A 115,343-nucleotide genomic window follows, 5' to 3' on the forward strand; every position below is an offset into this window, starting at 1 on the left:
CACGCCAATATACGAGATCAGTCCAAGGAACGTCAGGTCCACATCCGGGAAACCTGCCCAAGCCAGCGCACCTGGTTTCAGCAGATAGTTCAGCAGCAGATTATTCGCCGGCACGGTGATGGCCTGCACCACCATGACCGAGATGCCCAGACCCAGCGCAGTTGAAATCTTCTTCGAAACAGCGATGAAGGTACACATCCCCAGAAAGAAGCTGAGCGCAAGGTTTTCGACAAAGATGGCCTTTACGGCCAGTGAAATCAGACCTTCCATCAGTGGGCCTCTACCTGCTGGATTTTGTATTCACGCTCTTCCACCTGGTTCGGCTTCCATGTGCGGAAGGCCCAGATGATCAGACCGATGATGAAGAAAGCCGACGGCGGCAGCAGCAGCATGCCGTTGGGCACATACCAGCCGCCGTTGTTGACGGTCTCCAGAATGGTGACACCGAACAGTGACCCGGCGCCAAACAGCTCACGAATGAAGCCGACCAGCAGCAGGATCAGACCATAGCCCATGCCGTTGCCCATACCGTCGATAAAGGACGCGACCGGGGGGTTCTTCATGGCAAACGCTTCGGCCCGGCCCATCACGATACAGTTGGTGATGATCAAGCCGACAAAGACCGACAGTGTTTTTGAAATCTCAAACGCATAAGCCTTGAGGATCTGGTCCACCAGGATCACCAGTGAGGCAATGATAACCATCTGTACGATGATCCGGATCGAACCCGGGATTTGGTTTCGCAGGCACGAGATAAAGAAGGACGAGAACGAGGTCACGAAGATCACCGCCAGCGCCATCACCATCGACACCTGCAGTGACGAGGTCACCGCCAGCGCCGAACAGATGCCCAGCACCTGCAGCGTGATCGGGTTGTTGTCGACAAGCGGGTCGACCAGCATCTCTTTCTTGGTCTGAGACATCAGAGCTCTCCTGCTTGCAGTTTGGCCAGGAACGGGGCGTAGCCCGCGTCGCCCATCCAGAATTTCACCAGGTTATCGACACCAACCGACGTCAGCGTGGCACCAGCCAGCGCATCGACATAGAAATCGGGGCCTGCCGCAGGCTGCGACTTGGCAACGGTGATTTGCAGATCGCCTGCATCATCGCGCAGCTTTTTGCCATTCCACAGCGCCTTCCAGCGAGGATTGTCCACCTCGGCGCCAAGGCCCGGTGTCTCACCGTGCTGATAGAACTGCAGGCCGTAGATATCGTTGCCGTTGTTTTCCAGCGCGATGAAACCATAGAGCGTGGACCAGAGGCCATAGCCGTGAAGCGGCAGGATTACCTTGTCGAGCGCCCCGGCATCATCACGCAGCAGATAGATTACGCGGTACTTGGACTTGCGCCCGATCCCAGCCGGGTCATCGTCCAAAGCGACGCTCAGTTCTGGATCGCTGGCAGCAGCGATATCATCGAAGGTGGTCGCGTCGAACTGATCGTCAACGAATTCACCTGTAGACAATTCCAGTACATGCGGCTCAAAGGCAGCGAATGCCTCGGTCACATCAATGCCTGGTTCGTAGATGCCGGCAACTTGCAGAACGTTGACTTGCTTATCCTTCAAACGGTTGATTTCCTGCACCGGGCGCAGGCTGACCGCAGCAGCAGACACGACCATCGAGGCTACAAGGCAGACGGCAACGGCAACAAAGATAGTCTTGCCAACCGAATCTGGCGAAGCAGCCAGAAACTTGGCAATCGCTCCCTTGGGTTCATTGGATTGCGTATCAGACATGGCGACGCGCCCTCCGTTTGATGTTTGCCTGGACGACGAAATAGTCGATCAGCGGCGCAAAAACGTTTCCGAACAAGATTGCCAGCATCATACCTTCTGGGAAAGCTGGGTTAATGACGCGGATCATCACAACCATGATACCAATCAGCGCGCCATAGATGTAGCGGCCCATATTGGTGTGACTGGCCGAAACGGGCTCGGTTACCATGAACGCCAGACCAAAGGCGTAGCCCCCAAGAACGATATGCCAGTACCAAGGCATCGCGAACATCGGATTTGTGTCCGATCCGATAAGATTCAGCAGAAGCGTGAAGCCTATGGTGCCCGCAAGACAGCCCACTATCAGGCGATAATTGGCAATCTTGGTCATCAGCAGGAAGGCCAGGCCAATCATGCAAGCCAGCGTCGATGTTTCTCCAAAGCTACCCTGAATTTGCCCGAAGAAGGCATTGGCCCAGGTGATCCCGTCGGCCGCCAGTGCTTGAACGCCTTCAGCAGCGGAGATACCCAAAGCAGTCGCACCGGAAAATCCATCCACCGGGGTCCAGACTGAATCCCCCGACATTTGCGCGGGATAGGCGAAATATAGGAAAGCGCGTCCGACCAGCGCTGGGTTGAGGAAGTTCTTGCCCGTGCCGCCAAATACTTCCTTACCGATCACGACACCGAAAATGATGCCTAACGCGACCTGCCACAATGGCGCTGTCGCAGGCATAATCAGTGTGTAAAGCATCGAGGTTACTAGAAAACCCTCGTTGACCTCATGGCCGCGCACAGTGGCGAAGATGACCTCAAAAATACCGCCCGCAACCAGTGTGGTAATGTAGATCGGAAGGAAATACATCAATCCATGCATCACATTGGCGAAAATGCTGTCAGGGTTCAGCGAGATGCCGAACACCTGCAGGATCGCAATCCGCCAGCCTGTTGCCGAATCCGTTCCCAACGTAGCAATGGCCGAGTTTGCCTGATAGCCAGTGTTATACATCCCCCAGAGGATTGCGGGGATCGTAGCAATCACGACATAGGTCATGATCCGCTTCATATCCACGTAAGAGCGCGCATGCGGCGCGACGGTCGTGACGGTTTTCGGAGTGTAGATAAAACTTTCCACCATCTCGTAGATGGGGAAATATTTTTCGTACTTGCCGCCCTTGGTAAAGTTCGGCTCGATCCGATCGAAGAAGCTGCGCAAACCCATGTGGATCAGCCCTCCTTTTCAATCTTGGTGAGGCAGTCGCGCAGCGCCAGCCCATATTCATATTTCGCAGGGCAGGCAAAGCCCACAAGGCCCAGGTCTTCTTCGTCCAGTTCCAGTGCACCCAGCGCCTGCGCGGTGTCGGTGTCCATCACCAATAGCGCCCGCAGCAATTGCGTCGGCAGATAATCCTGGGGCATAAGCTCTTCGAATACACCCGTCGGCACCATCGCGCGGCGACCACCATTCAGGTTAGACGTGAATGAATAGAGCTTCTTGGCAAAAGCCGATCCCAAAACAGGCTGTACCGCATATTTCGAAGGCATAGGAAGAATCCAGCCCAGTGTGTGCTGATCATGATCTTCGCGAATAATGCTGATCTGGCGCGCAAAACGGCCCAGATAGGCGGTCGGACCATCGGCATGCTGCCCCGACAAGATCGACCCCGAGATGATCCGCGCGATCCCGTCGACGTTCACTTCATCCCGGGTCAGGTCATCCGTCGACGCGCCCATCACGGTGCGGATCAGGCGCGGTTGGCGCGCGCCCGGTCCAGACAGAGCAATCACGATGTTTGTATCCAGATGACCGGTCTGCATCAGACGACCGATCGCGATCACGTCCTGGTAGCCAATGGTCCAAACCTGCTTGTCCCCTCCCAGCGGCTCAAGGAAGTGAATATGAGTTCCAGCAAGGCCCGAGGGGTGTGGGCCGGAAAACGCAGCCGCTTCTATACCTGGCAGATCGGAACCGGGGATGGATGCCCCCTCTTGCTGGCACAGATAAGTCTTGCCGTCGGTCAGGTTTGAGACAGCTGCGAGACCAGCCGCAAATGCCTCGCCCGCATCCGCAATAACCAATGCCGCATCACCTGCCAGTGGATCGCTGTCCATGGCTGTCACGAAGATTGCTGTAGGCTTGGAGCCTGGTTCGGGCATCTTTGAATAAGGACGTGTCCGGAAAGAAGTCCACAGCCCGGCCGCGCAGAGCTTAGCCGTAACACCTTCGGCAGTCTCGGCATCGCCGGTGCCCGAGAAATCTATGCCGGCGTCATTGGCATCCGAGACCTCTATCACCACGCTTTGCAATACGCGTCGCGCCCCGCGATTAACTGCCACGACCTTGCCGGTCAGCGGCGCGACCATCATCGCGTCGGGCGCATCCTTGTGGCAGAACAACGGCGTTCCTCGCTGGACCGCGTCGCCCTCTTGCACCAGCATCTTGGGCTTTAATCCGATATAATCACTGCCCAGAACGGCAACCGACGAGAATTCAGGCCCCGGCTGGATTTTCTGTTCGGGCGCGCCTTCAACCGGCAAATCCAACCCTTTTTTTAGTTTGAAAGTTTGCATGTTGCTACGTTCTTCCAAGCCTTTGTCCTGCGCCTGCTGCGCGCCATCTTACAATGATGCCAGGAAATAACACGAAATTTCCCGTCTGTCCGGTCGCGAAAGCGCCATTATCCGACCAGAATCCGCAGGCGTATTTCCGATCACGGGTCCTTTACGCGGGGATGAGTGCAAACGCAAACCTGTTACCGCCCAAAATCGAAAAGGAATGTCACATTCTTTTGAGCTTACGGTCGTTCAGAACAATTTGCCCATTTAATTTGCGTGTCGCACAGGCTGATCAACCGGTGTAAGCAACCACAATGGACAACAATGATAAATTCGAGATTTTTCTGATTGCCACTCCAGGGCTCGAAACGCCTTTGTGTGCCGAGGCCATCGAGCGCGGATTCTCAGGCGCCAGGATCGTTCCAGGTGGTGTCGTGTGCCGTGGCGATTGGCCGGAAGTCTGGCGCGCTAATCTGGAATTGCGTGGTGCCAACAAAGTTCTGGTACGACTGGGCAGTTTCCCCGCCGTGCATTTGGCGCAATTGGACAAGCGCGCCCGAAAATTTCCGTGGGCGAGTTATCTCAGTCCAGACATTCCCGTGAAGGTCGAAGCAACCTGCCGCAAATCTCGTATCTATCATGCAGGAGCGGCGCGACAGCGCATCGAACAAGCCATATCCGAGGGGCTCGGCACCTCAGTCTCACCCGATGGCAAAGTCCGTGTGCTGCTAAGAATCGAAAAAGACATATGCACGATCTCCGTCGACACATCCGGCGAGCCCTTGCACAAGCGCGGTCATAAGCCTGCAGTCGCCAAGGCCCCGATGCGGGAAACAATGGCTTCGATGTTCCTGCGTGAGTGTGGGTTTGACGGGTCTGAACCGGTTCTGGACCCGATGTGTGGCTCTGGAACATTCGTTATCGAAGCGGCTGAAATTGCACTTGGTCTGCCCCCAGGCCGCTCACGTCAGTTCGCATTCGAAGATTTGGCAAGCTTCGATCCAGATGTCTGGCAAAAAATGCGCACTCGTACCGGTCGACCCGAAACAGAGCTGAGATTCTTTGGCTCAGATCGCAATACAGGCGCAGTCGAGGCTTCACGCTCTAACGCCCGACAGGCACAAGTGGATCATGCCACCCGATTTCAGCACTGTTCGGTCAGTGATATCAAGCCGCCAGAAGGCCCAGCTGGGCTGGTCATCGTCAATCCGCCCTACGGGGCACGCATCGGTGATGAAAAGCGCCTGCGGTCGCTCTATGGCAGTTTAGGCAAGGTATTATCCAGTCGTTTCCAGCGATGGCGTGTGGGCATCATCACCACCACACCCGGACTTGCCCGCGCAACGCGATTGCCAATGCTTCCCCCCGGCCCAATCGTTGATCACGGCGGAACAAAAATCCGACTGTATCGAACCGATCCGTTGCAGTGACTCAGCGAATTCGCGGATCAGGCGAAGGGTTAAAACCACCCCTCGAATCCAGCGACGACATATGTGTGTACGCCCAAAATCCCTCTTGCACATCGATATGACGAGGTATAGGTCACACGCCACGGTCGGAGTGTAGCTCAGCCTGGTAGAGCACTGTCTTCGGGAGGCAGGGGTCGGAGGTTCGAATCCTCTCACTCCGACCAATAAAACAAGGCGCCCAAGGGCCAAGGCCTTGTGGTAAAATGTTGATGGGAGGTCAAAGTGGCCTCCCATTTCTGCTTCAAGGTTGAATTCGAATTTCAAACGGCATCCAGCTCGCCCAAATCAATGTTCTTACCGCTCTTTAGCTGGTCGTAGATCAGGTTCTTTAGCAGTTCCATTGCTTGCTTGTCAGATTTCAAGAACAGCGTCTCTAGACCGTTGTTAGAAGGGTAATGTGCGGCTCTTTGCTTAATCCCCCTCTAAGCGATTTTCGGATAAGCAGCCGTTCAGGCAAAGCGCAGCGGAGCCAACGAGAGAGCCCAAAATTGACTGATGCTGGGTTTGATCGCAATGAAACCGCAACGTTATCGCAGCGCTATCTGCCGCTGAAGTGCAATGGTTGGCATTCAAAGCCCTTATTTTGTTTACGTTCACCCCGGGAACTCGCCTTCGGGAGGCAGGGGTCGGAGGTTCGAATCCTCTCACTCCGACCAAAAACAAAGCTCCTAATGGGCCTCTTTGTTTTTCTGCGATATCCAGCTTAGCAAAAGTCGCTAGTCATCCCAGTTCAGTTCAAACTCTTCGCGAAAGGCAAACCGTTTTAGGTGATCGGAAATCACTGTCTTCCAACTGTCCAGGTCATCGCGTGGCTGCGCCGAGGCGCGAACTTCCAGTGCTACTGGCGTCGCCTTTAGTTCGACGGCATTGCCACTGTCAAAAAAAACGGTTCCAGTATTTGCATCGAACTCGACCTGTCCCTTATGTGACCAATGTTTGCACAATTGCTGTAAGTACTTGCTAGCATTTTCTGTTGTCGCCGATCCGATAGCGTTTTGTCGCGGCAAAAGCGCGAGGCCGTTTTGCGCTTTTGCGCGCATGCTTTTTGCGAAAAGGGTGACGTCAATTTCAGTGGCCAGAAAGGTCACGCCGATCTCAAGACACCTACGCTGCGTTGCTGGGTCCAGTGTTAGGATACCCGCGGCTTTACCTACCGCGACGATGCGGGTCAGCGCGTCTTCAATGGCCTCCACAACATCTGGATGCCCGGCGTTGCCGATATGACCCATGTCGGCGGCCAGATCTGCAGGTCCGATAAAAACTCCGTCTACTCCATCAACCGTCAGAATGTCGTCCAGAGCGGCCATGCCCGCGTTGTTCTCTACCTGTACCAGCAGACAAATCTGCTCATCCGCCGTATCGAGGTAGTCCGGGATTTTGGCAAATTGCGAAGCCCGCGCAAGGGATGATCCCACACCTCGGACGCCGCGTGGGGGGTATTGCACCGCTCGCACCAGTTCGCGCGCCTGATCAGCGCTTTCGACCATCGGCACCAGAATACTCTGAACACCCGCGTCGAGATATTGCTTGATCATCCATGTCTCACCAATCGGTAGGCGTGCGACTGGCGCGCTGCCCGAACTTTCGATCACTCGCACCTGTTCAAGGGTCGAGCGCAGGTCGTTTGGTGCGTGTTCGCCATCGACCAACAACCAATCGAACCCTGCGGTCGCGGAAATTTCTGCTGCATATGCGTCGGCCATTCCGATCCAGCACCCGACCTGAGGCTTTCCAGCCTTTAATGCGGCCTTAAAGGTGTTCTTTGGTGCGGGCATGTCGCTGCTCCTTTAGGCAAAATTGATGTCGACGGATCCGAACGATCCGAAATCGGCGTGGATTTCCGCACCCGATGGGCATTCGATCGGGCGAATGAAGCTGCCGGACAGGATTACGTGGCCGGGTTCAATGCTCTGGCCGTATTGCGCCATGCGACGGGCAAGCCAGACCACACTTTCGACCGGATCATTCAATACGCCCGCACCCAGGCCGGTTTCCTCGATTTCGCCGTTGCGGAAGGTTAGGGCCCCTACCCATCGCAGGTCAAATGCATCCGCTGGGTGGCGTTCCGCCCCTAGTACAATGCCGGCATTTGCGGCGTTGTCGCTGATTGTGTCGAATACAGTGCGGGACTTTCCAGTCCCAGGGTCTGCCCGCTTAATACGAGTGTCGAGGATTTCGATGGACGGAGTAACATAGTCGGTCGCCCGCAAAACCTGATCGCGGCTCACATCGGCGTCACCAATAGCTTCCTTCATGACAAAGGCGATCTCGGCTTCGATACGTGGTTGGATGAAACGACCTGCGGGAACGGTCCCGCCATTTTCAAACGCCATGTTGTCAAACAGGATACCACTATCAGGTATGTCGATATTCAAAGCATATTGCATCGCTTTCGAGGTCAGCCCGATCTTCCAGCCGATGACCTTGCGCCCTTCCGCCAGCTTGGCCCGATAGATGGCATTCTGCACTTCATAAGCGTCATCCATCGCCATTTCGGGATACCGCAATGTCAGTAGACCGATCTGCTGTCGCGTCCTTTCCGCGTTCAGCAGATCGGCGGCAGCGCGCGCATGGTCTTCGGGGGTCATATCTGCTCATCCTCGATGGTGTTGCGCAGGGTGCCAATCCCATCGACGGATACCTCAACCACATCGCCGGGAGCCAAGTATTTTGGCGGATCAAATCGTGCACCTGCGCCGGTTGGGGTGCCGGTAACGATGATATCGCCCGGTTGAAGCGTCATAAAGGTTGATATGTATTCAATCTCGCGCCGGATCGGAAACATCATTCGGTTCAACGTATCGTCCTGACGCAACTCACCATTCACGTGGGTCTGAATGTGGGCGCCATCCAGTTGCGCGGCATCAGTGAACGGGACCAGCCAAGGGCCGATGGCACCCGAATTGTCCCAGTTCTTACCTTGCGTGACGTTGAACTTGGCGTGCCGAACCCAATCGCGGATTGTCCCTTCGTTGCACAGGGTCAAGGCTGCAATATGGCCATAAGCATCGTCCTGCGAAATCCGGCGGCCTGCTTTGCCGATCACGATGGCCACTTCACCCTCGTAATCCAGCGTGTGATTTTCGGGCGGGCGGATCAGAGGGCGATTATGGCCGGTAAATCCACTGGCGAAGCGTGGAAACAGCGACATGTATTTCGGCTGGGCACTGCCATCTTTGTATTCCGCGTTGCGATCTGGAAAGTTCACGCCAACGCACAGAATACGGCGGACATCCGGCATCACCATCTCAAAGGTGAAATCCGTGTGGGTTACGGGCGTTCCTTCGGCAGCCTTGGTCAATTGGCCAAACGCCCCGGCGGCGACAACCTCGTAGAGGCTTTTGAACTCGGCAAATTCGCTGTTTAGTGCGACCGCGCCTTCATCAGTGATCGCACCAAAAAATGTTTCACCGTTGGCAGTGTAGGTTGCAATGCGCATCAGGCCTCCTCGGCGTTATGGAACCCGCCCATACTGAGAGTTTTAGATCAAGCATACTTTGCTTACGGTGCGATGATGGGAGACGCAGACAGGTCTGGCTCGTTTACATCCACACCGACAAAGGATGTGCCGTGTTCAAACCAACTGCGCGGCGCCGGAGCGCCCCAGAGCGTCTGACGCTGCGGGTCCTTCAGGTCCCATTTGATCGGCTCCAGATCGGGGTCAACGGTCTGATAATCCGAGCAATAAATCTCAATCCGGTGTCCGTCGGGATCGAGGATATACAGGAAGAAAGCATTCGAAATACCATGTCGCCCCGGGCCGCGTTCGATGTTGTCCACATAGCCGGTGGTGGCCATTAGATCGAGCAAATCGATGATGTTCAGCGGTGTTGGCACCCAGAAGGCCACGTGGTGCATCCGTGGGCCTTTGCCATTGGTGAAGGCCATATCATGCACCCCACCCTTGCGGTGCATCCACGCGGCCCACAGTTTCTTGCTGTCTTCGTCTTCCGTATACTCGGTCACGCGGAACCCGAAATCACTATAAAACGCGACACTGTCATCGACATTGGTCGAGAAGCAGTTGAAGTGATCGATCCGCAGCGGTTTCACACCACGATAGAGTGCGTATTTCTGATGGATCGGCTCCAGGCGATCCATCTTGTGATAGAACTCCAGCGGTATGCCCATATTGTCCGAGGTTAACAGAGTCCGGCCCTGATAGGGGCGATCAACCCATGAGGTCGGTCGGCCTTTGGATATAAAATACGCCTCGGCCCGATCCAAATCATCCTCGTCGAATGTTTTGAAGCCCATGACCTCGACAGTCGCCGGCTGATCGGATTTCTGCAGGATCACACAATGATGTCCACGTTCCTCCATAGCGCGCAGGTAGACATGTGTGTCGCTTTCGTCCGAGACCTGCAAACCCAGAATCTCCGAGTAGAATTTGCGCGAAGCAACAAGATCGCTGACGTTCAGGCAAACATGGCTCAGCCGGATCGTGTTGAAGTCGGGGTACAGGTTGGGGGCTGGAACGGGCATTGAAACCTCCTGTTAAACGGGGAAGATGACGTTGGTCTGACCAGTGCCGGAGCTTGGGAAATACTCGGTCACAACCTCGCATTTTTTGTCATAGGCGTCCCAACCCAACGCTCCGTAGAGCATCGACGTGTCATGCATCGAGCCTTCGCCGCAGCAGAAATTGGCATAGTCGCCCAGCATTTTCAGGAACGTGGCGTGGTCGCCGTTCTTCCACATCTCAAGCACATGCAAGTCCATCTGACGGTTGAATTCCGAGCTGATGGTGAAAGTGCCGTTATTGGCGGCATAATCCTTGTTCGCCCAGATCTTGTGCGACAACGAGCCTGACGCGACCAACAGCACCTTTTCATTGCTGGCCTCAACCGCTTCACGGATGGCCTCGCCGACAATTCGGCTATCATCATGGCTATGCACCGTGGCCCAGGCCGCGACCGAGACAACCTTCATATCATGCTCGCGGCTCATGAACCGCAGCGGCACCAGTGTGCCGTATTCCAGTCCGAGGCTGTCCAGGTGATGCGCCAAAGTATAGGCGCCCTTTTCTGAAGCTATCTTAGCAATGGCGTCGCCCATTTCAGGATTGCCCGTATAGGAATACGGCAGGTCCTGAATGAATTGCGGGAACTCGTTCGACGTGAACAGGCCTTCGAACTTCTCATTGGCGTTGATGTGGAACCCGGCATTGATCACCCAATGGGTGTCACAGATGATCACCGTGGTCGCCCCCAGTGCTTTGGCGCGGCGCGCGATCTCGCGGTGGCCATCAATGGCAGGCTGGCGTTTACCTTTCACCGGGCCTTCCTGCTCGGACATGAGCAATGTCGGCACATGGGTCATTTTGGCGGCAAGAACGATTTCTCCCATGGTCTGCTCCTGGAGTTAAGGTTTTTCGCGCGATTGTCGTCTGAGGGGCCGCTATAGCTTACCCAATTGCATGATCTTGTGCTGGCCTGTGGCAAAGCCGACATGCTTTTGTTCCATGTAGAACTCAAAGCTCCAGTCGCCGCCGTCGCGCCCGATGCCGGATGCTTTGACCCCGCCAAACGGTGTGGGCAGATGGCGCACGTTTTCCGAGTTCACCCAGATCATTCCGGCCTCAAGCTTGTCCGTGAAACGTAACGCGCGGGTCAGATCGTTGGTCCAGACATAGCCGGTCAGACCATATTGCGTGTCATTTGCGATCTGCAGCGCCTCCTCCTCAGTCGAGAACGGGATCACGGTCAGGACAGGGCCAAAGATTTCCTCGCGTGCGATGCGCATTTGATTGTTAGCGTTAGTAAACAGGGTGGGCCGTACGAAGTACCCCTCTTCGCCCACCTTGACGCCACCGGCCGCGACGGTCGCGCCGTCTTCCTTGGCGATGTCGAAGTATGAAGTGACCTTGTTGTAATGCTCTTCCGTTACAAGAGGGCCAATCTCGGTTGCAGGGTCCAACGGGTGGCCGACTTTGATATTGTTCACGCGCTCGATCAGCTTGGCTTCGAACTCTTCCTTGATTGTATCGTGTACCAGCAGCCGCGAAGAAGACGTGCAGCGTTCGCCGTTGATCGAATAGATCATGAAGATCACCGCATCCAGCGCGCGATCCATGTCGGCGTCGTCAAAGACGATGACCGGGTTCTTACCGCCCAACTCCAGATGCATCCGTTTCAGCGTATCTGCGCCTTGCTTGGTAATGATGCTGCCAGTACGGCTTTCACCGACAAAGGCAATGGCTTTGATCAATGGATGTTCGGTCAGCCGCTTACCGGCGTCTGGACCAAAACCGTTGACAGTGTTCAGCACACCCTTGGGCAGACCGGCTTCTTCCGCGATTTCGACCAATAGCCGCGCAGACAGCGGTGAGTCTTCAGCCGGTTTGTGGACGACCGTACAGCCAGCGGCCAGTGCCGGAGCGATCTTCCATGTCGACAGCATGAACGGGGTGTTCCACGGCGTGATGACACCAACGGGCCCGATTGGGACGCGGGTGGTTATGTTCATCAGTGTCGGTGATTTCAGGTGTTGACCATCCCGCGCCTGAACCACCTGATCGGCGAAATAGCGGAAATTCTCAGCCCCTCGCAGGGCGGCTTTGGACATGAAGCGCAGGGTCTGGCCGGTATCCCAGCATTCGCACAGCGCGATCTCTTCGGCTCTTGCCTCAATGCCATCTGCAACTTTAAGCAATATCCGGCGGCGCTCCGTAGCGGGCATGTCGCGCCAGTCTGCAAAGGCATTATGCGCGGCCTGTGCCGCCGTATCGATATCTTCCGCCGTGCCATGGGCAACGTCGCAGATCACCGATTTATCCACCGGAGAGATCGACTGAAACACCCCTGCTGACCCATCTTGATCTTCTCCTGCGATCCGGTTCTTTATCCCAGTCCTCTTGAAACGGGCAAGGAAACCATCAAGCCGTTCAATATTCTTGCGCAGGTCACTCATGGTCAGGCCTCCAGATGGTCGCGGATCGTGCCGGTTTTGGGGGAGAGGTCGGGATCGATGTCGCGCATCTCAAGCGACAGCGCGATGGAATGCTGGCTCATGGCGGGCTCCAGATAGGTTCGGGCCGCCTCGAAGATGCGCTGCGTTGCGTCCTTCTTGTCGGCCTGCGAACGACCGGCCCGCAGCCGGATCGAGATATCGATGAACCCATGCTTTGGATTTCCGTCTGCGATGGCATAGTGATCAACACGGATCGCTCGGACGCGAATGCCTGCTAGCGGAAAGGTGTCAATCTCAGCGGCCGTTGCACGGATGCAATCGCACAGACCGCCCATGTCGATCCTGTCTTCCAGATTCCAGGAATATTCGACGTGAAAATGCGGCATGATTCCTCCGTTATTAATTAACATGTTTAGCATTATGAGATTATGTCGTCAAGAAGTTGCGTTGTTAATCTTTGCATTTCCTGGGGCAGCACACTAGAAGGCGGCATGAACACTCAAAGCCATACCAAGAGCACCTCAAGGTCGCTTCCCATTGCATTATTGCGCGCCCGCGAAACGATCATGGCCCCCATCAGGGACATGCTGCAGGATATACAGATATCCGAGCAAAAGTGGCGCGTCCTGCGCGTATTGGATGAGCTTGGCGAGGTCGAGCAAAGCGCTATCGCCAAAGAAGCTTGTCTGTTGCTGCCCAGCCTGACGCGAATATTGCGCAGCATGGAAGCCGATGGGCAGGTCACACGTCGTCAGGACAGCCAGGATAAAAGGCGGACGATGGTGATGATTACAGATGCGGGTCGGCAGATTTTGAAAGACAACCTTCAAGCGTCATTGGCCATTTCAAATAGTATTGAGGCGCAGATGGGGCGAGAGAAGCTTGATGAGCTACTGGACCTACTTGAAGAGCTGCAAGCTGTTAAGGTTTGACCCCGCCAGTTGGCAAGCGGGGTCTGCGCGACGACTACAAACTCGACAATCCTGTATCCAGCGCTGACAGGATCTTGGCAACATCGTCGGATGTGACAATCAGAGGTGGGGAAATGATGATGTTGTTGCCAGATACGCGCACCATCACACCATCCTCATAAGCTGCCTTTTGCACCTGTATTGGCAGTTGTTTGGCAATCGGTGCTTTGGTTGCGCGGTCCGAGACCAGTTCCAGCGCGCACATAAGGCCCTCGCCCCCTCGGACGTCACCGATCACCTCGTGCTTTTCAGCCAGTTTCTTCAAGCCCTCGAACAGCTCATCCCCGCGTGCTGCAGCGTTTTCCCAAATCCGCAGACGATTGATTTCCGAAAGAGCTGCCAGTGCCGCCGCCGCGCCGACGGGGTGACCAGAATAGGTGTATCCCTGATCAACGGATGCCAAGCCGGTTGTGTCATTTTCAAATACCTCGGCAACTGCCCCCGAGATCATCGCGGCGCCAAACGGGAAATAGCCATTGGTGATCGCCTTGGCCGTCGTCATAATGTCAGGCTGGACGCCCCAATGTCTCGCTCCGCTTTCACTACCGGTTCGACCAAACGCCGTGATGATTTCGTCTGAAATCAGCAGAATACCGTTCTTCGAACAAACCTCACGCACCATGGGCATAAAGCTTTTGTGCGGCGGAATTACGCCGCCTGCGCCCAAAATCGGCTCCATGATGAAGGCGGCAACCGTGTTGGACCCCTGGAACGCAATCTCGGCTTCAAGCGCTTTGACGCAAAGCTGAGCCAGGCGTTCAGGGTCGGTTTCGTCAAACGGGTTGCGATAGGTCCAAGGCGCAGGCACATGAAAACAGCCTGGCATCATGGGTTCATACACGGCGCGGAACTTCTGATTGCCATTAACCGAAGCGGCAGCGAAATGGGTGCCGTGGTATCCCTGTTTGAGACTGATGAACTTGGTGCGACCGGCCTCACCCCGAACTTTGTGATACTGGCGCGCCAGCTTAAGTGCGATTTCCACCGAATCCGATCCGCCCGAGGTGAAAAAGGCGCGTGTCAGCCCATCAGGAGCAAAGAACTGTGCCAACTCGTAAGACAGCTCGATCGCCTTGTCGTTGCTCGTACCCCGGAAGGTCGAATAATACGGCAGCGCATTTAGTTGATCAGTGATCGCCTGTTTCACCGGATCGCAGGAATAGCCCAGATTGACGTTCCAAAGGCCACCCACGGCGTCGATGGCCTTGTGCCCGTCCACATCGATGATGCTAACTCCTTCCCCGCCGGTCAGAATGGTCGGAGGGTTGTTCCGGCTGTCAGCCGGGTGCGCCATCGGATGCCAGAAATGGCGGGCGTTGTTCTCCTTAAGAAAGTTGGAGTCTTTCATGTTGCGGTTCTCCGGGGTTGTCCACTTTCGCTCATGGGTGGAACTCGGTTGGAAAGGCCTCGGGCATCTGGCCGCCGAAATTTGCGGTCAGATCGCGCGAGAGGGATTGAAGGGATTTCAGAATCACGGGCAGGCGTTCACGGGTAGCTCTGATTTCTGGGACCGCGATCGAAATGGTCCCAAGGGCGACTTGGTCGATGCCAAAGATTGGGGTCGCAAATCCGAAAACGCCCTCTTCATAGCTGCCATTGCTGTTGGCCCAGCCAGCCCGCTGGATCAGAGCAACTTTTTCCTTGATCAGATCCGGGTCTGTCAGGGTGGATTCGGTGAAACGTACCTGCGCTTCCTGATCCAGACGATCCAGCAGGAAAGGTGGGCCAAAGCTGAGCATACATAGACCCGCCGCAGTCGCGTTGACCGGGATGATCTCGCTTGGATCAAGGCTGACGCGAACGCTGTGCTTGGTCGTCTCAACCACGATGGCGGTTTGCAGGCTGCCCTGTTCCAGCAGCGTTAGGTGCAGGCTTTCGCCAACCTCTTGCATGGCCAAGTGCATTTTCTGGCGCGCGCCTTCAAGACCGGGTTTGGCAATCTCGCGCAGTGCCGCAAGCCGCAGCGCAGCCGGTCCGATGGTATAGGTCTTTGACTGCGGGTTTTGTTCGATCAACCCGAATTCTTCAAGCGCTCGTAGGTGACGCAGGGCTGTCGCCTTGTTCAATCCTGACAGGCGCGCGGCCTGACTCAGGCCGATTTCGGCCATCGTGCTTGAGAATAAGTCCAGCATTTTTAGGGCATTAAGTGCGGCACCCATGTGTTTTGCCTCCTTCCGCTGAGGTTATCCTTGACAGAATGAACTTAACAAAGCAAGATTATTATTGTTAACACGGTTCAAATAATGAACCAATCACTGGGAGGTGTAAATGAAAAAGTTTATTGCTGCAGCCGTGATGGCCGCCTCTGCAACGGCCGCTTTGGCAGAATACCCCGAAAAGCCGGTATCCTTTGTGGTTCCTTGGCCTCCGGGTGATCTTGAAGACGTCCTGACTAGAATGATCGCAGATGAATTTCAGGCGATGTACGGGGTACCGGCAGCTGTTGTGAACAAGCCCGGCGGCGGTGGTGGTCCTTTCCCCGGCGCAGTCGAAGTCGCCACAGCACCGGCGGATGGCTATACGATCGGGTCGTTTGTGATTGGTGTTCCGGTCATCGGGCCCGAGATTGGTATTCCTGAATTGAACCCGAACCCGTTTGAACCGATCGGCATCTTCCTGACCTACCCGTTCGTAATCGCGTCGAGCAAAGACGCCCCGTTCCAAAGCTGGGATGAGTTGGTGGAACACGGCAAGTCAAACGACGTGGCACTCGGCCACTTTGGCTCGGTTCTGCCACCCACGCAGGTTACTTTTGCCGCCGCTGTCAGCAGCGGTTTCGACTTTGCCAGCGAAGCCGCGTTCGATGCGCTGGACTGCAACACCTTGGCGTCCGGTGACGTTGATGTCATCAACACCACGCTCCAGCTTATTCTGCCCTGTCTGGATGAAGTGAACGTGCTGGCCAGCATCGGCGGCGACCGGATCGCTCTGGTACCGGATACGCCGACAGTGGTTGAGCTTAACCCAGACCTGCCATTGGCACTGTGGAACGGATTGTTTGTTCACAAAGACACGCCGCCCGAGGCTCGCGAAAAAATCACCGCCGCAGCCCAAAAAGCACTGCAATCGGACAAGGCTAAAAAGCTTGCCGAAGAAACCGGTGCGCTGATCTATTGGCAGGATCCCGATGCTTCGAATGCCCAGATCGAGCAAGATAAAGCGTCATTCGCCAAAATAGAAGAGATTCTAGGCGAGTAACACCCCGGATCGAGGCGCGGGCAGTGATTTCCGCGCCTTCTTCATAGGGCTGGGAGGATGAAATGATCGCAAGAACGCTTCAGGACATGTTCAAACGGTATCGCCGTCCGGGTGATATTGTCTTTGCCGTATTGTTCCTGGCTTTCTCGGTGTTTCTGCTGTCTCAGCTTGGGGAGCAGACGCAGGTCGTCAAGCGGACCAAATGGTTTGCTCAACCCGGTCTGTGGCCCACCGTTGCCGTGTGGTGCATGGTCTTGTTCAGCTTTTTACATTGGCTCAGCTCTGCCTTATCCGATCGGATCGATGGTCGTTGGGCCGAGGTCGGGTTTTGGGTCCGGTCTCTGGAATATGTGGCTTATTTCCTGATTTATGTCCTACTGGTGCCACAGCTTGGCTATCTGCCGTCCACCATGTTGTTCGCGGTGTTTCTGACCCTGCGTTCAGGGTTTCGAGGCTCGGGCGCGATCGGCATCGCAGCCCTGTTCGGCTTCGTCGTCACCATCGTGTTCCGAGCGTTTCTGCAAGTCAAAATCCCGGCAGGGGCTGTCTATGAATACCTTCCCGGCTCGATCCGCGCCTTTGCGCTGACGTATTTGTAGGGAGGCACGTATGGATACCCTTCTGTCCGGTGTTTCAATCCTGCTGCAATGGCAGGTCATCGTGGCCTTGTTCATCGGCTCGATCGGTGGTGTCATCATCGGCGCGCTGCCCGGTGTGGGCGCTGCCGTTGCCATCGCCATCCTGTTGCCCGCAACCTTTGCCTTTGAGCCCATCGTCGGTCTGACCTTGTTGTTGGGGATTTACGGATCATCCATGTATGGCGGCGCGATCCCGGCCATCCTGATCAACACGCCGGGAACAGCGGTCAATGCGCTGACTACCTATGATGGCTATCCCATGACCAAGCGCGGCCAAGGCCACAGGGCGTTATCGCTGGCCTATTCAGCCTCATTCTTCGGAGGTGTCTTTGCGATCATCTGCCTTATGGTGCTCTCGCCCGTGTTGGCCATGATCGCCCCGCATTTTGGCAGCCGAGAGATTTTTCTGGCCGCGTTGCTAGGTATTGTTCTGGTCGTTTTAGCCCATCGAGGACAGATCTTTGCAGCAGGTATGCTTGCTGCCTTTGGCGTCTTTTTGAACACGGTCGGACTGGAGCCCGTCAAATATACGCGCCGCTACACTTTCGATCAAAGCTGGCTGGCGTCAGGCGTTGACCTGATCGTGGTTGTGCTGGGTCTGTTTGCGCTCAGCCAGGCATTTCTTTTGCTGTTGGAAAAGAACCATGCACCAGAAGACACTCACGTCAGCGGTAATATCTTTGCCGGATTGAAGGAACTGTTGGGCCTGAAACGGATCGCTACCGTTTCTTCAAGCATCGGGGTATTTATGGGCATGGTGCCGGGAACAGGTGAGTTCACTTCGCAGTTTCTGTCCTACACCTATGCTCAGAAAAGCTCGAAAAATCCCGACAAATTCGGCGATGGCTCGCCCGAAGGGTTGGTGGCATCCGAAGCCGCGAACAACGCCGTGCCGGGGGCAGCGATGATCCCCCTACTCGCCCTCGGTATACCCGGCGAAGCGCTTACGGCGATGATGCTGTCGGTCTTCTATGTTCACAACGTGATCCCCGGCCCGCAACTGTTTGAGAACCAGATGGATTTCGTCATGGCCCTATATATGGCGCTGATCCTGCTGAATGTGATCGTTCTGGTCTTTCTGCTGTTTTCGACAAACCTGTTGTTAAAGATCATTCAGATTCCCACACGCTTCCTGGGTGTGATGATCCTGATCTTAGCCTTTGTCGGGGTTTATAGTTTACGCAACTCGATCACCGACTGCGCGATCGCTGCTGGGTTTGGTGTCTTTGGCCTAATCCTCAAACGGCTTGATCTGCCGATCGTCCCGATCATCCTGGGCATGGTATTGGGCGGAATCATGGAAACCAAGCTTCGCAGCGCAATGGCACGGGTCAAGACGCCACTGGACTTCATCGACCGGCCCATCGCAGCCATCCTGTTCTGCCTGATCGTGCTGATCCTGATCCTGCATTTCCGCACACTGTACTACGAGTTCAAAAACAAGCTGCGCCCCGAACCCCATGTCCCAGCCGTGGATTCCGACCACCCGAACCAACAAGGATAGCTTTCATGGATCAGTCTTCCATCGATGCCTTGCGCGTGCAGGAGATTGCCCCACGCGGACACTTTATCAATGGCGATTTCCGTGCCGGTGAAACTGGCGCCCTGCATGAGGTGCTGTCGCCCATCGACGGCCAGCCTCTCGCTCAAATCGCCGAGGGCAACCCGGCGGATATTAATGCAGCGGTACATGCCGCGCGGGCAGCGTTTGAGGATGGCCGGTGGTCGCGCATGGCTCCAGCAGGACGCAAGAAGGTTCTGCTGAAACTGGCGGATCTGATCGAATCCCGCGCGCTTGAGATCGCGGTGCTGGGCGTACGCGACAACGGAACCGAGATCAATATGGCCTATAAGGCCGAGGCGCTCTCGGCTGCGGCCACTTTCCGCTACTATGCCGAAGCCATCGACAAGATTTACGGGCAGATTGCCCCGACGAGCAACGATGTTCTTGGCCTCGTACATCATGCGCCTGTCGGAGTTGTCGGGGCGATTGTGCCTTGGAATTTCCCGTTGATGATCGGCAGTTGGAAAATCGCCCCTGCCCTTGCGGCGGGCAACTCCATCGTCTTGAAGCCTGCAGAAAGCGCATCGCTCAGCCTGCTTAAAATCGCTGAGCTGGCTGCCGAAGCCGGAGTTCCGGATGGCGTCTTCAACGTGGTGACCGGGCGCGGGTCGGTCGTGGGGGAAACTTTGGCCTTGTCGATGGATGTGGACATCATGGTCTTCACGGGATCCGGCGCGACAGGTCGGCGACTGCTGGAATACTCGGCGCGGTCCAATCTGAAACGCTGCTATCTGGAATTGGGTGGCAAGTCTCCGAATATTGTTTTCGCTGACGCGCCCGATTTGGCGGAAGCTGCCAAAGTTTCGGCCGCGGGGATCTTCCGCAATTCCGGTCAGGTCTGTATCGCGGGCTCGCGCCTGCTGGTGCAGCAGGACATCTACGAAGATTTTGTGGCCGAGATCACGCGCCACGCCGCAGCCTTTCGTGTTGGTGATCCGTTGGACCTGAACAGCCAGATCGGTGCAGTGCACAGCCTGCCCGAGTTAGAGGCCAATTTGGAATTCGTTACCAAGGCCGAAGCTGAAGGTGCCGAACGTCGTACGGGCGGAAACCGCATTCTGACCGAAACCGGGGGCTACTATATGTCCCCCACAGTTATGGCAGGTGTCAAAGAAACGGATCATCTGTTTCAGAACGAAGTCTTCGGCCCAGTCTTGGCCGTGACCCCGTTCAATGACGAAGCCGAGGCGATCCGGCTTGCCAATGCCACAGTCTATGGGCTCGCTGGCGCAGTCTGGACCTCGAACCTCAGTCGCGCGCATCGCATGGTGGCCGAAGTGCGGACCGGGGTCATGCATGTGAACACCTATGGCGGCTCGGACCTGACCGTTCCGCTTGGGGGCGTGGGTCAATCCGGGAACGGGCATGACAAATCTTTGCACGCGCTTGAGAAGTACTTTGAGTTGAAAACCGCCTGGATAAAGCTCTGACTGCGGGGCGTCTGAACGACATGTCTTCACCGCTTTGTCTGGGGCCCATAGGTCGCATGAATAGGAGGAACCAATGAACACAAAGACAATCCTGCTGATTGGGACCTACGACACGAAAGAACCCGAGATGCGGTTCATCGAACAGGCGATCAAGGCGCAGGGCGCGGATGTGTTGACGATGGATGTCTCGGTATTGGGCGACCCTTTGGAGCCAACCGACATCTCCAAGCACGACGTCGCCCAAGCGGCTGGAATGACCATCGAAGATGTCATCGCACAAGGGGACGAGAACAAAGCCTTTCGCGTGATGTCAGACGGTGCCTCAAAGGCCGTTACCCAAGCCTATGCGGATGGGCGATTTGACGGGATGCTGGCGACCGGGGGCACTATGGGCACCGATCTGGCCCTGGACTGTGCACAGGCCTTGCCCATGGGGGTGCCTAAATACATCGTGTCGACCGTCAGTTTTTCTCCGCTGATCCCGCCGCACCGACTGGCTCCGGACATTCAGATGATCCTGTGGGCCGGGGGGCTCTATGGTATGAATTCGATCTGCCAGTCTTCGCTTGCGCAAGCGGCCGGCGCTGTTGTTGGTGCCACAAAGGCTGCCACAATACCGGATCGCAGCAAACCGCTGATTGGGATGACCAGTCTTGGATCCTCGTGTTTGCGCTACATGAAAACGCTCAAACCAGCGCTGGAAGAGCGCGGGTTCGAGGTTGCCGTTTTTCATTCCACCGGAATGGGCGGCATGGCTTTCGAAAAACTGGCGGGTGAAGGGGCGTTTGCCTGCGTCATGGACTTCTGCATGCAGGAATTCGGGAACCTGATGGCGGGTTCCGTGGTCTCCAGCGGTGAGGATCGCGTGACAAATGCCGGGCGTGTGGGCACACCACAGCTGGTTGCGCCAGGCGCGCTGGACCTTTTGGACTTTGCCGGATGGCAGGACATCCCTGACCAGTATGCCGACCGTCCATTTCATGAACACAACCGCCTGATAAAAAGCTCGGTCTTCAATGGCGATGAACGCCGTGCCTGGGTGCGGGAGCTTGCCAACCGATTGGAGGCCGCAACTGGCCCGGTTCACTTTTTTCTGCCCGTTCACGGGGTCGAAGCCTGGGACAAGGAGGGTGAAGAGGCGTATGATCCCGAAGCCCTGGCCGAGATGATGGATGAGGCCCGTAAAGTCATGCCCGGGCGCGTTCCTATGACCGAAATAGACGCACATATCAACGATGCCGCGTTTTGCGATCATGTATTGGCCCAGTTCGATGAATGGGTCGCAGAAGGCCTGGTCGCAACATAAATTCGGGATTTACGCCCGTCTTTATGATATACACGCAGGTCAAACACAGCCTCGGTGGCGGTGAGTTCGGGCGCATTCTTCCACGTGCGGCCGACTTGCAGTTGGATGCATAACCATCACCGCTTGGATACTTGTTAAAGACTATTTTTCGGCGGAACCGTGTCACCGGTTCAAGGTGGCCAAAGACCTGCGCAGTAAGTGAAGAATTGAACTCAACAAATGCCCAGGATTAGCGACCCGTTCCGCCGGTGACGTTGCCAATATTGAGCGGCAACCAAACCGTTGGACCCGCATTTAGACGATCGGTCCAACCCATGAAAGGAGCGAGGAAATGCTAACCACGATTGCGATTTGGTATCTGAACCCAGAAACCCGGTCCGAAGGTATTGCTGCACTCCGGCGGCTTGCTAGGGACGTCAAGAAAAACGAACCTGATACCTGGGGTTACCTTGTGCACTCAGGTGGCGCGGACTCGGTCCCGCCATGCGATGACGATAAGACTGTGTTCGTGGAAATCTACAAAAACGAAAAGGCATTCAAAAAACACCTGAGCAAAGGATCGGATTTTTCGAAGTTCCTGAAAAAAAGTGGTCACCTTTTTCTTTCTGCCCCAGGGAGCAAGAGCCCATTCTTTCAGGTCATGAACGTGGATCGCATTCAGGGATTCGTGCGCCCCGAAGCTGGGTCGAGCAACGGCTAAAGGTAGGTCGGGCGATCCCGGCCGCCCCAAGGAAACCCTGTAATTTTGTTGATCCACGGGGCTTTGCGCCGGGTAAAGTTGCAGCCTGGTTCATCCATCAGGAATTGTTGGGCGACGCATTGTTGATATTATGTTATAAGAAGCCGTGATTTCGTTCTATCGTTTCTAATTTTGACCTGATCTATCTAAACTTACGAAGGCGACCATTTTGGTAAGTCCTGACGTTAATTGCCCAAATTGTGGTTCGGCCAATCCTGCCGGATCGAAATATTGCCAAAGCTGTGGAAACGCCCTGTCCCTTACGTGTACAGCGTGCGGAGCCCCAGCTTTGCAAAAGGCAAAGTTCTGCACGGCCTGCGGTGCGTCTGTGGTCGGATCAGCGCCGGTTAAAAAGTCAGAGCAAGATAATTCACCGCCACTAACGCCCGCACCTGAAAATGTTGCGGAACGGCGGCAACTGACCGTCATGTTCTGCGATCTGGTTGGTTCTACCGCGTTGTCCGAAAAATTTGATCCCGAAGACTATCGTGAGCTTATCACCCAATATCGCGATCTGGTCGGTAGCACGGTTGCGAAATTTGGCGGTGAGATTGCAAATTATGCGGGTGATGGTGTGGTGGCTGTCTTTGGTTACCCCGTCGCCCAAGAGGCCAGCCACTATTCGGCCGCGCTCTGTGCGCTTGAAATTACCCAGATGGCGGAGGGTATCGAGGTCGGATTCTCCAGCCAGCCGGTTGCGACCAACGTTCGTATCGGAATGCACACTGGACCCGTTGTTGTTGGCACCGCCAACAGCTCGTCACTGGACGAAAAGATGTGGCTGTTCGGAGACACACCAAACGTGGCGGCCCGTATTCAGTCTGTTGCCGAGGTCGGGCAGGTTGTGATCTCCGAGGTGACGCGACGCCTGATCGGAGAACGGCTTGACTTTGTTTCACTCGGCGCGCCGCAATTGGCAGGCGTCAGCTCTCCGCTAGAGCTGTTTCAGGTCCGGCAGAAGGTGCTGGGGTTCGAGTCGGCGCGCAAAGACTTTTCACACGACAATACACCAACCATCGGTCGGACCGCGGAAATCGCCTTGGTCCGATCCCGGTGGGAGGGTGCGCTGGAAGGTGAAGGGCAAGTGCTGTTGCTGACCGGTGACGCAGGTGTCGGGAAATCCAAGATTGCCTTTGGGCTGAGCGATGATCTGGCCGAAGAAGATGCGTCCCGGTTTATTCTGTTCGGCTCGCCGCTTCATCAAAGCAGTGCCTTTTACCCGGTTAAAAACGCGCTCACGGCGTTGACCGGAATGTCCCCGGATGAGACCCCAGAACAGAGCCGGGCAAAGGTCATCGGGTTTTTGTCCGAACTCGGTCTTGATGATCCTGACTGTGTGACGCCCATTCTGCGCTTAGTGGCGCTGGAAGACACTTCGATCCCGGCTGAACCAATGGCGCCTGAACGTGAAAAGGGTGCCCTGATTGAGGCATTGCTGCGGCTTTGCGCAGGCTTAGAGCAATCTTCACCGCTGATGTTGTTGCTGGACGACGTGCATTGGTTCGATGCTTCCACGCTTGAGTTTGTCGACGGTTGGGTCGAACAACTGTCAAGCCGCCGCTGCCTGGTCCTGATGACGGCCCGCAGTGAATTCCAGTCACCCTGGCGAAACCAGTCACATGTCACCACCTTGGAGCTGAACCGTCTGGTCCGGCGCGATATCTTCAAACTGGTTGAAAGCATTTCGGGAATCCGCCCCTCAGATGAGGTTCTGAGCCAGTTGGCTGACCGAACCGATGGCGTGCCGCTGTTTGTCGAAGAACTGACCAAGATGGCGATGGAATCCGGATTGCTGGCAAGCCGGGGGCAAAGCAAGGCCGAATTGTCCATGGCAATTCCGGAATCCCTGCAGGATTCCTTGATGGCCCGGCTGGACCGGTTATCCGCCAGCCGCGAGATCGTGCAGGTCGCCGCTGCGATCGGGCGCAATTTCGAAAGAAACCTGCTCGGCCACGTACTGAAATGGAGTGATCAGGAAATCACCTCAGCGCTGGAGCAGTTACTTGAAACCGAGTTGATTGTTCCCGCAGGTCTAAGAGGTGTGGAAGACACATACCGATTCCGGCACGCCTTGGTGCAGGACGCGGCCTATCAATCCATGCTGCGTTCGACAGCGTCCAGATGGCATGGTCAAATCGCGGCGGTTCTTGAAGAGAACTACAAGGAAATTGTCAAACACGAGCCAGAGATTCTGGGCCATCACTATTGGCGGGCCGGTGACTATTTGGCGGCTGAGCTCAACCTGATGCGGGCCGCTCGACAGGCATTGGATCATTCCGCGAATGTTGAGGCCATCACCCATCTACAGCACGCCTTGGATTGCCTGCAGGAACTGCCCGCGTCGCAAGACCGCGACAGGCGCGAGATTGATCTGCAAATCACTATCGCGGTTCCATTGGCCTTTGTACGCGGATACGCACATAGTTCGGTCCTCTCCGCTTATGCCCGGGCGCAAACCTTGTGCCGTGAATACGGCGAAACAGAGCGGTTGTTCAAAGTTGTCTACGGCCAGTTCCGATCGACAATGCTGGGGGGCGAATATGCGGTCTCGAAACAGAATGCGGATCGCCTGGTGTCGCTTTGTCAGGATCTGAAAAGCCCTCTTGCCATTGTATCCGCCGAGAGATCACTTGGCTCGCTGCAGACATATCTTGGCCAGCCGCAGGACGCCCTAACGCATCTGCAAGCAGGGATTGATGTCAATCTGTCGCTTGAGCACCGGTTCATGGGACTGGATTTTGACGTCGTTGATCTATCCGTCGCGCTTCAGGGATATCGTGCGCTGTCTTGCTGGTTGTCAGGCGACACGAAAAGCGCTTTGGACGCGATCGAAAAGGCCGTGCTTCACGCGCAAGAAACAGCGCATCCCTTCAGTCAATCCTTTGCAAATGCATTTCTGGGTTGGATCTCGCAGTTCCGCGGTGATGAGGACCTTGTACTGGAAAGCTCGGCCAATCTGATTGCGCTGTCAGAGGAGTACTCGTTTCAGTTCTGGCGTGGATGGGCGCGGATCATGAACGGATGGGCACGCCGGAACGAGTTGGGTGACGGCGCGCTGAAGGAAATCGAACTTGGTCTTCAGGAATGGCGGGATACCGGCTGCCGGCTGGGGTTGAGTTTCTTTCTGTATCTTTATGCAGACGCGGCCATCCTGCACGGACATCTCGAACTCGCAGAAGAGCTTTTGGACGAAGCCGAGCAGATCACGTTGGGTGGGGGGGAACAATTCTGGATTGTCGGTTTGACCCGGCTAAGAGGACGTCTGGCGCTTACCCAAGGTCATGAAGAAGCGTGTATCGATCATTTCGAGCAGGCTGTCAGTTTGGCGCTGGACCGCGGGCATTTTGGTCCGCTGCTGCGTACGATCAAAGAGCTGGCAAAGCTTGATCCAACCCCCGATTGCCTGAACCGGATCAAAAAAGCGGTTGAAGAAGTCGCCGGGTTCGATGGTCCGGATTTGGCCGAGACACGCTCTATTCTGAGAAAACTTGGAACTGCAAAAACGGAGAGCTCATCACAGGACATTTGAAACATACGAGATAGTCAAAGCCAGTCGGGAGGACATAGCCATTATGACTAAGAAGAAATCAAAAGGTGACCGCTGCCATCAGACGAATGTCACCGGTGTCATGCCAAAACTGCCCAAGCAGTTTGATACGTTTCCCTTCTATTATGCCTCTCTGCAATGCCAATGGATGTATTGGTATACCTCGGTCGAAGCCGCCAAACCCTTCGTCAAGGGTACAGGATTGTGCGTGGCGGAGTTCCCCGATGAAAATGGAAAGAACAAAGCTGTCATTCTATTGAATTTTCAACGCTACACCGCCCACTATGACAATTCCTTGGGCTTTGTGAACGAGGTTGAATTTAACCTTCTGGCTTACCCTTCGAACCGGGTGCCCGGCGTTCCGAAGATGTCCCTGACCGAGTATCTGCACGGCCGCGATCAGACCAAGACCATCGGGCATCTGCGAATACACGTAGCCGCAGACAATGCGGTTGCTGTCAAGGCTGGGCGTCAGGCCTTTGGCGAGCCCAAGTTTCTGGGGCAGTTCAATTACAAAGTGCCGTCGCTGAACGCCAAGATGAAAGGCCATCCGCCAATCTCTCCGAAATCCTGGTGGATTCAATTGGTCAACCCCGACGACCCGCAAACCATCGTCTACGATTTGACCGCCGATTTGGGAAAGCTTAGTGGCAATCAGTGGACGACAACAAATTGCACTCCGATCCCAGAATTCGCGACCGGTCTTGGCCGCACTGTTTGGACCCGCTGGACAATCTCGGGCCTCTTCGAAACTGCAATGCTGGACAACAAGGACGGCAAGCGCATCGCCAAGACATTCAAACTGAAACTCGGCAACAACGATTTCCCGATGACACGGGACATGCATCGGTTGTTCACCGACTTCACCCCTGTCGCCGTACAGGTTTTTGAAAGCCCCCCCGCCTGCTTCGAGCCTCGCGGGTTCTACGTGGATGCCATTGATGGAGACCGCCATGTCACAGCATGACAACAGTCCCGCCCATCAAGCCTTCGTGACGGTCAGCGCGGCATTGACGGGTTACAATAGTGCCGAGTTGCAAGGGACCGGGTGCACCGGGGAATACTGGCATCAATTCCGACAGGTTCTGCCAGAAGAGATTTTGAGCCGGTTTCTGTCTCACGCTCAATCCCTCGGGCAAGGGGACGATGATCAGATTATCCGCCAAACTTATCTGTCGGACAGGTGCCTTGGCCCGATTGCGCGTTCGCTGATTCAGCTTTGGTACACGGGTCAGTGGGTCCCGCTTTCGCAAGAATGGCGCGAAAGCTACGGCGCTTCTCGCTTTGATGTGGTCAAGATCATCTCGACACGCTCGTACAAGGAAGGGTTGGTCTGGGACGCCATCGGTGCCCATCCCATGGGGGCAAAGCAGCAGGGTTTTGGTGCTTGGGCGCTTGAACCTCCTCGGAAACGGGAGGCGGGCCAATGAACGCGATTACAGACGACGACAGAACCTATGATGTGGTCATTGTCGGCGCTGGATTTTCTGGTGCCATTCTGGCGAAAGAGCTTGTGTCAGCAGGGCATACAGTTCTGATCCTCGAGGCCGGTGCAGATCACGGTAAAACGTGGGAGACCTACCGATCCTATCTGGATCAGTACTACCTCTCGTTGGCGAAAACACCGAACTCACCCTACCCGGATCTGCCGACTTTGCCGTCACCTTCGGTGCTGGACATTACGGCGGTTCGCGGCACCGAACCGGACACGAACGGGTACTTTGTTCAACGTGGCCCGTTGCCCTTCGGCAGCAACTATCTGCGTGCCTATGGCGGAACCTCCTTGCATTGGCTGGGCACCAGCCTTCGGATGATGCCCGCAGATTTCGAAATGCAGAGCAGGTTCGGCCAAGGGGTCGATTGGCCATTTGGCTACAAGGATATTCGATCCGACTATGAAAGAGCCGAGTGGGAAATCGGCGTCTCTGCGGACGCCGAGGAACAGACACCCAGAGCATTGGGAATAAAGACCTCGGGCAAGCATGATAACCGGGGGTACTTTGCTAAAGGATATGACTTCCCCATGCACTCGATACCCTCGTCTTATATCGACGGGTTCTTTGCCCGGGCAGACGGCATGCCCATTGAAATTGGCGAAGACCCTAAAGATACAGTTAGACTGAAAGTCTCACGCACTCCACAAGGCCGCAACTCAACCCCGCGCAAGCCAAAAAATGCCAATGGCATACCTGTGGGCCGTAAGATGAGGCCCCAATTCCGACCGCGCGGGTCAACCGGCCCGTTTGCTTATATGGGCCAGCGCTGCGAGGGCAACTCAAGCTGTATCCCGATCTGCCCAATCCAGGCAAAATACAATGCAATGAAAACGCTGGATGATGCCAGGCATCTCCGCAAACATCACATGCAGACAATCACGCAAGCCGTGGCGTCCAAGGTCGAACTTGCCGAAAGCGGTCGCGTTTCGGGTATCGTTTACAAGAAGTACCCTTTCCCCGGCGTCGCGCAATACGAACTGCGCCGTGCCAAGGGCAAACAATACGTCCTTGCTGGTGGAGCGGTGGAAAACGTAACTCTTGCGCTGGCTTCCGAGATTTGTCGGACCAGCGGCGAACTGGGCCGCAACCTGATGGATCATCCCTACATGATGACTTGGGGTTCCGCGCCCGAGCCGGTTGGTCCGTTTCGTGGGCCGGGATCGACGTCAAGCTACGCCAATTTCCGGGACGGGACCTTTCGTGATAGAACTGCCGCACATAGGCTCGAGATCGGAAACTGGGGCTGGAACTTTGCCACCGGGGCCCCAAACACGGATGTGGCGCGCTTTGTTGAACAGGAGAACCTCTTTGGCAAAGCGCTTCGTGACAAATTATATCACGATGTTCAAAGACAGGTTCGCATCGGCACGATGGTCGAACAACTGCCCCGCTCGACCAACCGAGTCACGATTGATCCCGCCTATCGCACACCGATGGGTGAATATCGCCCTGTGATCAGCTATGATCTGGATGACTATTCGCGGGCCGGTTTGGCAACTGCCTATGACACTTGCACCCAGATTTTTCAGCGCCTGGGTATTCGAAACCACACGGCCTACAACCCATCTGACGCCGGATATTTCACCTATGACGGCCGGGGATACACGTTCTTTGGCGCAGGTCATCTTGTCGGAACCCATCGGATCGGAACGCACCCGCGCAATTCGGTGACTAATGACGTAATGCGAACCTGGGATCACGACAATTTGTGGATGGTAGGCGCCGGATCGATGCCAACAATCGCAACATCGAACCCGACACTCACGATGTCGGCAATGGCTTACCGAGCCTCCAGAGCAATATCGGATGCTGTTCGGAAAGGGGGTGCAAAATGACCTCGAAAGACAAACTGGAGAAAGAGCGCGCGACACTGTGTAAACTGTTTCAGGACGCGCTTATTCTTGAACTCACTACTATTCCTCCCTATGCGACTGCGTGTTATTCGATCCTCGAACAAGGCCAGTATGACCGGTCTGAGCCTACAATCGTAAACGCCGAACCCATCGAAGTGATCCGGCAGGTTATGGTCGAAGAAATGCTCCACATGGTTCTTGCGGCGAATGTCATGAATTCAATTGGCGGAACTCCGGAGCTGAACAATCCTAAGCTGCTGCCCAAATACCCCCAGCCACTGCTAAACGGCCGCGGTCCAACTGTTTATCTGCGCAGGTTTACACCAGACCAAATCAAGAGCTTTCGTGCGGTTGAAACGGCATCAAAAGATGAAAGGGCTGCGAAGAGCGGTGATTATCATACGATCGGAGGTTTTTACATCTACATCCGGGAAAGGTTGCGCAAAGCGTGTGATACTTATGGGGATGCCGCGATTTTTACCGGTAATGAGGCACGACAAATCACCGACGCCGACTATTTCGGTGCTGGAGGTGAGGTGATCGAGGTGATTGGCACCCCGTCGCAGCGCCGTAAGGCCGCGCTGAAGGCGATAAAGAAAATCATGGATGAAGGGGAAGGCGCAGACCTTGGTCACAGAGCTGGTGACAAAGACATGATCCCTGGCCCTGACCACCGCGAGGATGTTGCGCACTATTTCAAGTTCAACGAAATCCTGCACAGCCGGTATTATAAACCAGATGACAGCATAGACGGCCCGCCCACCGGTGGCGACCTCATCGTCGATTGGAGCGCGGTATCCCCGATGCGGGATGATCCGTCCGAAAAGGACTTCAAGAACGCGCCAGAGATCGCAGAAATATCTGCCGAATTTAACGCGGCCTGGTCCGGCCTGCTTGATGGTCTGCACATTGCGTTCAACACGGACAAGACTGCGCTAAGGTCATTGGTCCCAGCAATGTATGACATCAAGTCTCTGGCGCAGAAATTGATGCGTATTCCTTTGCCGGATGGATCAGGGGAAACTGCCGGACCAACCTGGACGTATCTTGCAAAGAGAAAGAGTTGATCGCTCGTTTCGTTGCAAGTCGATGAATACACGCCGCAGCTATTTGGTCAAATTCGGAAAGCAATAATTTGCTGTATTAGCAGCGGCATAGCGCAGTCCTGAATCGGCCAAAATGATCTGAGATAGCACTCGAATAGCGCTATTTATCCTGTGTTGTTTCTTGACTCACCCAGGATGCGTAAGGATTTGAATCCACTACAGTGACTTTGGGCAATCGATATGAACCCAACGCGCGCGCATCACATGCCAGTTGGTGGTGAAACTGCGAAACTAACGCATCGCCGTCATCTCCCGTCAGCAATCGCTTTCAGAGACGCAAATGTGGGCACGCGAACGCAGACGCGAAGACCTAGGGTGTTTTCTGGACCGTGAATAGCTCAATCTCCGAGGGACTGGACTTGCAAAGGTCCAGAAAACCTACCCTATTAACCGCAATCAGCCGCCGCTCAGTCGTAAGCTGCCGTCACGATCATTTCGACCTTCAATACATCACGGGCGAGCTTGGATTCTCCGCAGGCGCGGGCAGGCGCGTGGCCTTCGGGCACCCAAGCGTCCCAAACGGCATTCATCTCGGCAAAGTCTGCCATATCCGCCAACCAGATTTCGCATTTTAGGATGCGGGTCTTGTCGCTGCCTGCCTTTTGCAAAAGATCCTCAACCTTGGCCAGAATGTCCTGCGTCTGATCTGCCACGGTCGGCGCGTCCGAAGTCTGACCGCACAGGTAGGCAACGCCGTTGTGTTTGACGATCCGGCTCATGCGCTGACCGGTTTCGATGCGGGTGATTGTCATAACTTGTACTTTCTCATTGTTGAATTTAGCAGTGATTTGAGCTGCCCACGGCACAAGCGTTGAAATGCCAATGGGAGCCATAGATCAGAAGCCGGCATTCCGAGGCCGAGTTTCCTTCAAGTCAGATTGTCCGCCAGTTCATTTTGATATCCAAAAAGGGCCGGCAGCCCGCCGGTGTGGAGCAGAATGACCTTCTGACCCGGTTTAATCTTCTGGCTTTCAACCAGATGCATCAAACCGGCGAATGTCTTGGCGGAATAAACCGGGTCGAGGAAAACCCCTTCGGTCCGTGCCATTTTTTCCAGTGCGGCACGCGTTCTTGCGTTCACTTTGCCGTAACCTGGCGGCAATGCATCGTCATAGACATCGATCCGCGCCTGCAATAGAGCGGCATCAACATCCAGCAAGTTTGCAAGTTTCTGTAGAACGATCATCATGCGGGCGTGTTGCTTCTCGCGATCTCTGCGCACGCATATTCCAAATACCGGGGCTGTACTGCCTTCCAGTGCTAGACCGGTTAGCAAACCGCCATGCGTAGCACCACTGCCTGACGGCACAACCACCGCATCGAAATTGGGCATCTGGGCGCACAATTCCTGTCCGCCAACGACATAGCCCAACGCCCCCAGAGGTGGATGATTCAAGCCCAGATGAATGACATATGGCGTGCGGCCTTGGGCCTTCAATTCGTCAGCACGCGCGTGCAATGCCGCGTCGGCCCCAGCTTCGTCTTCGCCCTCGGGATAGCTGATATGCTCGGCACCCAGAATCTGTGCCAAAAATACGTTCCCGGACCTGTAATACTCTTCGTCCATATCTGGGACACGCTCTTCTAACTGAAGCACGGATTGCATGCCCAGCTTAGCGGCCGCCGCGGCTGCAGATCGGACAAAATTGGACTGAACAGCACCGGTGATTAGAATGGTATCGGCACCTTGTTGCTGAGCATCGCCGAGGTAGAATTCGAGCTGCCGTGTTTTATTGCCGCCAAACACAAGCTCCGTCAGATCATCGCGCTTGAGCCAGAGATCGATCCCCAATTCCGCCGACAACCTGTCTAACCGTTCCAGAGGTGTCGGGCCCGACATAAGCCGGGCGCGAGGAAATCTCTCCAGATTGTCGTTTCGTTGCATCGTGTACCTCCCGGGATTATGCAATCATGTAGGCGCGCTGAAACAGGACACAGCAAGCGATGAAAGAAACCACGCGGATCGCGGCTATGACGACCGACTGCGGCAAGTAAGGGCCTCCTGCCCGTCCAAGCAGGCTGCCTACCAGCGTGATTATGACAAAGCCGAGCAGTTGCGGCCCGTATGTGATCGCCTGCGTTTCGGACAGGCTGTGCAACAGGAATGCAATGCCATAAGCCACCAGCGCGATGGGCTGCACCAGCTTGGCCACCTCTTTGGCTGAACGGCCCTTTGCGATCAAACCAAACACCATAAGCGGGCCCGGTGTTGCCGCCCAGACGGTTGCAAGCCCGGACAGTCCTGTAATGGCTGAAAACCCAAAACGCCCGATTGTGCCGCGCAAGGGAAGCAGGGTGGTGATCAAGCCGATCAACAACAAGCAGGCCGTCAAGGCCAGAACAAACGTCTCGTTCAACAACGGATAAACAGTAAGACCGGCAGCTACACCGACACAACATGCGATGATCGCATTAAGAATGAGTGGCTTGTTGTTCTTTAGTACATGACGGTCCGTCGCGACTATCGACACAAGGGTATTCAGCAACAGCAATATGGGAACTGCCGTCGAGGTGCCGAGCAGGATCATCATCGGGGGACCCGCGATGATACTGAAACCGATGCCCACGCCAACCTGCAGCATTGCCCCGAGGCAAATGGCGGCCATCAAAATAGACAGATCAATGGTCACATAGCACTCCTGCAGCTTTGGCATTGTTGCAAGACCTCAGATATCCTGAGGTTACGGCCATGGTCCATGTCATTCCTTCATTCGAATTGATTGGCACGCACTAACGCTGCCAGGGCATCAATCCAGAGTATAGCTCGCGGGCCGCTACGGAATGTGCCATTTGCGCAAGTGTCGTCAGATCATACACGGGAAGGCGCAGTTCTTCCTGAAGGCGCGATGCGTAGGGCGGCAGGTCTGTACACTCCAAAACCAGCGAGCGGATATCAGGGGCCTCAAGCATCAGGCTACGGGCTGCGTTCAGGACCTCGGCCTCGATCAGGTCTGTGTCCATACGGGTGCGGGTATTCCGCAAGATCACTTCTGCAAATTCACTAGTGTCCTCCAGTCCCTTCACCGCCACCGGAACACCGGCGGCACCGACGCCTTCAAAATGCCGGGCGGTCAAAGCAGACGCGTCTGCAGTCAAAACACCCACCGGAGCGTTCGCGCCGGTCATGTGATAAGCCAGCGGCACTTGGATCAGGCTGGAGGCAAAGACGGGAACAGAAACCGCTGCCGCGAGTTCCTTTTGAAACAGCGCAAGAAAGCCACAGCTGCCGGTAATGGCGCGCACGCCTTCGGCCTCAAGCCGTCTGGCACCTTCGATGAAGGGTTCAAGCAATTCCGGCGTAGGGTTGTTCAGAAGTTTCGGGACAGTCACCCCGTCGATCATTTCATACAGAACCGGAAATGGCAGGCTGGACGGGTTCTTGATATGGCCCGGTGGCTTTGGGAAATAGCTTTCAAGGCAAAGCACACCGATTGAGGCCCCGCAGATATTCTGGCCGCCTTGATAAATTGGCATTGTCATCAGGTCCTTCTTTGATTTGAAAGTTCAAAACCGGGTTGGTGTATACGGTGCTAGATCGATATTCGGGATGCGATCCGAGACGATATCCGCCACTAGCTCGCCGGTTTTCGGGGCCATCATCAGCCCGTAATGAGAATGCCCGAACGCTGCACAGAGTCCCTCTTGGTCTTTTACTTGCCCGATTGCGGGCAAGCTGTCCGGGAATGACGGGCGCCGACCCATCCAAAACCGCGCCTCACCTGTATCAAGCTCGGGCATCATGGCCTTGGCCTGTTGGGACAGGATTTGCTTCTTCCGTGGGTCAGCGGGTGCATCGGCGCTGCCGAATTCAGCCGTACCGGCGACCCTAAGCCCCCCAAGCATCGAACTTGCGACCACCTTTGCATCCACATCCATGACCGAGTTGTTCAGTTCGACCGCAGGGGTTGGGAATTCGACATGATAGCCCCTTTCGGCCACGAGAGGCATAGGCAATCCCAATGGTTTCAACAGGTCGGCAGACCATACGCCTGCCGCAAGAACAACATGGCTGGCGGTTAGCGTATCCTGCGCAGTTGCAATCTGCCAACCACCCTCTTCTGCGGGGGTAAGCTTGGTGACTTCGGTTTGCACAATTTCAGCACCTTGCACTCGCGCCTTTTCGGCCAAAACCGCTCCCACACGTCCCGGAGCGGTTACACGCGCTTGCCCTTTGATCACGATCGCACCTTTGAACGCTTCGGACATAGCGGGCTCCAATCGGCGCAGTTCGTCTCCGTCGACGCGTTCCAGATCGCCGCCTTTTTCTCGGCGGATAAGATATCCAAGCCCGTCCAGATCAGCCTGTTCTGGTCGGCGAAAGGCGTGGATGTAATAGCTATCGGTGATCAGGTTCTCGTGCCCGGTACCATGTAAATGACGCCGGTACAGATCGACGGAGGGGCGACAAAGAACCTCCATTGCGTCCGAGACTTCGCGAACAGTTTTTTCTCCTGAGTTTCCGAGAAATCGCAACCCCCAAGGAATCATTTTGGGCCAGAAGCTGGGCCTGACTGACAGCGCGCTCTTTGGGTCAAGCAGCATTTTGGGCAGCATTTTCCAGATACCGGGCATTGCTTGCGGAATGATCGACCAAGGCGAAACCACACCAGCATTCCCGAACGAGGTTTCCTGACCCGGCTCACCTCGATCGATCAGCCGAACCTGAATGCCCCGTTCCTGCAGCGACAAAGCGCAACAGATGCCGACGATTCCTGCGCCGATGATGGTCACTTGTTCTGTCATCAGTTCAGGCCGGAGATTGACTGCGGTTGCGCGCGATCAATTGGGTGACGATGACAGGCGAGGCAACGGCCAGCGCGATCAGGTCTGCCGTCAGGCTGGGCGCGACAAAGATAATCCCCGCAAGGGCCATCAGAATCCGCGCCGCAACATTCATCGGTTTCAGCCAGTAGCCCACAACCGCAGCCGACAGGGCGATGACCCCGGCGATACAGCTGGCGGCGGTGTAAGTGAACTCCCAGAAATTGAAGCCGGTTGAGGATACGAACAGCAGAACTGGCGCATATACGAAAGCCATCGGCGCAATCACCTTGCCCAATCCAAGAGTGAATGCCGACAGGCCAGTGCGGAACGGATTCGAGTTGGCAATTGCAGCAGCCGCGTAGGCCGACGTACAGACCGGGGGTGTGATTTCTGACACCACGCCGTAATAGAGCACGAACAGGTGGCTGGCGATGGGAGGAACGCCGAGCTGCGCCAAAGCAGGCTGTGCGACCGATACCAGCATGATGTACAACGCTGTGGTCGGGATACCTGCGCCCATCAGGATACAGACGATGGCTATGAAGACCAGTGAGATGAACAGCTGCAGGTCTTCCATGGCAAACAGCTGGAAGCTGCCGAACGAGATCATGTTGTAAATATCTGAAGCCAGATTGCCCGCGCCCTGTGTCACCATGAAGCCAATGCGAAAGCCGATGCCAGTGGTGTTGATCACTCCGACCACGATGCCAACCGCAGCCGCTGCGGCACCAACGGCCAGCGAGTACTTCACGCCCAGTTCGACCGCCTGCAGCATCTCGGGCACTTCAATCCGTTTCTGTGGATTCAGCGTGGCAATAACCGACAGGCCACAAAGGATTGCGGTCATCGTCAGGTCGAACCCGCCATCCGAAAATTTCCAAAGCACAAAAGCCAGGAAAGCCGCGGCATAGACCAGCGTTGGCGGCTGTTTGATCCGCGACATGCCCGCGATGACCGCCAGAGAAATACCGCAAAAAGCGGACATGAATGGCGTGTAGCCCGTAAACAGCACCACCAGCAGGCCGATCAGTGGCACGATATTGGCCCAGCCTTCCGCCCAGACGGCTTTGAGTTGCGGCAGTTGCTCTTTCGCCAGACCCTTCAGGTTCAGCTTGCGTGCCATCAAGTGCACCACAGCGAAGACGCCGACATAGTGCAGAATTGCCGGGAAGATCGCTGCGATCACAATGGTGGTGTACGGAACCTCAAGGAACTCGGCCATGATGAAGGCCGCAGCGCCCATGATCGGCGGAGTAATCTGGCCGCCGGCCGAAGACGCAGCCTCAACCCCGCCCGCAAAATGGCCCGGGTATCCGAGGCGCTTCATATTGGGGATAGTCAATGCTCCGGTCGATACGGTGTTGGCCACCGATGAGCCCGAGATCGTGCCAAAGAAAGCTGAGGACACGACTGATACCTTTGCTGGACCGCCAGTATAACGGCCCGCAAGTATAGTCGCGTTGTCGATGAACAGCTGCCCCAGACCGGTGCGTTGCGCGATGACGCCGAACAAAACAAAGTGAAAGACGATAGTCGAAACCACCCAGAGCGTGACGCCGTAGATACCTTCCTGCGGAAAATACATCGACGATACGAAGGTTTTGAAATTCACGCCGGGATGCTGCAGCAGTCCGGGGAAGTACGGCCCAAGCAGGGCGTATGAGATGAAAACACAGATGATAAGGGGCAGCACCCAGCCCAGCGTGCGCCGCGCAATGTCCAGCACCAAAAGGATGATGACGACGCCCAGAAATACATCATAGTTGTTGGGGTTGCCCATCCGGAACGTCTGTTCCTCGATCCCAAGGAACGGAATGCCGCGCCAGGCTATGCCAACATAGAGCGCGGCAATGATGCCAAGCGCCATGAAAACCAGATCATAGAGCGGGATGTTACCGATGCGGAACCGGCTGACCTTAAGGGCATAAAGGCTTTTGGCCCCGACAATCGGGATTGTGGCGTAGACCAGAATGAACAGCAGGGCGAGGTAGATGCCCATGTGCCAGTGGTCTGCGGGCAGGCCGAATCCGGCTGTGAAGAATTCGTAGAACGCTAAAATCAGGGCCACAACACGGAGAACTTTTCCAGCGGTGGGCGTCACCTTTCGGACGGCGGCACCTTCATCGAACTGTTCCTCGATGGCCGCTAGTTCCTCAGCCGTCAATTCGTGGTCATCAAGTTTCTGGGTCTCGGACATGATGGCCTCCCGATTTCGCATAGTTCCAGTGTGCGGTGCCCCACATAGGGGCACCGACGATACGGTTCAGTTTGTTGCGTTTACTGAAGAAGTCCGGCTTCTTTGTAGAACTTCTCGGCACCCGGATGCAGTGGAACACCCAGCGCCTCTACACCATCCAGCGCGGTATCGGGCGTGATCTGCTTACCCTTGGCATGGCCGTTGTCCAGTAGCTTGCGGGTGTTGTCGTTCCACAGGGCTTTGGTCAGCTGATAGACCAGATCTTCCGACAGATCCGAGGACACAACCAGCATAGCACTGACCGCAGGGGTCTTGGTTTCCGCATCTATGCCTTCATAGACACCACCCGGAATAGCCGAAGGGATATAGGCCGGAATGATCTCGTTGATCTTGGCCAGATCTTCATCGCTGAACGAATGCAGGTTCATGCCTTTGGTCGACGACAGTTGTACCATCGCGGCAACTGGCCAGCCCGCAGCGTAGAAATAGGCGTCTAACTGACCGTCAGCCAAACGCTCGGCGCTTTGACTGTTGTTCAGTTCGGCTTCATCCATATTGTCGCGATTCACGCCCCAGGCGTCGAGCATCTGCAAAACTGCAACCTGCGTACCCGATCCGGCCTGTGCGATACCGACGCGTTTGCCTTCCAGATCGCCCAGGTCGTTGATCGTCTGACCAGCGGGCAGTACGAGATGCAGATCCTCGGGGAACAGATTTGCAACGATGCGGAGGTTGGGATGAGGTTTACCCTCGAACTTGCCTTCACCCAGATACATCGATCGGGTCACATCAGCCGCGGCCAGACCGGCCTCAAGCTCACCATTCTGCACGGCGGCGTTGTTGAATACAGACGCTGTTGTGGATTGCGCAATCGCGATCAGCCCCGGAACGCCACATTGGCCGCCTTCTTCACATGGACGCGATCCCGGAGGGGCGGAAATTCCGTTGGCGATGGTGCCGCCGATGGGGAAGTAGGTTCCGCCTGCGCCACCGGTCCCGATGCGGAAGAATGTTGGATCCTGCGCCAGCGCAGGGGCGGCAAGCGCGCCTGCCAAGGCCAGTCCAGTCAAACATTTCACGAATTTCATAATCATCTCCGTTGTTGGATCGCTGGATTCGGTTTTCCCGAATTCGATCTCCTCAGCGTAGAGACGATTCGCATAAATGCAAATTTTTTATACTTCACAAAACTAAGGTTTTATTTATACATTAACCATGAACCTTATGCAGCTCACAGTGTTTCGCGAAGTGATGGAGACCGGCTCTATCTCGCAAACTGCCAAGAAACTGAATCGCACTCAGCCGGCGATTAGCCTTGCGTTGAAAAACTTGGAAAAAACGCTGGGACTGACCCTGTTTGAACGCAAGGGAAGACGCCTGGTTCCGGTTCCTGAAGCGCACTACCTTCTGGCCGAAACCACAGGCATTCTGGACCGTCTCGCCACCATCTCCAGCACAATGGAAGGGTTGATCAAAGGGCATGCAGGCAGCCTGAACATCGCAACGATGCCTGGCCCGTCCGCCTTTTTGTTCCCGCGTTTCATCAGCCAGTCGGTCGGAGAAAACCCCGATATTCGCATCACTCTTTCCACCCGCAGTTCACCTCAGATTATGGAGCTTGCAGGGACCCAGAACATCGACTTCGGATTTGCTGATTTCGAACATTCAGCGGGCAAAGAACCGCAGTACTCTGCCGAACTAATCAAAGCAGATTGCTTCTGTGCCATTGACCGCACCCACCCACTTGCTTCGCGTAAGAGCCTGACACTGTCTGATCTGAACGATACGCCCATGGGCGGCTTGCATGCGTCACACCCATTCCAGCGCAAAATCCGGCAGGAATTCGAGGAGGTCGGTGCTGAGTACAATCCGACAGTGACCTGCCAGTATTTTCAGCCGCTCATCCCCTTCGTCAGCTCCGGGCAATGTTGCAGCATCGTTGATCCGCTGACCGTCGTGACCGAGCAAGAATTGAACCTGTCCGACGGAAAGGTCGCTTTTTTGCCATTCAAGAAACCGCTCAGATATGAATACGCGATCCTTGAACCCAACCACCGGCCGCCGTCTCAACTGGCTTTAAAGATCAAAGCTGGATGGAAAGCCGAGGTCTTAAAAATGTTGGAAGACGTGAAGGCGAATCCTCACACAGAATGGATTTTCCAGGCCGGGCGTGAGTAATACTGATCGGCCCCAATGAGTTGATCTCTTGATCGCTCGAAGCGATTTACAGCGTCAAGTTGATTTGAGAAGATCGACGGCTGGTCGGAATTCACTGATTTAGCGTAACGCAGTTTTCGGTCGGCACCGATGACGCACCAACCATCGAGTATTCATACGAATTGTTTCAAAGGAGCGTTTCAACCGTTTCAGATGGCTCAACAATTACCCCTTTTGGACACAATTTTGTCCCAAAATAAAATGTAATTGCACTCAATAGTTATCAATGTGGCATGATCATGATGCTTGTCGTCCAAATACCGGCGCTTAACGAGGAGGAAACCCTTGCCGAAGCGATCGCGGCAATTCCCCGATCGATTCCTGGCGTTAGTAAAGTTGAAGTACTGGTCATCGACGACGGCTCCACCGATCGGACCGTTGAAGTCGCCTGGAATGCCAAAGCTGATCACGTTCTGGAAATGAGCAGCCATGTCGGCCTCGCCCGTGCGTTCAGTGCCGGCATCGAGTATGCACTTTCATTGGGCGCGGATGTGATCGTCAACACCGATGCAGACAATCAGTATTGTGCTGACGACATTCCGGCCCTGATTGATCCGATACTGAAGCGTAAGGCACAAATCGTGGTCGGCGCTCGCCCGATCAGAGAGATCGAGGGCTTCTCGCCGTTGAAGAAAACCCTTCAACGGCTGGGCAGTTGGGTCGTGCGACTGGCTAGCAAGTCAGAAATCCCTGATGCGCCCAGCGGATTTCGCGCCTATTCCCGAGATGCCGCTGCCCGACTCTGTGTTGTCAACACTTATACCTACACTCTGGAAACCATCATTCAGGCCGGACGCAAACATATCCCGATGACCTCGGTGCCTGTTCGGGTCAACAAGGTAACACGCCCGTCTCGTCTGTTCAGAGGTATCGGAGAGTATGTCACCCGCTCCGCAAGAACTATTCTGCGCGTTTTTGTGATCTATGCACCATTGAAGTTCTTCCTGACGCTTTCGGCAGTATTCGCCTTGCCTGGCTTAATCGGGGTTGGGCGATTTCTCTATTATTACGCGACAGACGGGGGGGCCGGGCATGTTCAGTCGCTGGTTCTGTCCGGTGTGCTGCTGGCAATGGCCACGATACTGTTCGCCGTTGGTATCCTGGCCGATCTTATCGCCACCAACCGTAGTCTGCTGGAAGACATCCGGGCCCGAGAGTTGCTGCGCGCGCCGATTAGACCTACTGAAGTAGTTTCCCTCGACCCGGTCAGGGCGGTAGAGAATGGATAATCCGGCGCTAGGCGATCAGCGAAACGCCGGATTGGTAGGGGCTATCACTCTTGATCGAGTGGTACGTGCGAGCATTGTCGTTGTCTTCGTGTTTATGCTGGTGCTGGCGTATACTCACAATGTGAATTGGGACGAATTCTATTTCCTGTCACATGTCCATGCCTTCCTCGACGGTCGATTGGACCGTCCAATGCAGACCTTCTTCGTGCATGGTTTCACATGGCTCGATGCGCTGCCGGGTCATGAGATGGAACAGATATTTGCAGCCCGGCTTGTGATGGTTGCATGCGTTGGGCTGACCACAATTTCTGTGCACCGTATCGCCCTGTGTTTTACCGAACAGCGATTTGCCGATATCGCTGCTCTGGGTTTCCTGACTTCGGGCTACGTTTTGGCCTATGGCGCCAGTTTCCGCGCCGATCCCATTGCTGCGGCATTACTGACTTCTTCGATTGCAATCTTGCTGACCACGCGCCTGTCTGTCTGGCAAACACTGGCGGCAGCGCTTCTGAGCGCTCTAGCCGTACTGGTTACGATCAAATCGGCACTCTATCTGCCCGCATTTCTGGCCGTGCTGATATGGAGGATCGAAGATCGAATAGCGGTACGGCGCATCATTATCACGGGTATCTTGGCGGCTGGCATTTGCGTGTCATTCTACCTCTGGCATGCGTCTGGCCTCCGCGTCGCCGAAGACAACCAGACGGCAAACAATGCAAAGGACGCGCTGAATACGACGCTGTTGAAAAGCGGCATATTCCCACGATCAACTGAATTCATGAGTTGGGCTATGCTCAGTCTCCCACAGATCATTCTTGTGGGGATCGGACTGTGTGCCGGTCGGAATGCTCGGCGGGTTCTGTTGATTGCGCTCTTTGCTGCACCGCTCCTCTCGGTGGTGATCTATCGCAATGCCTTTGTCTATTTTTACCCCTTCGCTACCCCACTCCTGATGGTAGCCGTCGCGATCGGAGCACAGAGGCTTGGATCATCACGACGCTCGGCACAACTGGTGATGGTGATGCTTGCGGGGCTTTTTGTCCAGGCAGCCCTAGCACTGCAAGATCGTGCAGGAAACCAACGCGCCACTATTGCGGAAATTCATCGCCTGTTCCCAGATCCGGTCGCCTATATTGATGACAGCCACATGATCGCAAGTTTCCCGAATCCTGGTTTCTTCATGTCAGGCTGGGGCGTTACACGCTATCAGGCGGCGGGCCAGCCCGTATTTGCCAAAATCATCGTAGAACAGCAGCCGCCTCTACTTATCGCCAACAAAACTGCTCTGACGCTGACGATGGACCCAAGTTCGGCCAATGGAGCCGAGCCTGTGCTGTTGCCTGAGGACCACAAGATATTACGCGAGTCATATGTGCACTATTCGGGATCGATCTGGCTTGCCGGAGGATCAGTGACGCTGACCGGCGAACCGGTTGAATTGGCACTTCCGTTCCCCGGGAGGTATCGAGTCGAGACCAGCCAGCCAGTACAGATTGACACAAGTGCCGTCGCATCTGGAGACATTCTCAGCATTGGGGCTGAGGCAGTAACAATCAACGGACCGAAAGGTGTTGCTGTCAGGCTGATCTGGGATACTGGTGTGGCGCCGGTCGCACCAGAAAGCTTGGATCGAGAGGTTTATACCGGCTTCCGGGTGCTTTCGCTATGAATGCCGATACGCCTCTTTCCCCTCGGGTGGTCAGCACCACTTCGATACCATCTGAGCCCGGCAACAAGCGGGTGATTTTTTGGGGAACATATGATCTTAGCAAACCGCGTACTCGAATTCTCCGAACTGGATTGCAAGAACTCGGCGTAGAAGTAATTGAAATCCACGCAGAGATTTGGCCCAAACACGCGGATAAAAGCCAGTTGAACGTGGCTGTGATGATCCGAGTGTTGTTCAGCGCGTTCTTGGCCTATCCGCTTCTGATCCTGCATTATTTGCGTGCGCCTCGTCATGACGCAGTGATGGTTCCCTATCTTGGCGCGCTCGATACATTGGTGTTGTGGCCCTTTGCCCTGCTACGTCGGCGGCAGATCACCTGGGACATGTTCCTTTCGCTTTACGACACTGTCGTTAACGATCGAAGTATGGTTGGAGCCAAGTCACTGCCGAGCCAGATGCTTTGGGTCACTGAATGGCTGGCCTGTCGGGCAGCGCATCATGTCTTGCTCGATACGAAGGCGCATGCCGAGCATATTGCACGGATCTTCAATTTGCCTGAATCCAGGATTGGAGCAGTGCCGGTGGGAGCTGAGCCGGGATCCTTCCAGCGTCTGCCTCCTCCTGTGCGCCACGACGGTCCCACTAGAGTGTTGTTTTACGGACAGCTCATCCCGCTGCATGGGCTTAAAACGATATTGACGGCAGCTACCTCGGATCGAGGTCGCGATATCAATTGGCACCTGATTGGCACCGGGCAAGAGCGCCTATTGCTCGAGACAGCTCTGGTTGATGCGGAGCATAATCATATCTCCTGGCAGAAGTGGGTTCCCTATGAGGAACTGACCGAGGCAATTTCAAATGCCGACATCTGCCTCGGCATTTTTGGCGCTTCTGGCAAGGCTGCGTCAGTGGTGCCGAACAAGGTTTATCAGGCGCTGTTGTCAGGGCGTTCAGTGATCACCCGAAGCTCACCTGCCATGATCGAAACATTCGGCACCGAAGCTCTCGGGGTGAAGCTTATCCCTCATTCAAATCCCGAAGCGCTGCTGGATGCCATCGCTGAATTGAGGCACGAGGGCTATCCGGTAATGCCTGAAGACAAACTGAAAATGGCCCAGCCGCATGAGATTGCGCGGACTCTTTGCGGATACTTGTTTCATTGTGCACCTCAAGCCGGATAAAACTGTGGTCGACATGACTGATACCGCCATTAATTCCGCAGAGCATAGTGCTTCTGCCATCTATCACAGGCACTTTGGCCCGGCCCTGCCGCAATCCAATTGGGTGCCCGCGCCGCGGTATCTTCTAAGGCGTGATCGGGTTATGCGGCATCTCAAAAATCTGATGCCTTGCAGAGTGCTTGACATCGGGTGCGGACCGGCTGCGCTATTGTCAGAACTGGCAGAACAGGGTTTTGAAGCTTATGGCGTAGATCGTTCGCAGCAAGCCCTTGAACTGGCAGATAAGCTCAACACTCAAGCCAGCCCTATGACACTCTTGGCCGAGCTTGACCCGGATTGGAAAAACTCCTTCGACCTGATCATGTCATTTGAAGTGATTGAGCACTTGGAGCAAGATATTGAGGCCATGAGAGAATGGCAAACTTATCTGAAACCCGGTGGAACAATGATCTTGTCGACGCCTGCGCACCCATCCCGCTGGAATGCTGCCGACGTTTGGGCAGGGCATGTTCGACGCTACAGTAAAGAACTTTTAGTACATTCGGTTCAGGACGCCGGCTTCACCGTCGAAACTGTTGAGTGCTACGGTTTTCCTTTGGCCAATATCATGGAGTATTGGCGTGCTCGGGCCTATGGGCAGACATTGGAAACCAACGCCAAATCGGGTAAAACAGCGAACGACCTTACCAACGAAAGCGGTAGCGATCGTTCCATTGAGCGGCGCTTCTGGCCTGTGTTTTCTTCCATACCCGCAGTCACGGTCATGCGGCTTTTTTTCCAGCTACAACGCCCGTTCCTTAACACCGAATTTGGAAACGGCTTTCTTGTAGTGGCGCGCAAAACATAAGAAGATGGCGACCGTCCTGCGCTATATCGGCACCGCTGCTACCCTGATCTTCATCGGAATCATTCTGGTTCGACACGCGGGAGACATCGCTGTGCTCGACCTCGGGTCAGGCCGCGCCCGTTATGCACTGCTAGGTGGGTTTACCCTTTATGTGCTGTCGCAGCTCGTAGGTGCCGTCGCTTGGGGGGTGACGCTAAACATCTATGACATTGCCCTACCGCGCACACGCGCTGAAAGTCAGTTAATGGTATCGCAGATCGGGAAATACATCCCCGGCAATGTTGCCCACCTTTTGGGACGTTTCGCCCTCGCAAGGAGTGATGGAGTGCCATCCGCAATTATTGCGTCATCTCTGTTGCTCGAGATCGGTTTTCTGCTCGCCAGCGGTGCTCTGGTCGTCGGAATTGTGCTCCTGACCATGCCCGATCTTGTCGCCGCAGTAATTGCAGACCTTCCAGGATCCTGGCTCGATGGACAGACGACAATCATCTTCTTCGGAATTCTGGCCTGCATAGTGATTGGCCAGATTGTGATTTGGCGCAAAGCGGGAAAACCGAAACTTACATTTTCAAAATGCCTGATCCTATTGTTTCTGCATAGCTTCAACTTTTTGATGCTGGGTTTGTCACTTTGGTGTGTCGCACGGGCGATCTACCCTCAGGGTGGTGCCGGTATATTGCAATGCATCGCAATCTTTTCGACAGCCTGGGTCATCGGTTTTCTGATGCCAGGCGCACCCGGTGGTATCGGTATTCGAGACGGAATTATTGCTCTCGGACTTGGCCTTTTCACTGATCAGGGAGTCGGTCTAAGCGCTGCGATCGCGCATCGCGCGATCTCGGTTCTGGGGGATGTAGCTGTGTTTGGGCTTGGCGTAACCCTGCGCCGATATCTAAGCAGTGGTGAGCACGAAGCTGTATAGGCTTATTAATTTGGATCGGGTCAGCCAGATAACTTGAATCGGAGTCTATCGTATCTGAAGGTCGCCATGCGCTGCCTCAGGCGCTAGGGTGCCGTCTTCTATTCGTTTCCAAACATAGTGCGACTTCTGGTGCGTACTACATTCCTTGAGCGCACCCAGCATCGCCCAAAGCCAGGGTTGAGGTCGTTCAAATTTGACCCAAACCTATCGTGAGTTTTCAGCAGGCAACCGATCAATGTGCTTTTTCTCAACATCGTTCGAGAGGGTCGCGTTCAATCGCCACTCACCTAACGGGATGACCGGCTTGTTTGCGGCCTGTGCATCAGGTTCAAAAGTAACAACAATGGTTTCACGCTTGTCACTTTCATCAAGATCAAGCTGGATCATGAGCCGTGTAACGCCTGAATTCGGATTCTGCATCGCACATTCAGAATTGAATGCCGTTTCGCAAGGATTGGCTGAAAGTTGAGAGAAGGTGGCGTTTGGCGGCGACAGTATGCGTGCGGTTAGTTCTTTCCCATCCTGGCGCAATGTGGCCTTGGAGCCATCAACTGTTAACTGCGCTTCGGTATGCATTGCCCACGCCACCCGCCCCCGTTGATCAGGGCTAATTTCATCCTGAACCAACACTGTCGTTCCGTCGACAAGAGCTATGCCTCGTCTGACCGTTCCCTTGGGCTTTCCATAGGCGTCTGAAAGATCGGCGATTGCAAAATCGAAACCTGGAAACTGCGCCAACTCCTCAACATGCGCCCGCCCCGTTTCGATTTGATTTGCCATGTCAAAGGTCAGTGTATTCTGCCCGATCGTGGCGGTTCGATAATAGTCAAAACGTTTGTCAGTAAAGTAGCCGGGCAATTGGTAATTTCCGAGCCCAAGATCCACCCCCCAACGTACACCGTCGGCTTCAAGCACAAAGGTGCCCGCATCAAGGTCATTGTGATGGCTGCTAAGCGGCCCAGCCTTGAGGCCGATATAGCTGGCCTTAGGGTCATTCCAACCAGACCGCATGGTTACGATCCCAAGCCCTCCAGACCAATAGGATGTTGATCGGGCAGTGATTGGTTCACTATTGCTTCGCTGCTGCCAGATCAGCTCGAATGCAGGATGGGAAGACCGCATTTTGCTATTCATTTTAATGTCGTAGCCCGGGCGATTGAACCGCGACGCCAACCAGGTCAACACAACAAGGTCAGTGCTTGTATCGCTGTCTCCAAAGTTAAACAGCATGCCAGTTGGCCCAGATGCATGGATCAGGAACTCCCCAAAATCCTCCAACCCTACCATTCTAGAGAGATCAAAATCATGCCCGAGGACGGAAACAAGCGCATCAAACGCCACCGCCGCGTCCCGGGCGGACAAAGCCCCGTACATCGGTCCTTCTGGCCATGCACCATCCGGAGCAAACATTGCCAACCCATTTCTAAGTGAAACCTGCGCTTGCTCAATAATATGATCAGCCAGTTCCGGTTCTGTTTCTGACACAACCAGAGCAGCGACGATCATTCCTGCATTGCAAACGATGTTCCAGTTGAAGGAAGCAACGGGCCAGGCGATATCTGCGGTAGCCGTCCCATCAGGAAGCGATGCGGGAACAGACACTGGGTTCACCCAGCGTTGGGGGGCGATCCAACCCTTGTCATAATAATGCGTATCCAGATCGTAGATTTTGGCGGCTTCTTTCAACCCCTTCTCGACAAGTGCCGATCGAATGATTTGATGATCCTCTTCGTCCAGATTGTCACTAATCCAACTGTATCCGAGCGACACCGCCAATGTGACACGGCTTAATCCCAGAAAGTGTGCGGGCTGCCATGTCTCCAGTTCCGAAAATTGCAAGAGTTCGGTTCTGGCGCGATCGGCATAGCGACTGTCACCGGTCAATCGCCAAGCCAAAGCCAGTGTGGTGAGGCGTTCGACCGGACGTTGTCCAAATCCACGAAAAGCTTCGTGAAGCTGACCATCTCCATTCCGAACTGCCTCAACAATAGTAGGCGACTGCAAATGCGCTTCTGCACTCTCAATCAATGCCTGATAGTCAGCCGCGAACACCTGATCGGCTGCGCGCTGTGTTTCTATGCGCTGGACGATCTCATCCGTTAGAACGACTTGCGGCACTGAGTTTTGGGACAAAGCGCTTGTAGCGCAAAAACAAGCGAAGGACAAAACGAACAAAAAGAAGGCTTTAATCGGATTCACACTTCTAACGGTCGCGATCATGGATTTCTTCCGCACTGGAAACGCCTGCAACCCGACTCTGCAGCGGTGGCCAAATTCTGTCAAAGACATCCGATTAGTTTGGCTTAGCAAATTGATATGCTAAACGCTCCGTCCGGCAGCCTATTGGAGTAATGTTTAAGTAGAGCCGGAAGGACAAACGATAAGAAAGCCAGCCACGAGAACCTAGCGCAAGCGATCCGAGCATTAATATTATGGTCGCATGGTTTGATCACGGAACCGAACCGGAAACGAGGCCAGCGCCCATCGATTTTCATGTGTTTGTTTTCGTTCCCGGCCTAGCGCAGACCGGGAACCACTTATTGGAGTGCCTCAGGCGATGGACATGCCGAGCGCTTCAAGTTGGTCTGTCAGGGCGCTTTCTGCTTCGGCAACACTGTTCCAGTCATCAGCCGTCAGGTTGCCAAGATCCAGACCCTCGGCCTGAACATCCTGAAGTGTAACGGTATGGCCGCCATTTCCGACAACTTCAAAGATAAGATCGCCATCAATTTCGGTGACCGACACATCGCTTTCGCTCAAAGCGTTGAAATCGATGATATCTTCATCGGCATTAAAACTGATAATCTGGGTCTTTACCCCCCAGTTCCAGGTAAGCTCTGCCACATCCGCTTCAGCGCCGAAGGTCACAACTCCTGGGGTTTGGCTGTTTCCGGGTTCGTTGGTTCCACTACCGATTTCTGGTTGGGTCGATCCCCCTGTCAGATCTCCGACCCGTGTCTGATAACCGTCTGTCGTCGCCCCGACAGGAGCCTGTGGGGTCAGCAGTATGGTGCGAGCAACCAACGTCACATCGTTCTGGTCAAAGCCAAATGGTACCTCGAGATTGTCTTCCATCACCTGATCAAAATGGAATTCGACCAGACCCGGGATCAGGTCAGCCTTGGTCACGCCGGTCAGCGTGATGCTTTGTCCGGTCGGCAAGGATGAGATCACCAGACCATCGCCACTGTCCTCGACGCTAAGCCGCTCGCGGGTTCCGAAATACAGAAAGCTGATCTTCATCGTTGAAGGATCAAAACCGTCAATAACTTCGTGCACGCCATATTCGTGGCTGCGAACATAGACTGTGTCAGCATCGCGAGGTCCTACGCCCTGCTCCCAACTAAGAACGCCGCCCATATCCTGACGGAGGTGTTCGTTGCCGACCACACCAAAGCTGTCGATGGTCACGTCCTGGAAGGTGACACCTTGCACGATTTGCGCCGCGTCCGACCATGGGCTGTCGATAACAATCTCGCCGGCCTTGGATTTGGTGACGATCATGCCGTGAACCGACGTACCGCCAAAGTCCAACTCGTCCACACCGGGGCGGAATCCGGTTATGTCGTCAGCGTTGCTATCGGCCCGGTATTTCACCCCGCCCGTGTCTGTATTGCCGGTGATCGCGGGCGGGTTTGACCCGTCTGCATCATAACTGAGGTCATAGCCCTCTCCGTCTCCCGGCGAGACGATAACTTGCCCCAAAGCTGTGGACACTTCGTTCAACACCGTCTGATCCGTGATAGAGAAATTGCTGAGCGAAAGATCGGACAGGCCAAAGCCAGTGAATACGATCTGCTTGGTTACATTGCCCGAGGTCAGCTCAATTCTAACGGTCTGCCCCAGAGCGTCCCCACTCTCTTCGAAAATCGAGAAGTTATCAGCCCCAATGTCCGGTCCGATTTCAATGACATCTCCCATCGCGGGCAGGAAGCCTTCGACCGTCTGTGCCTCGCTGGCAAGGCCCAGCATGACGTGCATATGTTGGTGGCTATGGCCACCGCCACCACCATCTCCGCCACCATTGCCACCGCTGGTCGGCATTGAACCATCAGTGCCTATCAGCCCAAGCACTTCAGCTGCGGCGGTATTGTCCAGAATAGTGAAGTTTGCCGGGCTCAGCTCAGCAAGTGTCACACCGCTGAGGGTCGTGGACTGGTTGTTGGACGGGATCGAGAACACAACCGCGCCATCAACCTCGGCAACCTCCAACGCGTCTGCACCGACCCATGCGATGAAGATCGTATCGGTCGTAGGGTCGAAATCCGGGATCGTTGCATTCGTGCCCCAAGCCCAGTTAATCACCACATCCGCAGTATCTTCTGTGGTGTCAGCAGTCCCGTTGCCGGTCGGTTCCGTGGGTTCCGGATGTATAACCGGTGGGACAACGGGCGGCGACGTATTCCCGTTATCGGTGCCGCCATTTGTATCCGTGGGCAAGACACCGTCGGTGTATACCTTGATAGCGTCTTCGATACTCGGCGCGTCATAACCGCCGAATTGCGAGACATACCGCAGGATCGAAGTACCGTATTCATCGGTGGATACACTTCCACCCTGAAGCAGAGCCAACGTGCCCCATGCCCCCCGCAGGTGCGCGGCGGCCATTATGCCAGTAAGACTGAGCGTGACAGAGACGGCCTGGCCATTTTCCAGATAAGTGCGTGTCGTGCCGAGATAGTCGGACAGGCTCTCTCCCTGATAGCCCAGCCCGGTTTCGATGACTTGAAGATTGTAGCCAAAAGCTTCTTGAATCGCGCGCTCCTGCGCTTCGGCGGTTGTGAACTCTGCCAGCGAATTCACCCCGTTCTTACCGGTCCATGTGCCATCCCAGGTGTTCGAAGCCGCGCCCTTCCCATAATAGACATCATCGGTGTAATACCCGAGGTCAATTAACAGCGCCTCGCCGAACTGATATCCAACAAAACCAAGCGAGTTCATCGAGCGATAGGACATCGCGTCCCATTCATCACTGCTTAGATCAGACCAGCTGGAATAGCTTGGATAGAAGTCGGCAACGGCCCCTCCCGCCCATTGGTTCAGCTGCCAATCCTGAATGATTCCTGCGTCGTATCGATCTCGATCCCAACCAGATTCAAATGCACGCAAAGCGTCGCGAAATTCTTCATATGTTCCATTACTCATCTTGAAACAGACTCCCATCTTGTCGTTGTTTCAGCCCAAGTATTTCGGCTTTATTAGCCCGATGAATTCAGGCCCAACTTGCGTAACAAGTCAGAAGTTCAGGACACGTTAAGAGTTCATTAACGAATTAATCTGAGCGGATGCGGGCCTAGGCCAACCTTTTGATGCGCTAAAAAACGCTGTAGGTCAGTGGGTTATGGCGGGGTTTGAGCAAAAGATCGGTGTAGTTGCGCGAGTCTTCGCCAAATTTGGAATGTCGCAATAATTAACTTTGCATTATTGCCAGATCGAACTGTTAAGAAAGCCTCAGCCGATCCAGACCGGCTGAGGCGTTTTTTTTGTTATCAGGCGATGATCAGAGACCCCAATCCTGTGATTGCTGAGCCGTCAGCTCGCTGATGTGCTGCATGACATCGAAATGCTCATCAACACCCTGTACGCTGATCACCTTTTGGCCATTTGCCGTGACCCAGTGAGTGCTGGAACGCCATTCGATCTGAAGTTGATCCAGAGACGAGATCCCGAACCCTTCCAGATCGATAACAATCGAGTCGTCAGCCTCAAAATCCCGGATCACCTGACCTCCATACTGGCTGCCCGGGCCGGTGATGACAAAAGTATCGCTGCCTTCGCCACCGAACATATTGGCAAACCCGGCTTCTGAAGACTGGTCTGCATCAAGGATGATGACGTCGTCGCCGTCTCCACCATTTGCATTGGTGATCATCGCGCCTTTGCGGATCACGATGGTGTCATTGCCGTCGCCGCCGTTCAGAGTAGCGAACTGATTGAGCGCACCGCCAACAATGTAGTCATCACCAGCACCACCATTCAGGGTCAATCCACCGCTGCCGGTATCGCCAACCATATAGTCCCAGCTATCGGTGCCATCTACGGTGGTGATCTCTTCGCCCACCTCGGCATCAATCCGGTTGCCGTACTTCTCGAACCACTCCAGCGTGTTTGCGCCAAAGGGCGGTTCATAGACAACCTGATAACCGCCTTTGTCGTCGCCAACCAGGCTGCGCAGGTCGATGTAGGACGGGTCAAAACCGTTTCCGTCATCGTCATAGCGCACGATGATCTCGTCTGTCAGCTTGTTGAACAGCACGATCTGGCCGTTTTCGATGCGGTGATCCAGATCAAACCAACCGGTCATCCCATAAGCGTCTAGATCGATCTCGATCCGATCGCCTTCATTGGCATCGAAATCGGTGATCGTGTTCTCGCCGCCGTTCAGAATGAAGGTGTCAGCTCCTCCGTTACCGGTCAGCACGTCTTTGCCATCACCCGAGGTGAAGACGTTATCGCCGTCGTCGCCGATGATCACATCATCATGGTCGCTGCCATAGATGTTCTCGACGCTCCAGAGCAGATCATAGCCTTCCTTGTCGCGAATCTCGTCATTGAGATCGAACGGATTGGCGCTGTTGCCATGCCAGGCCCAGTAATACTCACCGCTGGCATCTTCCGCCTTGTTGTTCATGTCGACATAGATGCCGCTCAGGCTGTCACCATACCAGGCCGTGTCATTGCCTTCTCCACCATACAGCTTATTAAAGCCGCCACCGCCAGCCATGATATCGTCACCGCCAAAGCCGTAGAGAACATCATTGCCGTCATTGCGGATTTCGGCCTCGTTTCCGCCGTGGGTATCGCGCTCGGACGTATAGGCTTGCAGAACGTCGTTGTGGTTTGTTCCCAACTGACGATCCTCGTCATGAAAGCCGACCATCGAAACACCGCCGAACGCCCCGAATGTGACGAACTTGCTGGTTCCAAGACCTGCAAGGTCTTCACTACTCAGGCCAAGGTCGATCTTTTGGCCCAAGCCATAATGCGCACCATCCGGCCCCGTGATCAGAGCGGTTTCTTTCAACCGTTGAATGAAGGCATCTGTGTTCTGCTGCGAGATACTTGTTGCGCCCGGAAAGATGTTCGACGCCTCATCCCAATAGAAGGTTGTAATCACCTTGAACTTGTTGTCGGCCGGATCAAGCGCAACCAGATCGAATGCCGCGCCATCAACGATCGATGCCTGCAGGTCCAGCGTTACTGGCCCCTCCACGTTGACTGGTACAATGATCTTGTCTTCAAGCGGGTTGAAGTCGAGGATCTCGACCAGAGACACCTTCGGCGGGTTGACGGTTTCGACAACCTGCTCCTCTGTCTTGAACATGTTCTTGATCCCGTCGATCAGGCCTCTGGCAAGGTTGATGAACAGCTTCGCGCCTGGCAGCATCTTGGCGAGTGCCAGATTACCTGCCTCTTCCAGCCACTCTTCGCCCAGACCATTCGATTGGTTATGGTTGGGATCATGAGTTGTTGGTTCAGGCACAGAGCCAATAACGAACGTGTCGGCCCCTTTTCCACCGTAAAGCGTGTCGGCAGAGGTTTCGTCGATATGCCCGGTAAACAGGACATCATCACCGTCACCGCCGACAAGAAGGTCGTTACCAGTACCACCGTACAGTTTGTCGCCTTCATTCCCGGCAATCAGGATGTCATCGCCTTCGCCGCCAACAAGGATGTTCTTGCCTCCGCCGCCAATGATCTTGTCGTTGCCGGATTCGCCGAACAGCTGATCATCACCTTCACCTCCATCGATGTAGTCGTGGCCACCGCCACCATAGATGACATCATTACCGCCATCACCGAACAACTGGTCGTTCCCACGGTAGGCGATGATGATGTCATCTCCGTCACCGCCCGAGATATTGTCCCGATGATGATAGTTGGAATAGTAATTCTTGATCGAGGTGCCGCCATCATAGTTATCCCAGTTTTCGGGGTTCCAACCGTGGATGACGTTATCCCCGTCATTCCCTTCGATACGGGTGTAAAGATATGTCCCCTTGCTTTGCCCACTTGAGAGACGGTGCATCAGGTTTTCAAAGCTCACCTCACCATCGGCCATATTGTATTCACCACGGGCTTTGACATCGCGGCCGACATAGGTGCCGCTGGTGTCATGCAGATGGGTCCCATATTTATCCCACCAACCGCTGTGGCCATCGCCAGGTGATTTACCACCGGTCCAGACGGGAATATCAGGTTTGTTGCTGGCTACAGTCTCGTCGTCCGAGGCTGAATCTTCCCAGACGTAGTCCTGCAATTCGCTGCTTTCTTCCGACAGCAGACTAACCGGCGGGATCACGATAGGATCGTCATCCGTTTCACCAAGACCAACCGATATGTTGAGCGTGCTCGCCGAGTTGGGCTGGAATTTTGATTTGCTAACATGTTTCATGTCTTTCCTCCTGTTTCCTGGATGGTCGACACCCGAGGTTCGGGCCCATACGCATCACAGATCATAGGAAAGATGTGGTTTTTCAGGCTGTTGATCTCAACAGGCGAAAGCCAATTAAGTTGTTACAAAGTATGACAAAAATGGAATCCACGGCCTGAGAAAACCAGCAATCCGGCTGGCGCCTGTTTCAGGCCCCAGCCGGTGAGTTTGGTTTTCCCTTTGTTTGCCCGGGCGTCAGTTTCAACAGGAACTAAGACGCCCGGATTTTGGTTGTGCAGCGATAGATGATCGCTGAGTTTTCGCCCCACTTAGGCGACCATATCGACAAAGAAGCTGTCGGTCGGAACGGGGGTTCCGCAGATGTCTTCGCCGCCTGCAGTCGGTACGATCTCGCACAGCGGCGGAGGCGCCATTTCCGTCAGGTCATACTCATCCTCCGGTACTTCGGTGCCGCATTTGGGCAGCGGCAGGATCGGGGGTACAGCGATGACGTCATCACCCTGATCCAGAACGATCGGATCAAAGGGCAGCGGGTTCACTGCAACCAGATCTTCACCGTCCTGTGGCACTTCGGTGCCGCAACGGGGATCAGGCATGATCGGCGAAACTGCGGTCACATCGTCACCTTCACCAGCAGGAACCGCACCATAAGGCAGCGGGGCTACTGCGATCAGGTCTTCACCATCCTGCGGAACCTCGGTACCACACCGGGGGTCAGGCATGATCGGGGAAACTGCGGTGACGTCGTCACCTTCACCGGCAGGAACCGCACCAAAAGGCAGCGGGTTCACGGCAACCAGATCTTCGATGGGATCGGCAACCAGCGGATTAATCGGCAACGGATTTACAGCCACCAGGTCTTCACCATCGTTTGGCACCTCGGTTCCGCACTTTGGAAAAGGCTGAATCGGGGGCACGGCGATGACATCGTCGTTGGCTTTCTCGAAGCTCGTAGCGGTTACATGTTTCATTGTATTTCTCCTTGTTACACACTTTGTTTAGCACCCAAAAAATCTTAGAAACTTCCTCCTCGGGTATAACAAAAAGGTGGTTATCCGACCCCTTCATTACAACGCGAAAAAGGGGGCTAAATTGTTACAAAGTATGACAAAAATAGGCTCTCAAGCCGGGCATCATCTCTTTTCAGACAGGACGCGCTTCCAAGATGTGGACCAGCACCCGCTCAGGTACCACCTTCGCCCCTCCTCGCCTTCAGGATCGAAAAAACCAGCGCCATTTCTGGCGCTGGTTTTAGCTGTTTCTTCCTATTGGGCAGCTCACATCATGCGGTCGATCAGACCTCCCGGAACGTGGTCCGGATTTGTTTACTGAGAGGATCAAGAAGGTACTGGAACAAGGTACGTTCGCCGGTTTCGATGAAGACGTCAGCCGGCATACCCGGCAGCAGGCTCAACTGGCGGTCAGACAAAAGTCCGACAGCCTCCTCGCTTAGTGCAACCCGCGCCTCGTAGTAGGGTAAGCCAGTCATCTGATCTGTTTTCAAATCAGCCGAGACAAACTCAACGTGCCCATCCAACCGAGGGGCAACATGTTGATCGAACGCCCCGATCATCACGCTCGCAGCCTGGCCCAAGGCGACATTGTTGATGTCCTGTGGCATGACACTAGCGGTCACCACCAACCCGTCATCCTCGGGCACGATCTGCATCAGCGTTTCGCCCGGAGACACCACGCCGCCGATTGTATGCACACCCAACTCGTGCACGATGCCATCCGCCGGAGCCCGAAGGTCAACCCGCGCCAGCTGCAACGCGGCCGCGCTCCGACGTTCTTTCAAGCCATCCAGCTCGACCTCCAGCGAGGAGATCTCGTTCATCACCTGCTCGCGGAAAGTCTTTTCCAGTTGCAGGATATGGATACGCGTCTCGCTGATACGACCACGGGCGACTGCGATCCGAGAGGTCAGGCCGCCACTATTACCGACAAGACTGCTTCTTTGACGCTGCAAAGTCGTCACCCGGGTACCAGGCACTAAACCCTTTTCAAAGAGCTGCGTCAGACCCTCCAATTCGCTGTCGATCAGTTTGATCTCTTCTTCGGAAGCTTCGCGCTGCGCCTCCAGGCCCACAATTTCCTGCCCTGCCTGTTCGATTTTCTCTTCCAAGGCCGCGACCTCACCATCCTGCGACAGACGACGTGCTTCCATCACCGCGCGCTGCGTTGCGAGTGCGCGGTCAACTTTGTCTTCGTCTTTTCGGGCCGCAAGCTCCTCGGACAGTACGAGATCGTCCAGACCATCGCGCTCGGCCGTCAGACGAACTAACTGCGCTTCAAGCGCCACGAGCCTGTCATCGACCAAGGCTTGGCTGCCTGACAACAGCTGATCATCAAGTGTCAGAACAACATCGCCAGCCTCAACCCTATCTCCGTTTTTGACGTGAATCGCGCCGACAATACCTCCGTCGGGATGTTGCACAGCTCTGAGGTCGGACGAGACCACCACACTACCAGCCGTCACGACCGCCCCGGACATCGGGGCTTTCATCGCCCAACCACCGATTCCTATGGCGAGCACAGCAATTGCGACCAGACCAAAGCCGATGGATTGGGCAGAACAATCCCTAAACCCTTTGTTGTTCGTGTTGGAATTCTTGTTGGTATTCATGACTTCCTCCATTCATTCTGTTTACAGCGCCGGCCTGGGTCAGCCCGTGGCGGCAACGATTTCTGTTTGTTGGGGTTGTTCGACGGTCTTCTGTTCAGCGGCAGGCTGTGCAGCTCCGGCGGCGGCCTGATTGCGTTGACGCAACCGCTCCATCACTTCTGTACGAGGACCAAAATCTCCGGCGCGACCGTCTTCCATAATCAGAATCTTGTCGACTGAACCCAGCACGCTCGCCCGGTGCGCGATGACGATCACAATCGCCCCGCGTGCCTTGGCGGCGAGAATGGCATGGTTCAGTGCAGCCTCGCCCACGGCATCCAGATTGGAATTGGGCTCATCCAGAACCACCAGAAATGGATCACCATAAAGCGCGCGCGCAAGGGCAACACGCTGTCGCTGACCACCGGACAAGGCCGCGCCACGCTCGCCAACCGAGGTGGCATAGCCGTCTTTGAAGCTAGCGATCAGTTCGTGAACACCCGCTGCCTTGGCGGCGGCAATCACCAACTCGTCCGTCGCCTCGGGATCAAAACGCGCGATATTCTGGGCGATCATTCCGTCAAAGAGCTCAACATCCTGCGGCAGAAAGCCGATCTGGGGGCCAAGCTCCTCAGGCAGGTACTGGTCGATCGGCACACCGTCGAGACTGATGCTGCCTTTGGCCGCCGACCATGCACCAACAAGTGTGCGCGCCAAGGTTGATTTTCCGCTGCCGGTCGTTCCAATCACAGCCAGTGCCTCGCCTGCTTTCATATCGAAACCAACACCTTTGAGAACAGCGGCAGTGGCCATCGGAGGGGCAGCGATCAGGCCGTCAACGGTCAGCGACTTCTGTGCCTTGGGCATGGAAATACGACGGTCAGCTTCGTCACCAGAAAGAGTTTGCTTCAGCTGAGCCCATGCTTGCCGGGCAGCAACCAGATTGCGCCAACTACCGACCAGAGTCTCGATAGGCTGCAAGCCACGGGACATGATGACCGATGCCGCAACGATTGAGCCAGCCGATATATGTCCATGGATGGCAAGATAAGCGGCGACCGCAAGAACGGCGGACTGAAGTGCCAGGCGGAACACCTTGGTAAAGCTACCAGACACTCCGACAGTAGTGGCCGCCTTAGCACTCGCACCAAGGTGGAGATCATTCACATCTTGCCAGGTCTTGCCCAGATTGGACTGCATCCCCATCGCGCGAACCATTTCGGCATTCCGGCGGCCGGCTTCTGCCAGACGATTGCGCTTGGCTGAATGCTCAGACTGAACGCACGCGGCAGCGCGGACCTTGATATCCGTAACGATGGCAATGGCAACCAATGCCAGCGCGCCAATTACACCGACCATACCCAGCCACATGTGCATGGCAAAAACCAATCCCAGATAGACCGGGATCCACGGCAGATCGAACAAAGCTCCGGCACCCTGACCCGACAGGAAACCGCGAATTTTTTCGACATCTTGAATTGCCGCCGCAGGGTTGCCACCCGGACGGTTTCGCGACGGCTCGGACAAAGTGCAATCAAACGCTGTTCGGGTGAGCCTTTGTTCAAAGCGATGCCCCATGGCAACCAGCACACGGGTCCGCGCGCCGTCAATCAAGGCCATGAACAAGTACAGACCGGCGACAAGTGTGCTGAGCGCGACAAGCGTATTCACGCTTTGGCTAGACATCACGCGATCATAGATCTGAAGCATGAAAATCGGCCCTGTCAGCATCAATAGGTTCACAGCACCGCTGAAAACGCCGGTGGCAATCAGATTGCCCTTCAGCGCGCGCCGGGCGCTGGCAAGTTGTGGATGAACGGATGAATGCTTTGACATAGCTGGCTCCCAATAAAAACTCTGTGGGTGATACTTGGAGACCAGCCGCCGATGCCCCAAGGGCTTGTCACACTTTGATTCAATTGACGAATTTGGCCGGTTGTTTACCGAGCTGACGAAACCGGGTGCCCGGAAGTGCGGTACCGGTGGGTGAAACCCCTTTGCATCATCAGCGGCATGGCGGTTGCAATTTCCGCTTGGGAATGCGGCGGTATTTGAATTAGCGTCCCAAGTCAGGGGGATGGGACAGGGAGCCTACGCGCAATGCGCTGGAATGATCTGACACTTCGAACACAAGTTATGAGCATCGTGCTTATCAGCTGGACGATTGTCGGCGTGTTCTCGGTAGTCACCGATGTGGTTCAGATCCGAAACTCTCGCGCTGAAGAGATCCGAAACAGGGGCGATGCCTTTCTTGCGCAGGTGGTTTCAACCCTGGCCCGCGTGCCTCCTGACAGCCGCTCCGAAGCAGCGCTTGGTTTCTTTCCTGCAGAATGGAGTGTCAGGGTCGGCACGCAGGATGCAGCAACCACTTTGGCCAATGGCCGCGACCGCCCGAATCTGGCTAACTGGCTGACGGCGCGGCTGGAACACCGCGGGATCGCCGTCGCGGAACTGTCCGTGGCAGACACGGTCGTTGACGCCAAACACGACCAAAGCGCGCTGTTGCAACTGTTCAAGAGCCACTCGGGCGAACCTATCGATGCAGAAAGCGTTGACGCGTTTCTGGTGAGCGTTTTTTCGGTCCGGCTCAAGGATGATGACGAATGGCTGAACTGCTATTTGCTCATGAAAAACAAGAACATTGTACCTTTGGTCATCGTTGGCTCAATCGACAGTCTGGTCGCGCTTACCCTGCTTTGCGCACTTGCGTTTCTTATTCAGAAAGTGATGCGACCGCTGAGCGCGATGGCCGTCAATGCCGAGTTGATCGGCCGGGGTGAAGAAGTCGGCCCACTCGTCGAGGCGGGTGCCATTGATATCCGCCACACAATTATTGCGTTCAATCGCATGGAAGCCCGGATTGTTCTGGCGCTTGAGTACAAGACAACCTTGCTTCGTAGCCTCGGGCATGACCTGAAGGGACCGATTGCACGGATGCACGATGCGATCCAGAAATTGGAACCAACAGCACCCAAAGAGCAACTGCTCAAGCGGTTGGAAACCATCAGCGATATTGTAAACTCCGTCACCAACCTCAACCGCGAAACGCATCACGATGGAGAGCTTGCACGCCTGGATTTGCGCTCACTGGTTGAGGCGCTTGTAGATGAACAGGTTGAGGCGGGTCGCGATGTGACCTGCACAATCGAACAATCTGCGGTGGTCAAAGGAAGACATAACGCGCTTACCCGGGTTCTTAGAAACTTGTTGGAGAATGCGGTCAAATACGGGGGTCGAACAAATGTCTCTTTGACCGCGTCGAACGATATGGCCGCAATTCACATAGACGATGAAGGACCAGGTATCCCAACCGAACAACTTGAAACAGCATTTGAGCCTTTCCAGAGACTAGGAGCCACCGAACCCGGAACGGGCCTCGGCCTCGCCATAGTCCGGGCGATTGTGGTTGATCAGGGGGGCACTGTAACGCTTGAGAACCGCCTGAGCGGAGGCCTTAGGGCAAATGTGCTGTTGCCGCTTGATACCGGAGTTCAGCCGGGACGAAAGATGTAACCCTGCCCCCAGACCGTTCGAATATATTCCGGATTTGAAGGGTCGCTCTCAATCTTCGATCGCAACCGTTTGATCAGAGCATCAACGCTTCTGTCTCCTGCACCGCCATGCTGTCGGGTCCGGGCAACGGCAAGAAGGTCTTCTCGGGTACACAACACGTCCGGGTTTTCAGCAAAGAAGCGCATAACCCGCACTTCGCTTGAGGTGAGTGTGATGAGACGACCATCTTCACTTTTGAGATGTCGCTCGTTTTCAACAAGCTCCCATTCTCCGAACCGGGTAACCCGGGATTTTCCCTGCGTTCCACCAGCACGCCTGCGCAGCACAGCACGCACGCGCGCGAGGAGTTCCAACTCGTTGAATGGTTTAATGATGTAATCATCCGCGCCCAGTTCCAGCAGGGAAATCCGCTCGGCGTCGTCATCAATCGAACTGATCATGATGATCCCGGCATCTATGCGCGAAGCGATCTCGTGACATAACACCTTACCACTAGTTCCTGGCATCACGAGGTCCAGCAGAAACAAGCTGTAGGTTTCATCAGCCATCATCAACCGCGCAGCGGGTACATCTTGCGCGTGTTCGATTTTGTACCCTTTGTCAGTCAGAAATGCACAAACACCCTGAGCAAACTCGATGTCATCGTCACAAATCAGAATGTGCTCATCATAGCCAGCGGATTGATCCGCGACGTCTTGCATAGCTCTTCTCCTCGGGACGATGCCTGTCGTTACGATAACAACATTTGCTATTCGAAGCTGTCAATGTTGCAGAGAACGATCAAACTGTCTGGTACGCGGCGACCGCAATCGCCACTCATGGCTAAACCAGACAATCATCCACCGGGGCATTCCGGACGATTGAATAATTTGTCACTCCAAACAGCAAATTCCTCCAACTTCCGCCACCTTCCGCAGGTGGCTGCGTGCAACAAAGCAATCTTCGTCAGAGACTTGGTAGCAGGCTTTTTATTTGGTGTATCGCGTGTGCCCTGACTTAAGTGCAGTTTTGATCGCGACAGCAGGCTCTGAACCAGATTTGGGTGCTTCTGAAACCCTTAAACGTTACTGCTGCATCCACGCTACGATAGGGGCTCCAAGTCCGACAGAGTAATATCGTAGTCAGTTTCCGCCAGAGCTATCTACGGCCTTGCGGAAATCCGGCTTAGATTGCTTCGATTGTCTCCAGCCAGCGCAGCAGCGCCACCGTGGTTTGCTGCGGTTGTTCCAGAGTTGGCAAATGGCCCGCGTGTTCGATGACTTCCAACCGGCTTTGCGGCAACAGGTCATGCATCAATTCGTGGCGTTCGACTGGGCATAACGCATCATGACGGCCGCAAAGGACCAGCGCAGATCCCTTGAAAGCGCACAATGTGTGACTTTGATCCGGGCGATCTCGTAGGGCCTTGGATTGGTTAACAAAAATCTCCGGCCCCAAGGCCATAGCCATATCCATGCATAGGTCCAGAATTGCCTGTCGATCAGGGCCATCGGTCAGATAGTTGGGCTTCATTTCCTCGGCCATCACATCGCTTAGCCGACCGTTTTTAACCGCCTCTATCTGGGGCTCACGCCTCGCCTTGACCTGATCCACCTCTGCCAGCGGGTTGGTGTCCATCAACGCCATCCCCGCTACACGCCCCGGTGCTTGCCGCAGCATTTCCATCGCAACAATGCCTCCCATGGAAAGACCGGCCAATGCGAACCGGTCGGGCGCGTGTTTTAAAACCTCGGCGGCCAGAGCCTGCATCGTATCATGCGCACCAATGGGGGCGACAAGTATCGGATATCTGCCAGACAATGCACCAATTTGCGGCGAGAATAGCCGAGCATCGCACATCATGCCCGGCAAAAGGACAAGTGGTGTCATTTGACCAGAGCAGCCCCTTCGGCCAGCGCACTCAGTTTGGCATAGGCGATATCAGGATCGACAGCGCCAAACCCCGCAAAAGTGCCAAAACCGCAATCCGATCCGCCAATCACCCGCTCCGCTCCCACGATGTTCACGAACCGCTCAAGACGTTGCAGGACCAATTCAGGGTGTTCGACAAAGTTCGTGGTGGTATCGACCACGCCCGGCACAAGTACCTTGTCATCGGGTATCTCGGACTTGCGGTCGCGGAACACCGTCCATTCATGTGCATGGCGCGGGTTCGAGGTTTCAAACAGCACATAGCGCGACTTGGTTGACATCAAAGTCGAGAACACCTTGTCCATTCCGATATCGCAGCAATGCGGACCTTCGTAATTGCCCCAGCAGATGTGAACCCGAACCTTGTCGGCGGGCACATCCTGCAATGCATGGTTCAGCGCTTCGACATGCATTTCGGCAATACTGACAAATTCCTCGTCAGAAAGATCGGTGAACAGCATATGGCGCGACAGGGCAAGATCGGGACAATCCAATTGAAGATCCAGGCCCGCCGCGACGATGGTTTCATATTCGGATTTCATCGCATCGGCCAGCGCGGCCAAATACGCCTCGCGCGTCGGGTAATAGTCGTTCTGCAGAAAAAGAGAGATCACACCCGGGCTGGCAGCATTCATAAATCCGCGCTCAATCCCGTGCTCAACCATGGCTCTTTTGAGGTTGTCGATATCCTTCTGCAACTCGCCCTGCCCTTTCGAGCGCACATCGCCTACGCACATGGGCCGCGCGTATTGCGGAGTTCCGCCATCATTCGCCAAACGTTGAAGAAAGCCCGGAAACATCTTCAGATCAGCCGGAGCGTTGCGCGGGCTGTCGCCTGCAAACCCGGTGTAGCGGTCCTTGACGTAGGTCGCGTAAGAGATTTTCGAAGTCTCGCCATCTGATACAATATCGATCCCCGCTGCAGCCTGTTTGCCTACGGTTTCGGACACCGCGTTCGTCATGCAGGCATCAAAATCTGTCTGATCGAACGGTTCCTCCCGCTCACGCGCGAAGATGAAATCGACGACTTCCTGACTGCGCGGCAGACTTCCCACATGGGTGGTTGAAATTCGGGTCATCTTGTCATCTCCAATTCAATTACTTCCCTGTGCCGAGTCCAAAGTGAAGCACGGGTCACATACTGCGCGCCCCGAAAAAGATCGGAGCGCGCAACTTTGCCTTTATGCACCGGTCCAGGTAGCACCGGCGGGATCGTCCGTTGCCGTGATACGATACAGACCGGCCTCTCCGGTCATTGAGGGCACGATACTGTAGCTTTCACCTGACAGAACCAGCGCTGTGTCGCCTGCGGACAAAGTTGTCTCATAGCCATCGACTGTAATCCGCCAATGACCACTCGCAGGCATGAGGACGACGGGCATATGCGCCGCGACGGGTTCGTTTAAACAAGAGCCGCGTCCGAGGAAATCGACCTCAAACCCCGGCTTATCCGTGATCAGGGCATCTTCGCCAATCACTTTGGCTGGCTTGTTAGCGGAAAGCGCCATCAGATCCCAATAGCGTGCCACATATTTGCCGATAACATTTTCGACCGGAACTTCCGGATAGCTCTTAAGCTCTTCATCGGTCAGCAGCGGCATGGGGCGCACGTTGTGGGGCAGTTCCTGACCCTTCTTGCTGTCATACAGCACGCCATTGTCGCCCAGCATCAGCCCATGCGCCTGCGCGTCTTCGATCACCTGTGGTGCCCAGGTGACACCGCCACCCGCATCATCGCCGCCCAGGATCGACATGATCATCCCATAATCCTGCCCGACATTTTCGAAACCGCGAAAGATGCCAGTTGGAATGTTAAATATGTCACCTTCCTCGGCAATAAACTCACCCGCAGTGCCATAGCGACCCCAGAAGAACCGCCAACGTCCTTTGGCGACAAAGAACACCTCGGCCGTGGTGTGGCTGTGCAGTGAATTCCGGCATTTCGGAGGTTGTCCCGCCGCGCCAATATTGAAACCGATTTTGTCGTTGATGTGGACATGCTGATCGGGGCTTTCGGATACGCCACCGCCTACGATGGTAAAGTTTTCCTTCTGGTCCGAACCGGGCGTGTGCGCGTCAATAAATGCGGTTTTACAAGGCTGCAGTTCGCCGTAGCGGACAATGCGTTGTTGGATCGTGCTCATAATAGTCTCCGTTCATTGAATTGGTACAAGAGGTCTCGATCCTCATGCACCCGGAGGGCGATTATTCAGCCGCCGCGCCCGCAAGGACGCCCGGTGGCCGTGGTACCGCCGGGTTCCTTCACTGGCATCCAATGCGACGCGCGTTTGAGGCATCAGAGATCCCCGGTTTCCAACAGAAGCTGTTTCCAGACCGCGGTTTCATCGAACAAGGTCCATTCGCGTCGCAGCCTGATGTCGCCTCCAACCAACTCGCCCCATTCGGCATGGCTGATCCCCAGCACATACAACTCAGCACCTGTTGGTTTGCCGAACACGCCCCAACCGTCATGCTTGCCATGCAAGCTCCAGCGCAGGGCCGAGCGGGGCGGCATATTCGGATCATCGCGCCCGATCTGATGATGGATGGTGAACGTTGCGCTTGGCATGGCTGCACGCAAAGACATCCAGAACCGATCAGCCGAATCCCAGCCATGGCCCGTGACACCGCCGGGATATTCGGTCTGCACGCCTCGGTCATACTCTCGTTCAATCGCGCCCATATCTGCATTCATTATCCGTGTCAGCAGATCCGCGTGGCGGTGTCCCCATTCATTGTCATTGCCGTACCCCTTGTAGGGGCCTTCGATGTCGATCTTGGGTGACAGAGGCTTCACACTGGCCTCGGCCCCACCTTCACGCGCTATCAGATCGGCGGCATATTCCTTGGGATCCCAGCCCATTTGCCGGACAATCGCACCCTGATCTCGGATCAGCCATTCGTCATCGATCATGTTGTCGATGGCGTGGCAGTCGGCCAGAATTCGGTATCGCAAGCGTGTTCCGGTGGCTTTGCCATAGACACCATTGCCCCGATGCGTGGCGGTCGACAGGATACGATGCGAGCTCAGCATGCCTTCTTCCGGGGTGCCCGACCAGATCACATCCTCGCCCAGCAGCTGACGGTCGGGGAACTCGGCCAACGTGGCCATTGTTGCACCAATGACATTCTGGTTACCCAACACAACCGAACCGGGCGAGCGGACGACGATGTCTGGGCTGTAATATTGATGCAGAGTCGCAATGCCACGGTCTTCCCAAATCTCTTTGGTGATGCCGATGATATAATCCGGGAAATCTTTGAATTTGGGATCAAATCCCTTCATGTCTTCCATCCTTCAGGTATGCGGGCGGAGCCGCGAACGATCAAAGGTCCGTCAATCTCGGTGCGGCGCGGCGCAGCAGCGGGATTTTCGATCTTGCTAAGTAGAATATCGACGGTTTCGGCAACCATCCGATTGGCAGGCTGACGAATAGTTGTCAGATTGTAGGCTGGCCAAGAGGCAACGGCGACATCGTCATATCCCAGAACCGAGACGTCGGCCGGAATTTGCAGGCCCAACTCGAACCGCAGCGTGTCCATCACAGAGATCGCCATGTGATCATTGGCCACGAACACGGCGTCCGGTGGATCGGACGCGAACATGCGTAGCGTTGCCTCACGCGCCTGTTCTGCGATGAAGTTTCCGGCTCCACGGGCGTGCAGTTTGACACCCGCCTCTTGCAGGGCCGCTACGAACCCCGCTTCACGATCGCGCTGGGTCGAAGCGCCCTCCCACCCGGCGATATATCCGATCTTCTCATGACCGCCAGCCAGCAGAAACTCGGCTGCCTTTCGGCCACCGGCGACATTGTCGGATGTAACCGATGACATAGTGAGGTCATCCTGTGCCCGATTGAACAACACCATCGGTACACCCACGGTCCGACAACGTTCATACAAGGTCGACGACAGGGCCACCGATGCCGCGATTATGCCGTCGACTTGAAAGTCGAGCAATTCCTCGACCACGCTATCGACGTTTTCGGCTTGGTTCGACGCCATGAATATCATCACATGGTAGCCGCGCTCCTGCAGCGTGTTCGTCAACCTTTCCAGTGCTTCAGGATAAAACTGATTATTCAGATACGCCACAACAAGCCCAATGATCCGGCTTTTGCCGGACACTACGGCACGCGCAAGGACGTTCGGCCGATAGCCCAGTTGCTTGGCGGCCTGACGCACCTTTTCAATCGTCTTCTTCGAGGCTGACGCCCCCGGAGTGAACACACGGCTAACGGCAGACTGGCTGACCCCGGCGAGGCGGGCGACCTCCATGGATGTAACTTTTTGCGCCGCCATCAGTCTGCTGTCCAACCTCCGTCTATCATCAACGCGGTGCCCGTCACCAAAGCCGATGCATCCGAGGCAAGATAAACCACTGCCCCCATGATGTCTTCGATCTCGCCCGGGCGGCCCAACTTGATCTTGTCCAATATCCATGCGCGCTTGTCCGGGTCATCAAAAGTCGACTTGGTCAAATCGGTCAGAATAAAAGTTGGGCAGATCGTGTTGACCCGAATTTTTGCAGGACCGAACTCCAGCGCCATCGCCTTGGAAAAGCCTTCGACTGCGAATTTTGACGCGCAATAGACTGCCCTTTCCCGCCCGCCCACATGGCCCATCTGGCTGGAGATGTTCATCAGCGATCCGGGGCGCCCAGCTTCTAACAATCCTTTTGCCACCGCTTGGGTCAGAAAATAGGCCCCCCGGACATTAACATCCATTACCGCATCAAAATCATCGGGCCGCGTGTCCACGGCCCTGCTGTGTCGGGCCAGACCGGCTGAGTTCAGCAGGACATCAAATGGCCCATTTTGCGCCACCGCATCAGCAGTGCCTGCAACGTCAGAAACATCCAGTTCAAGTATATTCGCCAACCATCCCCGAGCGGTCATCTCTGTTGCCAGATCCTGCAACGCATCCTTGCGCCGCGCCGCCAGTGTCACTTCGGCACCATGCTCTGCCAGTGCTACGGCACAGGCCATGCCGATACCGGACGACGCGCCCGCGACCAATGCGCGTTTGCCGTTAAGATTGAAACTTGGGGTGCTGGGAAATTGGGACATATCAGACCTCGCCAACCGGAAATGGAATGCGGCCCGGAACGCGCGCCTTGTTGAACTCTCGCAAACGGGCAAAGACGTCAACACCCAGCTGGCGATAGGTATCCAGCAGATCAACCAGAACCCAGTTCTCGCGAATCTTGCCATTTTCAAGCCGCCAGAAATCGAGGCTGCGCAGCGTGATCTTCTTGCCCGACGGTGCGATCCCCATCCAGCCATCATTGGTGACAGTCTGGATCATGTTGGGCCAACCCGTAACAGCCGCATAGTCACCGTCGCCAAAGAAATGACAGGTGATGTCATCTACATCCTGCCCGCGATCCGGCATTGCGTTGAGGAATGGAATCTGATGCCAATTACGGAACCCCGCAATACCCCGCCCTGTGCCGATCCCCGAGGGGCCGTACCAGTTCATCCGAGGATGCCAGAACCGCTCCATCTCCATCACCTCCGGACCACCTTCTGCAGGATGTTTGGTCAGATGATTCAGCATGTCGACAATGTGCTGGCAAGTCTCTTTGCCCTTGGCCTCGTCATACGGGCCGGGCACCAGCCCGTCCTGCGTCGCGGGTCCCGGAACATGCCATTCCCGCCCCAAACCGGGTGCCATGGGCCAGGCCTGCGCTTGCATCATCACTTCGGGGATATCCCAAAGCGCCTGCACCTCGGCGACTTTGTCATTTTCGATCCGGTAAAACTCGTGAAACCGCATGGTGACCTGATGGCCTGTCGGCGGAATCTCCAGCCATGGCCCCGCGAAAGTGCCGGTATAGTACCCGCCGCATCCAACCCAATCGGCCCCGAATTCATCAGGTCCAGCCATGACGATATAATCGCGGCGCTCAAGATCGGGCCATGCGGTCAGAAGATCGCGATAGCAACAATCGTAATAAGCATTACTCCCTTTGGTGTCGTCAAACGGATAGCCCAGATGGAACACAGCGTCGGGAGAACAAATCTTATCCAACGCCTGCCGGACACCGGCTTCGGTAAAGTCATACATCGCAGCCCTGACCTGTGCGATCAGGGTCTTGTGCTCAGTATGCCTGTCACTCATTCTGCGGCGTCCCTGTAGGGTGCAGGCGCGCCGTAGGGGACATTGATGCCGCCGTAACGCCGTACGCGGACGTTACATTGCTCGGCGTGCCCCACAAAACCTTCGAGCATACATAGGCGCGAGCCATATTCGCCGATCAAGGTTGCCGCCTCATCAGTCATAACCTTTTGATAGCTATGTGTTTTCAGATATTTACCCACCCATAGACCACCAGTATAGCGGCCAGCTTTTTTGGTAGGTAGCGTGTGATTGGTGCCAATTACCTTATCACCGTTCGAGACATTGGTACGCGGGCCAAGGAACAGTGCGCCGTAACAAGTCATGTTCTCAAGGAACCAGTCGTCGCGATCGGTCATGACCTGCACATGTTCAGATGCAATGTCATCAGCAACCCGCAGCATCTCATCATACGTGTCGCAGACGATCACTTCGCCATATTCCTCCCACGATACTTTTGCGGTGCCCGCGGTCGGTAGAATGCCCAGCAGCCGGTCCACCTCGGCCATCGTGTCCTCGGCCAGTTTGCGAGAATTGGTCAGCAATACGCAGGGGCTGTTATATCCATGTTCGGCCTGACCCAGAAGATCGGTCGCGCACAGCTCTGCGTCTGCGGCGGTCTCATCAGCAATCACCATGGTCTCGGTCGGGCCGGCGAACAGGTCGATACCGACGCGGCCAAATAGCTGACGTTTAGCTTCTGCGACAAAGGCGTTACCCGGACCGACAAGCATGTGGACTGGATCAATCGTCTCGGTTCCCAACGCCATGGCGCCGATAGCCTGAATGCCGCCCATCACGTAAATCTCATGCGCCCCACCCAAATGCATGGCGGCGATCACCGCTGCATTGGGCTTGCCCTGAAACGGAGGGGTGCAGGCGATGATGCGCGGCACGCCCGCCACCGAGGCCGTCGCCACCGACATATGCGCCGAGGCCACCATCGGGAATTTTCCACCGGGCACATAACAGCCCACCGATTGTACGGGGATGTTCTTGTGGCCCAAAATGACGCCCGGCAGAGTCTCAACTTCGATATCCAGCATCGAATCGCGCTGAGCTTGTGCAAAGTTGCGCACTTGCTCCTGCGCGAATTTGATGTCCGCCAGCTCTCGATCCGTTAGCTGATTGATCAGGTCGCCGATCTGGTCTTGAGACAACCGAAACGATGCTGGCGAATAGTTATCGAACTTCTCGCTTAGCTCGCGTACCGCAGCATCGCCACGTGTTTCGATGTCTTTCAGCGTCGCTTCGACGACAGCGCGTGTTTTGGCGTCATCCTCGGCTCGGTCAGCATCGGACTTACCACGTTTCAGATACTCGATTGTCATTGTCCTAATCCTTAGTTTCAGGCCGGGGCGGAGACTTCTCACCCCGGTCAAATGCTTCCCAGCCTTCACCGTTAAACAGATCGACACCCAGCTGTGCCGCTACATGGGCGAAATCCACATTCACCCAATTGTCGACGATCTTGCCGTCGACCACTTTCCAGAAATCCATATATCGGATCTCGACCCGCTTTCCGGTGGGGGCGATCCCCAGGAACTCACCCGAATGGGTTGCTTCCTGTCGGCCAAACGCAGCCGCCCACTCGCCCATGTAAAGGCGCGCTTCGTCGATGCAGGTCTTGTCCGAAAAAGCCGCCTGAAACGGGCGTTGCCAATTGTCCTGAAACTGTTTCAGGCCAGTTTTTGTGCCGCAGCCCTGATTGCCCATCCAGCGGAAGCCTTCCGAGAAGAATTCGCCGATGTCATCTATGCGGTGATCGTTCAGACCATCCACCATGGTTTCAATCACACGGCGGGTGTCTTCTGTTTTGTCGAGGTCCGTATCACGTGTCAGCACGGCCTGTTCCGGGCGGGAACCCTTCATCTTTCTCATCCTTGTATTGGTGCCAATAGAAATTCTGTCTTCATCGGGTAGCTCAATCAGCTGACAGAAAATCCCTCGGCATCCGGTTGAGCGCCGGGTGGCGGCCAACGGCGTTATGTCTTGCAGAGCTGCTCATGCGGCTTGCTCGGCGATGTCGGCAAAAAGGTCATATCCCAGCTGCAACAACACATGCGGGATGTCGACGAAAACCCAGTTTTCGACCAACAGATCGTCCTCTCGACGCCACCAGTCGCAGACCCGCATGAAGACGCGTTTTCCGCTTGCGGGCTGGTCGAGGAAGGGTTTCACCTGGACACCAGTCAAGGAAGGCCAGCCACCCGAGCATACGTAATTGCCTTCGCCGAAGCGGGTGAAATGCGCAGTCATGCCATTTCCCGCACTACCTCCGGACCAACCTTCGAAGGTGGCCTCGAAAGGCACCTGGAAGCTTGCAAAACTCTCGAGCCCGACGAAAGAACCGAAGGCGCCGGGGCCGTACCAGACCATGTTGTCATGCCAGAACGGGCGCCAGGCCTCGTTCTTGGTGGCAAGCTTGGCCAGCATTTCTGTGACCATACAATAGCTCTTGGCCCCCTCGACTGGGTCTTGCGGCGTGGTCAAGATGCCATCATGGCTTGCTGGACCCTGAATCATCCCGGTGAAGCCACGGGTCTTGCCCGGGCTATCGGTGATCGGCCATTGCCCTGCAGCCAGCATCAGTTCTGGGATATCGAAGAAGATATAGCTCTCCACCGCCTTGCCATCCTGCATGCGGTGGAACTCGCCGAAGCGCAGATAGGCAAGCTCACCTGTGGCGCGGATACCAAGCCAGTCGCGCGAGAACCGACCGACGAAATAGCCGGTGGCGCTGATCCAGCCCTGTCCTTCAAATACACCGGCCATGACGATATCATCGCGCCGAAAAAGCCCATCGAAGGAGGCTGCGAGCGGGGCGATGACGTGATCGTGCAGCCCGAGGCCACCCGCGACCTCGTTGAAAGGATGCACCACGTTGACATGTGCACCGGGGGCGAAGAATCCCTCATAGGCTGGCCGGAAATTGCCTGGATGGCGTTGCGCGGCGATGAAATTCAGAAAGGGTTTACGGTCGAGGCGTTCCATTAACTTTGTCTCTATAGGATCTGTTCAAGGCGTCTGCGGAGAAACGCCCCGCAAGGCCCTGCGCGCATCAAAGCAAAAGGAATTCGCCCTGGTCGCCTTGCCCGGCACGCAGCCATATTCAGGCTGGCTGCGTGCGCATGGGCAAATACGGACTGAGGATGCGTGCGTCCCATCAGCGTCAGCCTTTCACAGCCCCGGCGGTCAAACCGCCCACAATCTGACGCTGGAAGAACATCACCAAGATGAACAGCGGAACCGTCGCAGAAACCACGGCCGCAACGGCGAACATTACGTTGCCCTCGGTTTGCGTTGTACCAAGGAACGCGGCGATGGCTGGAACCATTGTGCGGTTGCTTTCTGACAGCAGCATCGCCCCAACGGCAAAGTCGTTATAGGCCAGAAGAAACGAGAACAGCCCCGTGGTGATCACACCCGGCCACATCACCGGAATGATCACGCGGCGGAAGGCCTGAAACTGGTTGCAGCCGTCGACCTTTGCGCTTTCGTCAAGCTCGCTGGGGATGTTCTTGAAGAAGGCGTGTAGCATCCACAGGGTGAACGGCTGGTTGATCGCGACAAGTACGATAATTGTCGTCGGCAGTATCCCCCAGATATTCCATTCAAAGAAGGGCAACAGATAACCCGAAACCAACGTGATCGGCGGCATCGCGCGGAAGATCAGCGCCGTGATCAAAAGCCAGAATGTGTAGTTATAGCTCGACCGCGAAAGCGCATAGCCCCCCAGCGTTCCGATGGTCAGCGAGATGGCGACCACAAAGACGCAAACGATCCCCGTGTTCAGAACATTCCGCCAAAATTCTTCCTGAATCCAAGCCCCTTCGTAACCGGTGGTGGTAAAGGGTGAGCCATAAACTGCCTCGGTCCGCGCGCCGGTTAAGGCGTTGGTCCAATCGGCGATCGAGAAGAAATCCAGCTCTACCTTGAACGACCCCCAAACCGTCCAGAGGAACGGGAAAGCGGCCAGGATGAACCAAAGGATCACAAAAAGCGACGAAGCAATCCGAAGGCTTTTGGGCATTCTTTGCGCACGGCTGGCCATGTTATCTTGCTCCTTTGAAGTCACGCCAGGTGCGGACAAGCACGGGCGACAACAGAATGGCGACCCCGATAATCGTGATCACAGACGTAGCGGCCGCAGAGGACAGCTGTCGCGTTTCACCGCCGAGGTCGTTGAAGATGAAAGTGCTGAGCGATTGCGCATGGGCACCGGCGCTGAAGCCGATAATCGGTTCGAACACCTTGAAATTATCCATCAACTGGATCAGCGCAACAAACGTAACCAGTGGCATGAGATGGGGAACAACCACGAATTTGACCTGTTGCCAGCGGGTTGCCCCATCGATCTGGGCCGCCTCGATCTGATCTTTGGGCAAAGTTTGCAAACCGGCATAGAATACCACGAAGGCAAAGGGGGCCGAACTCCAGACGCCATAAACCATCAGCGCCACCCACATCAGCCCGGTCGAAGCCTTTAGACTGAAATCCGGATCTCCGGCCAAGTTTACAAGGGCGTTGCCGATGACGCCACGACTGTCAATCATCCAAAACAGAATGAGCGAGCCGATCAGCGGTGTCACAATCATGGGCAAGAGCGAGAAGAAGATCATCAAACCCTTGAGGTGCCGGTGCAGTGAGTTGACCGCCAGCGCAATCACCAGCCCCAGAATGATCGTGAGGGGTGTCACAATGAATGTGAAGGTCAGCGTAAAGGCCATGGCCCGATAGAAGGGCAAGTTTCCGACCTCTGAGAAAAGGTCACCCCACGTGTCACTCGCCGCCCAGATTTCGCCAACCTCCTGTATCGCCAGGTGGCCGCGATCAAAGTAGATATCCAGCCCGACAAATCTGCCCAATGGTTGTTCGGCACGAAGCGCTGCGGTGGCTTCCTGATCGATGGTGGTCTCGGTTGTGCACCCGACAAGCGGAGTACAGTTTTCGACTTCCACCAGAACCGCCGGGTGTGGGGCATAAATGGATTGGATCACCACCGAGACGATGGGCATTGCAATGAACAGCAGCATTGCAAGTCCTGTGGGCAGGAAAAACCAAAGAAATGTCTTATGGCGCATGTCGCAATTCCCGTGTCGGCTTGATTGGGCGGGTGCCCAAATTGGGCACCCGCGAGGGGCGTTTTACTGTAGGAAGCCCTGTTCGATTGCCGCGGCGCGATAGGCGGCCTCGACATCGGCCAGCGCCTGTTCAGCGCTTTCCTTGCCCTGCATGAAATCGGCAAGTTCATTGCCGAGTGCACTGTGCATCAAACCCATGTAGGGCAGCATCGGATAAGGAGTCGTGCCCATTTTGGCAGCGTCAAATACACCCTGCGCGTCGTCTGCAGGTTCGTACCCTTCGATCAACCAGACTGCCAGCGGCGTGGTTTCATCGTTCAACATTTCGGGGCGGACGCCATGCGTCATCGCGACAAAAGTCGCCTCAGCCTCTTCATCTGAGATGTTCTTGCCGACGGTCCATCCATCCCACCAAAGGGTCGAGGCCGGAGTCGTGCCGCCACCCACGGTCAGCGGCGCTGCAATGGCATGGCCATCGATTACTTCCTGCAAGACACCTTCGGTTGTGGTCTGCTGTGACGCCCGTGACCCCCACATATTCATGATCGCCACATTGCCCGCGCGGTATTCCGCGTTGGTGGCATTGGAATCATGGGTCAGAAAGTCGGGGTTCATATACTCGGACAAAGCCTTCATCATGTTCAGCGCTTTGACACCGGCCTCGGTATTGACGTTGGGCTCTGCGCTGCCGGGCTTGAAATGAGTACCTCCATAGCCAAGGAACATGTTGTTGAATTCCTGCGCCAGATTCCATCCCGCAGCATAAGCACCGCCAACCGGGTTTTGCATTATGCCCTGCGCGCGAATGGCTTCGGCCGCTTCGAGCAGTTCTTCATACGTGGTCGGCACTTCGACGCCTGCCTGTTCCAGAACGTCCTTGCGGTACATCAGGTGCTGAGCGTTGGCCATGAAGGCGATGGCCATGATGTCATCGCCGATCTTGATTAACTGTCCCGGCTGCAGGTTCTGACCATGTTTTTCGACCAGGTCATTGAGCGGTCGGATAACGTCTTCATTCATCAACGCCACAATCGAGCTGTTGGCGATGATGGCTGAGGTGTATTCCGACGGATTGCCCGACAGACCGGCCACGTTGATGGTTTGGTGTTCGGATGTCAGGTTGGATTCAACAGATGCGCCCGTGCATTCCTTTGCGGCAGCGGCCACAGCCTGAATGGCGGCAAATTCGTTGCCGACGATGTTGACCCGATCCGTGATCTCGCAGGCATAACCCGCGCTCGCAGCAAAGGCGGTCAGTGACCCGGCCAATGCGATTTTCTTTAGAAACATTTTTGATTCCTCCCTAGGTGATTGGGTGCATCTTCGAAGCCTGCACCCGAGATTGTCCCGTCATTGCGGGATTGGTTTTCGTCTCTCAGATCTCAAGGCGCGCGCCGGTTTGCGCATCGAATAGGTGGCAGTGATCGGTATGGATATGAATCGACACCTGATCGTCGATTTCTGCACGATAGGTTTTGTCGGCCTTGACCGAGACCAGCGCTCCGCCGATCCGAACCGAGACCATGGTGCTGTCGCCCAGCAATTCCTGCGTATAGATGGGCGCGTTAATCTCGCCCCCGCTTTCTACGACATTGGCGTCCTCGGCGCGGAAACCCAAAGTTATTGGGCCATCCGGAGCATTCAGACCATGCACTTCGGTATTCTGCGCGCGGAACACACCGCCCTGAACATCGCCATCAACCAGGTTCATCGCCGGGTTGCCGATAAAGCTGGCGACAAACGTGTTCGCAGGCTCGTCGTAGATCGCCGTCGGAGAGCCAACCTGTTGGACAACACCCTGCTTCATGATCACCACGCGATCGGCCAGTGTCATCGCCTCGATCTGGTCATGTGTCACATAAATCGTAGTCACGGCTAGTTCATGGCTGAGGTTCTTGATCTGCGCGCGTGTCGAAACACGCAGTTTTGCGTCAAGGTTGGACAACGGCTCATCCATCAGGAACACGTTGGGCTCGCGTACAATCGCACGCGCCAGAGCCACCCGTTGACGTTGCCCACCTGACAGCTCTGCCGGCTTACGATGCAGAAAGTCGTCCAACTCTACCATCGCCGACGCACGGCGCACTTTTTCGTCATGGGTGGAAGCGTCGATACCACGTACCCTCAGCGGGAAACGAATGTTCTCGTAGACGTTCATGTTCGGATACAATGCGTAAGACTGGAACACCATCGCGACGTCGCGGTCTTTTGGCTCCATATCGTTGACGCGGGTACCGTCGATCAGAATATCACCCTCGCTTGCGTCTTCCAAACCTGCGATCATGCGCATCGTCGTGGTCTTGCCACAACCCGACGGGCCGAGAAGCACCAGAAATTCCTTGTCGGATATTGTCAGGTCGAAATTGTCCACTCCAACAAACGAACCCCAACGTTTTCCAACATTGCGCAGTTGAATCTCGGCCATACTGTCCTCCCAGTTGCACCTGAGTGCATACGTTTGCAAAAGCATAGACATCCAAAGGAACATCTGGCAAGTATTTTTTGCAAGCGAATGCAAAAGCGCCCGCAATCTTGCTAAAGACTGACGCTTCCCTCCGGGCAAAGCATTGAAAGTAAAAGATATGTCTTACGAAGCTGAGAAAGAAATTGTCCTGAACTTCTACAAAGCTCTGAGCGATGCAGAGGAATCAGCCCACTCTGATGTAATCGCTGAGTATAGCGCCGAGGACCTCCTGTGGCGCGGCTTTCACCCGTTCAACGAGCTGCGTGGCGCTAGCAACGTGGCGCAAAAATTCTGGCAGCCGCTGAATCACAGCCTAACTAACTTGCAGCGTCGGATGGACGTGTTCATGGCTGGTCAAAATGAAATCGACGGGTTCAATTCAGTCTGGGTTGTTTCGATGGGCCATCTCATGGGGCTGTTCGACAAGGACTGGCTGGGCATTGCGCCAACCGGAAAAATGGCCTTGCTGCGCTATTGCGAGTTCAACAGGATTGAGCACGGTAAGATTGTCGAAACCGCGATGTATTTCGACATCCCGCATTTCATGATTCAGGCCGGGTTGCAGCCCTTCCCGCCGCAGACCGCCGCACAACTTGTCCAGCCCGGGCCCATGACCCATGACGGCCTGATGTTCACGCCTCAACCCGCCGAAGACGGCCAAAAGACATTGGCCGCTATCAACGCGATGATCTCCGATCTTGGGCGGTGGGACAGCGGGCTCAGCCTTGAAGATGAGTTGCGCCGCACATGGTGCGAAGACATGATCTGGTGGGGGCCATCCGGTATCGGTGCGACCTACACAATCGAACGTTACGCCAAACAACACGCTGGCCCGTTCCGTGCTGGGTTTGCCGACCGGTCAAAAACCAACCATATCTGCCGCATGGCCGAGGGCCACTATGGCGGCTTTTTTGGCTGGCCGAACTTTACCGCCCGACCAACCGGCGGGTTCATGGGGATGCCTGCCACTGACAAAGCCGGTGAGTTCCGGGTGATAGACATTTATCGTCGCAAAGGTGATAAACTGGCCGAGAACTGGATTTTCATCGATCTGCTTCATTTCTGGAAGCAACAGGGTGTCGATATTCTGGACCGCATGGCGCGAGTGGGCCTTTAGATCATGGCCAGACCCGTCATGTTGGTCGGAATACGGTAAACGGACGTGCAGGCAGTGATGTACAGCATGCTGAACCCGGCCCCACCAAAGCAGAAGTTGGTAGATTTCTGCGGCGTCAGAATGACACCAAGGCAGTGCGCTTGGGCATCAAACAGATGTACACCGCCGGGACCATTGCACAAAATCTGGCCGTCGCGGGTGCACTTCATACCGTCCGGTACCCCTTCCCCATCGCCAACAACATCGGCCCAGACCACCCCACCGGTCAGTGAGCCATCAGCGGCGACATCAAAGATGCGGATATGGCCACCCCAACTGTCATTGACAAACAGCCTTGTTTCGTCAGCTGACAAACACAACCCGTTGGGTTGCTGAAAATCATCCGCGACAAGGTGTAACGTGCCGTCGGGATCCAGCCGGAACACGCCTTGCACCGGCAGTTCCTGCTCTCTCAGAATGCCAAGATCCTCTCGGATACGACCAAAACTGGGATCAGTGAACCAAATCCGACCGTGCGAGTCGCAGATAACATCGTTGGGGCTGTTGAGTTCTTTGCCATCAAAATGCGTGGCGATCGAAGTAACCCGCTTGCCGCCGTGATCATGGCGTACCAAATGCGAACTGGCGTGCTCGCAAGAGATCACTGCCCCGCTTTTGTCGAAGCAATTTCCGTTCGCTTGGTTGGATGGGGTGCGAAAAACGCGAACTCCTTCACCCTCGCTCCACTTGTATTGATGGCTCTCCTGAATGTCCGAGAATACTAGCCAATGCTCTTCGGGGTGCCATATTGGCCCTTCGGTAAACCCCAGACCGCTAGCGATTTCTTCCAGTTGAGCGTCAGAGTGCACCAGATCTGTGAAGCCTTTGGAACGGATATCGAATACCATGAGAACACCTTTTCAGAGTTGCGCCTGCCAACACTAACGGCAAGTCCCGACAAGAACAGCGTTTCGGGTGAAAACGCAATAACGACTGTTCGATAGTCTGGCCCTGCCAACTTCAATGCTCTACGCTATAGCCGATGTTTCCAAACCGCTTGGCTGCCAATTGCCATGTGCCGCCCAAACAAAACCGTCAGGACTTTCCCATGAATTTCAAACAACGCATGCTTTCTGGCGAGCCTCTCGTCGGAACGTTTCTCAAGACACCAGCCCATGAACTGGTCGAGATAATTGCCAAGTCAAAACTGGACTTCTTGTGCCTGGATGCGGAACACGCACCCTTTGACCGGGGTCGGTTGGATGTTTGCCTCGCCGTCGCCCGGGCTCTGGGGTTGCCGACGTTGGTGCGGGTGCCGACTGGGTCTGCGGACGAAATTCTCAAGGCGCTCGACAGTGGCGCGACAGGTATTGTTGTGCCGCATGTTGACAGCGCCGAAAAGGCCCGTCGCATTGCGCGCGAGGGTCGTTTTGGCCATGGTGGTCGCGGCTATGCCGGATCAACCCGGTGGGCAGGGTTTGCGACCCGATCCATGGCTGATGTCCTCAAGCAAAGCGAAGAGGAGACGATTATCATTGCCCAAATCGAAGAACCAGAAGGCGTCGCAGAAGTTGATGATATCGCCGCGACCGAGGGCATCGACGGGATTTTTGTAGGACCTGCGGATCTTGCGGTGTGCTACGGCGTGACTGATCAGTCCGACCCACAGGTTCTTGATGCAATGCGACGCTCGGGCGATGCAGCCAAAGCACATGGCAAGACGCTGATGACCTTTGCAGCCAGCGCAGAAGCCGGACTCAAGCTGCGCGACTATGGGGTGACCATGATCTTCGTGGCTTCAGAACACGCCTTCATGCTTCGCGCTGCAAACACGGAAGCTGAGAACTTCCATGGCGCCGCGAGGACGTGAAACGCACAGGGTTTTTAGTGGAAAGGGTCTTGGGATCGAAGTGGTTCGAGAACCCTCGGATGGCTACTGGTCGAATGTCTGGAACAAGAAACCCTGGTCATTCTCGTACTGGTCGTGCCGCCCGACTGAGGACTGGATGTTTGCTTCGGCCTATACCAACGACACCAAATTGAACGAGACCGCCTGGCGCACAGGCGAAGCCGCCGATCGCTTCAACGCCATCGTGGTCGAGGCCCGTGCAGAGCTGGACGACGCCAAACGCCGCACACTGTATGCCGAGGCGCAGACATTGGTTCATGATGACGGTGGTGCGATCGTTCCGATGTTCGCCAATCATATCATGGGTGTTGCCAAAACCGTCGCCCAGGGCGAGATCGCCGCGAATTGGGAAATGGATGGTGCCAAGGCTCCCGAACGCTGGTGGCTTGCCTGATCGCCCGCTCTCCGTCTGGTGGCCCGAGTCGGCAGATTTCTGGCCTGCAGAGACGATAGATGTCGCTTGCAGGCCTTTCTGTCGCAATCCAGCTTGCTGCCGCTATCTTGAAACTGCACATTTCGCCCATGGCACAGACTGATATTCCGAATCCTACGGACCGCCGCGCAACCGGCTGTGATCTTGTGATCCTTGCATAAAGCAGGGCCTCGGGCCTTTTGCTTCACGCTGCGATTACAGAAATTTCGGAAAACCTCATGACAACTCAAACGCTGCGCCTGGCCATCGATATTGGCGGCACCTTTACCGATACGGTCCTTGTCTCTGGCGAAGAGACAATCCTAGCCTCCACCAAGACCCTGACCACCCATCAGAACCCTGCCGACGGCGCCATGGAAGGGGCCGCGCGAGTAATGCAGCAATCGGGCCGGACGCTGGATCAGGTGACCGGCTTTATCCACGGCACCACCCTGGCGACCAATGCGCTGATCGAACGTCGCGGCGCGGTAGTGGCGACGGTGACCACCGAAGGCTTTCGCGACATCCTGGAAATCGCGTATGAGCGGCGTTATTCGCAATACGATATCAACCTCGAGAAGCCTGACCTGCTGGTGCCGCGCGAGCGTGCTCTGACCGTGCGCGAACGCATGTCGGCGGGTGGTCAGGTATTGATCGAGCTCGAAGACTCGGCCATCGACGCACTGCTGGCCGATATCGACGCGAGCGGCGCAGAGGCCATAGCGATCTGCCTGATGCACGCTTATGCCAACCCCGCCCATGAACGCCGCCTGCGCGATGTGCTGGCCGAAAAGCGCCCCGATCTGACCGTCTCGATCTCGTCCGAGGTCAGCCCCGAGGCGCGCGAGTTCGACCGGCTGTGCACCACCGTCGCCAACGCATATATCCAGCCGCTGATGCAGACCTATCTGACCCGTTTCGTCGACCGGTTCGAGGCCGAGGGCGTGACCTGTCCGATCCTGATGATGACGGCAGGCGGCGGCATGTGCACCGTGCGCACCGCCGCGCGTTTTCCGATCCGGCTGGTGGAATCCGGCCCCGCCGGAGGGGCCATTCTGGCCGCCCGCATCGCCGCCCGCACCGGGCTGGATCAGGTGCTGTCCTTTGACGTTGGCGGCACCACCGCTAAGCTGTGCCTGATCGACAAGGCCCGCCCGCAGACCTCGCGCCAGTTCGAGATCGCCCGCGCCGCGCGGTTCATAAAGGGCTCGGGCATGCCAGTGCGCATCCCGGTGATCGAGATGATCGAGATCGGCGCGGGCGGTGGCTCCATCGCCGGGGTGGATCGGTTGGGACGCCTGACCGTGGGTCCGAAATCGGCGGGGTCTGAACCCGGACCCGTGGCCTTCATGCGCGGCGGCACCGAGCCCACGGTGACAGACAGCGACATTACGCTGGGCTACATCGTGCCCGACACATTTGCCGAGGGGCATATCGAGCTGGACCCCGAAGGCTCCAAACAGTCGCTGAGCCGGGTGATCGGGTCGAAACTAGATCTCGATGCCGTTGGCTCAGCCGACGGCGTCAGCCGCATCGTCGACGAAAGCATGGCCAGCGCGGGCCGGATGCACGCGGTGGAATCGGGCAAGGATCTTGGACCGCGCACGATGATTGCCTTTGGCGGCAACGGGCCGTTACATGCCAGCCGGGTGGCACGATCCGCCGGGGTCAGCCGCATTGTAATCCCGCCCAATCCGGGCGTGGGGTCTGCCGTGGGCTTCCTGTTCGCACCCGTGTCGTTCGAAATCGTCCGCTCGCGCTATTCGCTGTTGGACAGCATGGACATGGATGAGATCAACGCTCTGTTCGACGCAATGATTTCCGAAGCCAAAGGCGTGGTTGCCCAGGGCGCGGGCGATGCCCCGACCGAAACCCACCGCACCGCCTTCATGCGCTACAACGGTCAGGGCCACGAGATCGAGATCACTCTGCCCGACCGGCATCTGACGGCAGACGATATTGCACCGCTGACCACCGCCTTTGAGGAAGAATATCGCAAGCAGTTCTCACGCCCGGTGCCGGGGATGCAGATTGAGATTCTCAACTGGGCGGTGCGCGTCGCGACCCTTGACAGCGCCGTGCCACCAGTGCCCGCTTCACCTGCATTGACGACCTTCACCGCATCCGACACTCGCCCGATCACCTGCGATGTGGACGGCGCGCTGAAACAGGCCGCCTTCGTGGCGCGGGCCGATCTGAAGTCCGGCGACCATGTGCGCGGCCCGGCGCTGATCCACGAGCCGCAGACCACCACGCTGGTCTCGACTGATTTCTCGGCCCATGTGGACGCCATAGGAAACCTCGTCCTGGTTCAGGACCAGAAAGGAGGCGCATGATGGCGACCGATCTTTCCCCCGCCCGCCTACAAGTGATGTGGAACCGTTTGCTGGCAGTGGTCGAAGAACAAGGCCAAACCCTGATCCGCGCCGCCTTTTCGCCCATCGTGCGCGAATGCGGCGATATCTCCGCCGGGATCTTCGACGTCAACGGCCGGATGCTGGCACAGGCGGTAACCGGCACGCCGGGCCATATCAACACCATGGCCGAAGCGGTGCAGCATCTGCGCGCCGCCTTCCCGGTTCAGACCATGAAACCGGGCGATATCTACATGACCAACGATCCGTGGCTGGCCTCGGGGCATTTGAACGACTTTCTGCTGATGATGCCCGCGTTCAAGGATGGCAGGGTGGTGGGCTTCACCTCATGCACCTCACATCTGGTCGATCTGGGTGGCTTGGGCATGGGGCCCGAAGGGTCCGACATCTATGACGAGGGGCTGCTGATCCCGCCCTGCAAACTGGTCGAGGAAGGTACCCCCAACGCGCTGCTGCTGGACATCATCCGCGCCAACAGCCGCGAGCCCATCGCCAACGAGGGCGACATCTATGCCCTGATCGCCTGTTGCGAGGCCGGGGTGAACCGGCTGGTTTCGATGATGGAAGAGTTCGGCCTGACCGATCTGGATGCGCTGGGGTCCTATATCATCGACACTTCGCGCCGTGGCACGCTTGAGGCCATCGCCGAGGTGCCCGAGGGGGTCTATAAGAACGCCCTCAAGATGGACGGCTATGAGAACGAGCTGGAACTGCACGCGACCCTGACCGTCAGTAAATCGAGGATGCATGTGGATTTCACCGGCACCTCGGGTTGTTCGCGCAAGGGCATCAACGTGCCGCTGAACTATGCCACCGCCTACACGGTATTTGCCTTGCGCTGCATTGTCGGCTCGGACATTCCCAACAATGCCGGATCGCTGGAGCCGTTCACCGTCGACGGCCCCAAGGGCTGCATCCTGAATGCGCAGCGCCCGGTGCCGGTGGCGATGCGGCACACGCTGGGTCAGGTGACACCCGATCTGGTGCTGGGCTGCCTGCATCAGGCGCTGCCCGATGAAGTTCCGGCTGAAGGCGCAAGCTGCATGTTCGACCTGCCGATGCGCCACGCGCCCGAAGTGGCCCGCGATGGCGGGCAGGAATTCGCGGTGGAACCGGTGCATAACGGCGGAACCGGCGCACGACCCCATGCGGATGGTCTGTCAGCCACCGCCTACCCCTCGGGCGTGTTCGGTTCGCAGGTGGAGATCACCGAAAGCGTCGCGCCGGTGACCATCTGGCGACGCGAGCTGCGCGCGGATTCCGGTGGCGCGGGCAAGTATCGCGGCGGGCTTGGGCAGCGGATCGAGATGACATCGGCCAACGGCGCGCCCTTCATCGTGTTCCTGTCGGTCGAGCGGCTGAAATTCCCCGCCCTGGGCCGCATGGGCGGTCAGCCCGGCGCGCCGGGGCGCATCCGGTTCCGTGATGGCGACAGCGACATTCCCGGCAAGGGAGAGCTGCGGGTCGAAGGTGGCGATTACCTGATCTTCGACACCCCGGGCGGCGGCGGTTTCGGCGACCCGGCAGACCGTGATCGGGACGCGCTGGCGCTGGACCTCAAACGCGGTCTGGTCAGCGCCGAGGGCGCCAATGCCTACGGAGGTGACGTATGATCCGTCCGGTTTCTCATGTCGGCGCCATGGGCGCCTATGCGCTGGCCGATCTGGGTGGTGAAGGCACCATCTCGCTGGCGCAGAACGAAAGCGCCTTTCCGGCCAGTCCGTCCGCCGTGGCGGCCGGGCAGGCAGCGCTGGCTGATCTGACGCTCTACCCCGATCCCGAATGGCCCGACATGCGCGCGGCCATTGCCGGGGTACACGGGGTCGACCCGGCGCGGGTGCTGTGTGGCGCGGGCTCGATGGAGCTGATCGGCTGCCTGATCCGCGCCTTTGCCGGGCCCGGCGATCACGTGCTGGGCACGCAGTATGGCTATGCCTTCGTGGCCTCGGCCACGGCGCAGGCGCAGGCCGAATACGTCGCCGCGCCCGAGGTCGATCTGACCGTATCCGTCGACGCGGTTCTGGCCGCCGTCACCCCGGCGACCCGTATCGTGTTTGTCTGTAACCCGGGCAATCCCACCGGCACCCTGATCCCGAATGCCGACATCCTGCGCCTGCGCAACGCGCTACCCGGCGACGTGCTGCTGGTGGTCGATCAGGCCTATGCCGAGTTCGCCGACCAAGCCAACGATCCAGCAGAGATTTTCGCGCTGGCTGATCGGGGGGATACCGTGATCACCCGCACCTTCTCCAAGGCTTACGGGCTTGCCGGGGCGCGCGCCGGGTGGGGCTATTTCCCCACCGACATCGCCAGAGAGCTGCGCAAGCTGTTGAACCCCAACAACATCTCGATTGCCTCGCAGGCTGCGGCAGCGGCGGCGATGCGCGATCAGGCGCATATGCGGGACGTGGTCGCGAAAACGGCAACCATTCGCGATCGGCTCGCGGAGGACTGCCGCGATCTGGGGCTGATCGTACCGGACAGCCACACCAATTTCGTGCTGATCCGCTTTGCCTCGACCGAGCAAGCGCAACATGCCGACGCCGCGCTACGGGCCGAGAAACTGCTGATGCGCGGTATGGGCGGCTATGGTCTGTCCGACTGCCTGCGCGCCACGATCTGCGACACGCCGGTAATGGATCGCTGTCTGGCCGTTCTGAGAAAGGTAACGTCATGAGCCACGAAACGCGTACCCGGGCCAAGATCGGCGTTCTGGTGCCCTTCACCAACACCAACCTCGAGGCCGATATGGCCTTGATGCGCTGCCCGTATACCACCGTGCATTTCCAGCGCATGGGTGGTTATGATGTCGATGAAATCCCCGGTTCTGACCAGATGGCGGGGCTTGGGGCCTCGGACATCAGCCACGATTTGCGGATGATTTCGGGCGTGCGGCCAGATGTGGTGCTGTACGGCTGCACCTCGGCCACGCTGACCCATGGACCGTCTTTCGACGCCGATCTGGCGCAGCAGATCAAGGCCGGATCGGGAGCGCAATCGCTGACAGCCGCCGGATCGCTGATCGCTGCCATTCAGGCGCTTGGGGTGACGAAAGTGGGCTTTTCCTCGCCCTATCTGGGCGAGATCAACACGCAGGCGATGGATTTCATGGCCGCAAACGACATCGAAACCGTGCGTTGCGCCGACGTTGGTCGCGAGCTGGGCAATTACGGACAAGGAGAGCTGACCCCGGACGAGGTTTACGACCTCGCCTGTGAGGCAGACCACCCGGACGCGCAAGCCGTCGTGCTCAGCTGCACCGACATGCGCGCAGTCGAGGCCATCGAGCAGATCGAGGACACGCTGGACAAGCCGGTGGTGACCTCAAATCAGGCGATGATGTTCTGCATGATGCGGGCGCTGGGTCTGCCACGCCACGAGGCGCTGCCGGGCCGGTTGTTCGATCTGCTGTAACCGAACCGGGGCAGCGGTCGACCCCCCTGCCCCGATATTCCATCAGGGTTCGCCGCTGCCGATCTCTTCCTTGCGTTTGGCGATATAGGCATCCAGCTCCTCACGCACGGAGGGGTCCATCTCGGGCATCTGATACTCGCGTAGCGCCTGCTGCCAAACCTCGGTGGCGCGTTGCAGGGCGTCCTTGGCTCCGGCCGCCTCCCAGTTTTCATAGTTCTGCCAGTCGGACAGCATCGGTTTGTAGAACGCGGTCTCATAGCGTTCCATCGTGTGATCGACGCCAAAGAAATGGCCGCCAGTGGGCACCGATTTGATGGTGTCCAGGCCCAGTTCATCCGTGTCAAATTTCATCGGCTTTAGGAATTCCATCATGTTCTGGATGATCTCGATATCCATGACGAATTTCTCATAAGATGCGGTCAGCCCGCCTTCAAGCCAGCCGGCGGCATGATAGACGATATTGGCCCCTCCCAGAACCGCGCCCCATGTGGCCATCATCGTTTCGTATGCCGCCTGCAAATCCACCACGTTGGATGCATTTGCGTTCGATGTCCGGTACGGAATGCCATAGCGCCGCGCCAGCTGCCCGCCGACAATATTCGCCTTGGCATTTTCCGGTGTGCCAAAGGCCGGAGCCCCGGATTTCATGTCCACATTCGAGGTGAATGAGCCATACATGACAGGCGCTCCCGGGCTGACCAACTGCGTCAGCACCACACCGAACAGCGCCTCGGCGTTCTGTTGCGCCAGCGCGGCAGGAAGCGTGACCGGTGTCATTGCCCCCATCAGAGTGAATGGCGTGACCGTCACAGGTTGACCATACTCGGCCATCGCGATCAGGCCGTCACCCATGGCATCGTCGAACAGGCGTGGAGAGTTCACCGAAATGATTGTGATCACTCCCGGATCGCCGCGCATGTCCTCAGGTTTCTGACCGCGCGAAATCGCCATCATGTTGATGCCATCCATCGCCCGCCCGCGCCCGATAGCGGTGCAGTGAAAGCTCAGGTCGCTATAGCTCAGGTTGGCGTTGTAGGTGTCCAGATGGCGGTTGTTGGCGGGCATTTCGATCGGGGCCATCACCTGATTGCCGATCAGATGGATAGCGTTGAAGTGATGCGCCAACCGGATGAAGTTGCAATAGTCATCGTAATTACCCTGACGGCGGCCATTGATACAGTCATGTACGTTCGGCGGCCCGGCAACCAAACCAAAATTCACATGATCGCCGCCCAGCGTAATCTGTTTCGCGCGGTTGCGAGAGGTCAGCGTGAATTCCGAGGGCACCGTTTTCAACGCTTCGGCGACAATGGTTTCGTCCATACGGATGGTCTTGGTGTCGCGGTCTACGATGGCCCCCGCGCGTTCGAAAATGTCCATAACATTGTCGCCCATCACCCGGATTCCGGCCTCGGACAGAATGCGCATCGAGGTTGTATGCAGCTGATCCATCTGTTCAGGGTTCAACAGCTCGAACGGCGGATAGCTGTTGCGCACCTGTTGCCAGGGCAGCTGTTCGATTCCCGCCGCCGCGCGCCCGGATTTGCCGCGTCGCCCGCCGCTGCGTCTGTCTCGTGCCATTGACCTAGTATCCCCGTTGTGGATTTACGATGTTGTTCAGCACCTCGCCCTTGCGATAGCGCATCAGGTTCTCGGAAAACATGCGGACCGATTTCAGATCCCAGCCGTCATAGACCGAGCTGCAGTGCGGTGTGACGATCACGTTGTCCAGTTCCCAGAACCTGTGCCCCTGAGGCAGCGGTTCGGTAACGAACACGTCCAGCGCCGCGCCTCTGATCCGGTTCTGTTCCAGCGCGGCCAGTAGAGGTGCTTCGTCAATTACCCCACCTCGCGAGACGTCGATTATCACCGTCGTCGGTTTCATGGCGGCAAAAGCCTCCGCCCCGACCAGACCGCGCGTGCTGTCCAGCAGTGGTACGCAAACGACGATAAAGTCAGCGCGTGGCCAGAGATCAGGCAAAGCCTCCATCCCGTGTACCTCGTCCACGTTGGGGGTCGGTTTCGGGCGGGCCCGTACACCGATTGTGTTCAGCCCCATAGCTTTGGCTCGTGCCGCAACAGCCTCTCCTGTTTTGCCAAGGCCGATGATCAGCACCGTCTTGCTGTCGATGGGCTCGACTTTGCCGCCGATCCAGTCCCGCCGCGCCTGCGCGGCACGAAAGCCCGGGAAATCCAGCGTGAAATGCAGCATCGCCCCCAGCGCATATTGTGCCATCATATCGGCGGCGACCCCGGCGGCATTTGTCACCGTTACCTCATCAGGGTTCCAAGGGTTCAGGTGATCGGTACCTGAGCCGCCGACCGAAGCCCATTTGATTTGCGGGTTCTCGACCAGTGCTGCGCGTGGAAAGCCGGGGGTGCCCGCAAAGCGAACGGAATAGACAACTTCAGCCCCTGTATCCTCGATCAAACCCGTGAGCGCCTCGTAGCTGTCGCAGGTGTGGATCGGCAGATCGGGATGACCTTCAGCAAGAACCGCACGGGCAGCGTCGGGGTTATCGGTGTGCAAGATCACGGTGGGGGATTTCATGCGGGTACCTCCGGTTGGAACTCGGCGCTGGCAATGGCTACCGCGTTGGCGAAAAAAGCAGTGGCGGCGACGTCGAAAAGGACATCGAACCCCACACCTTTGCGGTCGTTGCGCCATGTGATTGCCTCGACATAGCCCACGCGGGTCTGGGCGATCTTTCCCACTGGAAAGGCACCGGGCGACAGGTCGACCGGGCAAATCTTGGCCAGCAGATCGAACAGGCGCGGGCCGGTCAGGTGCATCATGGCCCAGGTTTCCTCGCGCCAGGAATAATAGCCCTTTGGCGTGGCGGCGACCTGCCACCGGGCATACAGGTCGGCAGGCGCATCCAGTACCACCACCTCTTCCTGACCCAGACGCAGAAGGCCATCGGCGGTTTCGTTGACGTCTGGCACCTTCAGGCCCCGCGATTGCAAAAACGCCACGGTGCCTCGGCCCTTGAGGCCAAAACGCGGCGTATGGGTCAGGTCCTGCAGGAAAATCTGCCCGGAAACCAGCGGTGTGCCTTCAGCAGCGCCCTTTGGGTCAAGCGGATAGGTTCGCATCATCACACCTCCTGCCGTTTGTTTTCAGGATCAAAGAAGGTGTGGCCGCGCACAGTTGTAACGACGCGCTTGCCATTGCGGCACTTCACCGTGACCTGCGATCCTTGCGTAGCGTCATCGCCATGCACATATGCCAGCGCGATATGGGTGTTCAGCGTCGGCGACCACAGGACCGAGGTCACATGCCCCACCGGTACATCGTCCCTCAGTACCAGACAGCTTTCCCCCGGTACATCTGGCCCGTCGAATGTCAGCCCGACCAGCTTGCGCGGCAGGCCTTTGTTTCGGCGCATCTCGGTTGAGCGCTTGCCCACGAAAAACGGCTTGGTCTTCGAGATCGCCCATTCGAACCCCAGCTCATCCGGCGAGGTCAGCGCGTCGGTGTCCTGACCAATCAGGATATGGCCTTTCTCCAACCGCAGAATCCGGCTGGCTTCCAGCCCGTAAGGGCGCAACTCGTGCGCGTGACCCGCCGCCATCACCGCATCCCACAGGGTGTGGGCATAGCTGGTGGGGCAGTGCAGCTCGTAGCTCAACTCGCCGGTGAACCCAATCCGCATGGCGCGCACTGGCACCCCGGCCACCATGCCGCTGCGCCCGTCGAGATAGGCAAAGCTATCGCGCGAGAAATCGATATCGCTGTCCAGCGCCTCGACCACGGAGCGCGCCTTGGGACCGGTAATGTTGAAGCCCGAGAAGGCCGAGGTGACGTTCAGCACATCCACATCCAACCGCCACTGCGCATTCCAGAACAACATATCCGAATAAACCCGCGCCACGGCCCCGGTGGTGGCGGTGACATAGAACAGATCCTCGGCCAGCCGATACGCCACGCCATCGTCGATCACCGTGCCCATTTCGTTTGTCATCAGGCAGTACCGGCAACGGCCCACAGGCTGCTTTTTATAGGCCATGGTGTAAATGCGGTTGAGGAATTCGCCCGCATCCGGGCCACGCACCTCGAGCCCGCCCAGAGTTGAAACATCCAGCACGCCGACCCCATTGCGCACCGCATGCACCTCTTCTTCGATAAGGCGCTTGGCGTCTTGTTTGGGGCCGTAGAAATAGGGCCGCCACCACGCTCCGACCGGGCGCATGTCCGCCCCCAACCGGATATGTTCGTGATGCAGCGCGGTGCGCCTGTCTGCCGGGTGATGATGACCAGACAGCACGCCCAGCGTTTCGGGGCCAAAGGGCGGACGGGCGGTAGTCACGCCGATCTGCCCGATTGTGCGGTCGGTCGCCTTGGCCACCACCCGGGCGGTGGCCAGCGCCGAGTGCCGCCCTTGTGACGGCCCCATACCAACTGTGGTAAAGCGCTTGATCAGCTCCAGCTCGCGATAGCCTTCCTTAACCGCGTTTTGCAGGTCCTTGATCTGAATATCCTCGTCCCGGTCGACAAAATCCTTGCCCTTGGGATGCCCGGCGATTGCCGGTTCGAAATTCGTCAACGCAGCCTCGACATCTTCAACCTGCGCGATGTCGCGGGTTGGCAGCCCCAGACGAGTCAACGCCGTCTGTGCCGCGCGTTGCGCATCGGCCACCACCGCATCAGGCGCAAAGACCCCGGCAACACCCCCGGCAATGCCCAGCGGAGCGTCTGGCAGAGACAGGGAAAACCGCGCCGCCGTTTCATTGTACCCAAGTTTCGCGCCAGCATGACAGGGCAGTTGCCACATTGGCGCATAGCCGACCGAAATCACCAACAGATCGCAATCCAGCCAGTCGCCTCCGACCTCTACGCCGGTAACATGGGTCTTGCCACGCGCCTCGCCCACGGCGCCGTGAATGACACGCGTTCCCCTTGTTGCCAGTTGCTGGCCAAGCTCACTGCCGCTGCCGCCGGGGCGCGGATCAACCACAGCCGCCAGTTCTACGCCTGCGTCCAACAGATCCAGCGCCACCCGATAACCGTCGAGATTGGCGGCCAGTACCACCGCGCGCTTGCCCGGTTTCACACCATAGTGCCGCATAAGCCGTTGCGCGCCAGTGCCCAGCAAGATGCCCGGCAGGTCATTGTTTCGGAAGATCGCGGGCTGTTCGATGCAGCCGGTGGCCAGCAGAACCTCGCGCGCGCGCGTCTTGAACAGCTTGTTGCCCCGGATCAGCGGCAGCCAGTTGTCCTCGAACCAGCCGTTCACCACTGTATCGGTCATGATGCGAAGGTTCGGCAGACTTTGCACTTTCGCCAGTAGGTCGGACAGCCTGTCGACATCGCGGCCATAGGTCAGCGCGCCGCCCAATACCGGCTCCTGCTCGGCCAGGATGACGTCAGCCCCGACTTCGGCGGCTTCGATGGCGGCGGTCAACCCGGCCAGCCCCGCGCCGACGACCAGCAGGTCACAAAACAGGTTGGCCTTTTCGTAGTCTTCATGCGGGGCGTTGATATCCAGAACGCCCAGCCCAGCCTTCTTGCGGATCAGCGGCTCCCACAGTTTCAGCCAGCTATTGCGCGTCGGACCCATGAAGGTGCGATAATAGAACCCCACCGGCATAAATCGCCCCAGCTTGTCCATGAATGCGTCGCGGTCTCGCGCCAGTGATCCGTTGACGTTCTGCGCCGTAACTTGCAGCCCTGCCGAAATCGGATGCCGGTCGGCCTGCACGTTCGGGTCCGAGGGCAGTTGCACCAGCGTATCGGCCTCGGTGCCCGCCATCGACATCGCACCGCGCGGTCGGTGGTATTTGAACGAGCGCGACAGTATCCACTTTCCCTGCCCGGCCAAAGCCGAGGCGATCGCATCACCTTCGTATCCCTGAAACGCCTGCCCTTCAAAGCTGAACGATACCGGCGCATCTCGGTTGATCCTGTTGCCCCAGGGTGCGGGAAGTCGGGCCATCACCTTTGCTCCAGCTCTGAGGGGTCAAAAGTGCGGATCACCTCGTTCGTGGTGGCGTTGCGCTCGGCCAGAAAGAAATAGTTCGAGGGCACGTGCCGCCACCATTCCACCAGCGTTCCGCGTGAATTGTCGGCGCGGAACAGGTGACGTGCCCAGTCCTGATCGCTGGTTGCATCCGGGTCGGGGTTGGCGCGCAGAGGGCCGAAGCTCTGGAATTCATTAATATTGCGGGGCCCGTTCATCGGGCAGATCAGGATCTTCATGTCAGTGGCTCGCGGCAGTTGCGCCCATTTCATTGAGCAGATCAAAGGTGGCGAAACGCTCCATTGTGAAGGGTTCGAGTATCGGCGCGACCTTCTGGTTGGCGATGGACTGCGCCATGTACTTGCCCGCCACCGGAGTGGCTTTGAACCCCCAAGTGCCCCAACCGCAATCTAGCCATAGGTTGGACAATGGGCTGGCACCCATGATGGGTGAGTAATCGGGCGTCATGTCGGTAATCCCGGCCCATTGTCGCAGCAGACGCACCCCGTGCAGGAACGGGAACAAATGTACCGCGCCTTCGGCCAGATGTTCTTTCATGTCCAGTGTCGAGCGGGTGGAATACAGCTGATAAGGGTCCGAGCCACCGCCGATCACGATCTCGCCTCGCGAAGACTGCACCAGATAGGTGTGCAGGCTGACCGAGCTGACCAGCGTGTGCAGCCACGGTTTCAGCGGCTGCGTAACCATCGCCTGCAACGGATAGCAACGGATCGGCAATTCTACCCCGGCTTTCATCGCCATGTCGTAGTTCATGCCCCCGACAGCAATCATCACCTGACCGGCACTGATATCACCGCGATTGGTGCGCACTTTTGTGATCTTGCCACCGGCAGTGTCGAACCCTTCAACCTCGGTACGTTGATGAATTTCCACCCCGCGCCTACTGGCTTGCGCTGCATAGCCCCAGGCCACCGCATCATGCCGCGCAGTGCCTCCATCGGCGTGCCACAAACCGCCGATGATTTCCAGCGGCCCGCCCTCATCCATATTCAGATGCGGGGACAGTTCCTTGACCGTCTGCGCATCAACGACCTCGATCCGGGTGCCCGCGTGTTTACCCATCTCGGCCCGCAGATGGAACGAGCGTAGCGTCGCCTCGGTATGGGCCAGCGTCAGTTGACCGCGCTGGCTGAACATGACGTTGAAATCCAGCTCTTCGCTCATCTCCCCGTAAAGCTGCACACCTTCCTTGTAGAACGCGATGCCCTCTTTGGTGATGTAGTTCGAGCGGATGGTAGTGGTGTTCCGCGCGGTGTTGCCGCCCGCCAGATAACCCTTTTCCAGCACAGCCACATTGGTGATGCCGTGATACTTTGATAGGTAGTGGGCACAGGCCAGTCCGTGGCCGCCACCACCTACGATGACCACATCGTAACTGGATTTAAGCTCTGGCGTGGCCGGAATGTCTCCGGTGACAGGGTAGTCGGCGGATAGCCCGTATTTCAGCAGCCTTAGCGGCATTTTTGTTGTCCTGATTTCAGCGGTTGTCAGCGGCGTCATAAATCAGCGCGCCGAGATCCGAGAATTTGGCGTCCGGCGACTGCAACCCCAGAACCGCGTCGCGTATGGCGGCGGCACGGCTGACCCCCAGCGGTGGAGTGGCGAACTCCATGAACTTGGCAATCACTTCGTCACGGTCCATGGGTGCCTCGGGCCCGCCGCGCGCGTGGACGTCGCCCGACGCCAGTTCCCGCCCATCCGTCAAGGTCATGACGACATCAGCAACGCGACTTTGAGGAAAGCGGTCGGAATGGCGCGCGGTCTCGGCCACCGAGATACGGTCGACAATCGCCGCGACCAGCGGATCGGAGAGGCCCGCGCCGGTGATATGCTCGACCCCGATACGGCCGTGCGCCACCATCGTCGCCACAGCGAAGGGCAGCGAATACTGCGCCTTCGAAGTGTCATCCGGCATACCCTGAAACAGGCAGGCACTTTCGTGGAAAGTGTTCACCTGAATCGCGGCAATGTCCTGATGAGACAGGCCATATTCACGCATCAGCGCCCTGGTGGCGTCGATCGCTGCATGGGCCCAACGACAGATCGGATAGGGCTTCACATATTGATGTTCCATCTGCCAGAAGCTGCCCAGATCCCGCCAGTGATGCGCGACCTCATCCGCCTCTATTGTGATCGCCGGCGCGCCGGTAAATCCCTTCTCGGCGAGCACTGCCGAGGATACACCCACCAGCGCGCCCCAGCCCGAGCCGTCATGCAGCATGGTGGGGTTGGCAATCTCGCGCATCATTTGACTGCGCGGCCCGTGATATTCGGCGATGCCCATGGCCTGCCGCATCTGTTCCGCGCTCAGCCCGCGCAGACGGGCGGCAACGGCCACAACTCCCAACGCGTTCCATGCGCCGGAAGTGTGGTAGTCGCTGACTGTGTCATGCAACGAAATCCCGGCGCGCCCGGCGATTTCGTATCCAATAGTTACGGTCGCCAACGCCTCGGGGCCGGAAAAATCCGCGACCGTTTCCGCCAAAGCCGCCAGAACCGGCACAACGGCAACACCGATATGGCCCTTGGTGGGGTTATAGCCGTCATGGCCATCCAGATTATCGGTCTGAGTCGCAGCGGCATAAGCCGCGCCGGCAACGCTAACCTTGCGGCCATCGAACAGCATCCGTGCGCTGAGGCCCGGATCGCCCGCACCGTAAAGCGCCACTGCGCTGTCACGCGCGATCTGACCGGCCTGCATCGGTCCGGACCCGATGGTGATCCCCATCGTGTCCAGCAGCATCAGTGCCGCTGCTTCGAGCGCGCTGTCGGGGAAATCCTGCACCCTTCGATTTAGCGCAAACTTTGCGATAGTTTGAAATGTGTTGGTCACGATGCCCTACAGATGAGGTTTCGGGTTCGGCCAAAACCTAAGTGTGTTTGCCCATCGCAGCACGAAAACAATACGAGGGCAATGGCCCCGGAAAATTTGTAGCTTTGGCTCCGCTCCATTGTAGCATATGAACCAGATCAATTCCCGCCGCGAAACAGAATTCCCGGCGCACCACCTACCCGCTCGCCCAGGAACCTATCGCCATGATGAACCTGCCCCACCTGATCTTCCTGCGCTCCTTCGAGGCCGCCGCCCGGTACCTCAGCTTTACCAGCGCGGCAGATGAGCTGAACTGCACCCAATCCGCCGTCAGCAACCATGTGCGTTCGCTCGAAGAGTTTTTGCAGCGGCCTCTGTTCGTGCGCCATGCCCGGTCATTGTCGCTGACCGACGTGGGCGAGGCGTATCTGCCTTCAGTGCGGCATGCTCTGCATGAGATTGACGTGGCCACACAATCGGTCATCCAGCGGTCACACACCCGCAAAGTCGTCGTGTCTTGCCCGGTCAGCCTGGCCGAGAATTGGCTACCGGACGTAATCCGGGGCTTTAGCGACCAGCACCCGGATATCGACCTGACGGTACACGGCACCGTCTGGATTGATGTCGAGCCGAACGTCTCGGACATTTCGATAACGGTCAATCATATTGACGATGTGACGGTGGGCGCGCGGCAGCTGTGGGCCGAAAAGCTTGCGGTCGTGTGCGCGCCCGAATTCACAGTCAATGGCGCGCAGCTGACCGATCCGGCGCAACTGCAAGAGGCACCTCTGATCCATATTCTGGGTCGTCCAGCTTATTGGGAACGGGTCGCACGCCATTTTGATCTGGCAGACCTGAACCAGAAGGAAGGGCTGCGGACCAACGCTTCAAATCTGGCAATGGAGATGGCGGCGAAGTCGTTGGGCTGCGTCGCTCTGCCCCGCTCTTTGGCCGGGTCTTATGTGGACCGGGGGCTGCTGATCGAACCGTTCGAATTCGATTTGGACAGCCCCTGGGCCTATTTCGTGCGTCTCAAGGAAAAACCCGTTTCACCGTCGGTCAGGCTGTTTCAGGACTGGCTGCTAAACGCCGCCGCCAGCATGAACCGCTGACCTGCAACGGGGCTTCTCAGGCAGCCCCTTCCAGTGCCGGTTTAACATCACGCAGGCGGTTTCCATCCGGGTCAAAAGGAGGCTCGGACAGGATTTTCGCTTTATGGGGCTTGCCAAGGATGAACACTTCGACCGTATCACCAGGTTGCGCGAACCCAGGGTTTATATAGCCAAGCGCTAGCGATTTGCCGACCGAATAGCCGTATGCACCGGATGTCACGCGGCCAACCGGGGTACCATCCGGGGTAAAAATCGGCTCACCGCCGGTAGCGTCGGCATCCTCGGAGACTTCGACCTCGAAGATTGACAGCACTTCGCGCGCGGCGTTGTCCTTGACCGACAGATACGCATCCTTGTGCAGGAAATCCTTGTCCAGCTTGATCAGGCCCGCCAGCCCGACCTCTTGCGGCCAGTATTCCTGCGAATACTCACGGCCCCATGAGCCATAACCTTTTTCGATCCGCAACGACCCCAGCGCGCGGCCGCCAACGGGACCGCCATCCAGCAGCTTGGCCGCATCCAGCAGCGCAGCGTACAGGCGGGTCTGATCTTCTTCGGCGCAGTGCAACTCCCACCCTAGATCGCCGGTAAAGCTGACGCGGATGGCCAGACAGGTGACACCTGCAACCTCGATTGTGGCCGAGCGCATAAAGCGGAACGCCTCGTTCGACAGGTCTGCATTGGTCAGCCGCTGCAGCAGGTCACGCGCTTTCGGACCGGCGACGTTGAACCCTGCTATGCGGTCGGTGGCGACTTCGAAGGTTGTGTCCTTTGGCAGGTCGATCATGTTGAAAAAGCGTTTATGATAGCGCTCGGCCATGCCCGATCCGATCATCATGTATTCGTCATCGGCCACCTTGGTTATGGTGAAATCTCCAGCCACGCCGCCACGGACAGAGATCAGCGGCGTCAGGCAAGACCGCCCGATCACGGTCGGTACGCGGTTGGCGACCAAGTGATCCAGCCAATCTTGCGCACCGGGTCCTTTGATGATGTAGTTCGCAAAATTTGATATGTCGATGACGCCCACATTCTCCCGCAGCATCTGTACCTCACGTCCCACCGGCTCCCACCAGTTCTGGCGTGTGAAGCCGTTGGTTTCCTGCACGCCGGGCTGATCGGCGAACCATAGGGGATGCTCCCAGCCGCAGTTCAGACCAAAGACACAGCCCATGTCTTTCTGCATTTCAAAGGCAGGGCGGACTCGGGCGGGGCGACCTGCACTACGCTCCTCGTTCGGGAAGTGGATGGCAAAACGGTGGGTATACTGGTCCTCAACCCGTGCCTTGGTGAATTTTTTGTCGGCCCAGTCGCCGAAGCGGGCCAGATCCCATGCAAACATGTCGTATTGCGGCTCGCCCTCGATCATCCACTGCGCCGCCAGCAGGCCCAGACCACCCGATTGCGAGAAACCCGGGATCAGTCCGCCGCAGAGGAAATAGTTCTTCAGTTCGGGCACCGGACCCCACAAGGCGCTGGAGTCCGGAGACCAGATCATCGGCCCGTTGATCACCCGTTTGACCCCTGCGGTGGCGGCAACTGGCACACGTTCGGTAGCGCGGATCACGTTTTCCATGATCCGATCCAAATCGTCGGGGAACAGGTCATGGGCAAAGTCCAGCGGCGTACCGTCCTCGGCCCAGAACTTCATGTCCTTCTCATAGGCCCCGATGAGCAATCCGTTGCCTTCCTGACGGAAATAGTACTCGCCATCCCGGTCTGCAATTGACGGAAGGCGACGGCCCAGATTGGCAACTTCTTCGATGGATTCAGTCACGAAATACTGGTGCTCGGTCGGTTGCAACGGCAGAGTCAGCCCCGCCAGCGCCGCAACTTCGCGGCCCCAAAGACCAGCGGCATTCACCACCCATTGCGTGTGAATATCGCCCTTTGCGGTACGCACGATCCAAGACCCGTCGGGTTGCTGATCCGTACCTAGTACCGGACAGAACCGTTCTATGGTTGCTCCCATGGCGCGGGCACCGGCAGCATAGGCGTGGGGCACGCCCGAGGGATCCACATTGCCGCCATCGGGTTCATACATGATGCAGCGGATATCGTCGAACTGCGCCAGCGGGTGCAGTTCCTTGGCCTGCTCGCGACTGACCTCGTGGAAGTTCAAACCATAGAATTTAGCCTTGGCTTCCTGTAGGCGCAGCTGATGCTCGCGTTCTTCGGTTTGCGCTAAATAGAGCGAGCCGGGCTGGAACACGCCGCAGCTCTGACCGGTTTCCTGTTCCAGCTCTTTATATAGATTCATCGTATAGTGCTGGATGCGGGTGATATTGTTGTTGTCATGCAGCCCATGAATGTTGGCCGCCGCGTGCCAGGTCGAGCCGCTGGTCAGTTCGTCCCGCTCTAGCAGGACCACATCGGTCCAACCCAACTTGGCGAGATGATACAGAATTGAACAGCCGGCTAGGCCACCGCCGATTACAACCGCTTGTGCATGCGTTTTCATGTGCTTCCCCTCTCAAATGCCTCAGGCGGCGATGGTTTTCATTGCACCCAGAAACTGGGCCACTTCGGCGACGCTGTTGTAGTGGCACATCGAAACACGCACGCAGCTGTCCATGCCAAGCGGTGTCAAGATGTTGCCCGAGTAGTGATCGGCCTTGCGCAAATGCGTACGGATGCCTTGTTCGTTCAGTTGCTTGACCACATCGACCGACGGCACGCCCTCGACCTGCAGTGACACCAGCCCCTCGCGTGCAGGGTTATCGACACCGCCCAGAATGGTCACCTTCTCCATCTCGGCCAGCCCAGGCAGGTTGCCGGTTCCGCGGATCATCGCATCAGTCAGCGCTTTTTCCTGCTCATGGATCGCCTCTCCGGCAGCGACGAATTTTGCGCGCCGGTCGGTGGCGTCGCTGACCTGTGCGCCCAGCCATTCGAAATAGCTGATTACGTCAGACATTGTAGCGTAAGAGCCGGTATCACGCGTCCCCATTTCCCAATTGTCGGCGGGGCCGTCGATCAAGCTGTTATGTGGCAGCTTGGTCAGCCGGTCAGAAATCCAGGCCACCCCGTAACCATGGCGCGAGAACACCTTGTAAGGCGAGATCACATAGCCATCGACATCATAGGCGGTCAGGTCGATCCGGCCATGCGCGGCGTGCTGGATACCGTCGATTATGATGAAGCAATTGGGCGCAACGGCGCGGATCTCGGCAGCCACAGCCGCTACATCCACGCCCATACCGGTCACCGGCGAGGTGTGCACGATAGTCGCAACCTTTGTGTCCGGCGTTACCTGCGCCGCATAAGCATCTGCGGTGACGGTGCCTGTGGCGTCGTCATGGACCACCAGAACATGAACTTGCCCGGCCACCCCGGCCCAACGCGCGCAAGCGCTTCGGGTCGCGGGATGTTCCAGCGTTGTGCCAAGCACCCGACCGGTGCCTGTGCCCAGACAGGCGTTCATTATCAAACGAAACAGCAGCTCGGTCCCGCTTTCGCCGACAAAGAACTGGCCACCGGGGGCGTTCATGAACACGGCCATATCTTCTTTGGCCTTGTTGATTACCCGCACCAGTTCGTGACTTCCCGGGTTGTCGCGGCCCTGATTGTCAGGGATCGCAGCATAAGCCTGCGAGGTGCCCACAACCGAATTCAGCGTCAGCGCGCCACCCGCGTTTTCAAAGAAAATACGCGGTCCCTGCTGCGGGCAGTGGTCGACCTGCGCAAATCGGGCACGGATTTGTTCAAGCAATTCTGGAGTGATCTTAGTCATCGGGAACCATTCCTGCGAAAATGTCATTCTGGCAAGATATATGCGCCCTTTTGCAAAACTACTCACAAAAAAACTTGGGGCATTGTGGGTGGAAATTGAGACCATCGAGCCAAGAGAACTCAGCCACAAGAACGATATGGTTCGCGAATTTCAATTTCGTCGGCCCGATCACACCCTCACGCATGCCTTCGCTTGGTTGAGAAACCGCTGGTCAGGCCGACGGTTTGTAACCTGAGCGTTGTTCTAGAGACATCGCTTTGCAGGACGGTGTTGAGAGAGTGACGATCCAACCTCATTGGCGCAGCCTGTACCGCCATCACAAACCAGACATCGTAGAAGCGGGCATGCATCCTGCATTCCAGATATTCCCATATCGGCAGGGGTATTTAGATTGATAGCGATTCATGCATTTGTTTACAGCAGTTTGGGATTTCGTCACGCCTTTCAGACCTGACTAATCGCCATTGTAAGAGATCACGAACTTGCCTTCGACGCGGCGATACCGCGAACCACTCCCGCGCTGGTGGCGCATTCGTCGATGGTCAATAGCTTGTAACATATTGGTGTATAGAGCTTGCTGATTGAAAGCTGAAAAGTTAATCGTCTGCAACAGGTTAGCTTATGTCCAGACTTCGAGTATTAAATCAATTTGCCAAAATTTCTGCTAATTAGGCTTAAACCCATCATCGACGCACCAAGGACATGCGCAGAGCAGCGACAGACCGGTGTTGCGACCCAAACGCCGTTGCCCCGCAAAAACTGACATAATTCACCTGAACGATGAACATTGGTTGTCCGGCCCACCAAAAAGGCAGGCCGGACAGTGTTAATAAGTACTTTTAGTCGTACAGAACGGCCGAGATCTTCGGGTCGTCAATATTCGAGGCATCGTAGTAGTAGAAGCCTGTGTCGATCAGACCTGGAACCTCTTCCCCATTCAGAGCCGCAACCGCTGCTTTCACAGTCTCATAGCCGATGCCCACAGGGTTTTGCGTGATCGCACCCGCCATCAGACCGCTCTTGATTGCGTCTTTCTGGGCCTTGCCACTGTCATAACCGATGATCACCAAACCCTCGGTGCCCAGCTCCTGAACACCGTTTACAACACCAATAGCTGAGCCTTCGTTGGTGCCAAAGATACCATTTAGATCAGGGTTAGCCGTCAGGATCGCCTTGGTGACTTCGGTCGATTTCAGGTGGTCGCCCTGGCCGTACTGAACCGTGACAACTTCAATATCCGGATACTTCTCAGCCATGCGATTGACGAAACCGTCGCGACGATCAATACCTGTGCGGCTTGTCTGGTCATGGGCGACAACAGCAACCTTCCCTTTGCCCCCGATTTTTTCAGCCATCTTGTCTGCTGCCAACCCTGCTGCCGCCAGGTTGTCCGTTGTCGCGGTTGAAAGCGGAATATCGCTATCAACACCACTGTCGAAGGCGATGATCGGAATGCCCTTTTTGTTGGCCTGTTTCAAAAGCGGGATAGCAGCCTGGCTGTCCAGCGCGGCAAAACCGATTGCCTTTGGATTATTGGCCAGAGCGGCAGCCAGCATGTCGATCTGACGGTCCACCATGGTCTCATTGTCCGGGCCTTCGAATGTGATGGTGACATCAAATTCGTCAGCCGCCTGCTCCGCACCCGACTTCACGGCCTGCCAGAACTGATGCTGGAAGCCTTTGGATACCAGCGGGATGTAGATCTCTTCGGCTGCCGCCATCGAGGCGGGTCCTGCCAGGGTGGCTGCACTCAGCGCACCCAGAATGAAACGACGTGATAACATGTTTTCTCCTCCAGTTGGTCGTTTTGGTCTTTGAATTAGCTGCTAGGTCATCCCGATTTCTTGCGCCGTGCCATATCGGCATAGACGGCCAGGATGATGATTGCGCCGGTCACAACGGTCTGCCATTCCTGCGCAACGGACAGCACGCGCAATCCGTTGGTCAGCACGGCCATGATAAGCGCACCGATCAGCGTACCCAGGATCGTCCCGCGTCCACCGGACAAGGAGGTGCCGCCGATCACCACAGCTGCGATCGCCTCCAGCTCGTAACCCAGTCCCAATGCCGGTTGTGCGGAATTCAGGCGCGAGGCGATGAGGATTCCGGCGATGCCGCAGATCGCGCCGGCCAGAGCGTAAATGCGCATCTTCCACATGTCGGTGTTCACGCCGGACAAGCGCACTGCTTCCTCATTTGAGCCAAGTGCAAAGGTGTACCGGCCTAGAACCGTGCGCCCCAGAATGTACGAGGCCGCGATGGCAACCAGGAACAGGATCAAGACCCCATTGGGGATGGGCAGCGACGGGAAAACCTCTCCGATCAGCGACCCGCGCGAAATCAGATCGAAGCCCGGCGTATCATTGAAGTAGATTGGTCGCGTGCCCGAGATCACCAGCGACAGGCCTTTGAGGATCAACATCATTCCAAGCGTCGCAATGAATGGCGGAATTTTCATTTTCGCTACGAAAGTGCCCGAGCAAAGTCCGCAAAATGCGCCCGCCGCAATGGCTGCGGCCACACCCAACAGCAAGGGCATGCCGAGATATGTCAGGACCACCCCGGCGATCACAGCACAGAAGGTCATCAGTGTTCCGACTGAAAGGTCGATCCCGCCGGTGATAATGACCAGCGTCGCGGCGACGGCCAGAACGCCATTCACTGATGTCGCCTGCAGAATGGCGATCATGTTCGATGTCTGCATGAAATTCGGCGACGCAATAGAAAATCCGATCAGCAGGACGATCAAACTGGCAAAGGCCAACAGCTTTTGATAGGCGCCACTGTCCGCGAGGCCCGATAGTGGCTTTTTCTTTTCGATGTCGGTTGCTGTGGTCATTGGACTGTCCCTGTTACCTGCATCGCCGCCGCACGTTGCGTGGCCAGATGCATGATGTCTTCCTGAGTTGTGTCTTTTCCGCCGGGCAAAATGCCGGTCAGCCGCCCTTCGCACATCACGGCGATGCGATGGCTGAGGCGCATGATTTCGGGCAGTTCAGACGAGATCACGATGATCGTCTTGCCCTGCCCTGCCAGTTCTTCCAGCAACTTGTAAATCTCGGATTTCGCGCCGACGTCGATACCGCGGGTCGGTTCGTCAAAGATCAGAATATCGCAGTCGCGCAGCAGCCATTTGGCGATGACAACTTTCTGCTGATTGCCGCCTGACAGTAGGCGAACCTCCTGCACATCCGATGGCGTTCTAATGCCCAATTGCTGGATGTAGCTTTTGGCGGTGTCGCTGATTTCACCATCGTGCAGAACCCCGCCTGCGCCGGTGAATAGGTCCATCGAGGCAAGCGCGATGTTGTCGCGTACATTCATACTAGTGGCGAGACCGAAGTGCTTTCGGTCCTCGGACAGGTATCCAATCCCCGCTTTGACGGCGTCGGTGGGTGATTTGATCGACACCACCTGACCATGTACCCGGATTTCTCCGCTATCCTTGGGGTCGGCCCCAAATATGGCGCGCGCGACCTCGGTGCGACCTGCGCCCATAAGACCGGCGAAGCCCAGAATTTCACCCTTTTGGACCGAGAAACTGACGTCCTGAATTTCGTTGCTCCGGCTCAGCCCGGTGATCTGCAGAGACATCTCCGCATCACCCAGATCGGGCACGTCCAGCGGTTCTTCCTTGACCTCTCGGCCCACCATCATGGCGATGATCTGGCTGATCGGGGTTTCAGCAGCCCCAACTGTTCCGACATATTCCCCATCGCGCATAACCGTCACGCGATCCGAGATCTGCTTCAGCTCGTCCATCTTGTGGCTAATGTAAACGATGCCTACACCTTCAGCCTTGAGGCGGCGGATGATCACGAACAGCTCAGCAATCTCGGCGTCATTCAGGGCCGCTGTTGGCTCGTCCATGATGAGCACCTTGGACCGAAAGGACAGTGCCTTGGCGATCTCGACCATTTGCTGTTTTGCGATGGTCAGGCTGCCAACCAACGCCTTGGGATCAAGGCTGAGGTTCATCGAAGCAAAGATTTCGGCAGTCTGCGCATTCAGCGCCGCCTCGTCCAAACGGCCAAAGCTCTTACGCGGTTCGCGTCCGATAAAAATGTTCTGGGCTACGGTCAGGTCGTTCATCAGGCTCAATTCCTGATGGATGATCCCTATACCTAGATCCTGCGCCTCGCGCGGGGTTGTCGGGCTGACTTCGCGCCCTTCGATCTTCAAGGTCCCGCCGTCACGTTGATAAATACCCGACAGGATTTTCATCAACGTACTTTTGCCGGCACCGTTCTCGCCCATCAGCGCGTGAACTTCACCCGGTTCAAGATCGAATTGCACGGATTTCAGCGCGTGCACGCCGGGGAAAAACTTATCAATCCCCGTCATTTCGACCAGTCTATTTTTATTGCCTCCCATTTGCCCCTCTCCCCTTGGGCCAACGCGGTTTACATCACCGCACCAATTTGCCAGGGGACGAATTCAACGCCCCCAAATCCAAGTTCCTCGCTTTTGGTTTTCTTGCCTGAGGCGACACGGATCAGTATTTCGAACAGTTCTTCGCCCTTGCTCTCGATGCTGATCCCGTCTGTCACGATGTCACCGCAGTTCAGATCCATATCCTCGGCCATGCGGGCATACATTTCGGAATTGGTGGCCAGCTTGATGCATGGCGTTGGCTGATATCCAGACACCGAACCGCGCCCGGTGGTAAACACGATCAGGTTCGCACCCGAAGCGACTTGCCCGGTGACCGAACACGGATCAAAACCGGGACTGTCCATGAAGACAAACCCGCTCTTGTCGATCATCTCACCGAATTTGTAGACGTCTCGCAGTGGCGCGGTGCCTCCCTTAGCTACGGCACCAAGCGATTTCTCAAGAATGGTTGTGAGCCCCCCGCGCTTGTTGCCTGGGCTTGGGTTGTTGTCCATCTCACCGCCGTTTCGGGCCGTGTAGTCCTCCCACCAGTGGATGCGTTCGATCAGTTTTTCACCCACCTCAACAGTCTCGGCCCGCCGGGTCAGCAGGTGTTCGGCACCGTAGATTTCCGAGGTTTCCGACAGGATCGTTGTTCCTCCATGGCGCACAAGTAAATCCGACGCATACCCCAGCGCCGGGTTCGCGGTTATCCCAGAATACCCGTCCGAGCCGCCGCATTGCATACCGACCGTGATGGCACTGATCGGAGCCGGAGCGCGTTCGGCTTGATTGGCCAGATGGGCGATGCCGCGCAACTCCGCCAGCCCCCGTTCGATAGTGCGGCGTGTTCCGCCCTCGTTCTGAATGGTCATGTAACGCAGCGCACCGTCAGCGCGGATTGGTCGACCGCCGACAAGATCTGCCACCTGCATGACTTCGCAGCCCAGACCGATCAGCAGAATACCCCCGAAATTCGGATGCTGTGCATAGCCGGCCAACGTCCGAAACAGGGTAGCATAGCCCTCATCCTTGCTGGACATTCCACATCCGGTCCCGTGCACAATCGGGACCACACCGTCAACATTGGGATAGCTTTCCAACAACCCGGTCTTTTCCGCTGCGTCGGCGATAAAACGCGCTACTGAACCCGAGCAGTTCACGGTGGTTAGAATCCCGATGTAGTTTCGGGTTCCCACTTTACCGTCAGATCGATGGTATCCGTCGAATGTACGCTTTTCAGTCAAAACAGGCAGCGGGGTGTTGGCGCTGGCATGCGCATAATCCTGCTGATGCGCCCCCATGCCAAGGTTGTGCACATGGATATGTTCGCCAGGCGCTATATCGCATCTGGCCTGCCCGATGATCTGACCGTAGCGGACAATATTCTCGCCAGTTTGGATTGATGACACGGCAAGCTTGTGACCGCGGGTAACGGGCGCAGCCAATTGCACGGGAACATGTGCCGGCTGCTCACCCGCTTGCAAGTCACGCAAAGCAATAACGATGTTGTCCTGCGGATTTAGCTTCACGACATCGCGAGCCGCCTCTTCCAAAACGTTTATGCTGCCGTTCGCTCGCATCTCTTCTCCACTTGCTTGGTCAATGTTGCTAAATCCAATATCTCTACTTGTCAACTAACATGTTAGAATGCTAACTTATGCAGTATGAACAAACACCAAGATATTGATGCCGAACTTTTGCCCGAGATCACAACGATCGAAGGACCGCTCGCTCAGCGGGTTCACCACTCATTGAAGCAGGCGATTCTCTCACTGGATTTCCCACCCGGAGCGAACCTCAGGAAGGCACCTGTGTGTGAAAGATTGGGTGTGTCGCGCGCACCTGTGGCCGATGCGATCGCGCGTTTGGCCTCGGAAGGTCTGGTGGATGTAGTGCCGCAATCAGGCACTCGCGTATCCTACTTTTCGATGGACGAGATCCGCGAAGGCGTATTCCTGCGTGAAGCGCTTGAACTTGCAACTGTCGCCAAAGTCGCGCGCGACATAACCGACGTTCAGCGTAAAAGGTTAAGCCGCAACATGCGTCTGCAGGAACTGTTGATTATGGATGATGATATCCCAGGCTTTTATCAGGCTGATGAAGAGTTCCACAGTCTTCTGATGGAATTTACAGGCTTCCGCCGCCTCGCCGACGTTGCCCAAACCGTTTCCTTACAGGTCAGTCGCGCACGCATGCTATTGCTGCCCACCCCTGGCCGGATCGCTGAAACACTGGCAGAACACAGGGCCATTTTCGAGGCAATCAGCAATCGCGACGAACAGGCCGCGCAGGTCGCTATGCGCGCCCACCTCGGGCAGTTGATGCCGCGCATTGAGCAGTTGGAGCAACTGAAGCCGCATCTGTTCAACCTCACCCCACAGCTGAATAGCGAGGCAGGATGACCGTTTCCCAAACAGAATTACTGAACAACCGGACCACGCGGCCCGTTCCCCTGACCCGCATGGGGTTCGGTGGGGCACCATTGGGGAACCTGTACCGAAATGTCTCGGACGAGGACGCGCAGGCGGCATTGCAGACCGCCTATGACGCAGGCATCCGTTTTTTCGACACAGCGCCGCAATACGGGCTTGGCCGATCAGAGCATCGGTTTGGGCAGGCGATTGGTCGGTTCGGGCGCGAAAACATCCAGCTTTCAACCAAGATCGGTCGCCTGTTACTGGATTGCGAACCGCATGAAGTAACGCCCGAAGCTTTCGTCGATGTACCGCAGAAACGGATCGTGTTTGACTATACCTATGACGGCGTAATGCGGTCTTACGAGGCAAGCCGCAACAGGATCGGCGTCGCCAATTCTGACATTCTTCTGGTCCATGATGTCTGTGTCTTCAGCCAAGGCAGCCAAGAGGTTTCGGACGCCAAGGTGCGTGAACTGTTTGATGGCGGAGGTTACAAGGCTTTGACCGAGCTGCGCGATGCGGGTGAAATCGCAGCAATCGGCGCAGGTGTAAACGAATGGCAGGTTTGCGAGAAACTTCTTGGGCTGGGCGACTTCGACGGGTTCCTTTTGGCTGGGCGCTATACATTGCTTGAACAAGAGGCCCTCGACAGTTTCCTGCCACTCTGCGAGCAGCGCGATGTCGGGATCATCCTCGGAGGACCTTACAATTCAGGCATTCTCGCGACCGGAGCAGTGCCCGGCGCCAAGTACAATTATGCTGACGCGCCCGAAGACATTCTGGACCGGGTTCGCAAAATCGAAGCCGTTTGCGCGGCGCACGACACTCCGTTGATTGCTGCAGCACTGCAATTTGTTCTGGGTCATCCTTGCGTCAAAACAGTAGTTCCCGGAGCCGTAAACGCATCCGAAGTCCAATCCAATGTGGCATTGATGGAGCGTGACATTCCCCCGGGCCTGTGGGCGGACCTACGATCCGAAGGTCTGATCCGACCGGATGCGCCTCTGCCAAGCGAGACTGCAGATGCTGCGTAACATCGATCCGATCCTGTCGCCGGAGTTGCTTTTCACCCTCAGGGCCATGGGCCACGGGGATGAGATTGTTATCGCAGATGCGAATTTTCCGGGCACCAGCATGGGACCAGACTGCATCAGGGCCGATGGGTCTACAGCCAGTGAAATGTTGAAGGCCGTACTTTCTGTGATGCCTTTGGATACGTTCGTTCCTGATCCGGCGTTGACCATGCAGGTTGTCGGCGACGCAGAGGCGGTTCCCGACGCAGTCGCGGACTTTCAACGCATCATCGACACGACCGCCGACAACCCGGCCAAAGTTCAGGGCTTGGAACGGTTTGCATTCTACGAGCGTGCGGCCAACGCGTTTGCCATCGTTCAAACGGGCGAACGCAGGCTTTATGGCAACATCATCCTGAAAAAGGGTGTGATCGCATGAGGATCGACGCGCATCAGCATTTCTGGGCTTTGGCGCGCTGCGACTATGGCTGGCTGACGCCCGATCTGGACACGATCTACCGGGATTTCACGCCGGACGATCTAATGCCCCTGCTTAAGGCTGCCGGGATCGATGGCACAGTCCTTGTCCAGGCGGCGCCCACTGTGGCTGAGACGGAATACATGCTCTCGCTGGCCGACCAGAATGCGTTTATCAAAGGTGTTGTCGGCTGGGTTGATTTTGAAGCCGATGATGTTGGCTCACAGATTTCTGCGTTAGACGCCCATCCGGCACTGGTCGGTCTTCGTCCGATGATACAGGACATCGCTGACCCTCTGTGGATGCTCGGCGACACGCTGCCTCCAGCTTTCGAGGCTGTCCAACGGCATGACCTGACATTCGATGCATTGACCTTGCCCCAACATCTGGGCCCGCTCAGACAACTTCTGGAACGCCATCCGAAAATGCGTGTAGTCGTCGACCATGGTTCGAAACCGCTGATCAAAGACGCAATCTTGGGTGACTGGTCCGACAACATGACCGCATTGGCCCGAGATACAACTGCATGGTGCAAGCTTTCAGGCCTTGTGACTGAGGCTGCTAAAGACTGGACGATCGACGATCTGCGCCCGTACGTGGATCACCTGCTGAACACCTTCGGTCCATCGCGTCTGATCTGGGGTAGCGATTGGCCAGTTTGCACCTTGGCCAGTAGCTATGAGCGCTGGTGTGAAACCACCGACATGTTGCTGAAACATCTGAGCAGCGCAGAACGACAGGCAATAATGGGTGGCAACGCCGCCCGCGCCTACAACCTCAGGAATTAAAATGACCATAGGTACATTGGATTCGAACGGGCTGTGGCTCGGCCGTATTGAGCGCGGTGGAATCGGCCCCAGCGTGGTGACCCTGCGCAATGGGCGGATTATCGATATCACGTCAAAAACGGCACCAACTGTCAGGGACATTCTGGAACGCGACGATGAAGCAGATCATGTGCGCAAAGCTCAAGGTGAAGATATCGGCCCTTTGGACGCCGACCACCAATGGCTGGCCCCGTGTGACCTGCAGGCGGTCAAGGCCTGTGGTGTCACATTTGCCGGGTCCATGGTCGAACGCGTAATCGAGGAACAAGCCGCCGGTGATCCTGCCAAAGCCGACGCGATCCGGGCGCGCATCGGAGACCGGATCGGAGACAGCCTCTCGAACATCGTACCTGGATCGGACGCGGCCGCAGAGGTCAAAGAAGCACTGATCGCTGAAGGCCTCTGGAGCCAGTATCTGGAAGTCGGGATCGGCCCCGATGCCGAGGTGTTCTCCAAAGCACAAGTTTTGTCTTCGGTCGGGTTTGGTTCAGAAATCGGTCTTCACCCGATTTCGACCTGGAACAACCCCGAGCCCGAAGTCGTTCTGGCCGTTACTTCTAAGGGCGAGATTAAGGGCGCTACGCTGGGGAACGACGTCAACCTGCGTGACGTTGAAGGTCGTTCGGCTTTATTGCTGAGCAAAGCAAAGGACAACAATGCCTCTTGCGCGATCGGACCGATGATCCGGTTGTTCGATGATGGGTTCACACTGGACGATGTACGCCAGGCTGAACTTGCGCTGACCGTGACCGGATCGGATGGATTTGTGCTGAACGGAAGCTCATCTATGTCCCAGATCAGTCGCGATCCTGCAGACCTTGTGAAGCAGACTATCGGGCGCCATCACCAATATCCTGATGGGCTGATGCTTTTCCTTGGCACCCTGTTCGCCCCGACCCAAGACCGTGACACACCTGGCGGTGGGTTCACTCACAAAATTGGCGATGTCGTCACTATCTCCAATACACGCCTTGGAGCGCTGACAAACACCGTGCGCCTGTCGACGGAATGCCCCGAATGGACCTTTGGGGCATCACACCTGATGCGAAACCTCGCCCATCGCGGCCTGCTGTAAGAGAGAACGAATATGTTGACCGGAAAACACCTGATAGCTGGCGAATGGATCGGCGCAGACACCACTTTTGCGTCAGAACCAGCGCATGGACCAAGCCATGACTTTTCTGTGGGGACAGCGGCGATGATTGATAACGCGGTGGAGGCAGCAGAGTCGGCATTTGCCACTTTCGGGTGGTCCTCTCGTACCGAACGTGCCGCGCTGTTGCGCAAGATCGCAGATGAGATTGATGCCCGCGGGGATGCCATCACCGAAATCGGCACTCAGGAAACCGGCTTGCCCGAGGCGCGCCTGCAGGGGGAACGTGGCCGTACCGTCGGCCAGCTGCGCCTCTTCGCCGATCACATCGAAGCGGGTAATTATCTGGACATGCGCCATGACCCGGCCATGCCGGATCGTACACCCCTGCCCCGCCCCGACTTGCGCATGATCCAGCGCCCGCTGGGTCCTGTTGCGGTGTTCGGCGCGTCGAACTTCCCATTGGCCTTCTCGGTTGCTGGGGGCGATACCGCCGCGGCACTGGCCGCAGGATGTCCGGTTGTCGTTAAAGGCCATTCGGCCCATCCCGGCACGGGCGAGATCGTGGCGCAGGCCATCGACGCCGCCATCAAGGCGACCGGAGTTCATCCCGGAGTGTTTTCATTGGTACAGGGTGGCAAACGGGATGTGGGCACGCGATTGGTGCAACATCCCTTGATCCGGGCGGTTGGCTTTACGGGCAGCCTCGGAGGTGGACGGGCGCTGTTCGATTTATGCGCGCAACGCGATGAACCCATTCCGTTTTTTGGCGAACTGGGTTCAGTCAATCCGATGTTCATACTGCCGCAAGCGGCGGCCGCGCGCGGTGCTGAAATCGGCAATGGCTGGGCCGCGTCCCTAACCATGGGCGCTGGACAGTTCTGCACCAACCCCGGTATCGCCGTGATCATCGACGGTCCTGATGCTGACGCGTTTCAAGCAGCGGCAGAGGCTGGCCTGTCTTCGGTGGCCGAGCAGACCCTGCTGACCGATGGAATTGCGGAGGCATACCGAAACGGAGTTTCGCGTGTAGCTGCTGGTACCGGTGTATCGAAGATTATCGGCACAAGCTGCAAGTCACGCGATGCGGCCCCATACCTGTTCACTGTTTCAGGTGATGACTGGCTCGCCAATCGGAAGCTGCAAGAAGAAGTCTTCGGACCATTGGGCATCATCGTACGCGTGAACGACAGCTCTCAGATGCAACAGATCGCGCGGGCCATCGAAGGGCAGTTGACCTGCACACTACATCTGGACGCTGGCGACAAACCCGACGCTCAGGCACTGCTACCGCTGCTTGAACGAAAGGCTGGGCGATTGTTGGCCAACAGCTTTCCGACCGGGGTCGAAGTTTGCGATAGCATGGTTCACGGAGGCCCCTACCCCGCCTCAACCAACTTTGGCGCAACATCCGTGGGAACATTGTCGATACGCCGTTTCCTGCGGCCGGTTTGTTATCAGGACATCCCATCCGAGCTTCTACCCGAGATATTGTGAGGTTGTTCATGTCGACAATCAACCCATCCAACCGGCTTGCAGATAAGACCGCTCTCATCACAGCAGCTGGCCAAGGCATTGGCCGTGCAACCGCCGAATTGTTCGCTGCCGAAGGCGCTCGGGTGATTGCCAGCGACATCAACGATGCTGCGCTTGCCGAATTGGGCGGTATTCCGGGTATCGAACCGCTGCAACTGGACGTAATGGACGATAAGGCCGTTACAGATGCAGCGGTCAATCTGCCGCAACTGGACATTCTGTTTAACTGCGCAGGTTATGTAGCGGGGGGATCAATTCTTGAATGCACTGAAAAGGATTGGGATTTCAGCTTTGACCTCAACGTAAAGGCCATGTTCAGACTGATCCAACTGACTCTACCCGGAATGCTGAAAGCAGGCGGAGGATCGATCATCAATATGTCGTCGGTCGCATCGTCCATGAAAGGCGTGCCCAACCGATTTGCGTATTGCGCGTCAAAAGCAGCGGTGATTGGCCTGACCAAGTCTGTGGCAGCCGATTTTGTGACCCAGGGCATTCGGTGCAACGCGATTTGTCCAGGTACGGTGGACAGCCCCAGCCTGCATGACCGGCTTCGCACCACCGGGGATTATGAGCAGGCAATGACTGATTTCATCGCCCGTCAACCGATGGGCCGTATTGGCACAGCGGAAGAGATCGCTGAACTGGCTCTGTATTTGGCCAGTGATGCCAGCAAATACACTTCGGGCCAGCCCTTTGCCATAGATGGCGGCTGGACGATCTGAGCAGGAAGGACCTGACAATGAAACTACTACGCTATGGTCCGAAGGGCGCTGAGAAACCCGGCATTTTGGCCTCAGACGGCTCGGTTCGCGACATTTCCGGTGTGGTGGATGATATCTCGGGCGATACTCTTGGCGATGTCGTTCTTGAAAAGCTCCGCGCACTAGATTTGGCCAGCCTGCCATTGGTAGACAGCAACCCGCGCATCGGTCCTTGCGTTGGCAATGTTGGAAAGTTCATATGCATTGGCCTGAATTATGCTGATCACGCAGCAGAAAGCGGCATGGAATTGCCTGCTGAGCCCGTGATCTTCTTCAAAGCCACCTCGGCCATCGCCGGCCCCGACGATACCGTAGAAATCCCGCGCGGATCGGTCAAAACCGATTGGGAAGTTGAGCTGGGCGTCGTTATCGGCAAAGAGGCCAAATATGTCTCTGAGGCGGAAGCCATAGACCACGTCGCCGGCTACTGCGTAGTGAACGATTTGTCAGAACGTGACTTTCAGCTTCATCGCTCTGGCCAATGGGTCAAAGGAAAGTCTGCGGACACGTTCGGCCCAATTGGCCCCTGGCTGGTAACACGAGACGAAGTCCCCGACCCGCAGAACCTTCCGATGTATCTTGAGGTAAACGGGCACCGATATCAGGACGGATCAACCAAAACGATGCATTTTGGCGTAGCGACGGTCATCTCGCATCTGTCGCAATTTATGTCTTTGCAACCCGGTGACGTAATTTCTACAGGCACACCCCCGGGTGTTGGTATGGGACAGAACCCGCAGACCTACTTGAATCCCGGCGACAAAATGGAGCTTGGTATTCAGGGTCTGGGCACGCAACGTCAGAACGTCATCCAGGGATGAGATCGCGCTGTTGGCGAATGCCATATGTAGCCTTGAAGCAACAAAAGTAAGCGAGAAGGTTTTGTCTCAGATAACGCCGCCCGTATACTGATTATCTATCAGGCCAGTATATATTCTTATAGGCGCTTCTCGCGCGATTAATCCGGTATTTGTAGTATCGGATCAGGTTACCGAACATCTTTCTGGTTGCTTCGGGCGTTTCAATACTGAGAAGAGTCATTGTTTTTTTAGCAAGCTTTAACAAAGCCTGTCCTTAAATCACGATTCAGCAGGCCCCTAAGCCGGCTAGATGGGGCGCCTTCGCATTAAGGTGGGCAGACCGATACAGCTCTTAATAATACTTATTGAAGTATTTTGCACACTACGCCCAAATGACCTTCTACTCAGTCAATCATTCAACCCATCGCCGCCCTTTCTTTGGCAAGCCACAGCGCAATCATATCCATCATTGATAGGTGCTCACGGCCAATCCGTTATATGCTCACGCGCCTCGAATATGTTTCGGTACGCTATGTTGGTCTTCCCGTTGAAATGTAGTGCCGGGGCGCTCGAAGATAGAAGCGATCGCGTCGTCCCTGCCCTGCCGCGAAAACTGTGTATCTGTTCAGCCGCGACTAACTACATAAATTGTAGATTATCTGCCCTAGTTCCATATCAATACGTTAAGAAACCTTCTACTGATGGCCTGAACTTGTATTCGTCAACTCTGCTCGGAACGTACCTGCCCGAACTACAAAACAAGAATTTGAGGCCGGGCGGTAAAAGCTAAGCGTTTAGATGGTCTCCCAGGGTACCGTATTACACGATTGGTCTTTTTATGCAAAAAAAACGGCGCTGAGATTAACCAGCGCCGCGCTTCGGATCTATCTCGCTAAGCCCGTCTTACCCGTGGGTAAGATCGTCTTCTTCTCGCAGATCCTCGATCAAAGTGGCCACAGCACGTTCTAATTTAGCCCTATCGACACGGGTAAAGTCGAGATCATAGCGAAGTTCGATCCTTCCGCTGGATGCAGAACATTTTGCAATCCCTGCCCTGCCCCTTACCTGAAACGTTGTCTTCGCGCGGCGTGGTTTACCTACGGCTTCAGCCTTTGGCTTAGCGGCGGTCGCATTTTCGATTGTGAGAAAATCGCGAAGAATGGCCACTTCGCGCACGCTGTCGCGATTTGGTTCACTCACCAAAGCCGCACTGACTTGTCGGATCAATCCAGGATCAGAGTCGAGCTTTCGTTTGAGTTCAACGCCCACATTCCGTGGAATGTCGTTTGGGTGCATAAGAACCTTTTCCAACATGGCCAGCAAACTCGCAAACGCCCGTATATAGCTGCGCTTGGTATAGCTTGCAGATTTAAACAAGGTTGAAACCGCTTTGTCGACATCCGGACAATCATTGGCGGGGTCTTGCGCATAGGCACGCGCAAGCGCGCCCATTTCCGCAAACGAGATATCCTTTCGGATCAGGTTTTCATCGACCATGCGACGATAGCTATCATCCAGCTCTGCAACGTCAGAAACACCGGCCGGAATCGTCGCAAATCGCGCGTCGCCAGTTTCCTCAAGTAATGCGCGAAATGCCGATAATCTGCGCATTCCTTGAATTAACTCAAAGCGTCCATCGTTGCGACGCTCGACCTGGATCGGGTTCGAAAGACCCACATCCTGAATAGAAGCCTTCAACTCATCCAACTCAGGATCAGGGCCAGGCTTGCGGTCGCGCGTCAGGCGCTCGGTAACAACATCCGCCAATGCGATCTGTTCAGTAACATACCCTTCTGAACGTAGTCGTACAAGCTCGTGCGCTAACCTGTCATTTTCGACTCTGATTGCATCTTCGGTAGTTTGCTGGTCGCGTAGCGCATTAGCGTTCTCGGAGATTGCAGTAGCCATTGGTCCGCGCCTTTTCTCAAGCGCTTTATCCGGAACCTTGCCAACCGGGATTTCTTCCATCGCTGGCATATCGATATCGAACATTCTGCGTTTTCGGCTCATACGTCATCCTCCAGCTTGTCCCAGGCCGATAGCATGACGCCCCGGAATTCATCATAAACATTATCAAATGTCGAACGCGCGCGACGCCAAGTTTCCCTCGTCATCTCACGGTAATCCATCTCATAAACTGAACTCAGGAACCGACCAGATTGCTCGACCGCACGCGTCATCTCGACCGGGTGCTCGGCAAGGTGCTCACCAAAGACTTTGCGGAATGCGTCATACATCGCTGTGTGCAGTGCATTCCCCGGTTCGTAGCGTGTAAGCAAAAACCGAATTTCGCAGAATGTCTTGGGTAAACCAATCTTACCCGTGGGTAAGGTCTTGTCGAAACCATAGGCCAGATCTTCGAGGGCTTCAGCCAACTGTCCAATGAATGAGGTGGTTGAATCGTATTCCCAGTATCCGGGCCCCGACGGGATATACAACATGTCTGCTGCGAACACCGCATTCATCGATTGGTATCCTATCGCAGGCGGGCAATCGAACAGGATCAGGTCATAAGCATCATTCGGTATTTGATCCAGATAGCGAGACACAGCTGCAAAAAAAGACCACTCAGGATTCAGGTGCCGATATTGTGCTGATGCGAATTCGACGAAAGCAGCATTGGCGCAAGAAGGGATCGCATCAATCGTTGACCATGAGGTCTGCTTGATAAAATCAGAAATGCGCAGTTCGCCGAGGCCCATATCCGTGATGGAAGGTGGTAACTCTCGGCGGGGCAGGGCGGTTCCTGACTCCGCAGCCGCAGGGCGGTTATTCATGCGCTCGGTTTCACGGATCAGATCCCGCGCCATGATACCCCAGACGGTGAAATCTTCAGCGACATCGGTCAGACCCATCGAATGGCTGAGCGTCGCCTGAGGGTCAAAATCCACCACTAATACTCGGTAGCCGTCCAGAGCAGCGGCGTGCGCAAGATGCAACGCCACGGTCGACTTGCCAGCCCCCCCTTTGAAATTGGCAACAGCGGCCCGAACCGCCCGCTTGCCCGCAGGGCGTGGGGGAGTGAGCGCTTTGCGATTAACCCTAAGCCGCCGCCTGAGCTCATTTACCTCTTCCAGACTAAACCAACGCTGCCGCCCATCAGGCTCGACCTCGCCTCCCGGCAATGAAGGATCGGCAGCCAGCTTTCCTCGGAAAGTCGATTGGTTCACCTTAAAGATCAGCTCAGACACCTCCCAGCTTGAGAACCGCCTTAGCGTCTTCTCCATCTCAGGGCTGAAAGTCTGCTGGCGAATCCAGCCCTGCAATTTCAGGGACTGGGTGCGCAATGCATTCAGGTCTTCGTGCGTGTACATGCCTCAGTTCTCATTCTTCTGGACGTTATTTTTCTCTCTTTTGTTATTTACGCCCGATTTGCATATTTGGCAAAAGAAATTATTGTAAGGTTGTGATGTTACCCACGGGTAAGAAAATATGGCCGTATCTAGTGCTGACCGATTCGGAACGCTGCTTCTTTCTGCGATCCTCCTGACTTCGGATATCCTACCAGATTTAGGGGGACACAACTCAAGCAAATACGGCATATAGGGGGACATTATTGCTCGATAAGGGGACA

General features: G+C 56.4%; 94 protein-coding genes and 1 tRNA gene (1 of these 95 cut by a window edge). 37 read left to right on the top strand and 58 right to left on the bottom strand.

Features of this window, described 5'->3' with window-relative positions:
• The 5 genes in view from nqrE to ACR0BI_RS09800 are tightly spaced (at most 5 nt apart) and all read right to left on the bottom strand, a layout consistent with a single transcriptional unit that may run on beyond the window.
• On the bottom strand, positions 1-270 hold the beginning of the coding sequence (gene nqrE, locus ACR0BI_RS09780; protein ID WP_050603817.1) for an NADH:ubiquinone reductase (Na(+)-transporting) subunit E. Its footprint begins 339 nt before the window's first position; only the first 270 of its 609 coding nucleotides appear in the window; the start codon lies at positions 268-270; its stop codon lies off the left edge, out of view.
• On the bottom strand, positions 270-923 hold the full coding sequence (locus ACR0BI_RS09785) for an NADH:ubiquinone reductase (Na(+)-transporting) subunit D (protein ID WP_152460184.1): 654 nt from the start codon (positions 921-923) through the stop codon (positions 270-272). The genes nqrE and ACR0BI_RS09785 overlap by 1 nt, the downstream gene beginning before the upstream one ends.
• Positions 923-1,738, bottom strand: a complete 816-nt coding sequence (locus tag ACR0BI_RS09790; protein WP_170393983.1) for a Na(+)-translocating NADH-quinone reductase subunit C — start codon at positions 1,736-1,738, stop codon at positions 923-925. The genes ACR0BI_RS09785 and ACR0BI_RS09790 overlap by 1 nt, the downstream gene beginning before the upstream one ends.
• Entirely contained in the window at positions 1,731-2,939 is a 1,209-nt protein-coding gene (locus ACR0BI_RS09795) for an NADH:ubiquinone reductase (Na(+)-transporting) subunit B (RefSeq protein WP_170511835.1), read from the bottom strand. Before ACR0BI_RS09795 ends, ACR0BI_RS09790 begins: the two co-directional genes overlap by 8 nt.
• 5 nt (positions 2,940-2,944) lie before the next feature.
• Positions 2,945-4,288, bottom strand: a complete 1,344-nt coding sequence (locus tag ACR0BI_RS09800) for a Na(+)-translocating NADH-quinone reductase subunit A (RefSeq protein WP_480562221.1) — start codon at positions 4,286-4,288, stop codon at positions 2,945-2,947.
• Positions 4,289-4,587: 299 nt separating this feature from the next.
• Between ACR0BI_RS09800 and ACR0BI_RS09805 the strand changes: the two genes are divergently transcribed.
• Complete coding sequence (locus ACR0BI_RS09805; RefSeq protein WP_480562220.1) at positions 4,588-5,703, top strand: THUMP domain-containing class I SAM-dependent RNA methyltransferase; 1,116 nt, start codon at positions 4,588-4,590, stop codon at positions 5,701-5,703.
• A gap of 126 nt (positions 5,704-5,829) precedes the next feature.
• Positions 5,830-5,906: transfer RNA gene (locus tag ACR0BI_RS09810), tRNA-Pro, on the top strand.
• Between the two features lie 552 nt (positions 5,907-6,458).
• Here ACR0BI_RS09810 and ACR0BI_RS09815 read toward each other — a convergent pair.
• The 7 genes from ACR0BI_RS09815 to ACR0BI_RS09845 form a co-directional block, all read right to left on the bottom strand.
• Complete coding sequence (locus ACR0BI_RS09815; protein ID WP_223118612.1) at positions 6,459-7,517, bottom strand: aldolase/citrate lyase family protein; 1,059 nt, start codon at positions 7,515-7,517, stop codon at positions 6,459-6,461.
• Between the two features lie 12 nt (positions 7,518-7,529).
• Positions 7,530-8,330: a 2-oxo-hept-4-ene-1,7-dioate hydratase gene (gene hpaH, locus ACR0BI_RS09820; RefSeq protein ID WP_480562219.1), complete on the bottom strand. Its 801-nt coding sequence runs from the start codon at positions 8,328-8,330 to the stop codon at positions 7,530-7,532.
• Positions 8,327-9,181 (bottom strand): fumarylacetoacetate hydrolase family protein, encoded by an 855-nt coding sequence (locus ACR0BI_RS09825; RefSeq protein WP_480562218.1) that lies wholly within the window; start codon positions 9,179-9,181, stop codon positions 8,327-8,329. Before ACR0BI_RS09825 ends, hpaH begins: the two co-directional genes overlap by 4 nt.
• 62 nt (positions 9,182-9,243) lie before the next feature.
• Positions 9,244-10,227 (bottom strand): 3,4-dihydroxyphenylacetate 2,3-dioxygenase, encoded by a 984-nt coding sequence (hpaD, locus tag ACR0BI_RS09830; RefSeq protein ID WP_480562217.1) that lies wholly within the window; start codon positions 10,225-10,227, stop codon positions 9,244-9,246.
• Positions 10,228-10,239: 12 nt separating this feature from the next.
• Complete coding sequence (gene hpaD, locus ACR0BI_RS09835) at positions 10,240-11,091, bottom strand: 3,4-dihydroxyphenylacetate 2,3-dioxygenase (RefSeq protein ID WP_480562216.1); 852 nt, start codon at positions 11,089-11,091, stop codon at positions 10,240-10,242.
• A gap of 51 nt (positions 11,092-11,142) precedes the next feature.
• The gene (gene hpaE, locus ACR0BI_RS09840; RefSeq protein WP_480562215.1) at positions 11,143-12,654 is read right to left on the bottom strand and encodes a 5-carboxymethyl-2-hydroxymuconate semialdehyde dehydrogenase; all 1,512 of its coding nucleotides are present in this window, start codon (positions 12,652-12,654) and stop codon (positions 11,143-11,145) included.
• A gap of 2 nt (positions 12,655-12,656) precedes the next feature.
• Positions 12,657-13,040, bottom strand: coding sequence for a 5-carboxymethyl-2-hydroxymuconate Delta-isomerase (locus ACR0BI_RS09845; RefSeq protein ID WP_170394004.1), 384 nt, complete (start codon positions 13,038-13,040; stop codon positions 12,657-12,659).
• Positions 13,041-13,145: 105 nt separating this feature from the next.
• Between ACR0BI_RS09845 and hpaR the strand changes: the two genes are divergently transcribed.
• Positions 13,146-13,586 (top strand): homoprotocatechuate degradation operon regulator HpaR, encoded by a 441-nt coding sequence (gene hpaR / locus ACR0BI_RS09850; protein WP_170394006.1) that lies wholly within the window; start codon positions 13,146-13,148, stop codon positions 13,584-13,586.
• A 34-nt stretch (positions 13,587-13,620) separates the two neighbouring features.
• Here the strand turns inward: hpaR and ACR0BI_RS09855 are convergent, their stop codons facing one another.
• Positions 13,621-14,973, bottom strand: a complete 1,353-nt coding sequence (locus ACR0BI_RS09855; RefSeq protein WP_170394008.1) for an aminotransferase class III-fold pyridoxal phosphate-dependent enzyme — start codon at positions 14,971-14,973, stop codon at positions 13,621-13,623.
• A 31-nt stretch (positions 14,974-15,004) separates the two neighbouring features.
• A complete protein-coding gene (locus tag ACR0BI_RS09860; protein WP_480562214.1) occupies positions 15,005-15,784 on the bottom strand; it encodes an IclR family transcriptional regulator in 780 nt (259 codons plus the stop codon).
• 109 nt (positions 15,785-15,893) lie between these two features.
• Here ACR0BI_RS09860 and ACR0BI_RS09865 point away from each other — a divergent pair, with 109 nt between their 5' ends.
• The 11 genes from ACR0BI_RS09865 to ACR0BI_RS09915 all read left to right on the top strand — a co-directional run bounded on the left by ACR0BI_RS09865 (position 15,894) and on the right by ACR0BI_RS09915 (position 30,463).
• On the top strand, positions 15,894-16,823 hold the full coding sequence (locus ACR0BI_RS09865) for a tripartite tricarboxylate transporter substrate binding protein (protein WP_170394012.1): 930 nt from the start codon (positions 15,894-15,896) through the stop codon (positions 16,821-16,823).
• 62 nt (positions 16,824-16,885) lie between these two features.
• Positions 16,886-17,422: a tripartite tricarboxylate transporter TctB family protein gene (locus ACR0BI_RS09870; protein ID WP_170511795.1), complete on the top strand. Its 537-nt coding sequence runs from the start codon at positions 16,886-16,888 to the stop codon at positions 17,420-17,422.
• A gap of 10 nt (positions 17,423-17,432) precedes the next feature.
• Positions 17,433-18,965 carry a tripartite tricarboxylate transporter permease gene (locus tag ACR0BI_RS09875; protein WP_170509171.1) on the top strand — a complete coding sequence of 511 codons (1,533 nt, stop codon included), beginning with the start codon at positions 17,433-17,435 and terminating at the stop codon, positions 18,963-18,965.
• A 5-nt stretch (positions 18,966-18,970) separates the two neighbouring features.
• Positions 18,971-20,455, top strand: a complete 1,485-nt coding sequence (locus ACR0BI_RS09880; protein ID WP_480562213.1) for an aldehyde dehydrogenase family protein — start codon at positions 18,971-18,973, stop codon at positions 20,453-20,455.
• A gap of 73 nt (positions 20,456-20,528) precedes the next feature.
• Positions 20,529-21,761 carry a Tm-1-like ATP-binding domain-containing protein gene (locus ACR0BI_RS09885; protein ID WP_480562212.1) on the top strand — a complete coding sequence of 411 codons (1,233 nt, stop codon included), beginning with the start codon at positions 20,529-20,531 and terminating at the stop codon, positions 21,759-21,761.
• A 331-nt stretch (positions 21,762-22,092) separates the two neighbouring features.
• On the top strand, positions 22,093-22,461 hold the full coding sequence (locus tag ACR0BI_RS09890; protein ID WP_480562211.1) for a putative quinol monooxygenase: 369 nt from the start codon (positions 22,093-22,095) through the stop codon (positions 22,459-22,461).
• 208 nt (positions 22,462-22,669) lie between these two features.
• Positions 22,670-26,029 (top strand): adenylate/guanylate cyclase domain-containing protein, encoded by a 3,360-nt coding sequence (locus tag ACR0BI_RS09895; RefSeq protein ID WP_480562210.1) that lies wholly within the window; start codon positions 22,670-22,672, stop codon positions 26,027-26,029.
• A gap of 43 nt (positions 26,030-26,072) precedes the next feature.
• Positions 26,073-27,014, top strand: a complete 942-nt coding sequence (locus ACR0BI_RS09900; protein WP_170511785.1) for a hypothetical protein — start codon at positions 26,073-26,075, stop codon at positions 27,012-27,014.
• A complete protein-coding gene (locus tag ACR0BI_RS09905; RefSeq protein ID WP_480562209.1) occupies positions 27,001-27,477 on the top strand; it encodes a hypothetical protein in 477 nt (158 codons plus the stop codon). Before ACR0BI_RS09900 ends, ACR0BI_RS09905 begins: the two co-directional genes overlap by 14 nt.
• Entirely contained in the window at positions 27,474-29,378 is a 1,905-nt protein-coding gene (locus ACR0BI_RS09910) for a GMC family oxidoreductase (RefSeq protein ID WP_170611518.1), read from the top strand. The genes ACR0BI_RS09905 and ACR0BI_RS09910 overlap by 4 nt, the downstream gene beginning before the upstream one ends.
• Positions 29,375-30,463 (top strand): ferritin-like domain-containing protein, encoded by a 1,089-nt coding sequence (locus ACR0BI_RS09915; RefSeq protein ID WP_480562208.1) that lies wholly within the window; start codon positions 29,375-29,377, stop codon positions 30,461-30,463. Before ACR0BI_RS09910 ends, ACR0BI_RS09915 begins: the two co-directional genes overlap by 4 nt.
• 446 nt (positions 30,464-30,909) lie before the next feature.
• Here the strand turns inward: ACR0BI_RS09915 and ACR0BI_RS09920 are convergent, their stop codons facing one another.
• From ACR0BI_RS09920 to ACR0BI_RS09950, 7 genes are all read right to left on the bottom strand, one after another.
• The gene (locus ACR0BI_RS09920; protein ID WP_170394035.1) at positions 30,910-31,254 is read right to left on the bottom strand and encodes a RidA family protein; all 345 of its coding nucleotides are present in this window, start codon (positions 31,252-31,254) and stop codon (positions 30,910-30,912) included.
• A gap of 116 nt (positions 31,255-31,370) precedes the next feature.
• Positions 31,371-32,387 (bottom strand): D-cysteine desulfhydrase family protein, encoded by a 1,017-nt coding sequence (locus ACR0BI_RS09925; protein WP_170394037.1) that lies wholly within the window; start codon positions 32,385-32,387, stop codon positions 31,371-31,373.
• Between the two features lie 16 nt (positions 32,388-32,403).
• Complete coding sequence (locus ACR0BI_RS09930; RefSeq protein WP_480562207.1) at positions 32,404-33,132, bottom strand: TSUP family transporter; 729 nt, start codon at positions 33,130-33,132, stop codon at positions 32,404-32,406.
• 100 nt (positions 33,133-33,232) lie between these two features.
• Positions 33,233-33,982 (bottom strand): aspartate/glutamate racemase family protein, encoded by a 750-nt coding sequence (locus ACR0BI_RS09935; RefSeq protein ID WP_480562206.1) that lies wholly within the window; start codon positions 33,980-33,982, stop codon positions 33,233-33,235.
• 24 nt (positions 33,983-34,006) lie between these two features.
• Positions 34,007-35,245, bottom strand: coding sequence for an NAD(P)/FAD-dependent oxidoreductase (locus ACR0BI_RS09940; protein WP_480562205.1), 1,239 nt, complete (start codon positions 35,243-35,245; stop codon positions 34,007-34,009).
• A gap of 4 nt (positions 35,246-35,249) precedes the next feature.
• Complete coding sequence (locus ACR0BI_RS09945; RefSeq protein ID WP_170596462.1) at positions 35,250-37,463, bottom strand: TRAP transporter fused permease subunit; 2,214 nt, start codon at positions 37,461-37,463, stop codon at positions 35,250-35,252.
• A gap of 80 nt (positions 37,464-37,543) precedes the next feature.
• Entirely contained in the window at positions 37,544-38,551 is a 1,008-nt protein-coding gene (locus tag ACR0BI_RS09950) for a TAXI family TRAP transporter solute-binding subunit (RefSeq protein ID WP_170394045.1), read from the bottom strand.
• 127 nt (positions 38,552-38,678) lie between these two features.
• On the opposite strand from ACR0BI_RS09950, the gene ACR0BI_RS09955 reads away from it, so the two are divergent.
• The 6 genes from ACR0BI_RS09955 to ACR0BI_RS09980 all read left to right on the top strand — a co-directional run bounded on the left by ACR0BI_RS09955 (position 38,679) and on the right by ACR0BI_RS09980 (position 45,528).
• The gene (locus ACR0BI_RS09955) at positions 38,679-39,641 is read left to right on the top strand and encodes a LysR family transcriptional regulator (protein ID WP_170511772.1); all 963 of its coding nucleotides are present in this window, start codon (positions 38,679-38,681) and stop codon (positions 39,639-39,641) included.
• A 281-nt stretch (positions 39,642-39,922) separates the two neighbouring features.
• The gene (locus tag ACR0BI_RS09960; RefSeq protein WP_480878594.1) at positions 39,923-40,909 is read left to right on the top strand and encodes a glycosyltransferase family 2 protein; all 987 of its coding nucleotides are present in this window, start codon (positions 39,923-39,925) and stop codon (positions 40,907-40,909) included.
• A complete protein-coding gene (locus tag ACR0BI_RS09965) occupies positions 40,902-42,578 on the top strand; it encodes a glycosyltransferase family protein (protein WP_170646853.1) in 1,677 nt (558 codons plus the stop codon). Before ACR0BI_RS09960 ends, ACR0BI_RS09965 begins: the two co-directional genes overlap by 8 nt.
• Complete coding sequence (locus ACR0BI_RS09970) at positions 42,575-43,759, top strand: glycosyltransferase (RefSeq protein ID WP_480878597.1); 1,185 nt, start codon at positions 42,575-42,577, stop codon at positions 43,757-43,759. The genes ACR0BI_RS09965 and ACR0BI_RS09970 overlap by 4 nt, the downstream gene beginning before the upstream one ends.
• A 13-nt stretch (positions 43,760-43,772) precedes the next feature.
• On the top strand, positions 43,773-44,606 hold the full coding sequence (locus ACR0BI_RS09975; protein ID WP_170646851.1) for a class I SAM-dependent methyltransferase: 834 nt from the start codon (positions 43,773-43,775) through the stop codon (positions 44,604-44,606).
• A gap of 4 nt (positions 44,607-44,610) precedes the next feature.
• Positions 44,611-45,528: a hypothetical protein gene (locus ACR0BI_RS09980; protein ID WP_480562197.1), complete on the top strand. Its 918-nt coding sequence runs from the start codon at positions 44,611-44,613 to the stop codon at positions 45,526-45,528.
• Positions 45,529-45,732: 204 nt separating this feature from the next.
• Here ACR0BI_RS09980 and ACR0BI_RS09985 read toward each other — a convergent pair whose 3' ends face one another.
• From ACR0BI_RS09985 to ACR0BI_RS10010, 6 genes are all read right to left on the bottom strand, one after another.
• Positions 45,733-47,214, bottom strand: a complete 1,482-nt coding sequence (locus ACR0BI_RS09985) for a heparinase II/III domain-containing protein (RefSeq protein WP_480562196.1) — start codon at positions 47,212-47,214, stop codon at positions 45,733-45,735.
• Positions 47,215-48,078: 864 nt separating this feature from the next.
• On the bottom strand, positions 48,079-50,673 hold the full coding sequence (locus ACR0BI_RS09990; protein WP_480562192.1) for a hypothetical protein: 2,595 nt from the start codon (positions 50,671-50,673) through the stop codon (positions 48,079-48,081).
• A gap of 355 nt (positions 50,674-51,028) precedes the next feature.
• The gene (locus ACR0BI_RS09995; RefSeq protein ID WP_480562190.1) at positions 51,029-53,923 is read right to left on the bottom strand and encodes a calcium-binding protein; all 2,895 of its coding nucleotides are present in this window, start codon (positions 53,921-53,923) and stop codon (positions 51,029-51,031) included.
• A gap of 308 nt (positions 53,924-54,231) precedes the next feature.
• Positions 54,232-54,894, bottom strand: coding sequence for a hypothetical protein (locus ACR0BI_RS10000; RefSeq protein WP_480562188.1), 663 nt, complete (start codon positions 54,892-54,894; stop codon positions 54,232-54,234).
• A gap of 323 nt (positions 54,895-55,217) precedes the next feature.
• Positions 55,218-56,549 carry an HlyD family type I secretion periplasmic adaptor subunit gene (locus ACR0BI_RS10005; RefSeq protein WP_480562186.1) on the bottom strand — a complete coding sequence of 444 codons (1,332 nt, stop codon included), beginning with the start codon at positions 56,547-56,549 and terminating at the stop codon, positions 55,218-55,220.
• Positions 56,550-56,588: 39 nt separating this feature from the next.
• Positions 56,589-58,364 carry a type I secretion system permease/ATPase gene (locus tag ACR0BI_RS10010; protein WP_480562184.1) on the bottom strand — a complete coding sequence of 592 codons (1,776 nt, stop codon included), beginning with the start codon at positions 58,362-58,364 and terminating at the stop codon, positions 56,589-56,591.
• Between the two features lie 264 nt (positions 58,365-58,628).
• Between ACR0BI_RS10010 and ACR0BI_RS10015 the strand changes: the two genes are divergently transcribed.
• Positions 58,629-60,041: a sensor histidine kinase gene (locus ACR0BI_RS10015; RefSeq protein WP_170625638.1), complete on the top strand. Its 1,413-nt coding sequence runs from the start codon at positions 58,629-58,631 to the stop codon at positions 60,039-60,041.
• Here the strand turns inward: ACR0BI_RS10015 and ACR0BI_RS10020 are convergent.
• The 15 genes from ACR0BI_RS10020 to ACR0BI_RS10090 all read right to left on the bottom strand — a co-directional run bounded on the left by ACR0BI_RS10020 (position 60,020) and on the right by ACR0BI_RS10090 (position 75,581).
• The gene (locus tag ACR0BI_RS10020; RefSeq protein ID WP_170394071.1) at positions 60,020-60,742 is read right to left on the bottom strand and encodes a response regulator; all 723 of its coding nucleotides are present in this window, start codon (positions 60,740-60,742) and stop codon (positions 60,020-60,022) included. The genes ACR0BI_RS10015 and ACR0BI_RS10020 overlap by 22 nt on opposite strands.
• A 463-nt stretch (positions 60,743-61,205) precedes the next feature.
• A complete protein-coding gene (locus tag ACR0BI_RS10025) occupies positions 61,206-61,910 on the bottom strand; it encodes an alpha/beta fold hydrolase (protein WP_480562182.1) in 705 nt (234 codons plus the stop codon).
• Complete coding sequence (locus ACR0BI_RS10030) at positions 61,907-63,031, bottom strand: cobalamin-independent methionine synthase II family protein (RefSeq protein WP_480562180.1); 1,125 nt, start codon at positions 63,029-63,031, stop codon at positions 61,907-61,909. Before ACR0BI_RS10030 ends, ACR0BI_RS10025 begins: the two co-directional genes overlap by 4 nt.
• A gap of 102 nt (positions 63,032-63,133) precedes the next feature.
• Positions 63,134-64,096 (bottom strand): cupin domain-containing protein, encoded by a 963-nt coding sequence (locus tag ACR0BI_RS10035; RefSeq protein WP_480562178.1) that lies wholly within the window; start codon positions 64,094-64,096, stop codon positions 63,134-63,136.
• A 152-nt stretch (positions 64,097-64,248) separates the two neighbouring features.
• On the bottom strand, positions 64,249-65,238 hold the full coding sequence (locus ACR0BI_RS10040; RefSeq protein ID WP_170611474.1) for a nuclear transport factor 2 family protein: 990 nt from the start codon (positions 65,236-65,238) through the stop codon (positions 64,249-64,251).
• The gene (locus ACR0BI_RS10045) at positions 65,235-66,254 is read right to left on the bottom strand and encodes a LacI family DNA-binding transcriptional regulator (RefSeq protein ID WP_170465610.1); all 1,020 of its coding nucleotides are present in this window, start codon (positions 66,252-66,254) and stop codon (positions 65,235-65,237) included. The genes ACR0BI_RS10040 and ACR0BI_RS10045 overlap by 4 nt, the downstream gene beginning before the upstream one ends.
• Positions 66,254-67,021: an SDR family NAD(P)-dependent oxidoreductase gene (locus ACR0BI_RS10050; protein WP_480562176.1), complete on the bottom strand. Its 768-nt coding sequence runs from the start codon at positions 67,019-67,021 to the stop codon at positions 66,254-66,256. The genes ACR0BI_RS10045 and ACR0BI_RS10050 overlap by 1 nt, the downstream gene beginning before the upstream one ends.
• A 1-nt stretch (position 67,022) precedes the next feature.
• Positions 67,023-68,075 carry an ester cyclase gene (locus ACR0BI_RS10055; protein ID WP_480562174.1) on the bottom strand — a complete coding sequence of 351 codons (1,053 nt, stop codon included), beginning with the start codon at positions 68,073-68,075 and terminating at the stop codon, positions 67,023-67,025.
• On the bottom strand, positions 68,072-69,403 hold the full coding sequence (gene hisD / locus ACR0BI_RS10060; RefSeq protein ID WP_480562172.1) for a histidinol dehydrogenase: 1,332 nt from the start codon (positions 69,401-69,403) through the stop codon (positions 68,072-68,074). Before hisD ends, ACR0BI_RS10055 begins: the two co-directional genes overlap by 4 nt.
• 4 nt (positions 69,404-69,407) lie before the next feature.
• Positions 69,408-69,944, bottom strand: a complete 537-nt coding sequence (locus tag ACR0BI_RS10065; protein ID WP_170407056.1) for an ester cyclase — start codon at positions 69,942-69,944, stop codon at positions 69,408-69,410.
• Between the two features lie 132 nt (positions 69,945-70,076).
• On the bottom strand, positions 70,077-71,066 hold the full coding sequence (locus tag ACR0BI_RS10070; RefSeq protein WP_480562170.1) for a nuclear transport factor 2 family protein: 990 nt from the start codon (positions 71,064-71,066) through the stop codon (positions 70,077-70,079).
• Positions 71,067-71,244: 178 nt separating this feature from the next.
• Entirely contained in the window at positions 71,245-72,126 is an 882-nt protein-coding gene (locus tag ACR0BI_RS10075; protein WP_170394093.1) for a carbohydrate ABC transporter permease, read from the bottom strand.
• A 1-nt stretch (position 72,127) separates the two neighbouring features.
• Entirely contained in the window at positions 72,128-73,156 is a 1,029-nt protein-coding gene (locus ACR0BI_RS10080; protein WP_170394095.1) for a carbohydrate ABC transporter permease, read from the bottom strand.
• A gap of 63 nt (positions 73,157-73,219) precedes the next feature.
• The gene (locus tag ACR0BI_RS10085; protein WP_170394097.1) at positions 73,220-74,446 is read right to left on the bottom strand and encodes an extracellular solute-binding protein; all 1,227 of its coding nucleotides are present in this window, start codon (positions 74,444-74,446) and stop codon (positions 73,220-73,222) included.
• A gap of 85 nt (positions 74,447-74,531) precedes the next feature.
• Complete coding sequence (locus ACR0BI_RS10090; protein WP_170394099.1) at positions 74,532-75,581, bottom strand: ABC transporter ATP-binding protein; 1,050 nt, start codon at positions 75,579-75,581, stop codon at positions 74,532-74,534.
• 157 nt (positions 75,582-75,738) lie between these two features.
• Between ACR0BI_RS10090 and ACR0BI_RS10095 the strand changes: the two genes are divergently transcribed.
• Entirely contained in the window at positions 75,739-76,737 is a 999-nt protein-coding gene (locus tag ACR0BI_RS10095; RefSeq protein WP_480562168.1) for a nuclear transport factor 2 family protein, read from the top strand.
• On the opposite strand, the gene ACR0BI_RS10100 is transcribed toward ACR0BI_RS10095, so the two are convergent.
• Positions 76,734-77,624: an SMP-30/gluconolactonase/LRE family protein gene (locus ACR0BI_RS10100; RefSeq protein ID WP_170394101.1), complete on the bottom strand. Its 891-nt coding sequence runs from the start codon at positions 77,622-77,624 to the stop codon at positions 76,734-76,736. The genes ACR0BI_RS10095 and ACR0BI_RS10100 overlap by 4 nt on opposite strands.
• Before the next feature lie 200 nt (positions 77,625-77,824).
• Between ACR0BI_RS10100 and ACR0BI_RS10105 the strand changes: the two genes are divergently transcribed.
• The 6 genes from ACR0BI_RS10105 to ACR0BI_RS10130 all read left to right on the top strand — a co-directional run bounded on the left by ACR0BI_RS10105 (position 77,825) and on the right by ACR0BI_RS10130 (position 84,826).
• Entirely contained in the window at positions 77,825-78,586 is a 762-nt protein-coding gene (locus ACR0BI_RS10105; RefSeq protein ID WP_170394103.1) for an aldolase/citrate lyase family protein, read from the top strand.
• Positions 78,567-79,019, top strand: coding sequence for a hypothetical protein (locus tag ACR0BI_RS10110; RefSeq protein ID WP_480562166.1), 453 nt, complete (start codon positions 78,567-78,569; stop codon positions 79,017-79,019). The genes ACR0BI_RS10105 and ACR0BI_RS10110 overlap by 20 nt, the downstream gene beginning before the upstream one ends.
• 257 nt (positions 79,020-79,276) lie before the next feature.
• A complete protein-coding gene (locus ACR0BI_RS10115; protein WP_480562164.1) occupies positions 79,277-81,373 on the top strand; it encodes a hydantoinase/oxoprolinase family protein in 2,097 nt (698 codons plus the stop codon).
• Positions 81,373-83,025: a hydantoinase B/oxoprolinase family protein gene (locus ACR0BI_RS10120; RefSeq protein ID WP_480562162.1), complete on the top strand. Its 1,653-nt coding sequence runs from the start codon at positions 81,373-81,375 to the stop codon at positions 83,023-83,025. The genes ACR0BI_RS10115 and ACR0BI_RS10120 overlap by 1 nt, the downstream gene beginning before the upstream one ends.
• A complete protein-coding gene (locus tag ACR0BI_RS10125) occupies positions 83,022-84,089 on the top strand; it encodes a pyridoxal phosphate-dependent aminotransferase (protein ID WP_480562160.1) in 1,068 nt (355 codons plus the stop codon). The genes ACR0BI_RS10120 and ACR0BI_RS10125 overlap by 4 nt, the downstream gene beginning before the upstream one ends.
• Positions 84,086-84,826 (top strand): maleate cis-trans isomerase family protein, encoded by a 741-nt coding sequence (locus tag ACR0BI_RS10130; RefSeq protein WP_480562158.1) that lies wholly within the window; start codon positions 84,086-84,088, stop codon positions 84,824-84,826. The genes ACR0BI_RS10125 and ACR0BI_RS10130 overlap by 4 nt, the downstream gene beginning before the upstream one ends.
• 42 nt (positions 84,827-84,868) lie before the next feature.
• On the opposite strand, the gene ACR0BI_RS10135 is transcribed toward ACR0BI_RS10130, so the two are convergent.
• From ACR0BI_RS10135 to ACR0BI_RS10165, 7 genes are read right to left on the bottom strand one after another with little or no spacing between them, the layout of a single operon-like run.
• Positions 84,869-86,407: a trimethylamine methyltransferase family protein gene (locus ACR0BI_RS10135; RefSeq protein ID WP_170407390.1), complete on the bottom strand. Its 1,539-nt coding sequence runs from the start codon at positions 86,405-86,407 to the stop codon at positions 84,869-84,871.
• Positions 86,408-86,411: 4 nt separating this feature from the next.
• Entirely contained in the window at positions 86,412-87,377 is a 966-nt protein-coding gene (locus ACR0BI_RS10140; RefSeq protein ID WP_170407393.1) for a D-2-hydroxyacid dehydrogenase, read from the bottom strand.
• Positions 87,374-87,922, bottom strand: a complete 549-nt coding sequence (locus ACR0BI_RS10145; protein WP_170423139.1) for an aminomethyltransferase family protein — start codon at positions 87,920-87,922, stop codon at positions 87,374-87,376. The genes ACR0BI_RS10140 and ACR0BI_RS10145 overlap by 4 nt, the downstream gene beginning before the upstream one ends.
• A 2-nt stretch (positions 87,923-87,924) precedes the next feature.
• On the bottom strand, positions 87,925-90,762 hold the full coding sequence (locus tag ACR0BI_RS10150; RefSeq protein ID WP_480562155.1) for a 2Fe-2S iron-sulfur cluster-binding protein: 2,838 nt from the start codon (positions 90,760-90,762) through the stop codon (positions 87,925-87,927).
• A complete protein-coding gene (locus ACR0BI_RS10155) occupies positions 90,762-91,025 on the bottom strand; it encodes a sarcosine oxidase subunit delta (RefSeq protein ID WP_170407402.1) in 264 nt (87 codons plus the stop codon). Before ACR0BI_RS10155 ends, ACR0BI_RS10150 begins: the two co-directional genes overlap by 1 nt.
• Before the next feature lies 1 nt (position 91,026).
• Positions 91,027-92,268, bottom strand: a complete 1,242-nt coding sequence (locus tag ACR0BI_RS10160) for an FAD-dependent oxidoreductase (protein ID WP_170394127.1) — start codon at positions 92,266-92,268, stop codon at positions 91,027-91,029.
• Positions 92,269-92,284: 16 nt separating this feature from the next.
• The gene (locus tag ACR0BI_RS10165; protein WP_170394129.1) at positions 92,285-93,640 is read right to left on the bottom strand and encodes an MmgE/PrpD family protein; all 1,356 of its coding nucleotides are present in this window, start codon (positions 93,638-93,640) and stop codon (positions 92,285-92,287) included.
• A gap of 203 nt (positions 93,641-93,843) precedes the next feature.
• Between ACR0BI_RS10165 and ACR0BI_RS10170 the strand changes: the two genes are divergently transcribed.
• The gene (locus ACR0BI_RS10170) at positions 93,844-94,731 is read left to right on the top strand and encodes a LysR substrate-binding domain-containing protein (RefSeq protein ID WP_170423129.1); all 888 of its coding nucleotides are present in this window, start codon (positions 93,844-93,846) and stop codon (positions 94,729-94,731) included.
• 16 nt (positions 94,732-94,747) lie between these two features.
• Here ACR0BI_RS10170 and ACR0BI_RS10175 read toward each other — a convergent pair whose 3' ends face one another.
• From ACR0BI_RS10175 to ACR0BI_RS10200, 6 genes are all read right to left on the bottom strand, one after another.
• Positions 94,748-97,192 carry a GcvT family protein gene (locus ACR0BI_RS10175; RefSeq protein ID WP_480562153.1) on the bottom strand — a complete coding sequence of 815 codons (2,445 nt, stop codon included), beginning with the start codon at positions 97,190-97,192 and terminating at the stop codon, positions 94,748-94,750.
• A gap of 21 nt (positions 97,193-97,213) precedes the next feature.
• Positions 97,214-98,464, bottom strand: a complete 1,251-nt coding sequence (locus ACR0BI_RS10180; protein ID WP_480562151.1) for an aminotransferase class V-fold PLP-dependent enzyme — start codon at positions 98,462-98,464, stop codon at positions 97,214-97,216.
• 839 nt (positions 98,465-99,303) lie between these two features.
• Entirely contained in the window at positions 99,304-100,248 is a 945-nt protein-coding gene (locus ACR0BI_RS10185; protein WP_170423123.1) for an ABC transporter substrate-binding protein, read from the bottom strand.
• 47 nt (positions 100,249-100,295) lie between these two features.
• Entirely contained in the window at positions 100,296-101,303 is a 1,008-nt protein-coding gene (locus tag ACR0BI_RS10190; protein ID WP_170423121.1) for an ABC transporter permease, read from the bottom strand.
• Entirely contained in the window at positions 101,300-102,838 is a 1,539-nt protein-coding gene (locus ACR0BI_RS10195) for a sugar ABC transporter ATP-binding protein (RefSeq protein ID WP_255612237.1), read from the bottom strand. Before ACR0BI_RS10195 ends, ACR0BI_RS10190 begins: the two co-directional genes overlap by 4 nt.
• A gap of 29 nt (positions 102,839-102,867) precedes the next feature.
• Entirely contained in the window at positions 102,868-104,421 is a 1,554-nt protein-coding gene (locus ACR0BI_RS10200) for a UxaA family hydrolase (protein WP_480562148.1), read from the bottom strand.
• A gap of 84 nt (positions 104,422-104,505) precedes the next feature.
• Here ACR0BI_RS10200 and ACR0BI_RS10205 point away from each other — a divergent pair, with 84 nt between their 5' ends.
• Genes ACR0BI_RS10205 through ACR0BI_RS10240 form a run of 8 tightly spaced genes read left to right on the top strand, consistent with a single transcriptional unit; the run spans position 104,506 to position 111,790 of the window.
• Positions 104,506-105,243 carry a GntR family transcriptional regulator gene (locus ACR0BI_RS10205; protein WP_170394143.1) on the top strand — a complete coding sequence of 246 codons (738 nt, stop codon included), beginning with the start codon at positions 104,506-104,508 and terminating at the stop codon, positions 105,241-105,243.
• The gene (locus ACR0BI_RS10210; protein ID WP_480562146.1) at positions 105,240-106,292 is read left to right on the top strand and encodes an aldo/keto reductase; all 1,053 of its coding nucleotides are present in this window, start codon (positions 105,240-105,242) and stop codon (positions 106,290-106,292) included. Before ACR0BI_RS10205 ends, ACR0BI_RS10210 begins: the two co-directional genes overlap by 4 nt.
• Positions 106,282-106,710 (top strand): RbsD/FucU domain-containing protein, encoded by a 429-nt coding sequence (locus tag ACR0BI_RS10215; RefSeq protein WP_170394147.1) that lies wholly within the window; start codon positions 106,282-106,284, stop codon positions 106,708-106,710. The genes ACR0BI_RS10210 and ACR0BI_RS10215 overlap by 11 nt, the downstream gene beginning before the upstream one ends.
• Entirely contained in the window at positions 106,707-107,537 is an 831-nt protein-coding gene (locus ACR0BI_RS10220; protein WP_170394149.1) for an amidohydrolase family protein, read from the top strand. Before ACR0BI_RS10215 ends, ACR0BI_RS10220 begins: the two co-directional genes overlap by 4 nt.
• Before the next feature lies 1 nt (position 107,538).
• Positions 107,539-108,651, top strand: coding sequence for a fumarylacetoacetate hydrolase family protein (locus ACR0BI_RS10225; RefSeq protein ID WP_480562144.1), 1,113 nt, complete (start codon positions 107,539-107,541; stop codon positions 108,649-108,651).
• Between the two features lie 12 nt (positions 108,652-108,663).
• Positions 108,664-110,166, top strand: coding sequence for an aldehyde dehydrogenase (NADP(+)) (locus tag ACR0BI_RS10230; protein WP_170663551.1), 1,503 nt, complete (start codon positions 108,664-108,666; stop codon positions 110,164-110,166).
• An 8-nt stretch (positions 110,167-110,174) separates the two neighbouring features.
• The gene (locus ACR0BI_RS10235) at positions 110,175-110,930 is read left to right on the top strand and encodes an SDR family oxidoreductase (RefSeq protein WP_223118551.1); all 756 of its coding nucleotides are present in this window, start codon (positions 110,175-110,177) and stop codon (positions 110,928-110,930) included.
• 17 nt (positions 110,931-110,947) lie between these two features.
• Complete coding sequence (locus ACR0BI_RS10240; protein ID WP_480562142.1) at positions 110,948-111,790, top strand: fumarylacetoacetate hydrolase family protein; 843 nt, start codon at positions 110,948-110,950, stop codon at positions 111,788-111,790.
• Between the two features lie 882 nt (positions 111,791-112,672).
• Here ACR0BI_RS10240 and ACR0BI_RS10245 read toward each other — a convergent pair.
• Entirely contained in the window at positions 112,673-113,779 is a 1,107-nt protein-coding gene (locus ACR0BI_RS10245; protein ID WP_480562140.1) for a ParB/RepB/Spo0J family partition protein, read from the bottom strand.
• Complete coding sequence (locus ACR0BI_RS10250) at positions 113,776-115,083, bottom strand: AAA family ATPase (RefSeq protein ID WP_480562138.1); 1,308 nt, start codon at positions 115,081-115,083, stop codon at positions 113,776-113,778. The genes ACR0BI_RS10245 and ACR0BI_RS10250 overlap by 4 nt, the downstream gene beginning before the upstream one ends.
• Positions 115,084-115,343: the final 260 nt, after the last annotated feature.

The sequence above is a fragment of the Ruegeria sp. E5 genome (assembly GCF_056534105.1).

Bases quoted from the DNA above. Each gene is read 5' to 3' on its own strand.
- ACR0BI_RS10170 (WP_170423129.1), top strand. From the start codon at position 93,844: ATGATGAACCTGCCCCACCTGATCTTCCTGCGCTCCTTCGAGGCCGCC.
- ACR0BI_RS09950 (WP_170394045.1), bottom strand. From the start codon at position 38,551: ATGAAATTCGTGAAATGTTTGACTGGACTGGCCTTGGCAGGCGCGCTT.
- ACR0BI_RS10040 (WP_170611474.1), bottom strand. From the start codon at position 65,238: ATGAAGGGATTTGATCCCAAATTCAAAGATTTCCCGGATTATATCATC.
- ACR0BI_RS09970 (WP_480878597.1), top strand. From the start codon at position 42,575: ATGAATGCCGATACGCCTCTTTCCCCTCGGGTGGTCAGCACCACTTCG.
- ACR0BI_RS10035 (WP_480562178.1), bottom strand. From the start codon at position 64,096: ATGAGCACGATCCAACAACGCATTGTCCGCTACGGCGAACTGCAGCCT.
- ACR0BI_RS10230 (WP_170663551.1), top strand. From the start codon at position 108,664: ATGTTGACCGGAAAACACCTGATAGCTGGCGAATGGATCGGCGCAGAC.
- hpaD (WP_480562217.1), bottom strand. From the start codon at position 10,227: ATGCCCGTTCCAGCCCCCAACCTGTACCCCGACTTCAACACGATCCGG.
- ACR0BI_RS10140 (WP_170407393.1), bottom strand. From the start codon at position 87,377: ATGAAATCCCCCACCGTGATCTTGCACACCGATAACCCCGACGCTGCC.
- ACR0BI_RS10115 (WP_480562164.1), top strand. From the start codon at position 79,277: ATGACAACTCAAACGCTGCGCCTGGCCATCGATATTGGCGGCACCTTT.
- ACR0BI_RS09790 (WP_170393983.1), bottom strand. From the start codon at position 1,738: ATGTCTGATACGCAATCCAATGAACCCAAGGGAGCGATTGCCAAGTTT.
- ACR0BI_RS09990 (WP_480562192.1), bottom strand. From the start codon at position 50,673: ATGAGTAATGGAACATATGAAGAATTTCGCGACGCTTTGCGTGCATTT.
- ACR0BI_RS10155 (WP_170407402.1), bottom strand. From the start codon at position 91,025: ATGAAGATCCTGATCTGCCCGATGAACGGGCCCCGCAATATTAATGAA.
- ACR0BI_RS09955 (WP_170511772.1), top strand. From the start codon at position 38,679: ATGAACCTTATGCAGCTCACAGTGTTTCGCGAAGTGATGGAGACCGGC.
- ACR0BI_RS10200 (WP_480562148.1), bottom strand. From the start codon at position 104,421: ATGCGAGCGAACGGCAGCATAAACGTTTTGGAAGAGGCGGCTCGCGAT.
- ACR0BI_RS10125 (WP_480562160.1), top strand. From the start codon at position 83,022: ATGATCCGTCCGGTTTCTCATGTCGGCGCCATGGGCGCCTATGCGCTG.
- ACR0BI_RS09920 (WP_170394035.1), bottom strand. From the start codon at position 31,254: ATGACAATCACCCGCATCGAAACCGGTCAGCGCATGAGCCGGATCGTC.
- ACR0BI_RS10160 (WP_170394127.1), bottom strand. From the start codon at position 92,268: ATGCCGCTAAGGCTGCTGAAATACGGGCTATCCGCCGACTACCCTGTC.
- ACR0BI_RS10220 (WP_170394149.1), top strand. From the start codon at position 106,707: ATGAGGATCGACGCGCATCAGCATTTCTGGGCTTTGGCGCGCTGCGAC.
- ACR0BI_RS10025 (WP_480562182.1), bottom strand. From the start codon at position 61,910: ATGACACCACTTGTCCTTTTGCCGGGCATGATGTGCGATGCTCGGCTA.
- ACR0BI_RS10215 (WP_170394147.1), top strand. From the start codon at position 106,282: ATGCTGCGTAACATCGATCCGATCCTGTCGCCGGAGTTGCTTTTCACC.
- ACR0BI_RS09945 (WP_170596462.1), bottom strand. From the start codon at position 37,463: ATGTCCGAGACCCAGAAACTTGATGACCACGAATTGACGGCTGAGGAA.
- ACR0BI_RS10045 (WP_170465610.1), bottom strand. From the start codon at position 66,254: ATGGCGGCGCAAAAAGTTACATCCATGGAGGTCGCCCGCCTCGCCGGG.
- ACR0BI_RS10195 (WP_255612237.1), bottom strand. From the start codon at position 102,838: ATGGGAGGCAATAAAAATAGACTGGTCGAAATGACGGGGATTGATAAG.
- ACR0BI_RS09800 (WP_480562221.1), bottom strand. From the start codon at position 4,288: ATGCAAACTTTCAAACTAAAAAAAGGGTTGGATTTGCCGGTTGAAGGC.
- ACR0BI_RS09975 (WP_170646851.1), top strand. From the start codon at position 43,773: ATGACTGATACCGCCATTAATTCCGCAGAGCATAGTGCTTCTGCCATC.
- ACR0BI_RS10245 (WP_480562140.1), bottom strand. From the start codon at position 113,779: ATGAGCCGAAAACGCAGAATGTTCGATATCGATATGCCAGCGATGGAA.
- ACR0BI_RS09875 (WP_170509171.1), top strand. From the start codon at position 17,433: ATGGATACCCTTCTGTCCGGTGTTTCAATCCTGCTGCAATGGCAGGTC.
- ACR0BI_RS10005 (WP_480562186.1), bottom strand. From the start codon at position 56,549: ATGAATACCAACAAGAATTCCAACACGAACAACAAAGGGTTTAGGGAT.
- ACR0BI_RS10070 (WP_480562170.1), bottom strand. From the start codon at position 71,066: ATGGAACGCCTCGACCGTAAACCCTTTCTGAATTTCATCGCCGCGCAA.
- ACR0BI_RS10150 (WP_480562155.1), bottom strand. From the start codon at position 90,762: ATGGCCCGACTTCCCGCACCCTGGGGCAACAGGATCAACCGAGATGCG.
- ACR0BI_RS10020 (WP_170394071.1), bottom strand. From the start codon at position 60,742: ATGCAAGACGTCGCGGATCAATCCGCTGGCTATGATGAGCACATTCTG.
- ACR0BI_RS09805 (WP_480562220.1), top strand. From the start codon at position 4,588: ATGGACAACAATGATAAATTCGAGATTTTTCTGATTGCCACTCCAGGG.
- ACR0BI_RS09865 (WP_170394012.1), top strand. From the start codon at position 15,894: ATGAAAAAGTTTATTGCTGCAGCCGTGATGGCCGCCTCTGCAACGGCC.
- hpaR (WP_170394006.1), top strand. From the start codon at position 13,146: ATGAACACTCAAAGCCATACCAAGAGCACCTCAAGGTCGCTTCCCATT.
- ACR0BI_RS09935 (WP_480562206.1), bottom strand. From the start codon at position 33,982: ATGACAATGCCAATTTATCAAGGCGGCCAGAATATCTGCGGGGCCTCA.
- ACR0BI_RS10145 (WP_170423139.1), bottom strand. From the start codon at position 87,922: ATGCGAACCTATCCGCTTGACCCAAAGGGCGCTGCTGAAGGCACACCG.
- ACR0BI_RS09900 (WP_170511785.1), top strand. From the start codon at position 26,073: ATGACTAAGAAGAAATCAAAAGGTGACCGCTGCCATCAGACGAATGTC.
- ACR0BI_RS09825 (WP_480562218.1), bottom strand. From the start codon at position 9,181: ATGCGCATTGCAACCTACACTGCCAACGGTGAAACATTTTTTGGTGCG.
- ACR0BI_RS09960 (WP_480878594.1), top strand. From the start codon at position 39,923: ATGCTTGTCGTCCAAATACCGGCGCTTAACGAGGAGGAAACCCTTGCC.
- ACR0BI_RS10120 (WP_480562162.1), top strand. From the start codon at position 81,373: ATGGCGACCGATCTTTCCCCCGCCCGCCTACAAGTGATGTGGAACCGT.
- ACR0BI_RS09785 (WP_152460184.1), bottom strand. From the start codon at position 923: ATGTCTCAGACCAAGAAAGAGATGCTGGTCGACCCGCTTGTCGACAAC.
- ACR0BI_RS09915 (WP_480562208.1), top strand. From the start codon at position 29,375: ATGACCTCGAAAGACAAACTGGAGAAAGAGCGCGCGACACTGTGTAAA.
- ACR0BI_RS10235 (WP_223118551.1), top strand. From the start codon at position 110,175: ATGTCGACAATCAACCCATCCAACCGGCTTGCAGATAAGACCGCTCTC.
- ACR0BI_RS09880 (WP_480562213.1), top strand. From the start codon at position 18,971: ATGGATCAGTCTTCCATCGATGCCTTGCGCGTGCAGGAGATTGCCCCA.
- ACR0BI_RS09940 (WP_480562205.1), bottom strand. From the start codon at position 35,245: ATGACAGAACAAGTGACCATCATCGGCGCAGGAATCGTCGGCATCTGT.
- ACR0BI_RS10080 (WP_170394095.1), bottom strand. From the start codon at position 73,156: ATGCGCCATAAGACATTTCTTTGGTTTTTCCTGCCCACAGGACTTGCA.
- ACR0BI_RS10090 (WP_170394099.1), bottom strand. From the start codon at position 75,581: ATGGCCGAGATTCAACTGCGCAATGTTGGAAAACGTTGGGGTTCGTTT.
- ACR0BI_RS10135 (WP_170407390.1), bottom strand. From the start codon at position 86,407: ATGGCACGAGACAGACGCAGCGGCGGGCGACGCGGCAAATCCGGGCGC.
- ACR0BI_RS09965 (WP_170646853.1), top strand. From the start codon at position 40,902: ATGGATAATCCGGCGCTAGGCGATCAGCGAAACGCCGGATTGGTAGGG.
- ACR0BI_RS10185 (WP_170423123.1), bottom strand. From the start codon at position 100,248: ATGTTATCACGTCGTTTCATTCTGGGTGCGCTGAGTGCAGCCACCCTG.
- ACR0BI_RS10105 (WP_170394103.1), top strand. From the start codon at position 77,825: ATGAATTTCAAACAACGCATGCTTTCTGGCGAGCCTCTCGTCGGAACG.
- hisD (WP_480562172.1), bottom strand. From the start codon at position 69,403: ATGACAATCGAGTATCTGAAACGTGGTAAGTCCGATGCTGACCGAGCC.
- ACR0BI_RS10225 (WP_480562144.1), top strand. From the start codon at position 107,539: ATGACCATAGGTACATTGGATTCGAACGGGCTGTGGCTCGGCCGTATT.
- ACR0BI_RS10075 (WP_170394093.1), bottom strand. From the start codon at position 72,126: ATGGCCAGCCGTGCGCAAAGAATGCCCAAAAGCCTTCGGATTGCTTCG.
- ACR0BI_RS09910 (WP_170611518.1), top strand. From the start codon at position 27,474: ATGAACGCGATTACAGACGACGACAGAACCTATGATGTGGTCATTGTC.
- ACR0BI_RS09795 (WP_170511835.1), bottom strand. From the start codon at position 2,939: ATGGGTTTGCGCAGCTTCTTCGATCGGATCGAGCCGAACTTTACCAAG.
- ACR0BI_RS10130 (WP_480562158.1), top strand. From the start codon at position 84,086: ATGAGCCACGAAACGCGTACCCGGGCCAAGATCGGCGTTCTGGTGCCC.
- ACR0BI_RS09845 (WP_170394004.1), bottom strand. From the start codon at position 13,040: ATGCCGCATTTTCACGTCGAATATTCCTGGAATCTGGAAGACAGGATC.
- ACR0BI_RS10250 (WP_480562138.1), bottom strand. From the start codon at position 115,083: ATGTACACGCACGAAGACCTGAATGCATTGCGCACCCAGTCCCTGAAA.
- ACR0BI_RS10180 (WP_480562151.1), bottom strand. From the start codon at position 98,464: ATGACTAAGATCACTCCAGAATTGCTTGAACAAATCCGTGCCCGATTT.
- ACR0BI_RS10110 (WP_480562166.1), top strand. From the start codon at position 78,567: ATGGCGCCGCGAGGACGTGAAACGCACAGGGTTTTTAGTGGAAAGGGT.
- ACR0BI_RS09890 (WP_480562211.1), top strand. From the start codon at position 22,093: ATGCTAACCACGATTGCGATTTGGTATCTGAACCCAGAAACCCGGTCC.
- ACR0BI_RS10095 (WP_480562168.1), top strand. From the start codon at position 75,739: ATGTCTTACGAAGCTGAGAAAGAAATTGTCCTGAACTTCTACAAAGCT.
- ACR0BI_RS09855 (WP_170394008.1), bottom strand. From the start codon at position 14,973: ATGAAAGACTCCAACTTTCTTAAGGAGAACAACGCCCGCCATTTCTGG.
- ACR0BI_RS10210 (WP_480562146.1), top strand. From the start codon at position 105,240: ATGACCGTTTCCCAAACAGAATTACTGAACAACCGGACCACGCGGCCC.
- ACR0BI_RS10030 (WP_480562180.1), bottom strand. From the start codon at position 63,031: ATGACCCGAATTTCAACCACCCATGTGGGAAGTCTGCCGCGCAGTCAG.
- ACR0BI_RS09860 (WP_480562214.1), bottom strand. From the start codon at position 15,784: ATGGGTGCCGCACTTAATGCCCTAAAAATGCTGGACTTATTCTCAAGC.
- ACR0BI_RS10065 (WP_170407056.1), bottom strand. From the start codon at position 69,944: ATGAAGGGTTCCCGCCCGGAACAGGCCGTGCTGACACGTGATACGGAC.
- ACR0BI_RS10100 (WP_170394101.1), bottom strand. From the start codon at position 77,624: ATGGTATTCGATATCCGTTCCAAAGGCTTCACAGATCTGGTGCACTCT.
- ACR0BI_RS10000 (WP_480562188.1), bottom strand. From the start codon at position 54,894: ATGAAACATGTAACCGCTACGAGCTTCGAGAAAGCCAACGACGATGTC.
- ACR0BI_RS09870 (WP_170511795.1), top strand. From the start codon at position 16,886: ATGATCGCAAGAACGCTTCAGGACATGTTCAAACGGTATCGCCGTCCG.
- ACR0BI_RS09980 (WP_480562197.1), top strand. From the start codon at position 44,611: ATGGCGACCGTCCTGCGCTATATCGGCACCGCTGCTACCCTGATCTTC.
- ACR0BI_RS10190 (WP_170423121.1), bottom strand. From the start codon at position 101,303: ATGACCACAGCAACCGACATCGAAAAGAAAAAGCCACTATCGGGCCTC.
- ACR0BI_RS10175 (WP_480562153.1), bottom strand. From the start codon at position 97,192: ATGAAAACGCATGCACAAGCGGTTGTAATCGGCGGTGGCCTAGCCGGC.
- ACR0BI_RS10055 (WP_480562174.1), bottom strand. From the start codon at position 68,075: ATGAGTGACAGGCATACTGAGCACAAGACCCTGATCGCACAGGTCAGG.
- ACR0BI_RS10205 (WP_170394143.1), top strand. From the start codon at position 104,506: ATGAACAAACACCAAGATATTGATGCCGAACTTTTGCCCGAGATCACA.
- ACR0BI_RS10010 (WP_480562184.1), bottom strand. From the start codon at position 58,364: ATGTCAAAGCATTCATCCGTTCATCCACAACTTGCCAGCGCCCGGCGC.
- ACR0BI_RS09995 (WP_480562190.1), bottom strand. From the start codon at position 53,923: ATGAAACATGTTAGCAAATCAAAATTCCAGCCCAACTCGGCGAGCACG.
- ACR0BI_RS09815 (WP_223118612.1), bottom strand. From the start codon at position 7,517: ATGCCCGCACCAAAGAACACCTTTAAGGCCGCATTAAAGGCTGGAAAG.
- hpaH (WP_480562219.1), bottom strand. From the start codon at position 8,330: ATGACCCCCGAAGACCATGCGCGCGCTGCCGCCGATCTGCTGAACGCG.
- ACR0BI_RS10240 (WP_480562142.1), top strand. From the start codon at position 110,948: ATGAAACTACTACGCTATGGTCCGAAGGGCGCTGAGAAACCCGGCATT.
- hpaD (WP_480562216.1), bottom strand. From the start codon at position 11,091: ATGGGAGAAATCGTTCTTGCCGCCAAAATGACCCATGTGCCGACATTG.
- ACR0BI_RS10085 (WP_170394097.1), bottom strand. From the start codon at position 74,446: ATGTTTCTAAAGAAAATCGCATTGGCCGGGTCACTGACCGCCTTTGCT.
- ACR0BI_RS09925 (WP_170394037.1), bottom strand. From the start codon at position 32,387: ATGCAACGAAACGACAATCTGGAGAGATTTCCTCGCGCCCGGCTTATG.
- ACR0BI_RS10015 (WP_170625638.1), top strand. From the start codon at position 58,629: ATGCGCTGGAATGATCTGACACTTCGAACACAAGTTATGAGCATCGTG.
- hpaE (WP_480562215.1), bottom strand. From the start codon at position 12,654: ATGAGTGACCTGCGCAAGAATATTGAACGGCTTGATGGTTTCCTTGCC.
- ACR0BI_RS10050 (WP_480562176.1), bottom strand. From the start codon at position 67,021: ATGTCCCAATTTCCCAGCACCCCAAGTTTCAATCTTAACGGCAAACGC.
- ACR0BI_RS09905 (WP_480562209.1), top strand. From the start codon at position 27,001: ATGTCACAGCATGACAACAGTCCCGCCCATCAAGCCTTCGTGACGGTC.
- ACR0BI_RS09885 (WP_480562212.1), top strand. From the start codon at position 20,529: ATGAACACAAAGACAATCCTGCTGATTGGGACCTACGACACGAAAGAA.